Genomic DNA, 86,970 nt, shown 5'->3' on the forward strand with positions numbered 1-86,970 from the left:
ATTGTTTCAAATTAGTATTTTTGTAAAAAAACAACTCCTAATGACGCTTTCAAAAAAGTTTTCCCCATTTTACAATCTTATGATTTTTTATACTATTGTAAGTATCTTTCTAAGAATAGTATTACTCTTTCATCCTATAACGCAGAGCTCATTTGGGTTTCTCGAGATTGTTAAAATATTTGGTTTTGGATTTATCTCTGATTTTTTCATTTTTGTTTTGGTCAGCGGTTTTTTATGGCTGTATCTTATTTTCATATCGAATTCAAAATACTTAAAGCCATATGGTTATATATTTTTCGGGCTATTGGTTGTCTTATTGCTTTATGTTTCTTTTGGCAATACTATTCTTAATGAATATGGCGGGGCATTACCTGCAATTGGAATAGCTTTTATCGCCATAAAAACCATTTTGTTTGGTTTATTACTTTTTCTGCCAAAATATCGAAGCCAAATTAGATTCTGGTTGTTCTCATTTGTCATTTTCTTCTATGTTGTTTTGATTTTGCAAAATGGAATTAGTGAATACTTTTTTTGGAACGAGTTTGGCGTAAAATACAATTTCATAGCCGTAAATTATTTAGTTTATACCAATGAAGTAATCGGCAACATCATGCAATCGTATCCGGTAATTCCAATATTTAGTGCATTATTTGTTATAGCAGGTTTAATAACGTATTATATTGTAAGACGTTCAAAAAATTACATTGAAAGCATTCCAACTTTTTTACAGAAAATACAATTATCGGGAATTTATCTTGCTTTGTTTGGACTTTCTTTATTGGCAATACCTTTTTTGTCAGCTCAGGAAAACTCACCGAATATTTTTGCAAACGAATTAGAGTCGAATGGCATTTATAAGTTCTTTTTAGCATTTAAAAATAGTGAATTAGACTATTTAAAATTCTATAAAACACTTCCCGAAAAAGAAGCTTACACCTTGTTACAAGAGCAGATTCCAGGCATTTCAGCAACCACTTCCTTACGAAAAATTCAAAGTGACACTACCGAAAACCATAAAAATATAGTATTAATAACCATCGAAAGTTATAGTGCCGATTTTATGAAAATGTATGGAAACGATCAAAACCTTACTCCCTTCCTGGATAGTTTAGCTACACAAAGTTTGTTGTTTACCAATCTTTACGCCGTTGGGAATAGAACTGTTCGTGGCCTTGAAGCTGTTACTTTGTGTTTCCCTCCTACTGCTGGTGAAAGCGTAGTAAAAAGAGAAGATAATAAAAACAAATTTTCGACCGGAAACATCTTCAAACAAAAAGGATATACTGTAAAATATCTTTATGGAGGGGATGCTTTCTTTGATAATATGGAAGCTTTTTTTACCGGAAACGGTTATGGAATTGTGGATAAAAAAGCATTCGCTCCCGAAGAAATTACTTTTTCGAATGTGTGGGGTGTTTGTGACGAAGATATGTACAACAAAGCAATCAAGGTAATGAATGCTGAAGCAAAGGAAAACAAGCCGTTTTTTAATCATATTATGACCGTCAGCAACCACAGGCCCTTCACCTATCCGAATAATAAAATTGATATTCCCGGAGATGCTAAATCTCGCGACGGTGGCGTAAAATATACTGATTTTGCTATGAAAAAATTCTTCGAAATGGCAAGCAAACAACCTTGGTTCGCTAATACTGTTTTTGTCATTCTTGCGGATCATTGTGCTTCGAGTGCAGGAAAAACAGAGCTTCCGGTTGATAAATACAGAATTCCGGCGATGATTTACAGTCCAGGTTATGTTCAGCCAAAACAATACACGAATTTGATGTCACAAATAGATATTATGCCTACGTTATTGGGATTGTTACATTTCAATTATCAAAGTAAATTCTACGGTCAGGACGTTTTAAAAACAGACTATAAACCTCGAGCATTAATTGCAACGTATCAGGATTTGGGGTTAATAAAAGATAATGTTTTAACTATTATTTCACCTAAACAACAAGTGAAGCAATTTCAATTAACATTAAAAAAAGACCAAAAAACAGCACCCGATTTCCAAATTTATTACGATCAAAATCCTCTGATAAAAGAAAGAACCGATTTAGTAAATCAAACCATTTCGTATTACCAAACAGCTTCGGATATGTTAAAGAAAAAGAAGTACCAAAAAATTAATTAGTGTAAAAAAAGGGATGAGATTTAAATTAAATCTCATCCCTTTTTTATTCTATTCTGGATCTAAAATTTATTCCTTCTCGTTAACCAAGCCAAAAAGCTGTCCTTTTTTAAACAATCGGGAATCCTGTTTTAAACCTCTTTTATTGCGTTTAGTAAGTGCTTCAGTATCTAAATTATTTAAATCTGGTTTTCCAGCATTTACCCATGCGGTATACCAAAAACTAGCTGTAGCTGTAATTGCTTTTTTCATTTGATTTTCAACCATACCTTTCAGCTCTTGGTGAAATTTAGTTGCATAATCATCCGAATATAAAACCCCATTGTATTTGTTTTTTACAATATTTCCTGCATCATCAATGACATACATTTTATTTTCCGGGGTTGCTGTTCTTAATTTTTTATCAGCTGCCAATAAAGTTGCTACTAAGCTATGGGTATCAAAAATAATATCCCAAGTGGCTTGGTCAACATTCTCAATATATTTTCCTTCTTCAGCATTTAATTTATAGCTCTTAACAAATAATTCAGGCAAACGGCTTTCCCAAAGGGAATGAATCCCTTTTTGATTGGTATTTTGACCATCATGATTATCTGATGTATGCAAAGGCATGTGTGCATCTCCTATGTAATGTCCAAGTTCTGCTGCAATAAATAAGATTTCGTTTTTTCTTTTTTCTTTGAAAGCTTTAGTTAATTTACCCATCATTTCTTGAATATACCAAGGCAAAGTTCCATTTTTTGATAAGAACTTTTCATCGTATTTTTTCTTTGCTGCTTCCATTGTTTTGGGAAAACTATCAACACTCCCAAAATTTTCCATATCAAAATAATGACGTGGACCTTCCGCTTTGTCATTCAAAATGGATTTTCTTAAATCTGGAACTGTTGATTCCTGAGTTATAAAATCGATATGATTATAGAAAAAAGTTTGCAGTGGTTTTGGAAGAGCCATTACCGCCGCTCTATTAATTCGTTCATGACCAACAATTCCCCACGACAATAGCAAAAAAGCAATTCCAATGGTAAATAACCCAATAACTCCGGGTCTAATTTTAAAATTTTTCATTATATTTATATATTAGAAGTGCAAATGTATTTTTTTTAAATATAATTCAATTAAATCTGCTTTAAGATTATGTTAATTTAAAGAAATTAATTAGAAATGTTTCGTCACAAAGGAAAAAACAGAACTTTTATTCACAATTTACGTTTGGCAATCTTATTATCCTTCGTGGCAGGTATCGTTAACATTACCGGTGTTTTGGCGGTAAAAACGTTGACGACAAATGTCACGGGACATTTTGCTTATTTTGCTGAAGAATTGATGCTTTACAATTATTCTGCGGCGATAACCTTTTTCGTTTTTACTATATTTTTCTTGATTGGCGCTTTTACTTCTAACTTTTTATCAGAATTAGTCTCGGGGAAACATCCTGATTTGTCTCATGTTGTGCCAATTTCTTTGGAGATTTTGGTTTTAACTGCCATTGGCATTTTTGGAGCCCCATCCGACATTTCTGTTTTTGGAGGTAAAATGATTGCTTTTTTTATGCTTTTTGCGATGGGACTTCAAAATTCTTTGGTTACAAAAATATCGCAGTCGACCGTCCGAACAACACATTTAACAGGTCTTTTTACCGATTTAGGAATAGAATTATCACAATTGTTTTTTTATAAAAAAGTGGATGAAATAAAAAAATTGAAAACGAGTATTTATTTACGTTTTTCAATTATTTCCTTTTTCTTTATGGGTTGTGTGTCAGGAGGATTTATGTATCAGATAATTGAATTAAAGACGCTTTTAATCGCTTCTGTTTTTCTGTTTGCAGCCCTTTTTTATGATTACTTGAGACTTACCTATTTTGCTATCAAAAGAAAAAAAAATCATCATTGATACGCTTTTGAATTGATCCTTCTAATTAAAATAGATAATAGTTAACAATGTTCCAACTGCGATAAATATCCAAAGCAAAATACCTTGAAACAATGGTTTTACTCCAACTGATTTCAAAATATTCCTGTTCAGTCCTGCTCCAATCAAAAACAAAGTTAATGTGAGTCCAATTTTGGCAATTGAAACCAAATAGGAAGCCATTAGGGCTGTTTGAGGAACATAAGTATTCATTGTCATCGCCAAAACAAATAATCCAATAAAATACGGGGGTTTAATTCTGCTAGATTTGTTTTTGAAAACAAAAGCTGTAAGTAAAGCTACCGGAATAATCCACAACGCTCGGGCTAATTTAACAGTGGTGGCAATTTGCAGTGCTTCGGGACCAAATTTACCGGCAGCACCAACGACAGAACTGGTGTCATGAATGGCAATGGCGCACCACAATCCAAAGTCCTTTTCTGATAAATCCAACCAATGGCCTACAGCTGGAAATAAAAATAAAGCAACCGAATTTAAAATAAATATAACTCCTAGTGCAATGGACGTTTGTTTTTCATCTGACTTGATCACCGGGGCAATTGCTGCAATCGCACTTCCGCCACAAATTGCTGTTCCGCAAGAAATCAGATGAGCCGTTTTATTTTCAATTTTTAGCCATTTTCCCAGAAATGTTCCTAAAATTAAAGTACTCAAAATAGACGCAATAGTAAAGATAAAACCTTCTTTACCCGCTGATAAAGCATTGTTGACATTCATTCCAAAACCTAATCCAACAACAGAAACCTGTAGCATAATGTTCGTTGCTTTATGATTCAGATGTAAAAAAGGATGTCCCGAAAGATTAGCAACAATCAATCCTAACAATAAAGCGATTGGCGGAGAAACAATAGGGGTCGCACAAAACAATAACAGCGCAACAAAAACGACCTGCTGCTGTATTGTACTTACTTTGAAAAAAAGTGGCACTTGTTTAAGAATTACTTTTTGATTTGATTCCATTAAAAACTAATTGAATTATTACCCTACAAAGGTGAATCGATTAATCTGAATTAACCAATCGTAAAAAACAATCTTCTATAACTTTAAATTATAATAGCTTGATATGTTTTTTATAAATAATTCGGATAACGCATCAACTTTTCCCTGCAAAGTGATAATATAAAAAAAGCGTTCAATTACAAAATTATCAATATCAAGAATAATCAATTCGTTATTTTTTAGCTCTTTTTCAATAGCATGAATAGAAATAAAAGCAACACAATCGGAATTCATTAAATAGGACTTAATACTTTCAGGACTTCCCAACTGCATTTCAATTTTCAACTGCGAAAGATTAATTCCAAAAGTTTTTAATGCATGTTCAATAACTTCAAGTGTTCCAGAACCGTGTTCCCGGGTTACAAATCTCAGGTCTTTCAAATCCTCCAATGTAACTTGTTGTTTGTTTTTCACAGCATTGTTATTATTGCAAACAAGCACTAATTCGTCTTTTAAAAACTCTGTGTATTTGATCGACTGATTTTTAGATTGTCCTTCGACAATTCCTATTTCAATCTCTTTATTCAGTAAGGCCTTTTCAATCTGCTCTGTATTTCCATTCAGTAAATTCACTTTAATATCCTGCATTTTTTGATGAAATCGGGCCAAATGAGGTGGAATTATGTATTGAGAAATTGTGGTACTGGCTCCTAATCGAAGCAATCCCTTTTGTTGATTGATAAGCGCACTCATATCAAAATCAATTTCTCTATAGACTTCAAAAATGCTTTTAGCATGCTGCAGTAATACTTCACCAGCCTTAGTAAGAGAAATTTTCGAAGCGTTTCTTTCGAAAAGTTTGATTTTATATTGTTCTTCTAACTCTTGAATATGCTTAGAAATAGCAGGCTGCGTAATGAATAATTCCGTTGCCGCTTTTGTAAAACTCAATCTATTGGCGACCGTAAAAAATACTTTTAATCTAAAATCCATGATTTATATTTTTATTAAACCGCACTTAAATTTACAACAATCCGTTATATTTTCTAACAAACCATTCTATTGAAAGAAAAATAGAAATTAAAACAAGTAACCAAACCCAATCGATCAGAGGTGTTTTGGTCACAGTATTCTTTTGAACTGCTTTGTATTCCTCATTATCCAAAAGTGATTTTATCAACCCGTCTATCTGATCCGGAAAATAGGCTTTTCCCTGTGTTTGGGTCGCTAATTGCATCAGCTTTTCTACATCTGGGTTAACGAATTGTTTTTCGATATCAAAATCCAGAATCTCAAAATAACTGGAATACGAAGTTTTTGAATTCAGTTCTTTCACCGAAAAATTATATGTCCCGGCCGTAAGTCCGTCAAGATTGACCTTGTAGGAATTATTACTTTTTAATAAATCGTAATTTTTTGTTTGCTTCGTTTTGGTATTCGTTACGGCAATAGTTAAACGTGCTTTCTCATCAAACTCATAATTTTTATTGAAATATTGTGCCGTAATTTCGATTGCTTCTCCTGAATTATAGAATCTTTCATGTTCAACCACCAAGGATTTTCTAGAACTATTGGAAGCCAAAAATTGGATAATTTTATCTATAAAAACATCAAATTTCTCAAAGGATTGATTGTCAATGTGACTTTGTAAACGCCATTTCCAACTATTTTCCCCTAATAGATAAGCCGTTCGCTTGCCTTGATTTTCAGTAAAACTTAGTAAAGGTGCATTAGTCCCAATGTTTCTTATTTTGGATGAAAGCAATACCGAAACGTTTCCATTTGTAGTTATATTTCCAAAAGGATTTTGCAAAGGTGGGAAATTTTCAAAACCAATGTCGTCAATTGCAAAAAGATTAAACGCTGCGTTAAATTCAGCCAAATAATCTTCTTTTTGTCCGCTCACTTTAAATAGCAAATTGTTTTGCTGTTGGTTCAAAAAATTAAAATCAGTATTGTTTCCGGTAATAATAAATGTATTTATTCCTGCTAATTTAACCGCATCAAAAATGGATTTGAATTCCATTGTTGGTTGGTACAAAACTACAACATTAAAATCTTGTATTAGTTTGATATCGTTTGGCTTAATTAAAGCTACTTTACGTTGCACATTAGTTTCAACCGCATGTTTCAAAGCACCAATATCTGGATGATTTATTGCAGAAACAATAGCGATATTTGTTTTTTGATCAATCACTTCTACGGCAAAATTCTTGGTGTTATTGTAGTTGTTTTTTTCCTTTTCTTTAGATGAAATCGTAGCTTTAAAAACCTGCAATCCTACTTTATTAGCAGGTAAAAGTACCTGTACAAGGATTGTTTTTTTCGATGGTAAAAAGGAAACAACTTGTTTACTTACAACCGAATTTCCTTGTGAAATAATAAAATCGGCGGTGGTATTTTTTGTTCCTGAATAGTGCAAAAAAGCTTCTACTGGAAACTTATTTTTGTAAAATGCATATTTATTAACATTCAGCTGATCGATTTTAAAATCTAAAAAAGTGGTCGTATCACCTACAATTAATGGAAATACTTTAGTAACAGCATCAAATCCGTAAACATAATCATTACCCGAAGTCTGGTTTCCGTCTGTTATAATTATGGTTGGAAAAACACTGTTTTTATAAATGCTTTTCAGGTTTTTAGCTACTGCATCCACATTAGTTTGTGTTCCTTTGAAATCAAATTTTTCCGATGGTTGAAATTCACTGTCAAATTGATAAGACTGAATATCAAATTTATCTTGCAAAGCTGAATTTGAAATCATTTTTTTATACAATTCCAATGTTTTTCCCTGAGCATTCAAGAATGAAACAGAACTGGAATTATCAACAATAATTGGCAAAGGCGTTTTTACTGTTTTCAGCGTATTTTTAGTTATTATTGGATTAATCAACAACAACAATAAGCCAAAAAGAGACATAAAACGTAAAAAAGCCAAAAACAAACTAACTTTCGATTTGCTTTTGGCTTTATATAAATATTGGTAAAATGATAAACTACCGGCTACTACTAAAGAAAGTACTATTAATAAAATGGTAGTTTTAGTCATTCTTTTTTATTTTAAATGATATATTGAATTGTATTCTTTCATCATTTATAATTTATAATTTTTAAGTAAGCATTCCACCGCAAACATTCATAACTTGTCCGGTTACGTAAGCGCTCATATCTGATGCAAAGAAAAGACATGCATTAGCAACGTCTTCAGTAGTTCCGCCTCGTTTCAACGGAATTCCGTCTCTCCATCCTTTCACAACGTCTTCGTTTAATTTGGCTGTCATTTCAGTTTCTATGAATCCTGGCGCAATTGCATTACAACGAATATTACGAGAACCTAATTCAAGTGCTATAGATTTTGTAAATCCGATAACTCCAGCTTTAGAGGCAGCATAATTAGTCTGACCCGCATTACCCTTCACTCCTACTACAGAACTCATATTGATTATAGAACCTGAACGTTGTTTTAAAAAAGTTCTTTGAATTGCTTTGGTCATATTAAAAACTGATTTCAAATTAACATCAATTACATTGTCGAAATCTTCTTCTGACATACGCATCAAAAGGTTGTCTTTAGTTATTCCGGCATTGTTTATTAGAATGTCAACAGTTCCAAATTCAGCCAAAACTGCATCTACGAAAGCTTGTGCCTGATTAAAATCGGCGGCATTTGACTGATATCCCTTAGCTTTAATACCAAGCGCATTTAATTCATTTTCAAGAGCTAAAGCCGATTCTACTGACGAGCTATAGGTAAATGCAACATTTGCACCGTGTTTTGCAAAAACTTCTGCAATTCCTTTTCCAATTCCACGGCTTGCGCCTGTAATTATGGCAACTTTTCCTTCTAGTAATTTCATATTATAATGATAAGTATGTTTATTATTTTGATGTACAAATATAGATTATTTAGGCGTTTAATGAAATTTGTAGTACAAAAAAAGCCTTACCGAGGTAAAGCTTTTAAATAGTATATTTTTATTTTTTTTGATAGCTGCTAAAATGCAACATTCCATTTTGGTAATCTTCCATTTTCATCCAGAAAGTTTTGTAAAACTTGTCCTTCTACGAATGTCGGTATTGCTTTTGTCTTCTCATTAAATGTTTCATACCAAACCACTTCCAATGTGCTGATCTCTTCGATTTTCATTTGTGCTGGCCAAGAATATTTTCTTCCTGTTTTTGCAAATTGATGTCCTTCTACAATTTTATCTTTCAATCCACCATTTTTAATTTTCAAAGTGCCATTATTTTGTACAGTTCCTGTAGAACCAACCATAATCAACTCTTTTTCATTACCTACAGAATAAACTAAAAACACTCCAGATCCTTCCGAAGCATTACAAACTTCTTCCAAACTATCGTCTGTAGTGAATGAAAATTGATTGCTAACTTTGAATTTTTTTAACTCTTTATACATATTATTTTATTTTTATTTGAATTGGCTTCGGCAAAAAAATACCCCACAAAATCGTGAGGCCCATTAGAAACCATTCGTTTATGTTTGCTCTTATTAGGATTAGGTCTGAAAAAACAGATCAATTTAATAAAGTGCAAAGATATTTCTTTAATTCAATTTATAATAAAAAAGCCTCACAAATTGTGAGGCTTTTAAAATATTTAATTTTAGACTGACTATCCTAAAACTTCTTTTACTTTTTTACCAATTTCAGCTGGAGAATCCACAACATGTATTCCACATTCTCTCATGATTTGTTTTTTCGCTTCAGCAGTATCATCAGACCCACCAACGATAGCTCCTGCATGTCCCATTGTACGTCCCGCTGGAGCAGTAACTCCGGCGATGAAACCTACAACTGGCTTACGGTTACCATCAGCTTTAATCCAATGAGCAGCATCAGCTTCTAATTGCCCACCAATTTCACCTATCATTACGATACATTCTGTTTCTGGGTCATTCATCAATAATTCAACTGCCTCTTTTGTAGTAGTACCGATAATTGGATCTCCGCCAATTCCAATTGCAGTAGTGATTCCTAATCCCTGCTTTACAACTTGATCAGCTGCTTCGTAAGTTAAAGTTCCTGATTTAGAAACAATTCCTACAGTCCCTTTTTTGAAAACAAAACCTGGCATAATACCAACTTTAGCTTCACCCGGAGTAATTATACCTGGACAGTTAGGACCTATTAATCTAGCGTTTCTTTCTTTAACATAATTATTTGCTTTAATCATGTCAGCAACAGGAATTCCTTCAGTAATTGCAATGATTACTTTTATTCCAGCATCTGCAGCTTCCATAATTGCATCAGCAGCAAAAGCTGGCGGTACAAAAATGATAGTAGTATCAGCTCCTGCTTGTTCTACAGCATCTTTTACAGTATTGAAAACGGGTCTGTCTAAGTGAGTTGTCCCACCTTTTCCTGGAGTTACACCACCAACAACGTTAGTACCGTACTCAATCATTTGAGAAGCATGGAAAGTCCCTTCACTTCCTGTAAACCCTTGAACAATTATTTTGGAATCTTTATTAACTAAAACACTCATGATATATATTTTATGTAGTTTTTAAAATTGTGATGCAAAAGTAAGGTTTTGTAAATTATTTTGAAGCTTTTTTTTGTCAAAATATATTAGGATAATTGACTCATTTGGTACCCTCTGAACAATTTATTGTCTTTAATTTGCCAAATTGTTATAAAATGTGCTAATAACATTTCTTCTCGTGGATTTTCGATTGTTTTTACAAAATGAGAGTAACGTACCGTAATTAAATCTTTTTCCGCAATAAGATGACTTATTCTAACTTTTGAGCGAACATATGCTTTACTTAAATCATTGGCTAAATTGATTAGTGAATCATAATTAAGCTGAATAAATCCTTTACTGCTATTCCATTCAACAATTACGTCCGGATGTAAAAAATCTTTCATCACTTCACTGTCAATTAGAGCATCAGATTTATAAAATTTCTGAACGATTTCTTTAGCAGACATAATTACTTTAGTTTATTTAAAATTTCTGGTATTTTTTTTATATTAGCCAGTTGTTTCAATTTTTCTCTCGATTCTTGAATTGGCGTACCAAAATAAGATTTACCACCTTCCACTGATTTTGTAACTCCCGTTTGCCCGAGAATGACTGCCTTCGTTCCTATTGTAATTCCGCTAGTGGTTCCTACCTGTCCCCAAATCGTAACTTCATCTTCAATAATTACACAACCTGCAATTCCGGTTTGTGAAGCAATCAAACATTTTTTTCCAATCACGGTATCATGCCCCACATGTACCTGATTGTCAATTTTTGTTCCTTCGCCAATGATGGTATCACCGGTAACTCCTTTGTCAATGGTGCAAAGCGCTCCAATCCCAACATTGTCTTTAATGATCACTCTTCCGCCTGAAAGTAATTGATCGTAACCTTCGGGACGTTTTTTATAATAAAAAGCATCGGCACCAAGAACCGTTCCTGCATGAATCATCACATTATCTCCAATTACAGTATAATCATAAATGGAAACATTGGAATGTATCAAACAGTTTTTCCCAATAACAACATGGTTTCCAATAAATGTATTAGGTTGTATTACAGTGCCAAAACCGATCGAAGCTGAAGCAGCTATTGAAACGTTTGAAAATTGAAAAGGCTTGAAATAAGTAGTCAATTTATTAAAATCCCTGAAAGGATCGTCAGAAATTAGTAATGCTTTTCCTTCCGGACACGCTACATTTTTATTTATTAAAACTATAGTTGCCGCTGAGTTTAACGCTTTGTCATAATACTTCGGATGATCAACAAAAACAATATCGCCAGATTCAACAACATGAATTTCATTCATTCCAGTTACTGGAAAATTTTTATCACCAACATATTCACAGTTGAGGATATTTGCGATTTTTTCTAAAGTGTAAACTTTTTGGAATTTCATAAATTTAGTGTTCAGCTTTCAATGTTCAGTATTCAGCTTGAATGGAAGCTGAATACTGAAAACTGTAATTTACTCTTTTACGCGTTCCATGTAAGAACCGGATGCAGTATCAATTTTAATTTTGTCTCCTTCATTGATAAACAAAGGAACATTTACAGTTGCACCAGTTTCAACAGTAGCTGATTTTGTAGCATTTGTCGCAGTATTTCCTTTGATTCCTGGCTCAGCATAAGTAACTTCAAGAACTACAGAAGCTGGCATATCTACTGAAAGCGGTAAATCTGTTTCAGTATTGATACTTACCATTACGTTTTCTCCTTCTTTCAATAATCCTGGTGAATCCAAAATATTTTTATTCAAAGAAATTTGCTCAAAAGTCTCCGTATTCATGAAATGAAATAAATCCCCTTCCGGATATAAAAACTGAAACTTATGGTTTTCTACTCTAACTTCTTCAATTTTATGTCCTGCAGAAAAAGTATTATCCAACACTTTTCCATTAGTTAAACTTCTTAGTTTTGTTCGAACAAAAGCAGGTCCTTTTCCTGGTTTTACATGAAGAAATTCTATAATTTTGTAAATATCATTGTTGTATTTAATACACAATCCGTTTTTAATGTCTGATGTAGATGCCATTATATTGTTTATTTTTATTAATACTTTTTATTTTTGTGATAACAGAAAAATAATTTTAGTAATTTCCTGAATACCCTTTCATTATTCCTCTTGACGAATTTCTGATAAAATCAATAATTTCATCTCTTTCTGGTGTTGCTTCCATTTCCCCTTCGATTATATCCAATGCCTGGGTTACATTATAATTTTTTTGATACAGAATTCTATAGATATCCTGAATTTCTCTGATTTTTTCGGATGTAAACCCACGTCTTCTCAATCCTACCGAATTAATTCCAACATAAGATAAAGGTTCTTTTGCCGCTTTTGTATACGGAGGAACATCTTTTCTTAGTAAAGAACCTCCAGATACCATGGCATGGTCACCAACACTAATAAACTGATGTACAGCCGAAAGACCACCAATAACAGCATAATTGCCAATGGACACATGTCCACCTAAAAGAACACCATTAACAATAATAGCATTATTGCCAACGTGACAATCGTGCGCAATATGCGCTGTTGCCATAATCAAGCAGTTATTTCCAATTACAGTTTGCCCCGAGGCAATGGTCCCTCTATTAATCGTAACACATTCTCTAATCGTACAATTGTCACCAATTATTGCTAAAGAATCTTCTCCACCAAATTTCAAATCTTGCGGAACTGCTGAGATTACCGCACCGGGAAATATATTACAGTTTTTCCCAATTCTTGCGCCTTCCATGATGGTAACATTCGAACCTATCCAAGTTCCGTCTCCAATAACAACATTATTGTGTATGGTAGTAAAAGGTTCTATAACAACATTTTTGGCGATTTTAGCGCCAGGATGAACATATGCTAGTGGTTGATTCATCTGCTTTTTTTTATTTTTTTAAATTAATTAGAATAAAAAAACTGTAAACCCATTTTTCAAAATGAATACTACAGTTTTTAATCTAAAATTATTGTTTTTTTGCAATTTGAGCCATCAGCTCTGCTTCTGCAACTAGTTTCCCATTTGCATAAGCATTTGCTTGCATATGACAAATCCCTCTTCTGATAGGCGTTATTAAATCACATTTAAAAATCAAAGTATCACCTGGTAATACTTTTTGCTTGAATTTGACATTGTCTATTTTCATAAAATAGGTCAAATAATTTTCAGGATCCGGAACCGTACTTAATACTAGAATCCCTCCTGTTTGTGCCATTGCCTCCACAATTAAAACACCTGGCATAACCGGAGCTTCCGGGAAATGTCCTACAAAGAAATTTTCATTCATTGTAACATTTTTCATACCCACAACATGACTTTCAGACATTTCGATAATTCTGTCAATCAATAAAAATGGAGGTCTGTGAGGAAGAACTGCCATAATTTTATGAATGTCCATTAAAGGCTCCTGATTTAAATCATAAACAGGAACATAATTTCTTTGTTCGATTTTTATGATTTTTGCCATTTTTTTTGCAAATTGAGTATTTACAAAATGACCCGGTTTATTGGCAATTACTTTACCTTGTATTCTTGTTCCAATTAAAGCTAAATCACCAACCACATCTAGTAGTTTATGTCTCGCAGCTTCATTTGGATAATGCAAAGTAAGGTTATCTAGAATACCGTTAGGTTTAACAGTTAATTCATCTTTTCCAAAAGCAACTTTTAAATTTTCCATTGTAGCTGCCGATATTTCTTTATCAACATATACGATAGCATTATTTAAATCGCCACCTTTTATCAAGCCATTTTCTAAAAGTGATTCTAATTCATGCAAAAAACTAAACGTTCTGGATTCAGATATCTCCGTTTTGAATTCTGAAATATTTTTCATGTTAGCATTTTGAGTTCCTAGAATTTTAGTTCCAAAATCCACCATTGCAGTAACTGAATAATGGTCACTGGGCATCACTAAAATCTCACTACCTGTTGCTTCATCAGTAAATGAAATAACTTCTTTTACCACGTATATATTTCTTTTGGCATTTTGCTCTTCGATTCCTGCTTTTTCAAGGGCTTCAACAAAATATTTTGACGAACCATCCATTATAGGAAGTTCTGACGCATTTAGTTCAATGATTACATTATCTAAATCGCAACCAATTAATGCCGCTAAAACATGTTCTGGTGTTTGAATTTTTACACCTAGTTTTTCCAAATTGGTTCCTCTTTGTGTATTTACAACATAATTTGCATCAGCTTCAATAATAGGGCTACCTTCCAGATCTGCTCGAACAAAAGTAAAACCATTGTTTACCGGAGCAGGTTTAAAAGTCATTTTAACTTCTTTTCCTGTGTGTAATCCAACTCCCGTTAATGAGATTTCTGTTTTGATGGTCTTCTGTTTAACCATTTTTTCCATTTTTTTGGTTTGATATTTGTTTTTTTAATTCTTCTATTTCTGCAACAATTTTAGGTAAATTCCTGAAGTGAACATACGATTTACTAAAATCATTGTATCCAAATGCAGGACTTCCTTGAAGGATTTCATCATCTTTTATATTCCTCCCTACACCAGACTGAGCCTGGATGCGGACATTATTACCAATAGTCAGATGTCCCGAGATTCCTACCTGACCACCAATCATTCCATTCTTGCCAATTTTTGTAGAACCCGCAACACCAGTTTGAGCGGCAATTACAGTATTCTCGCCAATTTCGACATTATGGGCAATCTGTATTTGATTGTCAAGCTTCACCCCTTTTCGTATAATTGTAGAACCCATTGTAGCCCTGTCAATTGTAGTACAAGAGCCTATATCAACATTATCTTCAATAATTACATTTCCTATTTGAGGAATCTTAGTATACGTTCCATCAGGATTTGGTGCAAAACCAAAACCATCGGCTCCTATAATAGCCCCGGAATGTATCGTGCAATTATTTCCAATAACAGTCTCTGAATAAATTTTTGCACCGGCAAAGAGTATCACATTGTCTCCTATTATTACATTATCACCAAGGAAACAATTTGGATATATTTTTACATTTTCACCTAGAACTACGTTCTGTCCTATGTAACTAAAACTGCCTAAATATAAATTAGCTCCAAATTTTACGTTCTCTCCAATAAACGAAGGCTGCTCTATCCCACTTTTATTTAATTTAACCTGATTGTAAAATTCCAATAATTTAGTAAAGGAGGCATAGGCATCATCAACTTTTATTAATGTAGTACTAAGCGGTGCATCGGAGATAAAAGTATTATTAACAATTGTTACAGAGGCTTTTGTAGAATAAATATAATTCTGGTATTTGGGATTTGATAAAAAAGTGAGTGATCCTTCAACACCCTCTTCTATTTTGGATAATCTAGAAACTTCAGCCATAGGATTCCCCACAACTTCTCCTTCTAATATTCCCGCTATTTGTTCTGCTGTAAATTTCATTGCGACAAAAATATAAAAAAATAGATTTTAAATGTTCATTTTATGCAAGTTGTTTTGGGAAACATATATAATACTTTGTAACCAATTTAGATAATGATTTTAAATTCAGCTGATCAGAAGATTCAATAACGTCCTCAATTGTTCTGTCTTTTTTCAAAATTCGTATCGGTTCGGCCTCTTTACTATACGCCTGGTTTTTTATTTTCCCTTTAAAAATAAAATAATTGGTCTCCAATAATGAAATATTGTTCTCCTGCGCGAAGCGTTCTTTCAAAGGTTGTAATTCTTCAATGTCAACTTTTTCGCTGGTTAATTTTATTTTTAATAAATCCCTGTTAATAATCATTTTACTCAATGATGACAAAATAAAATCGTCCTGTTTTTGCCAGGATTTCAAAGCACTGATGATATCAGAATCATCCAATTGAGAAAATAAGTCTAAATTTTCAGTATCAAAAGTCTCTAAGATAACTCTATTTTGCATAAAAAACAGCAATGGCTCACTACAAGGCAATTGAATTCCTTTTAATGTTAATTCTTTGGCCCGTTTTAAGACTTTTGTCAAAATTAATTCTGCCACCAAACTTGTTTTATGTAAATAGGCCTGCCAATACATTAAGCGTCTTGACATCAGAAATTTTTCTACAGAATAAATTCCTTTTTCTTCAATAACCAAGAAATCATCAACGACATTCATCATTTGGATCAGTCGCTCTGAATTTACATTTCCTTCTGCCACACCCGAATAAAAACTATCCCGCTTCAAATAATCCATTCGATCCATGTCCAATTGACTGGAAATCAATTGCAACATAAATTTTCTATCATATTCACCTTTAAAAATTTGAATCGCTAAACTCAACTGGCCTTCGAATTCCACATTCAGTTGATTCATAAACAACAATGATACTTCTTCGTGATGTACATCCTCAACGATGCTTTTTTCCATCGCATGTGAAAAGGGCCCATGCCCAATATCGTGTAATAAAATGGCAATATACAACGCGTTCTCTTCTTCTGGAGAAATAGAAACACCTTTAAAACGCAATACATCAACCGCTTTTTGCATCAAGTGCATACAGCCCAAAGCATGATGAAAACGAGTGTGATTTGCTCCCGGATAAACAAGATAAGACAGGCCCATTTGGGAAATACGTCTCAAACGCTGAAAATAGGAATGCTGGATTAAATCGTAAATTAAGGCGTTTGGGATGGTAATAAACCCATAAATGGGATCATTGAATATTTTTAGCTTATTGATTTGACTCACTATAACTTTATTTTTTGGTCAACAAATATAAGAAAATTTGACTTTAAAATAGAAACCGTTTGTTACGGCGATTTTGAATCCAGTAAAAACAGAGGTTTCAGTTCGTACAAATACTAAAAAAGGAGAGTTTTTAGCTCTCCTTTTATTCGTTTTATAGTTTTCTAATCCAGATGTTTCTAAATTGCGTTTTACAACCATGCTCTTGCAAAGCAATTACATCATCTCCATGTGGAGAAGGATAATTGTGTAAACCAATATAAAGTGTCAATCCGCTGATAGTTGCATTATTTTGAACTAGCACTCCATTATGCAACACCGTGATTCTTGCCGGTGCATCTATTCTTCCGTCAGCTTTGAAGCGTGGTGCAGTGTAAACAATATCGTACGTATTCCATTCTAAAGGAGCTTTCATTGCATTGACTAATGGCGGTACATCTTTATAGATACTTCCGGCTTGACCGTTGCTATAGGTTCTGTTATTATAGGAATCCAATACTTGGAGCTCGTATCTGTTCTGTAAAAATATACCACTGTTTCCTCTCCATTGTCCTCCATCAACCACCGCATCAGGTGCACTCCACTCGACATGTAATTGACAATCTCCAAATTGCATTTTTGTTTGAATCGCTCCTGAACCATCTACTACTTCCATATATTCCTTATCCACTATTTTCCAAGGTGCTGGCTTTGTAACATCTTTTTGGCTGACCCACTGGTCCAAGTTTTTACCGTCAAATAAAACAATGGCATCCGAAGGTGCATCTCCTGACTTTTTAGCCGGAGTGATTACTTTTATTTGCGGTTCCCAAATTTCAGTCATTTCAGGTTTCATAGGCATTGGAGACACCGCAGGAGGTGTATTCACATAATCATGTTGTGCCATGGCAACAGTCATTGAAAATAAGGCTATGCTCAAAAAATAGTTTCTAATTGTATGCGATTTCATAAATAATTTGGTTTGGTTTGATTAAAGTATAAATTTATGATAAAATCACTCCGTTTTACATTTCGAATAAAAAAATTTTTTTTCTTATACAAATGTCAAAATATAACCCAGTATAGAACTGCCCAAAATTATAAAAGCACTATTCATTTTTTGATAATTAAATACAATAAGCATACTTATAACTCCAATTAAAATGGTTTGCCAATCCCTAATTACATCAGTACCCATTTGAAAACAAATGGCAACAATTATAGCTATGGAAGCCACATTTACAGCATCAAGAAATACCGAAAATGGCTTTGAATTTCTCATTTTTTTTACTAGCAGATTAAGCAAGGCTACAAATAAAAAGGAAGGCAAAAATATTCCAATTGTAGCAACGACTGCTCCCGATAATCCATTCATTTGATACCCAATAAAAGTTACTGCTGAAAAAACGGGGCCAGGTGTAAATTGTCCCACTGCAATAGCATCAATTAATGTTGTTCTGGACAATAATCCTTTTGAAACCAATTCGGCATCGACAAAAGCAAATAGCACATAACCGCTGCCGTAGAGGACGGCCCCAATTTTTAAAACACCAGAAATAAATTCAAGTTTGTTGTTGTAACTCTGCTTTCGAAAGTGAAAGCAACAGTATTGAAATGAAACTATTGGGTGTACTTCTATTATTTGTTTGCGCAATCAATAAGGCAAAAATTCCTGCACCAAACATGATATAGATTTGATTGTAATTTAGAATTGCCAGGACTAAAGTGATCAATCCAATTATTCCAAGTTCGATTGTTTTTAAAGATTTCTTTGCAAGCGGAAAAATAACCATCAGTATTATTGCAATTAGGGCCGGTTTGATTCCATAAATAAAAGATTGTAATTCTGGAAGGTGCCCGTATTTTTTTATAAAGCCAGGCCAGACACCCTGTTATTAAAACCGCAGGAAACAGGAAACAAAATCCAGCAATAATTAAACCTTTCCACCCTGCTCTTTCATGCCCGATGTGAATAGCCATTTCGGTGCTGTTGGGTCCCGAAATTAAATTAGTGGCTCCAATTAAGTCCAGAAAATGCTGCTCACTGATCCACTTTTTTTTAACAACGACTTCTTCCTGCATCATTGCGATATGAACTGCAGGTCCCCCAAAACCGATTATTCCAAGCTTTAAAAAACAGTTTGGCAAGTTCTTTTAATCTATTCTCGTCCATTACATTTAGATTTCAGAAATATATAGGTTAAAAGACCCGCAATCGAACCTTTTACCTGTAGAATCATCCGGTTTGTTGATTATTAAGTTGATTTTCAATAACAGCTCTTAAGTCTTTTGATTTTCATCTCCCCATTGTCCAAGGGCGTTAATTAAAGGAATCAAAGATTTTCCAAAATCGGTCAGGCCGTATTCTACTTTTGGTGGTAATTGCGCGTAAATTATTTTGAGAACTAATTTGTGCTCTTCCAGTTGTTTCAATTGCATATTCAAAACCCTACGTGTTGCATCAGGAATTTTTCGCTGTAATTCGGAAGGCTTTATAAATCCTTCTGAAATGAAATAAAGCAATCTTATTATCCATTTTCCTTATAACACAATGGCTATAAGATCCAGACCGTAATTTAACGTTAAAGGAATTTTTCTTTCATACATAATGCAAATCTAATCACTTATTTAAAAATGTGCAATACGGATAAATTTATCCCTATAGGAATCGGTTTTCCCTAATTGCATAGCGACGAGTTATCAGCAAAAATAGCCTTGATAACAGGAGGAACAAAAGGAACTGGAAAAGCAATTGCCGAAAGATTAATAAAGGCTGGCGCCAGGGTTATTGTAACGGCCAGAAACAAACCTGAGGATATCAATCCTAACTTTCACTTTATTAAAGCAGATATAAGTGAGCCTGATGGGATAGAAAAAGTAATCAATAAAAGTAAAATTTGAAGGAGTTGATATTCTAATAAATAATCTTGGCGGTTCTGAAACGCCTGGAGGCGGCCTTGAAGTTTTGACAGATAAAGATTGGCAAGACACAATGAATACAAATTTACTGGCACCAGTGAGGATTGACAGAGGATTATTACCTTATATGCTTCGACAACAATCAGGTGTAATTATTCATATTGGCTCTATTCAGGCAAGAATGCCATTGTATTATCCGACGTTACCCTATGCTGCGGCACAAAAACCGCCTTAGTAAATTACAGTAAAAGCTTATCCAATGAAGTGGCTCCAAAAGGTGTGAGGATACTAACCGTCTCACCAGGATTTATTCAAACAAACGCTGCTGAAAGATTGGTAGAACGCCTAGCCGAAAGTTCGGGAAGCACTACTGAAGGTGCTTTACAGGGATTGATGGATTCTTTAGGCGGAATACCAATGGACAGACCAGCAAAGCCGGAAGAAGTTGCTGAATTCATTGGATTTCTAGTTTCGCCAAGAGCAAGCTATTTGTCAGGAGCAGAATATATTATTGACGGTGGAACAGTTCCTACGGTATAAATTTAAATTAAATAATAAATAGTAGAAAACAATAGCAAAGCCATTGCCCTTTATATTAAGGCATCTAATGGTAATAAAAAGCGCGACACTTTACACAAGTACATTTGCTAGTGAGGCTACTTATTTCGACGAAGGAAAGACCTGAGCAGGAGAAAATGAAATCAAAAAGTGGAAATGAAAACTTTATACTTTTTTTGAAATTTTATTGACTAAAAAACAAGGCTGAAATATAAGCTTCAGCCTTGCTTGTATGACTTACTTTTCGTAATTATTTAGTCCGTCGATAAAATTGCATATCCATAATTATCTGACCAGCCCGATTTTAATGGTAGCAGTTCTCTGGTATGGGCTTCTCTTCTCATCCCTACTTTTTCCAAAACATTTATAGACCCCATATTTCCCACCGCACAACCTGCTTCAATTCGATGAAGATTAAGTTCATGAAATCCAAAATGCAGCAGCTGTTTCAACGATTCTGTCGCATAGCCTTTATTCCAATAATTTTTGTGAAATTTAAACCAAACTTCGGCATTTTTATATTTTACTTTTCCCAAATTGATACCAACTAACCCTATAATTTGTTTTCCACTATTTAATTCAACTGCAAAAGTAAAATGGGCTGTAAGCTCTTTGTTATTTTCAAAAATCCATTTTTCCAATAGTATTTTTGTTTCTTCAATATGTTCTGGAATTCCTAATGTATTGAATTCATCCGTTTCTTTCAAAGAATACAATTCGTGAATATAATCCAAATCAAATGCTGCAATTGGTCTTAAGATTAACCGTTCTGTTTTGAGAATTATTTGGTTCATTTTTTATTTTTAACACTCATTTTTTAATGATTTTATCGTTTTCAAAAGTCTCTTACTATTCTAATTGGTCGTTTTTATCATAGCGAATTCAAGAATCGTTTTTCTGTTCATTTTTGAAATTTCCGACTTGCCAAAGTTGTCCTGTCTGAGGTAAAATAGCCACTCGCCTCCCATCAGTTTATTAATAAAAAGCCCCCTGGCTTTCACTTTCCCATTTTTGAAAAAATAGGTCAATTTGTCCCCAAGTTACTCGTGGGACTTTTGTCCGTTTGCAAAGTACTTTTTATGCATATTAATTTTATTCAGGTCTTTATTTTGAGAATTGCATCACCAATATTTAGCGGCACATAGGAAATATTCGAGCGCCTTATCGGAATTGCCATTACACTTCGAAAATTAAAAATAGTATCAATTAGTTACTCCTCATCTTCGTCTGTTTCTGACTCTTTCCTGATTTTAGTATCGGTATTAAAAAATGTAGTCACATCTTTTTTATCCCTCTGATTCTTTTTGATCAAATATAGAATTAAAACAATTGCGCAAAACAAAACTATTGCTATAATAATCCAATTTATTTCCATTTTTTCAGTAAAGTTACATGAATATAAAAAACAATTAAATTTTTGAATGCTGTAAAATAAAAAAATTTAACGCTATCAAACTGAACGACAAATTCAAACAATTGGATAGCTTTGTTGAGGGGATCTATTCTTTCTTGTCAAACTATAATTAAAGTAATAACGCAAATGACAATCTATACATTCCATTTATTAAAATAGTTACTTCCCAAAAGAATAATTCATGAATATTCATTTGCCCATTATTAACAAAACAAAATTAACAAATAGTTAGGATAACCATAAAGTGGCTAAATCGTAATCATTCGAAGTACTCACTATCGCAGTGCTTGAGGAATGAAAATGATATTCTTTCCATATTTCATTAAAATGAAAGACACAACATCGAGCTTGGCCTGGGCAGCGTTTACAGAGAATGTGTCGCGCTGAGAAACAAGTTCAGAACAAAAAAATCTTATCTTTGATTAGTAATACGAGTAACTATTGCGCGAAAAATTATCATAATATTAGCAACTAACCGTTGCAAAAAGCAGTAAATTGGCACTTTCAATTACAACCTTTGAATACTTGTTAATAGGACTTATGGATAAAATAAAAATACTTTGGGTGGATGATGAAATCGACCTTTTAAAGCCCCACATATTATTTCTTGAAAAGAAAAATTACGAAGTTACGACCTGTAATAACGGCCGTGATGCGGTTGATATTTTTGAGGAAAATAATTTTGACATTGTTTTTCTGGACGAAAATATGCCCGGAATGAGCGGTCTGGAAACGCTTTCGGAGATGAAAGAAAAAAAATCTTCGGTTCCCATGATTATGATTACCAAAAGTGAGGAAGAATACATCATGGAGGAAGCAATTGGATCTAAAATTGCGGATTATTTGATAAAACCTGTGAATCCAAATCAGATTTTGTTGACCTTGAAGAAAAACCTAGATAATTCCCGATTGATTTCGCAAAAAACAACTTTGGATTATCAGAAGGAATTTAGAAAAATCACCATGGAAATGGCGATGGTAAACTCTTATGAAGACTGGATTGAATTGTATAAAAAATTGATTTTCTGGGAGCTGGAACTTGAAAACATCGACGATCAAAGTATGGTGGAAATTCTGGAATCTCAAAAAACGGAAGCAAATTCGCAATTTGGAAAATTCATAGAACGCAATTACGAGGATTGGTTTAAGCCAAAAGCTGATAAACCGGTTCAATCACATACTTTATTCAAGGAATTAGTAGTTCCTGAAATTCTAAAAAAAGACAAACCTGTTTTATTTGTGGTGATTGACAACTTGCGTTACGACCAATGGAAGGCCTTTGAAAGTGTCGTGGGGAATTATTACAAACTGGAAAAAGAAGTTCCCTATTACGCTATTTTACCGACCGCTACGCAATACGCGAGAAATGCAATTTTCTCCGGTTTGACACCGCTTGAGATGGAAAAACAGTTTCCACAGTATTGGAAAAATGATCCGGAAGAAGGTGGAAAAAACTTGTATGAAGCAGAGTTCTTATCGGCACAACTAAAACGCTTGGGATTAAATATTAAAGAAGATTATTTTAAAATTACCAATTTGGCCGGTGGCAAGAAGTTAGTTGAAGGTTTTAAATCTTTAAAAGCCAACGACTTAGTTACCATAGTTTACAATTTTGTAGACATGCTTTCGCACGCCAAAACAGAAATGGATGTCGTAAAAGAACTTGCCTCAGATGATAAAGCATATCGCTCGCTGACGTTAAGTTGGTTTAAAAACTCTCCTTTGTTGGAAATTATTCAGCAAGCGCAAAAATTAGGTTTCAAGTTAATTTTAACTACTGACCACGGGACCATAAACGTAAAAAACCCATCGAAAGTCGTGGGTGATAAGAATACCAGTTTGAATTTACGCTACAAAACGGGGCGTAGTTTGACCTACGAACATAAAGATGTTTATGCAGTGAAAGAACCAAAAAATATAGGTTTACCAACGATAAATATGAGTAGTTCTTATATTTTTGCAAAAAATGATTTGTTTTTGGCTTACGTCAATAATTATAATCACTATGTAAGTTATTACAAAAATACGTATCAGCATGGTGGAATTTCATTGGAAGAAATGATTATTCCTTTTTTAGTTTTTAATCCAAAATAAAAAAGTGATCCGTTTGCAGTGTTTGATTTGCAAAAAGCCAATAGAACCGAACATTTCAAACTGATCATTGAATACTCAAATTATGAATGTTATTTTTTCTTTAGACCAACTCGAAGAAGTTGCACAAAAAATCATAGCCCAAAACCCAAAAAAAGTGATTCTTTTTCATGGAGAAATGGGTGTTGGAAAGACTACTTTAATCAAACAATTATGTAAAACTCTTGGAGTTACAGGCGCTACAAGCAGCCCAACTTTCTCTTTAGTTAACGAATATCAGACCATTGACAACCAAATTGTTTATCATTTTGATTTTTATAGATTAAATCATGAAGTTGAAGCGTTGGACATGGGCGTTGATGATTATTTGTACTCCGGAAATTGGTGTTTTATAGAATGGGCGGAGAAGATTCCTAATTTGATTCCAGAAGCACATTCTGTGATCACCATTACCTTACTACCTGATGGAAAACGTTCTTTAGAATTAAAATAAAAGGCATGAGTTTAGAAAATACAGTTGAAATTATTCCTTTTACCACAACTTTAAAGGAACCTATAAAAACCTTAAATATAGAATGGCTTGAGAAATATTTCAAGGTGGAGCCCAAAGATGAAATCGTATTATCAAATCCCCAAGCAGAAATTATCGACAAAGGAGGACTGATTTTTTATGCAAAATATAACGATCAAATCATTGGTACGGTTTCTTTGATAAAAATCAATGAAACCACATTTGAATTGAGCAAAATGGCAGTTACGCATAGTGTTCAGGGAATGGGAATAGGAAAAAAAATGATGGTTCATTGTATTGCCGTTGCCGAACAGAAAGGCATCAAAAAGCTTATTTTATATTCGAACAGAAAATTACTGCCGGCGATTCATTTGTATGAAAAATTTGATTTTGTAGAGATCCCTTTAGAAGAAGGCATTTACAAAAGAGCCGATATTAAAATGGAAAGAATCATCCATTAATTTAAAGTTTACACTTCAATATGCTTTCCAGCAGTTCAATTGTCTTTTTTTAAAACTTTTTCCGTAAATTGTACCCTAAATTTTACAGCGCTAATGTCAATAACAATAACACCATTTACTAAGCAACAATTATTACCTCAAGAAGAAAAACTTGAGATAAGAAGACGAAAAAGCGAGCTTTTTATTGGGATCCCAAAGGAAACCAGCTACCAAGAACGCCGTATTTGCCTGACTCCTGATGCTGTAAACACATTGACTTATCATGGCCACCAGGTAATGATTGAGGCTGGTGCAGGTGAAAGTTCCAGTTATTCAGACAAGGAATATTTTGAAGCGGGAGCGGAAATCACTAGTGATACCAAAAAAGTATTTAGTTGCCCGATGATATTAAAAGTGGAGCCCGCTACCCTGGCCGAAATTGAAATGATGGATCCTGAGTCGATTCTGATATCAGCAATACAATTGAAAACCAGGAAAAAAAACTACTTTGAGGCATTAACCAAAAAGAAAATCACAGCACTTGCATTTGAATATATTAAAGATGAAGACGGAACCTATCCAGCTGTCAAATCATTGAGCGAAATTGCAGGAACCGCCTCAATTTTAATTGCGGCCGAGTTAATGATTACCAATGAATTTGGAAAAGGATTATTATTCGGAAATATTACTGGCGTTCCTCCTACTGAAGTTGTTATTTTGGGCGCAGGAACCGTTGGCGAGTTTGCCGCTAAAACCGCTATCGGTTTAGGAGCAACTGTTAAAGTATTTGATAATTCCATTACCAAACTCCGTCGATTGCAAAACAACCTGAATCAACGTGTTTTTACTTCTACCATTCAACCCAAATCTTTACTAAAAGCATTGAGACGATGTGACGTAGCTATTGGCGCCATGAGAGGAATGGAGCGTTGTCCTGTCGTAGTTACAGAAACGATGGTCGAATACATGAAAAAGGGAGCGGTCATCGTAGATGTAAGCATTGATACCGGAGGCTGTTTTGAGACTTCCGAAGTGACTTCACATGAAAAACCAACCTTTATAAAGAATAATGTACTGCACTATTGCGTACCCAACATCCCCTCCCGCTATTCAAAAACGGCTTCACTATCCATTAGTAACATCATCACTCCCTATTTGTTGCAAATTGCTGAAGATGGCGGAATTGAAAGTGCTTTGCGATGCAATAAAGGATTGAAAAATGGAGTTTATCTGTATCACGGAATCCTGACAAATAAAGCAATTGGCGATTGGTTTGACATCCCTGTTAACGACATCAATTTAATTGTTTTTTAAGTAAACTTTCTTTTACCTTTGCCAAAAAATTAAAACATGAAATTCGCACATCGTTTTGCTTACTATCTTATTGGTTTAATATTAGGACTATTTTTTGTAGCTGCTATTTTTAGTGGAAAAGATACACGTTGCAATTATTTTCCAAATGCAAGAGTATTGAATGATTTAAGAAATAAACCTTTTGATTATTCGGATAAGGCTTCCCAAATATTAGCTAAAAAATGGATTGATACCATTGACATAAAAAACACGTTGCAATACGGTGATGTCGATTTTGACAAAAGCAATATTGAACTTAAAAAAGGAAAATTATATACTATTGAAGGCAAAACAACCAAAAACGAAGAAATTACATTAAAAGTAATCAACTATTCGGATAAAGCAGTTTTGGAAGATATTATTAAAAAAGAAAAATAAGCGAAACGTGATTTTTGAATATTTGAATTGCTTACATCCATTTAATCGGGTCTATGCCGTTTTCTTTCAAGTAGTCATTTGTTTTGCTAAAATGTTTATTTCCAAACCACTTCCCCTGATTCGCACTCATTGGTGACGGATGGCCGGATTCTAATACCAAATGTTTGTTTCGGTCAATTTTGAGCCCTTTTTTATGGGCAAAATTACCCCAAAGTAAAAAGACTACATGCTCTTTTTCCTCGGAAATTTTTCGAATAACAGCATCGGTAAAAATATTCCATTTTAAATGTTTATGACTGTTTGGATTGCCTTCCCTTACGGTCAGCGATGCATTCAAAAGCAAAACACCCTGTTTCGCCCATATTTCTAAATTACCAGAAGCGAGCATAAAAACAGTCCCTAAATCATTACTCATTTCGCGAAAAATATTACGTAAAGAAGGGGGGATTCTGACACCGTCATTTACCGAAAAACACAGACCATTGGCCTCCCCTTTTCCATGATATGGATCTTGCCCAATAATAACCACTTTTACATCCTTAAAACTGCAATAGTTAAAAGCGGCAAAAATCAATTCTTTTGGAGGATAACACGTATGCTTTTTACATTCTTCTCCAACGGTTTTTATTAAATCCTGAAAATAGGGTTTCTGAATTTCGTCTGATAAAATGGATTGCCATTGATGATTAAGATTGATCTGCATGCTATTCAAATTTGCTTAGTGCAGTTGTCAAATAAGAATATAGTCCCATCAAAAAGTTATAAGATACTTCTTTAAACTCAACAAAGAAATCAACATCATTATCAGCTTTTTCAAGTCCTTTATCATAGGAACCAAACAAAGCAATCATTACAACGCTACAATTATCTTTCAGGAATTGCTTTTCTGTTTGCAAAGTATTGATCATTTCGTTTTTTTTCATTGAACAAATATAAAAATTAATTGTTTTAGATTAATACAACTTAACAAGTTTGTAACTTTGTGGAAAATTTCTATTTATTAAATGATATCCATCACCGAAAAAACATTACAAGATTTACAATTCCCAACCGTTCTCGATACCATTTCGACGATTTGTAATACTGATATTGGAAAACAAAAAGCATTAGAAATAACTCCGTTTAAAGACAGGGAAACCTTGATGCATGCATTAATGCAAACATCTGAGTATGTTTCCTCTTTTCAGAATAATAATGCCATTCCTAATCATGGCTTTGATGCCATAACGCATGAAATTAAATTCCTGGCTATTGAAGACAGTTTTCTTGAAGTGGGTAGTTTTAGAAAAATCGCCACTATTTCATCAACTGCAAATTTTCTGTTGAATTTCCTGAAAAAATTCGAAGATTACTACCCTAACTTAAACACAAGGGCTGCACAAGTAGAATTTACTAAAGAAATCATCACAATGGTCGATGAAGTAGTCGACAAATATGGTGAAATAAAAGACAATGCCTCTGCTGATTTATTGGATATTCGCAGGAATATGAATCTGGTTCGTGGCAAAGTCAATCAAAGCTTTGGGACAGCTTTGACGCAATATAATGCACTCGGCTATTTAGATGACATTAAAGAAAGTTTCGTTCAAAACAGAAGAGTTTTAGCTGTTCTCGCGATGTACCGTCGTAAAGTAAAAGGATCGATTCTGGGTAGCTCTAAAACCGGAAGTATAGCGTATATCGAACCCGAAACCACACTCAAATATTCTCGCGAACTAAGCAATTTAGAATACGAGGAAAAAGAGGAGATCACCCGAATACTAAAGCAGTTATCGAATAAAATACGTCCTTTTTTACCACTGCTCATTCACTACCAGGATTTTTTAAGTGATATTGATGTAATTGCTGCCAAGGCAAAATACGCTAATAAAATAAATGGAATTTTACCGACAATCACTGAGGAACGTCGACTCTATTTTAGAGATGCCTACCACCCTATTTTGTATTTGAATAACAAACAGAAAAATGAAATTACGCATCCACAGACTATTGAACTATCTCAGGAAAGTAGAATCATCGTAATTTCAGGTCCCAATGCAGGAGGAAAAACCATCTCATTAAAAACCGTTGGATTGCTTCAATTGATGTTGCAATCTGGAATGTTAATTCCTGTACACGAACGTAGTGAAACATTTTTATTCGATCGTATTTTAACCGATATTGGAGACAATCAATCTATTGAAAATCACTTAAGTACCTATAGCTACCGATTAAAGAACATGAACTACTTTTTAAAGAAGTGCAATAAAAAAACGATGTTCCTGATTGACGAATTTGGTACCGGTTCTGATCCGGAATTAGGGGGTGCCCTGGCCGAAATTTTCCTAGAAGAGTTTTATCATCGGGAAGCTTTCGGGATTATTACAACGCATTATTCGAATTTAAAAATTCTAGCTAATGAATTGCCTTGTGCAACCAATGCCAACATGCTTTTCGACGAAAAAACATTAGAACCTTTGTACAAATTGGTTTTGGGACAAGCGGGAAGTTCTTTTACTTTTGAAGTAGCTTTAAAAAACGGAATTCCATTTAGTTTAATAAACCGTGCAAAAAAGAAAATCGAAGTCGGAAAAGTGCGCTTCGATAAAACGATTGCTACCCTTCAGAAAGAACGGTCTAAGATGGAAAAAACTTCACAAACGCTAAAAGAAGAGGAAACAAAAGCACGTGAAGAAGGCAAGAAAATGGAAAACATTAATGTAAAAATTAAACAAAAACTGGAAAGCTATCAGGAATTATATGACAGCAATCAGAAAACGATTTATATTGGTCAAAAAATAGAAGATATAGCAGAGAAATATTTTAATAACAAAAATAAAAAAGACCTGATTGGTGAATTTTTGAAAATTATTGAAATTGAAAACTCCAAACGCAAAAAAGCCACTCCAAAAGAGGCCATAGCTATTATTGAGAAGAAAAAAGAAGTGATACAGGAAATCACGGTTCATGTAGAAGAAATCCGCAAAGAAAAGAAAGAAAAGAAACTAAAACCTGTAATTATAAAACCAAAGACAATCTTAAAAGTAGGCGATCGGGTTCGGATGCTCGACGGAAAATCAGTAGGAAGCATCGATAAAATTGAAAAAAATAAAGCAGTGGTGAACTATGGCATATTTACTTCTAAAGTAAGTTTAGAGGATTTGGAATTCGTAGAGGCGGGTAAGAAGTAAATTTCTGTCTTCAATTTACAGTTTGCAAAGGAAGGGCCTCAGTCCGTTTACTAATTTTAAATGTTGAACCCTAAATTTTAAATCATGCCTAAGATTCCTAAAGACAAAAAAATTATCCTCTTCGATGGTGTTTGTAATCTTTGCCATTCGGCTGTACAATTTGTCATTAAACACGATAAAAATGATATTTTTAGGTTTGTGTCTCTACAATCTAATTTGGGTCAGGAAATTACAAAACACATTGGAATCGATACCAAAAACATTGACAGTATCATTTTATACCAACCTGGGATTGCCTATTATTATAAATCGGAAGCCGTAATCAAAATTGCTGCAAGTCTAGGAGGAATTTATTATTTTGGAACTTTATTTTCCCTTTTCGCTACTTCCTTTAATAATCGCATCTATGATTATATCGCTAAAAACCGCTACAAATGGTTTGGAAAAAAGGAAAGCTGTATGATTCCCACTAGGGAACTAAAAGCTAAATTTCTAGAATAGAATTAATTATAATAATTATCATCCGTACTTTTAACAGTAATGCTATATTTGACCGACTTAAAATTGGAGTTATGAAAGACAGATCCCTTTTTTCTTGTGATAACGGATCATCTATAATGATTGTCATGTTCGGTTTGATAATAAGTAGCATTAGTTGCCGCTATTTTAATTATGATGAATGCTGATCATAAGAAATACTATCTAAAAAATGAGGATATCTTTAAATTTAGACATCCTCTTATTGATATTAACTATTCTGAAGGATATTAACTTCTAATTAATTTTCTGTATTTCAATCGTTTTGGAGTTAAATCACCACCCAAACGTTTTTTCTTATTCTCTTCATAATCAGAGAAACCACCTTCAAAATAATATACTTCAGAGTTTCCTTCGAAAGCTAGAATGTGCGTACAAATTCTGTCCAAGAACCATCTGTCGTGAGAAATTACTACCGCACAGCCAGCAAAGTTTTCCAAGCCTTCTTCTAATGCACGAAGGGTATTAATGTCCAAATCATTCGTTGGCTCATCCAGTAAAAGCACGTTTCCTTCTTCTTTTAGTGTCATCGCAAGATGCAAACGGTTTCTTTCTCCTCCTGAAAGCATAGAAACTTTCTTGTTTTGTTCACCTCCACCAAAATTAAATCTTGACAAATAGGCTCTTGAATTTACTTGCTTTCCTCCCATCATAATCATTTCCTGACCGTCAGCAAAGTTTTCCCAAATCGATTTATCGGGATTTATGTTAGAGTGTGCTTGATCTACGTAAGCAATTTTTACGGTATCACCAATTAAAAACTCGCCTGCATCTGGCTTTTCTTCACCCATAATCATTTTAAAAATTGTTGATTTACCCGCACCATTTGGTCCGATAATCCCAACAATCCCTGCTTGTGGCAACGTAAAATTTAAATTATCATATAGCAGTTTATCGCCATATGCTTTAGCAACATTTTTCGCTTCAATTACATTCGTTCCTAAACGTGGACCATTTGGAATATAAATTTCCAAATTCTCATCCAATTGTTTTTGATCTTCATTCAATAATTTATCATAGTTCTGCAAACGCGCTTTTTGCTTAGTTTGACGGCCTTTGGCACCTTGACGAACCCAGTCCAACTCACGTTCAAGTGTTTTTCTGCGTTTTGAAGCTACTTTTTCTTCTAGCGCCATACGACTTGATTTCTGATCTAGCCAGGAAGAATAGTTCCCTTTCCAAGGAATTCCCTCACCTCTGTCCAATTCCAAAATCCAACCTGCTACATTATCTAAAAAGTATCTATCGTGCGTTACTGCAATTACGGTTCCGGCGTATTGCGCTAAATGTTGCTCCAACCACAGTACACTTTCTGCATCCAAGTGATTTGTAGGCTCATCAAGAAGTAATACGTCAGGTTGTTGCAACAACAAACGACATAAAGCTACTCTACGACGCTCTCCACCAGATAAATTTCTAATTGGAGTATCACCTTCTGGAGTACGTAAAGCATCCATAGCAATTTCTAATTTAGTATCGATTTCCCAAGCACCTAATGCATCAATTTTATCTTGCAAAAGCGCTTGACGATCCATCAATTGCTCCATTTTATCCGCATTTTCATATACTTCAGGCAAACCGAAACTATCATTGATTTGGTTAAATTCATCCAAAACTGCCATTGTTTCAGCAACTCCTTCTCTTACAATTTCAATAACTGTTTTATCATCATCCAAATGTGGTTCTTGCTCTAAATATCCCACAGTATAACCTGGTGCAAACACGACGTCACCCTGATAGTTTTTATCAACACCTGCAATAATTTTTAATAAAGAAGATTTTCCGGAGCCATTTAAACCCAAAATACCTATTTTAGCTCCATAAAAAAAACTTAAATAAATATTTTTTAACACCTGCTTATCACTGCTTGAATACGTTTTACTCAATTTCGACATTGAGAATATCACTTTTTTATCGTCTGCCATTCTTTTTAATTTAAAATTTAAAATTCAACATTTAAAATAACTATTAAAGCCTGCCCTTAAGCGAACTAAAAACCCATGCGTTAGCCAGAAAGCCAACACCTACGGCTGCAAATCCCCAACCTGCTACATCATCATATCTGAAAGCGCCTAACGCAATAAGCAATAAACCCATTACAATCATTATTAAAGTAGCCCAACCTAAGATAGTATTTTTATTCATTCCCATATTTAGGTAAATTATATTTAGAGCTGCAAATATCGGTAATTTTAGTCGCTAATTAAATATTTTGTACAGCATTTCTCTTAACAAATCAGATTGTGACATCGCATTGACACCAACGCCTTTACTTTTTACATCAATATCTCTTAAAGCACCAATAATTTGACTCACTTTTTTCATTGGATAATTTTTTAAAGCAACATCATATTCTTTCAAAAAGAAAGGATTCACACCTAATACTGCTGCTACATTTTTTGGATTTTTGTCTTTCAATCCGTGGTATTTCAATAATTGTATAAAAAATCCAAAAACCAGACTCGTAGTAACCACCATTGGATTGTCTTTTGGATTTTGGGCGAAATTTTCGGCAATGGTATATGCTTTTAATTGATTGCGTTCCCCCAATGCTTTTCGCAATTCAAATACATTAAAATCTTTACTGAAACCAATATTCTCCTCTATATGCTTTGGAGTTATTGTACTACCGGTGGGCAGGATAATCTGTAACTTTTCAAGTTCGTTGTTAATTTTGCTTAAATCCGTTCCAAGAAATTCTACTAACATAGCACTTGCCTTTGGTTCTATGGCATATTTCTTTCCTGATAAAACACGTTTAATCCAGTCTCCCACTTGATTTTCATACAATTTTTTACTTTCGTAAACGATACCGTTCTTTGCTAATAACTTAGTAAGTTTTTTTCGTTTATCCAACGTTTTATATTTGTAACAAAAAACCAAAACAGTTGAAAGCATTGGATTCTCAGCATAACTATCCAACTTATCAATCGTCCGAATCAAATCTTGCGCTTCTTTTACAATCACCACTTGGCGCTCCGCCATCATTGGATACCTTTTAGCGGTCGAAATAATATCTTCTATTGAAACATCTCTTCCATATAAAATGGTTTGATTAAAGCCTTTTTCCTCTTCGCTTAATACTTTTTCTTCAATATAATCAGACAGTTTATCAATATAATACGGTTCTTCCCCCATCAAAAAATAGATGGGTTTGATGTTGCCGCTTTTTATATCATTTACAATTTTTATAACCTCGTCCATTTCTTTTTGTTTAAAAGTTTGAAGTTCAAAGTTTGTTTCTAGTGAAACTTTACACTTTAAATTTTAAACTTATTTAATACTTTTGCCTTATGCAAAAACTAAATTTTCAACTTTATAACTTTCGGTTCAAAAATAACGAAAATAAAGTCTCCATATTTGATGAAATCAGGAAAAAATTTATCATTCTTACCCCAGAAGAATGGGTCCGTCAGCATGTAGTCCAGTTTTTACTGGAAGAAAAAAAATACCCAAAATCATTGATAAATGTAGAAAAAGTCTTAAAAGTCAACGGCTTACGCAAAAGATATGATGTTGTCGTTTTCAATCCTGATGGTTCTATTTTCATTTTAATCGAATGTAAAGCTCCTGAAATAAAAATTGCACAAGCGACTTTCGACCAAATAGCTCGTTACAATATGACGATGCACGCCCAATTTTTGATGGTGACCAACGGATTGAATCATTACTTTTGTCAAATGGATTTTGAAAATGAAAAATATCAGTTTTTACCCGAATTACCAATGTATGAAATCCAATAATCAAACGATCTAAATGAAAATAGCTGTTGTCATACTCAATTGGAACGGAGTACAATTATTAGAAAATTTTTTGCCTTCGGTACTGCAATATTCATCCGAAGCTACTATATATATTGCAGATAATGCGTCAACAGATGATTCTATTTCATTTGTACTGGCTAATTTTCCTTCCGTGAAAATCGTGAAAAATGAAAGTAATTTAGGTTTTGCCGGTGGTTATAATGAAGCATTAAAACATATTGATGCGCAGATTTACGCTTTGGTAAATTCCGATGTTGAAGTCACTGAAAATTGGTTACAGCCCATCCATAAAACTTTCGAAAACGAACCGGAAACAGCCATTATCCAACCTAAAATATTAGATTTTAAACGTAAAGAATATTTCGAATATGCTGGTGCAGCGGGAGGTTTTATAGATCAATACGGTTATCCTTACTGTCGTGGACGTATTTTTGAGACTTTAGAAAAGGATAACGGACAATACAATGACAACTGTGAAATATTCTGGGCTTCTGGAGCCTGTTTCTTTATACGAAGCTCGGTTTATAAGGAATTACAAGGTTTTGATGCCGATTTTTTTGCCCATCAGGAAGAAATTGATTTATGTTGGCGTGCAATCAATAAAGGATTTAAAATAAAATACAATTCAAAATCTGTTGTTTATCACGTTGGAGGAGCCACTTTAAAACAAGGAAATCCAAAGAAAACATATTTGAATTTTAGAAACTCTTTATTGATGTTGACAAAAAATTTACCTAATGATAAATTGTACTGGATTCTGTTTTGCAGAATGATCCTGGATGGAATTGCCGGAGTGCATTTTCTTTTACAAGGAAAATCCAATCATTTTTTAGCAATAATAAAAGCGCATGGTTCATTTTACAGCTTGTTTTCAAGTAATTTAAAAAAAAGAGATGAATTTCAAACTGAAAAATACTACAATACAAAAAGTATCGTTTACTCCTATTACATTAACAGTGGCAAGGTTTTTGTTAAATAATTTTAACATTAATTTATGTATAATTTCTAACTTTTAAAAACTAAATTTACAAATCAAATCTTAAAAAAAAATTTATGAGAAAAATAGTAATTGCCTTATCAGTATTAGTACTTTTAACTTCTTGTGTTTCTAAAAAGAAATACACCGCTTTAGAAGCTAGAAACAAAGAAACCCAAGATTTATTGAATTCTGCTACTGTAAAATTAAATTCTTGCTTAGAAGAAAAAGCGGGACTTTCAGCAACGGTAGCCGGTTTAAAAGAGCACAATCAAACACTGATCAATACGTCTAAAGACATGACGGTATTGACCACTAAAGGGGCTGAAAATATTGAGAAAGCTTTAGAATCTATCAAAGAAAAAGATTTGAAAATCAGCAGAATGCAAGATGCCTTAACTAAAAAAGACAGTGTTACACTTGCTGTTGTTACAAGTTTAAAAAGTGCTGTTGGCATTTCTGACCCGGATATCGAAATAAATGTTGAAAAAGGAGTTGTATTTATATCTATTGCAGACAAATTGTTGTTTAAAACTGGAAGTTATGATGTAACCGACAGAGCAAAAGGTGTTTTGGCTAAAGTAGCTAAAGTAGTTAATGACAAACCTGATTTTGAATGTATGGTTGAAGGACATACTGATAACGTTCCTTATAATGGTTCAGGTATTTTATTGGACAACTGGGATTTAAGTGTGAAACGTTCGACGTCTATCATTCGTGTATTGACGAATCAATTAGGTGTTAAACCAGAACAACTAATTGCAGCGGGAAGAAGTTCTTACGTTCCTTTAGTTGCTAATGATTCAGCTGAAAACAGAGCACGCAACAGAAGAACTCGCATCGTTGTTTTACCTAAAATCGATCAATTCTACGATATGATTGAAAAAGAAATGAAAAAACAAAAACAATAATCATTTCAGATTGCAAATTGCAGAAATAAAAAAAACGTCTTGAAGATCAAGACGTTTTTTTATGCTTTTTTTTTAGGATGTTGTTTAACATTCTTAATCTCAAATCAAAACAATCGCTTAAAGAATATCCAAGCTTCCTTTACCTTCTCTGACTACTATCGGTTCATCACCAGACAAATCTATAATGGTAGATCCCATATTGTCGCCATACCCCCCATCAATAACCAGGTCAACTAGATTTTGCCATTTCTCGAAAATGAGCTCTGGATCAGTTGTATATTCTATGACATCATCATCATCATGAATCGACGTAGAAACAATTGGATTACCTAATTGGCGTACAATTTCCAGTGCAATGGAATTATCGGGAACCCGAATTCCCACTGTCGTTTTCTTTTTGAATTCTTTAGGTAAGTTAGTATTTCCCGGTAAAATAAAAGTATATGGTCCTGGCAAAGCTCTTTTTAATAGTTTAAAAGTAGGTGTATCAATTTGTTTCACATAATCGGATAAATTACTCAAATCGTGACAAACAAAGGAAAAATTAGCCTTTTCGAGCTTAATTCCTTTTATCTTGGCGACACGCTCTAGCGCTTTCGTATTGGTGATATCACATCCCAATCCATATACGGTATCCGTTGGATAAATCACTAAACCGCCATCTTTTAAAACCTTAACTACTTTGGCAATTGCTGCTTCGCTTGGTTTGTCCGGGTATATTTTTATAAATTGAGCCATTTTTTTTTAAATTTTAGATTTCAGAAAACAGATAAAAGACAACCTATGATTATCCAATAATATCCAATTTTGCAAATCGCAATAACAATTTCTTTATTCCGCCTACTTCAAATTTTATTTCGGCTTTTTTATCAGCTCCCACTCCTTCCAGGTTGATAACTTGTCCCTTTCCAAAGCGTTCATGCATAACCATATTCCCTGCAATAAGTTTATTATCAAATAAATTAGCACTTCCAGCCGAAGAACTACCTGCAGATACTGGTTTTAATTTTCTAATATTTATATCCGATTTAGGTTCGTTATCGGTACTGTTTTTTGGAGGTGTACTTCCTATTGGTTTTGCCAGACGCAATTTAGATTTATCTACATCCCCAAAAATATCACTGTCAATCATAGGCTTATAACGGTAATTATTTTCAGGAGGTGTCATATATTCTAAATACTGACTGTCGATTTCCTCAATAAAACGCGAAGGTTCGCTTTCCGTTAATTTCCCCCAACGATATCGCGATTGTGCGTATGTCAAATAGGCCTGATGTTCGGCTCTTGTCAAAGCTACATAAAATAAGCGACGTTCTTCTTCCAGTTCGCTTCTCGTACTCATACTCATGGCACTTGGAAATAAATCTTCTTCCATTCCTACCACAAAAACATGAGGGAATTCCAATCCTTTAGCTAAGTGAATCGTCATTAAGGCTACACGATCCTCATCACTGGTATCTTTATCTAAATCCGTTGCCAAAGCCACATCCTCCATAAACTCAGATAAAGCACCTCGAGCGCCGTCAACTTCTTTTTGTCCTTCGGTAAAATCCTTAATACCGTTTAATAATTCCTCAATATTCTGAATTTTAGCCATCCCCTCAGGAGTCGCATCTTTCTTTAATTCTTGAACCAATCCCGTTTTTTTAGCAACATGATCTGTGATATAAAAGGCATCTTGGTTTTCATTTATTGCTTGAAAACTTTGAATCATGGTAACAAAATCAAGCAGTTTTTGTTTGGTTCCCGAATTCAGTTTTAAATCAATTCGCTCAATATTCTGCATCACTTCAAAAATGGAACGTTTGTAATGATTGGCGGCAATGGTTAATTTTTCTATAGTTGTATTCCCAATTCCACGCGCAGGATAATTGATTACCCGGACTAGTGCTTCTTCATCTTTTGGATTGATAACCAATCGCAAATAGCATAGTACATCCTTAACTTCTTTTCTTTGATAAAATGAAAGTCCTCCATAAATTCGGTAAGGGATATCTCTTTTTCTCAATGCATCTTCCATAGCACGAGATTGTGCGTTAGTACGGTACAAAATAGCGAATGCGCCATTATGCAACTGATTCTGCATTTTTTCTTCCCAGATAGTACTTGCTACAAATCGGCCTTCCTCGTTATCTGTTAAACTGCGATGCACTTTTATTTTTGGGCCAAAATCATTAGCCGTCCAAACTATTTTATCAAGCTTGACTTTATTTTTATCGATGATAGTGTTGGCTGCTTCAACAATATTTTTTGTCGAACGGTAATTTTGTTCCAATCGAAAGGTTTTCACACCTTCATAATCTTTTTGGAAATTCAGGATATTATTGATGTTTGCCCCGCGAAATGCATAGATACTTTGTGCATCATCCCCTACTACACAGATGTTCTGAAATTTATCAGACAACGCTCTAACAATCAAATATTGAGAGTGATTCGTATCCTGGTACTCATCGACCAGTATGTAACGGAAACGGTTTTGATATTTAGCCAATACTTCTGGGAAACGAGTCAGCAGTTCATTAGTTTTCAATAACAAATCATCAAAATCCATTGCTCCTGCTTTAAAACATCGGTCTACGTAATTCTGATAAATTTCCCCCATTCGAGGTTTTTTAGACATGGCATCGGCTTCTTGCAAATCAAGATCGTTGAAATAGGCTTTTACCGTAATCAAACTATTTTTGAAATTGGAAATCCTGCTTAAAACCTGTTTTGGTTTGTATACATCTCTGTCCAATTGCATTTCTTTGATAATTCCTGAAATTGCACGCAGTGAATCTTGAGAATCATAAATAGTAAAATTCGAAGGATAGCCTAAATGCTCCGCTTCTGAACGAAGAATTCGCGCAAAAACAGAGTGAAAGGTTCCCATCCAAAGATTTTTGGCCTCACCAGCACCTACAATATCAGAGATACGTTTTTTCATTTCTCGAGCTGCTTTATTGGTAAAAGTCAGAGACAAAATACTAAACGCATCCACTCCCTGATGCATCAAATAAGCAATTCTAATAGTCAACACCCGCGTTTTCCCAGAACCTGCTCCTGCAATAATTATCATAGGACCGTCTTTTTGTAGAACGGGTTCGCGTTGCGCTTCGTTAAGTTGATCAATATATTTATGCATGGAAATTTTTAAATTATATTATGCAAAAATAGCGATTTTGAATGAGGTTTTAAGTACCAAAAAACAAGAATTGACTATTTCGTTCCGCTATTATTTTTAACAGGACATTCTGTATTTATTATTTAAAAAAAACATCGTAGGCAAAGCGGATTAAAGTCCCAATTACAACCACCAAAAAGAAAATTCGAATAAAACTATTTCCTTTATGGATCGCTAATTTTGCTCCAATCCACCCTCCAAAAGCATTACTAACTGCCATTGGTATTGCTACTCCCCAAATAATTTTGCCCTTCAAAATAAACAGACAAATGGAACCAAAGTTAGTGGAGAGATTCACCATTTTAGCATTTGCGGACGCATGTAAAAAATCAAATCCCATAATTGCAATAAAAGCAACCACCAAAAAACTACCCGTTCCGGGACCAATAAATCCATCATACAATCCCACTATAAAACTAATTCCTATAGCATTTAACAGCTGTGTTCTTGGAGAATGAGTTTTTTCGATATGTTGCCCAAAATTCTTCTTTGCATAGGTATAAATAACTAAAAAGGAAAGTACAACCAGCAATAATGGCTTCATAAAATCATTACTCACATACGTTAACAATGTAGAACCTAAAAATGCTGAAGGAAAAGCCAAAAGCATCATAATCGCTAGCAATTTCCAGTTCATATCGACCTTTTTAAGATATTGATAGGCAGCAAAAGAAGTACCGCTAAAAGCAGGAACTTTTAGGGTTCCAATAACTGTTGAAACTGGCAAATTAGGTAATAATATTAACCCCATAGGCGTTTGTATCAGGCCACCGCCACCTACAATAGCGTCTATAAATCCTGCGGCAAAAGCGGCTAGGCAAAGTAAAACCAATACATAAGTTTCCATGCTAATAATCAATATTAAAAATTCCAGTATAAATTGTAAAAATACCATTCGAATTGATTTATTGCTAATTAAATCAAGTTGATTTATAATCAAAAAAGTATATTTTTGCCTTTATAAATTTTACAAAAAAAAAATGGAGTCAATACAAATCATAGGATTACTAAGTTATACTTTACCATCAATTGTCACAGGGGCTGTGGCCTATTATTTTTTTGATCTTCATACCAAAAACGAGGAAGGAAGACGCCGTTATTTATTAAACAAAGAAGCCCAGAAAAACGCATTACCTTTGCGTTTGCAAGCATTTGAGCGTATGACGTTGTATATGGAACGCATCAATCCCACAAAATTATTGATTCGTATTGCTCCTGTTTCGCAAGATAAAAACGATTACGAAAATCTTATAATTGCACAAATCGAACAGGAATTTGAACATAATTTGACGCAACAAATTTATATGTCTGATGAATGTTGGACCATTATTGTGACAGCTAAAAATGCCACAATTCAAATGATTCGTAAAGCCAATATGAGTGATCGTGTGGATAGCGCTGATAAATTGCGTGAAGTGCTTTTGAATGATTTAATGGAAAAACAATCGCCAAGCAATGCAGCTTTGGCTTATATCAAAAATGAAGTAGGGCAATTGTGGTAAAATTATTTCGCATATCGCTTCTAAAAATGCCACAGATTCATCGATTTTTATAAAAATCAGTAAATTGGCGGCAAAAATAATAGAATCATTTTATCTGATTTAAGCTATTCCTTCAATAGCCGATTCAATTGAAATTGATCAGTTCCATTTAAATTCGGCAGAATTCTTTCGAAAGCAACCCTCATTTCCCTTCTTTTTAGCAGTTTTCTGATGTTGTCTCTTCCAAATTTCGAAAATTGCCACATATGATGCGTTGTTGCTTTAACCAAATTTCCCAATACTTCATCGTTGATTATATTAAAAGCAAGCAGTTTTTCTAAAGCATCTTGACGAATGATTGCTTCATAATTAGATGATGAATAATTAATCAATTCCGCTATTAATGGTTCTTTATTTGTTGAATAATTTGCTGTCGATAATGCTAAAGACAACCATAACGTTCGCAGATTATAATCACTAAAACCGATCCAACCTTTTGATTTATCCAAATATCGAGCGCGTTGTTCGGGAAAATTATTCCATAAATTATATAACGCTATTTCTTGTGTTTGATACGATTTATCATCGAGTAAAGTTTCATATTGCATCCTAAAACTTTCCGGAATTTCATTTAGTGTCTCCGCAACCGCTTGACGAACTTGTATGTTTTTGGTTTCCAAAGCCAAGCCTAAAAGGTTAGATTTATCTTCAAATTTTTGTTCTTTTAATTGATTTATTATCGCTTCTTTTACGAAAAAATAAACATTCGATTGTACTGTTTTAGTAAAAAACTCTTCTTTCTCAGACAAAGGTTTATTTCTTAATTTCTCCACTTCAAATAATACCTGAATAGCCCTATTTTTATACAATAAAATGTTAGCTTCTTGTAAATTAAAACCAGTTGTTTCAAGCCATACTTTACTAAAATTACTCAAATCATAATCAGATACTTTTTTTATTTCAGCAAAGAAATCCTGTGTATTTACCGTTTGAAACGAATGTTTTTTCAAATAGCATTGTACTGCTTTTTTAAAAGCCTTATCTCCTATAGTTTCATGTAAGACATGCAACGCCCAAGCACCTTTTTGATAGAACGTCAACGAACTGGCTTTGGCATTCAAAACAGGAATTGTATCGGTTCTGCAAGCGTATTTTAATTGTTGCGCTGATTCATATAATTTAGAATAAAAATAATCTTCACCATAGATTTCCTTTTCGGCCAATAAGGCATAGTAGGTTGCAAAACCTTCCTGAAGCCAATGGTGTTTACTGGTTTCGGCAGTAACTAAATTGCCAAACCACTGGTGCGCCAATTCATGCGCATTGACATTGGTATAACTTCTGTCTTCATGACCAATCGCATCAACTACATAACGAGTGGAGAATAAAGTTGCCGATGTATTTTCCATCCCTGCATACAAAAAATCGCGAACGGGAGCCTGTTTATATATTTCCCAGGGATACTTCACTCCTATTGCCTTTTCTAGAAAATCAAATATTTGTTTCGAATAACGATAAGTTGGTTCCAATTTAGCTCCATCTTTGGATTCATAGTACATTTCTAAAGGAATTCCCGAATTGGATAGTTGCGTTTCTTTTTCAAATTTTCCGATGGCAAGCATTAATAGATAAGAACTCATCGGTTTTTGCATGTTAAATCTCCAATACGTCATCGAATTTTTATTCACTTTGCTTTTTAAAATTCCGTTAGAAATTACCTGGTATTTAGAATCAATAACCACTTCTAAATTAAAAATCATTTTTTCCTTTACATCATCAAAACTCGGAAACCAATGACTTGTATATTTCCCTTGTCCCTGAGTCCAAATTTGCAAATTATCTTTTTCTTCCGAACCAACAAAATACAGCGCTTGTTTCGGCTGGGCAACATAATTAAAACTAATGCTATTTGCCCCTTTCTTAAAAGGTGAAATCAATAGAATTTGTTTTCCATTAGTAGAAAATTGAATTTCTTTCTGATTCAATTCTACCTCGGTAAAATCCATGTTTTGCGCATCGATTTTAATGGTATCTGTTGGTTTCAAAACATCAAACCAATAACTAACTGCTCCTCTAATAGATTTATCTTTAGTATTAATTGTTATTTGTCCATAAACCGATTTAAAATCTACGGATTGTGCTTGTTGACCGAATGCTATTGTGGATAATAAGAGGAACAGGTATTTCATTATTGTAAAAATTATAACTGAGATTTCCAAAGTTACAAAGGATTACCAAACTAATAGTACAATTTTTGTAAGTTTACCCCTGGAAAAACCTCAAGAAAATCACTTTGAAAAAAAAAGCCCTATTTAATTGGAGCAGCGGAAAAGATTCTGCTCTTGCCTTATACAAAACAGCACAAAATTCTGAATTCGAAATTAGCTGTTTGCTTACGAGCGTAAACCAACAATTCCAACGCATTTCGATGCATGGTGTTCGGGTAGAATTATTGGTACAACAAGCCAAAAGCATTGGATTACCGCTTGAAATCATGCAAATTCCCGAAATGCCCACGATGGAGGTCTACGAAAGTGTGATGAGCAAAACATTGGCAAAACTAAAAGACCAAGGCATTACACATTCTATTTTTGGAGATATATTTCTGGAAGATTTGCGTAAATACCGTGAAGACAAATTAGCTGAAATAGGTTTCGAGGGCGTTTTCCCGCTTTGGAAAATTCCAACACATGATTTGATTCAGGAATTTATTAGCTTAGGTTTTAAAACGATTGTTGTTTGTGTCAATGAACGTTTTTTGGATAAAAGCTTTGTAGGTCGTGTTATTGATCAGGAGTTCATTAATGATCTACCAGAAAATGTAGATGTCTGCGGTGAAAACGGTGAATTTCATACCTTTACTTTTGATGGCCCGATTTTCTCTCAACCCATTGATTTCGAAATTGGCGAAGTTGTTTACAGAAAATACGAAAAGCAAAAAGATGAAGATTCATCGGATACCGCTTGCGATACGAGTGCTTCCGATGCGTTTGATTTCGGTTTTTGGTACTGCGATTTAATAGTTAAATGATTTTTAATAAAAAACTCCGAAGTCATAAGACAACGGAGTTTTGTTTTTTGGGATAGCCCTAAAGAAAGGTCTAATCCAATTTTGGCAAATTAAAACTATCAAAAACACTTTTTTCTTTCATAAGTGATTCAATATCATTTGACTTCCTCGGTGCTTCTCCGGATAAGTTAACAGGTCCATTAGCTGTAATTAAGATATCGTCTTCAATTCGTACGGCAATTCCCCACCATTTTTTATCACAATCGCTTCCCTTTGGGATATAAATTCCGGGTTCAACCGTGAGTACCATATTTTCTTCAAAATTATTATACAAACCTGGATCATGAACATCCAGACCGATGTGATGTGAAGTCCCATGCGGAAAATATTTTCGTGATTCATCCGTTGTTTTAGTAATTCCTAATTTAATTAAACCATCGCTGATTATTTTACGTGCCGCAACATCGGGAGCACTGATACTGTTTCCTATTTTAGCAGTAGCAATCCCAGCTTCTTGGGCATCGTAGACTAAATCATAAATTAGCTTTTGCTCTGTAGAGAATTTTCCATTGGCTGGAATAGTCCGGGTTACATCGGCGCTATAGCCATGATATTCTGCCCCTAAATCCATCAGTACCAAATCATTTTCTACTTTCATTTTGCTGTTTTCAATATAATGCAGCACACAACCATTATTGCCTGCTCCTACTATCGAAGGGTACCCCTCGAACTCACTACCATACTTTTTATACACAAACTCATGTACGCCTTGTATTTCAGTTTCAGACATTCCAGGATGCATTGCTTTCATTATTTCACGTTGTCCCATAGCCGAAATCCGAACCGCTTTGGTAAGCAAAACCATTTCTTCCTTGGATTTTTTCTCACGCAAACTAGCCATGAAAGTTGTAATTGATTTAGTATCTACAGCTGCTTTTTTTGAAGTAATGCTTTTTTTAGTATTAATCTCATTTTGCAAATTAGAATCTACTTGTTTTTCTGTTTTCACATCATATCCAATTTGAGTTTTAAAAGCTTCCATTAATTTGTATAAGTCGGCTTTATCTCGCTTTGAATTTCTGATGTCCCCTTCAAATTCCTTAAACAGCACAGTATTATAACTTCCGTAATCAATTCCGGAATTCAGAAACTCTTTCCCATTTAGCGCCACCTCAAAACCTAACTCCTTTTTAGCGCCTTCTGTTCCCAAACGTATTCCTGTCCACTGCTCCGCCTTTGGATTTTTTTCCTGAACGTAAAGCATTTCGTTATAGGTTTTTCCGTCTTTGTCCGTTTGATCATTCGAAAAAACAATCAAAACACAATTGGGTTCTTTGTATCCTGTTAAATAATAAAAATCAGGATCCTGATGGTATACATAATCGACATCATTAGCTCGGTTCCGAACAGGATTACCAAAAAACACTGCGACACTATTACTGGGCATTTTTTTACGCAAAGCCTCTCTTCGATCTTTGTGAAATTGAGCCGACAAGTAATCGTTTGGAGTTCCATTTTGAGCAATTGAAATACAAACAAACAGTACTGTGAGGATAAAAGAAAATCTAAAAGTCATCTATTTACGGGTTAGGGTTTTAAATGGTGCAGTAACACTTCTGCATTGGTAATTGGAAGTAAATATAAATCATTTCATGTTTATTATATAACTTTTTTATGCAGAATTGTTTATAATTTTAGGGTCAAACTAAAAAAAAAGCACACAAAAGTCAAAAAAACTTCGAGTACTCTTTTCCAAAAGTGCCACATAATCCTAGAATTAACCCTAACCAAATCTTATGAAAAATGTTCCAAAATGCACTTATAATTTACTTTTTCTGTATTCCAATCCTGGCCCATCGCAGTTTTTCCAAGTATTGGATAAGGTAGTATTTTCTATTATATAAAGCTTCTCTTTTAGATTTCCATAACAGCTACCTATAATCTCGCTGTCATTGGGATATGTCAATTCCAAATAAATTCCGTCCGGATGATTTGAAGCAGTATAGGTTCCGGAAATGGTCGTTTTAATCGCATTTCTTTCTCTCGATTTTGTAAATGTCCGTCAGTATTCAACAAATAAAATTCGTGCCACTCCATTGCTGTACCGGTAGTTTCTGAGTTAGAAAGAGTACCCGACATTTTAACCAAAGTCCATTTTCCGTAATAACCGGTACTATGCGTTGCTACAGCATCCTTTGAACAGGAATTAAAAAAAGAAAGAAAAACAAGAATAGCAAAATGTTTCATCTATCATTTTTTAAAGATACTATGTAGATGATAACAGGTTTAAAAGGTTGCGTCCAATTATAATTAATTACTTTTTTTAATGCTAAAATAAAGCAGTCCGAATTAATATCAATAGCAGCTGCCTTTTTTAGCCTTATCGTTCTCCAAACATTTTCAGCAACTGTGTCACCGTATTCCAATTCCTAATGGTTGCTGTTACATTCAGTTTTTTTTCAATGTATTTTTGATCAAATCGCGTCTTTCCGGCACCGACAGCATATTTAATGTAAATTCTGCTCGCATCGATACTGGCTTCATCCGGTTTAAATTGACTAATTTTTAAATCATTGATGCTCTCGCTTCGCAAGGCTGTAGAAATGAAAGCCACGTATAATTTTTTATGATCGATAGCTGCCTCCTTCAAAAAAGGATTGTTTTTAAAACACGCTTCTAAATCTGCTGAACCGATAACTACAATAGGGACTTCATGACCAAAAACTTTGAAAATTTCCTGCTTGATTTGAAATCCTACTTTAGAGGCATTTTCTTCTTCTGTATCTACAAAAACATTCCCTGATTGTATATAGGTTTGCACATTTTGAAAACCAACAGCTTCCAAAGTCGTTTTCAAAGCCTCCATTTTTATCATATTGTGACCGGAAACATTGATGCCGCGAAGCAGGGCGAGATGAGTTGTCATTTTTAAGCGTTTTATTAGTTCAAAGATATTGCGTTTGAAACGGAATTCACAATTTAATTAACAGGGATCATTCTACAGTAAAACTTCGAAGCAAACTTTGAAGAACTTACGAACCGTTTTACTAAAAAGCGACCTTATTCAAAAACTAAACGAGGCGATTTTTATAGTTTTTTTAATCTCTTGTATGATTGCCGCTTGTTGCCAATGCCAGCCATAAATAACTTGATTATCAAATTCGTACTTTTACAACAACTTTTTTTACTTTAGAAATACGTTCCGCTTTTACACAAGGTCGATGAAGATCATCAGGAAAGAATAGGGTAAACATTCCCTCTTCTACTCTAATTAAGGAGGTTTCTCCTTCAAAAAAAGAATAATCTTTTTCTTCATCAGTAACTATTATTTTTTGATTGTTTTTAGTCGTAACTCCCATTAATTCAACACCTTTTATAACATATTGAATATCTATATGCTTAATATGCCCTTCTAATTTACAATCGTTAACTTCTTTTGTATCATATTCCTGCACAATTGCAAAAACATCATCATTGTCTATCTGATATTTCCCAGACTCCATTTGGGCTAAATTGGTGTTGTTAATAAATTCAAATCCTTTAGCAATCCTTTCGCTAAGGTTCTCGTAAAGCTTATAATTTTCAATTTTATCAAGTACCATTTTATATTTTTTATTGTTATCAAAATCAATTCAACTTTCCTAAATACGACTGCTAAAGTAAGCATACTTTTTCAGGTTATTATTAATCTTTATTTTATAAACCCTTTTTCGTTTTTCATGAAAAGCCTAGCGATGAATTGTCGTTTTTAAACTTTTTATTTTTTTTAAGAACTACTTGACTCTACATCATCTGAATTTATAGGTTTCATTATTTTTTCGAGCATGCAGGTCAGTACTCGTTGAAAGCATAAACAGTAAGATGATTAAACTTTGTTTCATTTTGATTTTATAATTAAAAAACACTTCTGAAATACGCTAATTTTCTTACGTAAATTTAAATTTTCCTGTTTCCAAATTTCCAAACAAAAAACTATCTTCGCAGTATGCAGCAAAACCTCCTACTAACTCCCATCGAATACCTAAAAGGCGTTGGTCCCAATCGGGGCGAATTACTTCGTAAGGAATTGGGAATTCATAAGTATGGAGATTTGGTTAATTTTTTCCCAAATCGGTATATTGACAGGACCCGCTATTATAAGATTAATGAGCTGCAAAACAATAGTGCCGAAGTTCAGATTATTGGTAAAATCATCAATATCAAAACTGTTGAATTTGGCAGAAACCAAAAACGGTTGGTAGCGACTTTTGTGGATGATACCGGACAAATGGAACTCGTTTGGTTTCAAGGTCACAAATGGATTCGGGAAAGTTTAAAGCTCAATGAAATCTGCGTGATTTTCGGAAAATGTACTTCTTTTGGTAATGCGTTCAATATGGCGCATCCGGAAATTGAGTTGATGAGCGAACACGAACAAAGTTTACGTTCAGCGATGCAACCCGTTTATCCTTCGACAGAAACCTTAACGAATCGCGGGATTTCGAATCGGGTGATTAATAAACTGATGCAACAATTATTTCTGGAAACTCAGGCTTTATTCACGGAAACCTTACCCCATTATTTGATTAACGAATTGAAACTGATTCCTAAAAAAGCAGCTTTGTTCAATATTCATTTTCCAAAAAGTGCTGAAGTCCTGACAAAAGCCAAATTCCGATTAATCTTCGAAGAATTGTTCTTTATCCAATTGCAATTGATTACGAAAAATCTGATTCGAAAACATAAAATAAAAGGGCATCCATTTATAACAGTGGGCGACTATTTCAATGCTTTTTATCAAAATCATTTGCCTTTTGAACTCACAAACGCTCAAAAAAGAGTAATCAAAGAAATAAGAACGGATATGGGCAGCAACGCCCAAATGAACCGACTATTGCAAGGTGATGTAGGTTCCGGAAAGACAATTGTGGCTTTTATGAGTATGCTTTTGGCACTCGATAATGGCTTTCAAGCTTGTTTGATGGCACCCACTGAAATTCTGGCCAATCAGCATTTCATTGGCTTATCAGAATTGGCAAAAACCTTAAACATCAACATCCGAATATTGACGGGCTCCACCAAAATAGCTGCACGCAGAATTATTCATGAAGAACTGGAAACCGGTACATTACATATTCTTATAGGAACACATGCTTTATTAGAAGACAAAGTAAAATTTAAGAATTTAGGCTTGGCAGTGATTGATGAACAACACCGTTTCGGCGTAGAACAACGTTCTAAATTGTGGAAGAAAAATACGATTCCCCCACACGTTTTGGTGATGACTGCCACTCCTATTCCTAGAACTTTAGCAATGAGTTTGTATGGCGACTTAGACATTTCCGTGATTGATGAATTGCCACCGGGACGAAAACCCATTCAAACTGTACACCGTTTTGACAGCAACCGATTGAAAGTTTGGAAATTCTTGCGGGATGAAATCGCTTTGGGTCGCCAAATCTATATTGTGTATCCGTTAATTCAGGAATCGGAGAAAATGGATTTCAAAGATTTGATGGATGGTTACGAAAGTATTTCCCGTGATTTTCCACTACCGCAATATTCTATTTCAATCTTACACGGAAAAATGAAACCCGCGGATAAAGATGCCGAAATGAAGCGCTTTTCAGAAGGAAAAACAAATATAATGGTGGCAACAACAGTAATTGAAGTCGGTGTGAATGTTCCTAACGCCAGTGTCATGATCATTGAAAGCGCCGAACGTTTTGGATTGTCCCAATTGCATCAGCTTCGTGGTCGTGTGGGCCGTGGTGCAGAGCAAAGCTATTGCATTCTGATGACGAGCCACAAATTGAGTTCCGATAGTAAAACCCGAATGGAAACGATGGTTCAAACTAATGATGGTTTCGAAATTGCTGAAGTCGATTTGAAGCTTCGTGGCCCGGGAGATTTAATGGGAACGCTACAAAGCGGGGTACTCAACCTTCAAATTGCAGATTTAGTAAGAGACAGGGATACTTTGGCATTAGCCAGAAACTATGTTTTGAAATTATTAAAAGACGATGCAGGAATGCAAAAACCGGAGCATGCTGCATTGAGAGCCATTTTTATCGAAATGACTAAAAAGAAAAATATTTGGAATTACATTAGTTAAACTATTATTTGTCCTATTTTTTTAATGCTGAAAGTAATTCAGGTTCATTTACTATTTAGTGGAAACTCAGGTACCTTATCATCAATTCGGTTTTAAATTATAAATTCAGCTTCATTGAATTAATTTTCCTAAAAACAGTATTTTTTTCAATTATTGATTAAACCATTTCATTTTTTATAAGTCCTATGATGAATCGCAAAATGGATCTGTTTTTTGAAATTTGTGAACTCTTAAATTTCACAATATTAATATTTGTATGTACAAACGTTAAATAAAAATTAACAAATCGGCTAATCCCAATTCTATATCCTAAATTTGTCTTTTAACTATAATTATTAAGACTTTATACTCTGAATATGAAAATAAAATACCTTGTTTATACCTTATTGCTTGTCGGAATTGGTGGTTTTATTGCCTATCGCATTTCAACAAACATTTCCAAGAATGATGATTCAAAAGATAAAAATGGGAAAGATAAAACCATGAACGTAAGCGGAATTGTTGCCAAACCGCAAACTTTCGACAATAATCTGTCGCTTTCAGGATCTATTGAAGCAAATGAACAAGTGGAAATTCGAAGTGAAGTTTCCGGTATCGTAGAAAGCATCTATTTTCAGGAAGGGAGTAATGTCAACAAAGGTCAGGTACTTTTCAAAGTAAATGATCTAGAATTAAGAGCGCAATTAAGACAAATGGCTACTAAAGAAGGTTTAGCCTCAGAAAATGAAAGAAGAGCCAAACTTTTACTGCAAAAAGAAGCCATAAGTCAGGAAGAATATGATATAGCAAGAGCTGATTTGAAAACGGCACAAGCGCAAAGCCAATTGATTAAAGCGCAAATCGCAAAAACATCCGTAAGAGCACCATTTTCAGGAAAAATAGGATTGCGTTCCATTTCACCGGGAACTTATATTACTCCAACAATTTTAGTAGCGAAATTAGTTAATACGGGCAAATTGAAAATCACTTTTTCGATTCCGGAAAAATACGCTAATCAGGTAAAATCAAATACAGTGTTAACTTTTACAGTTTCTGGATCAGATGATAAATATACTGCCAAAGTTTATGCAATCGAACCTGAGGTTGCAGTTGCAACCAGAACCTTACAAGTTCGCGCTATTGCCGAAAACAGAGATGGAAAATTATTACCCGGTACTTTTGCCAATGTTGAATTGCCATTGGACATTATTAAAGATGCAATCGTAGTTCCTACTGAAGCAATTATTCCGGTACAAAATGGGAAGAAAATTTTTATTTCCAGTAATGGTCAGGCCAAAGAAGTTATGGTGGAAACTGCCACGCGAACGGACGCCACAATTCTGGTACTTTCAGGTTTAAAAGCCGGTGATACCGTTATAACAACTGGCGTAATGTCTTTAAAAGACGAAACTCCTGTGAAGGTGAAAGTTAAATAGATTTCAGAAATAAGATTTCATGAAGCCAATCTGAAATCTAGTATCTAAAATCCGAACATAGCCAGAGGCGTAAACTGGCGATGCAATCAAAAATCTAAAATCTAAATGAGTTTATCTACTACAAGTATAAGAAGACCGGTTTTAACTATTGTTATCAATTTAGCAATCGTCTTGTTTGGAATTATTGGTTACAGTTTTCTTGGGGTAAGAGAATTTCCTTCGATTGATCCGGCACAAATTTCGATTCGTACCAATTATGCCGGAGCAAATTCAGATATCATTGAATCCCAAATTACCGAGCCGCTTGAAAAAGCGATTAATTCCATAGATGGAATTCGAAATGTAACTTCATCAAGTATTCAGGGAAGCAGCAATATTACGGTTGAATTTAATTTGAACAAAAACCTGGAAGAAGCAGCTAACGACGTGCGTGATAAAGTTTCTCAAGCCGTTCGTAGTTTGCCGCAAGATATTGATGCCCCACCGGTAGTTTCAAAAGCGGATGCCAATGGTGAAGCTATTATTTCAATGACAGTTCAAAGTGATACCCGAAATGCGCTTGAACTGAGTGACTATGCTGAAAACGTAATTTCACAACGACTGGAAACCATTCCTGGTGTAAGTGGTGTTCAAATTTGGGGACAAAAAAAATACGCTATGCGTTTGTGGATTGACCCTGTGAAATTAGCTTCTTATGGTTGCACGGTCTCGGAAGTTAGAGATGCGCTGAATAAACAAAATGTAGAGCTGCCTTCGGGTAAATTGACAGGAAATAATACCGAACTTACAGTAAAAACTGTAGGAAATTTATCCACTCCTGAAGAATTTAACAATATCATTATTCGTTCCGTAGGAGAAAAAACAGTTCGATTTAGCGACGTTGGTTCAGCTACATTAGGGCCTGAAAATATTGAAACCAAAATGACCCAATCCGGAACACCATTAGTGGGTGTTGCAATTGTACCGCTTCCAGGGGCTAATTATTTAGATATTTCAAAGGAATTTTACAAAGAATTTGAAGTTTTAAAAAAGGATTTACCGAAAGACATGCATTTAAATATTGCGCTGGACACCACTGTTTTCGTTAAAAAATCAGTTGTTGAAGTGGCAGAAACTTTGGGGATTTCAATAATTCTGGTGATTTTAATTATTTATTTATTTTTCAGGGATTGGGCAATCGCCTTTAGACCATTAATCGATATTCCTGTTTCGCTAATTGCGACTTTCTTTATTATGTGGCTTTTTGGCTTTTCGATAAATGTACTGACCTTACTGGCCATTGTTTTGGCAACGGGTTTAGTTGTTGATGACGGAATTGTAGTCACCGAGAATATTTACAAAAAAGTGGAGGAAGGAATGTCGCCAATTGAAGCAGCAATAAAAGGCTCGAACGAAATCTTTTTTGCGGTAATATCCATTTCCATAACCTTGGCAGCTGTATTTCTTCCCGTTATTTTCCTCGAGGGGTTCGTCGGGCGGTTGTTTAGGGAATTCGGTGTCGTAATTGGGGCTGCAGTATTGATCTCGGCTTTTGTTTCGTTGACATTAACACCAATGTTAAATGCCTACTTGATGAAAGGCGGTGAACAAAAAAAATCAAAATTTTATGTTTTAACGGAACCTTATTTTCAGAAGCTAAACACCAAGTATGCTGATGCTTTGCAACGATTTATGAAAAAGAAATGGTTGAGTTTCCCCATACTGATAGCCTGTTTCGGATTGATCTATTTATTTTTTAATTTAATCCAAAAAGAAACGGCACCCTATGATGACCGAAGCGGTTTAATGATGAGTATAACCGCACCCGAAGGGGCGTCGTATGAATATACAGACCGATTTATGCAGGAACTTTCTCAATTAATCGATGATTCTATTCCTGAAAAAAAGGTAGCTCTAATTATTACTTCACCCGGGTTTGGTGCATCAACAGTAAATAGTGGTAGAATTAGAGTTTCTTTGACTGAACCAAATGAAAGAAAACGTTCCCAAAAAGAGATCGCTGAAAAATTGACCGAATTAACTAAAAAATATCCAGAAGCAAAAACTTCAGTGATCGAGCAACCCACAATAGCAGTAAACAGACGTGGTGGCCTGCCGATTCAATACATAATTCAGGCGCCAAACTTTGAGAAATTAAGAGAAAAAATTCCATTGTTTATGGATGAAGCTGCAAAAAATGAAACGTTTGCAATTACTGATGTGAATCTGAAATTCAATAAACCAGAAATCAATGTAACCATTAATCGCGAGAAAGCGGAAAGCTTGGGGATTTCAGTTATTGATATTGCTCAAACCTTGCAACTTTCGTTAAGTGGTCAACGTTTTGGTTACTTTATGAGAAATGGAAAGCAATACCAGGTCATTGGACAATTTGATCAAAAGGACCGTTCCAAACCATTGGATCTAACGTCTATGTTTGTCAAAAATAATAAAGGCGAATTAATCCAAATGGATAATGTCGTAACGATTGAGGAACAAAGTAACCCACCGCAATTGTATCATAATAATCGATATATGTCGGCAACAGTTTCTGCAGGTCTCGCTCCCGGCAAAAGTATCAGCGATGGAATTGACGCCATGAATGAGATAAAAGCCAAAGTTTTGGACGATACATTTACTACCGATCTGGGTGGAGAATCCAGAGATTTTGTTGAAAGTAGCTCGAATACTTCTTTCGCATTTGGATTAGCTTTATTACTGATATTTTTGATTTTAGCAGCCCAATTTGAAAGCTTCATTGATCCGTTTATTATCATTTTAACAGTCCCAATGGCAGTTGCCGGAGCATTATTCTCCTTATGGTTATTTGATCAGACCTGGAATATTTTTAGTCAGATTGGAACTGTAATGTTAATTGGTTTGGTAACCAAAAATGGAATTCTGATTGTCGAATTTGCAAATCAGCTACGAGAACAGGGCAAATCTAAAATTGATGCTATTTTAGAAGCTTCAGAAGCTAGACTTCGTCCAATTTTAATGACCAGTTTGGCCATTTCATTAGGTGCGTTACCAATTGCTATGTCGCTTGGAGCTGCCTCAACAAGCAGAATCGGAATGGGAGTTGTAATTGTTGGCGGAACCATTTTCTCTTTGGTTTTAACATTATTCGTTATTCCGGCAATGTATTTAATGTGGTCAAAAGCAAGAAAGCATTATCCTGAATTCGATCATATTGAAGAATATGAAAAAGAAGTAAAATAACGTAGTCCCTTTTTCATTTATTTCAAAAAACTTAAATGAACTCAACTGCCTTATCGGTTTTAAAACACTTAAGATAGCTCAGTTCATATAAAAAACAAATACTTTTTTAATTCTTAGTCAAATGATTTTTTTGTTTACAGGAATTTAATACTAAAAAGATATTGCCTTATGATGCACACTAAAATACTATGTAGAAGTTTAATTTTGTTACTCTTTTGTATTATCAAAACCAATGCTCAAGAAGTTTTAACCGTGGAAGATGCCGTAAAAATTGCATTGGAAAACAATTACGAAATCAAAATTGCGTCGAACAATATATTAATAGACAAAACCAACGTAAGTTCCGGAAATGCTGGAATGTTGCCAAAAGCCACAGCTACAATTACTGACAATAACGGTATTCAAAACATTTCACAAACGAGATCAGACGGAACTGTTAACAAACTTGATAATGCCAAAAATAACAGTTTGACTTATGGTGTGGGTTTAGATTGGACTGTCTTTGACGGATTCAAAATGTTTGCAAAAATGGACCAATTAAAAGAGTTACAAAAATTAGGTGAAGCACAGTTAAAACTGACTATAATAACAAAAATAAGTGATGTCAATGCAACCTATTTTGACTTGGTGCAACAACAGCAGCAATTGGCTGCTTTAGACTCTACCATCGTTATTTCAAATCAACGACTGACTTTGGCACAAAACAGATTTACCATTGGTAAAGCATCAAAACTGGAAGTTTTAAATGCGCAGGTAGATTTAAATACAGACAAAGTTACTTTCCTGAGACAAAAAGAATTATTTGCCAATACTAAAATTCTATTGAATCAAATACTTGCCAGAGATGCTAAAATTGATTTTAAAGTGGTCGATGCAATTGTTGTCGACAACAAATTAGTACTTACGGAATTAAGCGCTTTGGCAGAAAAGCAAAACCCACAATTAGAGAGCCAAATTATTAATAAAAGGGTTTCTGAATTGCAATTGAAACAAATAAAAGCGGCGCGTTATCCAACAGTAAAACTAAATACCGGTTATAATTTTTCTGAAAGTCAATCCAGTCTTGGTTTTACGACACAATCTTCTGCCAGGGGATTAAATTATGGTTTTAGTGCTTCATTGAATTTATTTGATGGATTTGCTCAAAACCGGAATGAGAAAATTAGCCAGATTCAAATTGATAATTCAAAAATAGCTATTGACCAACAAAACCTTGCCTTGCATTCTGAATTGGCTATTTCTTATCAAACCTATTTGACCAATTTAGAATTGATCGCTTTAGAAGAAAAAAATGAAGCTATTGCTAAACAAAATCTAAATATTACGCTGGATAAATTTAGAATTGGAACCATAACTACTCTAGAATTCAGAACAGCACAATTGAATTATGTTAATGCGAAAGTACGTTACAGTAATGCTCAGTTTCAAGCAAAATTATCAGAAATAGCATTAAAAGAATTGGCTGGTAATCTTAGTTTTTAATTTAAATTTGCAGCAAATTTTAGCTAAAATGATTTCATACAATACAAAAGACTGGTTTACTTTTATCTTTCGTTTTCATAAAGCGGATACCTTTAGAACATTATTTCCAATAATGCTGGCTATTGGAGCCTATTCCGGAATTATAGGTTATTTAGAAGTTGAATATTGGCAATTATCAGACAACAGTTACGTGAAGAACATTACCATAATGCACGGAATGCTTGGTTTTGTAATTTCATTATTGTTAGTTTTTAGAACCAATACTGCCTATGACCGCTGGTGGGAAGGACGTAAAATGTGGGGATCTTTAGTCAATAACAGCCGGAATTTTGCCATCAAATTGTCCGTAATCCTGCAGGATGAAAAAGACCGCAATTATTTTCGAAAAATGATCCCCTGTTATGCCTCAATTTTGCATAAACATTTGAATGATAGCGACACCAGTAAACAATTATTTGATGATGTGGATTTAGAAATTGACCATCACAAACATAAACCCAATCAGATAGCAAAAATGTTATTTCAAAAAATCAATGATTTATATATTTCAAAAAAAATAACGGGTGATCAATTGATTATTTTAAATGCCGAAGTACTGTCCTTCACTGAAATTTGCGGGGCATGTGAAAGAATCAAAAACACACCTATTCCCTATTCTTACAGTGCTTTTATCAAAAAATTCATCTTCTTTTATGTGATGACATTGCCTTTTGGCTATTCTTTCAGTCTTGGTTATTATGTGGCGCCGGTTGTGGTTTTTATCTTTTATGTCTTGGCCAGTCTTGAGTTAATTGCTGAGGAAATTGAAGATCCTTTTGGAACTGATGAAAATGATTTGCCAACTCATAAAATTGCCCAAAACATAAAAAAACATGTAGAGGAATTACTTTAAAATTTGTTAAAGAGTGTTCCTGTTCTGGTTATTTTCATTAAATTTAAACTTTATCTTTCTTAAGTTTAAAACTATGAATACTAATCGTGTCTTTCTAAATCCACCGCATTTATCAAACGAAAAATCGTTAAAAACATTAGTTGAAAACAGAACCGTTTATTCCTTAAACCACTGTGAATTAAATCTTTTTGAAACTTACGAATCTTCTTCGTTAGTTCCTCTGAAGTTTAATGATTTAGTGGTGACAAGCATGTTAAGAGGCAAAAAAATAATGCATCTTTTTGATGACCCGGGTTTTGATTATCTGCCAGGTGAAACTGTTGTGATTCCTTCCAATGTGGAAATGAAAATTGACTTTCCTGAAGCTACAAAAACCAATCCAACGCAGTGTTTGGCTTTGGCAATAGATCAAACTAAAATTACCGATACATTACAATTCTTAAACGAGCGATATCCAAAAGAAGGCAATTCCCAATTCTGGCAGTTAAATTACCAGAATTATTTCTTCTATAATAATGTGGAACTCGCTGCAACCATCAATAAGCTGATTAAAGAATGCATGAGCACCTCGATAACAAAAGATGTTTTATCCGATTTGACTTTGCAGGAATTATTGATTCGAATTATCCAAACACAAACCGCAAAAGCTATTGACGATGGTATGTTTACGGATGCGAAAAATCCTGTTACCGAAGTGGCAGCATTCATCCGACTGAATTTGAAGGAAAACATCAGCATGAAGCATTTGAGCGAAAAAGCATGCATGAGTACTACTTCTTTCTACCGACTTTTCAAAAGAGAATTAGGCATGAGTCCGATAGAATTTGTAATAAGCGAGAAAATAAGATGCGCCAAACAATTACTCAAAGACCCTACGATACAAATCAATGAAGTTTGCTATTTGTCCGGATTTGAAGATTCCAATTATTTTATTCGTTTGTTTAAAAAACACGAAGGAATCACTCCAAAACAATACCAATTATTATACGTAGTAAACTAAATTATTCAATGAATTTCAGAGGCTCAAGCGATTGCTCCTCTTCGGATGTGAAAATCCTATATTCAATTCGGAATGTTTTTTTTAGTGGTGTTTCCAAAGAAAACCCTCCTACTCCAAAAGCATCAATTACATCCAACGTAAAATGAGCGTGTTTCCAATATTCGAATAAATCCTTGTCAACCCAAAATTCAGTATTTTCGATTGTGCCAAGACAAACATCTCCCATTCTCTGATAGAATCCACCTTTTTCAAAACATTGGGGCTGTGTACCTTCGCAACATCCTCCTGCCTGGTAAAACATTAAATCACCGTGCTTTTTTTGCAAAGATTTAATTAATTCTATTGCTTTTTCTGTTGCTTTAATTCTTTTTGTCATCTTCTTTCATTTAAAATAAAACCTGACAAATGATTGAAATCTGTCAGGTTTACCATTAACCAATAATCTTTAATCTACTAAAAGAAACCTAATTTTTTTTTATCGTATGAAATCAGCATATTTTTTGTCTGACGATAATGTCCAAGCATCATTTTATGATTTTCACGACCAATCCCTGATTGTTTATAACCTCCAAAAGGAGCTCCAGCTGGATAGGAATGGTATTGATTAATCCAAACACGGCCTGCTTGAATAGCTCTTGGAACCTGATAAATTTCATGTGCATCACGCGTCCAGACTCCAGCTCCTAAACCATACATCGAATCGTTAGCAATGGCAATAGCTTCTTCTGTAGTTTTGAAAGTGGTAACTGCCAGAACAGGTCCGAAGATTTCTTCTTGAAAAATACGCATCTTATTATTCCCTTTGAAAAGAGTTGGTTTGATATAATATCCTCCTGAAAGATCTCCATTCAAGTGGTTTTCTTCACCACCAAGTAGCACTTCTGCACCTTCCTCTTTTCCTAATTTAATATAGGTAAGGATTTTTTCTTTTTGAACCAAGGAAGTCTGCGCTCCCATCATCGTTGTTCTGTCCAACGGATTTCCCAATTTGATAGCTGCTGTTCTTTCAATTACCTTGCCAATAAATTTTTCATATATAGCTTCGTGAACCAATAATCTGGAAGGACAGGTACAAATTTCTCCTTGATTTAAGGCAAACATAACCGCACCTTCAACCGCTTTATCAAAAAAATCATCGTCAGCGTCTCCCACAGATTTCAGGAAAATATTTGGAGATTTCCCACCCAGTTCCAGCGTCACAGGAATAATATTTTCGGTGGCATATTGCATCACTAAGCGACCCGTCGGTGTAGAACCTGTAAAGGCAGCTTTTGATACTTTTTTGTTGGTCACCAAAGCTCTTCCAAGCTCAGCACCAAAACCATTAACAATATTGATAACTCCCGGAGGAAGGACATCGCCAATCAACTCCATCAATACCAAAATGGAAATTGGCGTGCTTTCCGCTGGTTTTAAAACTACTGTATTTCCTGCGGCCAACGCCGGAGCTAATTTCCATACAGCCATTAAAATTGGAAAATTCCAGGGAATAATTTGTGCAATTACTCCCAAAGGTTCGCTTAAAGCGATAGAAACCGTTTGTGAATCCAGTTCCGCAATTGAACTTTCCTCAGCACGAATTACACCAGCAAAATATCTGAAATGGTCTATCGCCAAAGGAATGTCTGCAGCGAGAGTTTCACGAATCGCTTTTCCATTATCTATGGTTTCAACTGTGGCGATATACTCCAGATTATCTTCGATAACCTGCGCAATTTTATTCAATACCATACTGCGTTCTGTAACTGATGTTTTTCCCCATGTTTGAAAAGCTTCGTGCGCCTTATCAACAGCCAGATCAATATCAACTTTAGTTGAATGGGCTGCTCTTGTAAATACTTTTCCATCAATTGGAGAAACAACATCAAAATATTGTCCACCAATTGGCGCGACAAATTTTCCTCCTATATAATTATCATACGTTGCCTTAAATTCAGGTCTTTTTGCAATGTTATCCATGTCGTTATCTATTTTGTTTTATCAAAAATAGTTTCATATTCATCATTAGAATAGCACAATTCATTCAACCAGTAGCATTAAATTTTCATATCTTCTTTTTTAACGTTATTTTATTCTTTTATTCGTATATATTTATGTTTAATAATGCACAATCATTATTTCAAATGTTCCTGAAATGTGGCAAATCAGTTATAAAAAACCAAAAAAATTGTTTCTTACTCCAACCTGCAATCCTTATATTTGCATTCTTATTAAAATTGACAGATGAAAATATCTTACAACTGGTTAAAACAATTCATTAAAATAGACTGGAAATCCGAAGAAACAGCAGCATTGTTAACAGATTTAGGTCTGGAAGTAGAAATTGTTGAAAAATATCAATCGGTAAAAGGCGGATTAGAAGGCATTGTTGTAGGCCATGTTCTTACTTGCGTCCAACACCCCGATGCTGATAGATTAAAAATAACCACAGTAGATCTGGGCAATGGTGTTCCTGTACAAATTGTATGTGGCGCCAGTAATGTTGCTGCGGGACAAAAAGTTCCAGTTGCTACAATTGGCACTACTTTATATGATAAAGAAGGCATTGCTTTTTCAATAAAAAAAGGAAAAATACGTGGACAGGAAAGTAATGGAATGATTTGCGCTGAAGACGAGTTAGGTCTTGGCGAAAGCCATGACGGGATTATGGTATTGGACGATGCTTTAGTAGCAGGTACCGCTGCCGCTACAGTTTTCAAGATTGAAAATGATGAAGTTTTTGAAATTGGGTTGACACCTAACCGTGCTGACGCAATGAGTCATCTGGGAACTGCACGTGACTTGAGAGCAGGAATGTTGCAAAGTGGTGTTAATGTTGAATTGATTACACCTTCAGTAAGTAATTTTAGAGTCGATAAAAGAATACTGAAGATTGATATTGACGTAAAAGAGGCAAAACTTGCTCCTAGATATTGTGGAGTTACCATTTCTGGAATTACTGTAAAACCATCGCCGGCTTGGCTGCAAAACAGACTGAAAGCAATTGGATTGAATCCGAAAAATAATATTGTTGATGTTACCAATTATGTTTTACATGAATTAGGTCAACCGCTACATGCTTTTGATGCGTCAAAAATCAATGGAAAAATAATTGTAAAAACACTTGCTGCCGGTACTAAATTCACAACCCTGGATGATGTTGAAAGAACATTGCATGAGGAAGATTTAATGATTTGCGATGAAAAAGGGCCACTCTGCATCGCTGGGGTTTTTGGTGGAAAAAAATCAGGAGTTTCTGAGCATACTAATTCTATTTTCTTAGAAAGCGCTTATTTTAATCCTGTAAGCATCCGTAAAACTGCTAAAAGACATCAGTTAAATACTGATGCTTCGTTTCGTTTTGAAAGAGGAATCGATCCAACCATTACTGAATATGCGCTGAAACGTGCAGCTTTATTGATTCAGGAAGTAGCCGGAGGCGAAATTACATCCGATGTAATTGATGTATATCCAAAGAAAATTGAGGATTTTACCGTGTTTTTAAATTTCAGTAAAGTCGCCAAAATTATTGGGCAGGAATTATCAAAAGATACTATTAAGAAAATATTGGTTTCATTAGATATCAAAGTAAACAGCGTTTCTGATGCTGGATTGGGTTTAACAATTCCTGCTTATCGCGTTGATGTACAAAGAGAAATCGATGTTATTGAGGAAATCTTGAGAGTTTATGGGTACAACAACATTAATTTCTCTAAGAAACTAAATGCTACAGTTGCTAATTCACCTAGAAATGAAGATTATAAAATACAAAATACGATTGCCACACAATTGAATTCACAAGGATTTCATGAAATGATGGCTAATTCATTGACTACGGCATCTTATGAGCAGCTTTCTAATGTATTGAATCCAGAACATAATGTGACGATGCTTAATCCATTGAGCACTGATTTAGCAACGATGCGTCAATCATTATTATTTTCAGGATTAGAAGCCGTCTCCTATAATATCAATCGTAAAAACGCTGATTTAAAATTATTCGAATTTGGAAAATCGTATCATAATTTTCCTTCTGGCTATGAAGAGCAAAAACACTTAACGTTATTTCTTTCTGGAAATCGAAATCAAGAAAACTGGACTAATCCTCAAAAAACTTCTGATTTCTTTTTATTCAAAGGATATGTAAATGGCATACTTTCGAGATTAGGCCTTCAAAAAACACAAAATTTACCAGTGATTTCTGATGTGTTTTCTGAAGGGATTGCAATTGGATTTGGTCAAGATACAATCGTAGAATTAGGTGTGGTAAAAAAATCAATATTGAAACATTTTGGAATTAAACAAGAAGTGTTTTTTGCTGATTTTAACTGGGCTTTGATTCTGAAATTGATTTCTACTAAAATAAAATATATTGAGATTCCTAAATATCCAGAGGTTCGCAGAGATTTAGCTTTACTAATTGACCAAAACGTAACCTACGACAGTATTTATACCATTGCACGTCAAACGGAGAAATCACTGTTAAAAGATATTAATTTATTTGATGTTTACGAAGGTCAAAACCTTCCGGAAGGTAAAAAATCATATGCCTTGAGCTTTACCATTCAGGATAATTCAAAAACATTGACTGATGCTCAAATTGATAAAATCATGAGCAAATTGCAAAAGAATTTTGAAACAGAGCTTGGAGCAAGTTTAAGATAATCAATTATTATAAAAATTAAAAATCCCAATTCTGAATCAGAATTGGGATTTTTTTTTACAAAAAAATTTTGCAATTATAAACAGGACTTTTTCAATTAACAAAATCAAACCTCTTTTTGAAAAAAATTATTGTTTTGGCAACACTACTGCATCAATTACATGAATCACACCATTTGATTGGTTCACATCCGCAATTGTAACTTTAGCTTTGTTCTTATTTTCATCCGAAATATACAAATTTTTCCCTTTCATCCATGCTGTCAAAGTTCCGCCACTTACTGTTTTTAGTATTGCTTTTCCTTTACCCATTTTGATCGCTTTTGTGATATCAGAAGTATTCATTTTTCCCCCTATCACATGATAGGCAAGAATTGTCTGTAACATTTTTAAATTTTCAGGTTTTAGTAATGTTTCAACAGTTCCTTTTGGTAATTTATCAAACGCTGCATTTGTTAGAGCAAAAACAGTGAACGGGCCTTTACTTTGCAAAGTCTCTACTAGACCAGCCACTTTAACTGCCGCAACTAATGTAGTATGATCTTTAGAATTTACTGCATTTTCAATAATATTTCTTGTCGGATACATAGCTGCTCCGCCAACCATAACACTTTTTTGAGCGAAAGAAGTCGCTCCAAATACTAATGCAAAAAATGCAATCGATACAAATTTTCTAGTTTTCATAAAATCTATTTTTTTAAGTTATATAAATAGATTTACACAGTTAGTTCCCTTTTGGTTAAAAAAAATTTAAACTATTTTTTAAATCACTGATTTTTAAAAACAGATAATGGTAAAATAAATTCATCCGACGAACCATTTTAGTAGCTATGTTTTCAGATAAACATACATTTGATTAGTCAATATATCCTTACTTTTATATTTTTAAATTAAAAGTAAAATGGATAAAAATTCTAAAGAGCATAGTAAGAATACCAATGGTTCACATCATATTATCCAAAGCCTACTTGTTAATGTAGTCATTGTAATTTCTAAAGCATTTGCTGCTTTCATGACCGGTTCCGGAGCTATGTTAGCCGAAACAATCCATTCATCAGCTGATTGCGCCAATCAATTACTATTATTATTAGGTGTTAAGCAAGCAAAACGGCCAGCCGATGACCAGCATCCATTTGGCTATGGTAAATCCGTTTATTTCTGGTCATTTATGGTTGCCATGCTATTGTTTTCTATTGGAGGAATGTTCTCTATTTATGAAGGAATCCACAAATACAACAGGCCCGAACCTATACATGAAATAGCTTGGGGGGTTGGCATTTTGTTATTTGCCATTGCTTTAGAAGGTTATGCAACGTATTCCAATTGTATTGAACTAAATAAGAGAAAAGGAGACAATGGCTTTTTTACTTATTTGCGCAGCACAAAGGATAGTGATCTTATTGTTGTATTTGGAGAAAATTCCGCAGCTGTTTTAGGACTGGTTTTAGCATTAATTGCTTTATTAGTTTCTTATTATACGGGAGATAGCCGGTATGATGCAATAGGTTCTCTTGCTATTGGAGTAGTTTTAATCTTGATGGCAATTTTCCTTGCTGTTGAAGTAAAGTCATTATTAATTGGCGAAAGTGCTGATCCTATTATATTGGATACAATTAAATTCATAACAGAAAATAATCCTAAGATTATTGAAGTCTTGAATTGCAGAACTATTCAACAGGGCCCTGGTGAAGTCTTAGTTTGTGTAAAAATAAAATGCAGTCCGGATCTTACTACGCAATCCATAAGTCAATTGATCAATAATTTTGAACAAGAAATCCGTACCACTCATCCTGAAGTAAAGTGGCTTTATGTAGAACCTGATTTTCAGGAATGGAAAAATGATTTGTAAAAATGGAAAACACTAAATTCTTCGGAATAAAGGATTGCTCAATTATAAGTCTAAAAAAAGCCTCACATTACTGTGAGGCTTTTACTATTTAGAAAGCTTCAAGAAATTATTTTTTCTCTGACTTTTCCATTTTAGCTTTCAATGCAGCTAACATATCATTGTTATCACCTAAAGTCGCAGCTGGTGCATTTGTAGATGAAGACGAAGTTGAAGTATTTTCAGTAGCTGTTTTCACATTTTTCTCTTCTTCTTCACGGAAGATAGCAGTGTGAGATGCAACTACTCTTTTGAATTCTTTGTTGAATTCAATCACTTTGAAATCAGCTGATTCTCCTTTTTTCAATTTCTTACCGTCTTCTTTTTCAAGGTGACGTGTAGGAATGAAAGCAACGATATCATCACCAAATTCTACAGTAGCTCCTTTGTCAACGATTTCAGAAATTTCACCTGTGTGGATAGTTCCAACTGCGAAAGAATCTTCGTATTGATCCCAAGGATTAGCAGTAGTTTGTTTGTGACCTAAAGATAATTTACGTCCTTCAACATCTAATTCTAATACTACTACGTCAAGTTTTTCACCAACGTTTACAAATTCAGATGGGTGTTTGATTTTCTTAGTCCAAGATAAGTCAGAGATGTAAATCAATCCGTCAATTCCTTCTTCCAATTCTACAAAAATTCCAAAGTTTGTAAAGTTTCTAACGATACCTGTATGTTTAGAACCTACTGGGTATTTAGCAGTGATATCAGTCCAAGGATCTTGAGACAATTGTTTGATTCCTAATGACATTTTACGGTCATCTCTATCTAAAGTTAAGATAACAGCTTCAACAACATCACCAACTTTTACGAAATCTTGAGCAGAACGTAAATGAGTAGACCAAGACATTTCAGAAACGTGGATCAAACCTTCAACACCTTCAGCAACTTCGATAAAAGCACCGTAATCAGCGATTACTACTACTTTACCTTTTACTTTGTCTCCAATTGCTAATTTAGCATCAAGAGCATCCCAAGGGTGAGCGTTTAATTGTTTCAATCCTAATTGAATTCTTGTTTTCTCATCATCGAAATCAAGGATTACAACATTTAATTTTTGGTCTAATTCCAACACTTCACTTGGGTGGTTAATTCTACTCCAAGAAAGGTCAGTAATGTGAATTAATCCATCAACACCACCTAAGTCAATAAACACACCATAAGAAGTAATGTTTTTAACAACACCTTCTAATACTTGTCCTTTTTGTAATTGACCGATGATCTCTTTTTTCTGGATTTCAATATCCGCTTCAATAAGCGCTTTATGAGAAACAACAACATTTTTGAATTCGTGGTTAATTTTTACCACTTTGAATTCCATCATTTTGTTTACATATACATCATAGTCTCTAATTGGTTTAACATCAATTTGAGATCCTGGTAAGAAAGCTTCAATTCCGAAAACGTCAACGATCATACCACCTTTAGTTCTGCATTTTACAAAACCATTAACGATTTCTCCTGTTTCGTTAGCCGAAATAACTCTATCCCATGATTTGATAGTACGTGCTTTTCTGTGAGACAATACCAATTGACCTGTTTTATCCTCACGGATGTCAATTAACACTTCAACAGTATCACCTACTTTTAAGCTTGGGTTGTAACGGAATTCGTTTAATGAAATAACACCTTCCGATTTTGCATTGATATCAACGATAACGTCTCTATCTGTAATTCTAACAACTACACCATCTACAACTTCTTCTTGATCAGTAGCGATAAATGTTTTTGAAACTAGTTCTTCGAATTCTAATAAGTTTTTTTCATCAACAGCATCAATACCTTCTTCGAAATTGTGCCAGTTAAAATTTGCTAAAAACTCTTCTTGTGATTTTACTTGTTCAGACATGCTGATTAAAAATTTGTATTCTGTATTCTCTCGAGTTTCTTAATGTGATAGAAAACAACAGAAGTTGTTTGTATAATTAGTTGAACCCTAAAGGAAACTCTTATTCACCAAAAGGACTGCAAAGGTAACACATTTATCTTAAACTGCAAAATTTTACAGACAAGATAATAGATTGATAATCAAGAGATACTTAACTATTTTCTTGGAGGTAACAGTTCCCTCTCTCTCTCTCTCTCTCTCTCTCTCTCTCTCTCTCTCTCTCTCTCTCTCTCTCTCTCTCTCTCTCTTATGGCTCCGTTATGCTTCAAGAATACCAGCTCCATTGAGGCTTACTAGGTTTCATAGTGATTTTTAGCAATAAAAAACCCGCCTCCATTTTGAAACGAGACGGGTTTGATCTATGCAAAAAATCCTTTAATGACTGAATTTTTCCAATGCTTTTGCGTCATGATTGTATTTAAAAACAAACGGAAAAACAAGAGCCAGAACCAAAGCATAACTGGCAAAAGTCATCCAAATATGAAACCAATCTTTACCCCCATCTGCAAGCGTAAAATATTTTTGGATTATATAGCCGCTAGTAAAACTGCCTATTAATGCTCCAAAACCATTGACCATCATCATAAATAATCCCTGAGCACTTCCTCTAATTTTTGAATCTGTCTGTGTTTCCACAAACAAAGAACCCGAAATATTAAAAAAGTCAAATGCCATTCCGTAAACAATACAAGACATAATTATCATCCACAATCCATCAGAAGGATTTCCAAAAGCAAACAATCCAAAACGTAAAACCCAAGCCAGCATACTGAATAACATCACATATTTAATCCCTAATTTTCTAAGAAAAAATGGAATCGCCAATATAAACAGTGTTTCTGAAACTTGCGAAATCGACATGATTATAGCTGGATATTTAACTGCAATTGTGTTTTTATACGCAGCTACGCCCGCAAAATCATGAATATACGTATCTCCATAAGCATTAGTCAATTGCAAGGCAGCACCCAATAACATTGAAAAAACAAAGAAAACAGCAAATTTTCTTTGTTTAAATAATTCAAAAGCATTTAAACCCAAAGCATTCGTGAAGGAAGTGGTCTTCTCCCCTTTACACATTGGAGGACATTTTGGAAGTGTAAAGGCATAAATCCCCAATAAAAATGAAACAATTCCTGCGATATAAAATTGATTGGACGAAGTCTCATTATGTGTTAAACTTACCACCCAAAGTGCAGCAATAAAACCTATAGTTCCCCAGATTCTAATGGGTGGATAATCCTTTACAACATCAAAATCTTTTGCAATTAAAGCATTGTATGCGACAGTGATCGATAATGAAATCGTGGGCATATAGAAAAACATATTCACCAGCATCACCCAAAAAAAAGTGATTGGATTATCTACTTGAGGCAGGTAAAATAAAGCGGCAGCACCCAAAAAATGAAGCAATCCATATAATCTTTCAGCATTTATTAATCGATCTGAAATAATCCCTGTTAAAGCCGGCATAAAAACAGAAGAAATACCCATTGTCGAAAATATGATTCCAAACTCGGTTCCAGACCAATGTTTGTTATTAAACCAATAAGCTCCAATAGTAAGTAACCAAGAACCCCAAATAAAAAATTGTAGGAAGTTCATTAATACCAACCTGTTTTTAATTCCCATAAGATGAATTGTTTTTTATTTTTAAAATCAACAAGGCGTAAATCTAATATTAAAAAAGAGATCTACAAAAAATTAAACCGCTTTAACAACTTCATCGACCAAATCCAGAACAACTTTAAATTGTTCTTCACGAGTGAGGTGGGAATTATCGATTTCAATAGCATCTTCAGCCATCACCAAAGGCGAATCTTTTCGGTGCGTATCAATATAATCGCGTTCTTCTACATTTTTTAATACCTCTTCATACGTAACTGGATCTCCTTTTTCCTGTAATTCATCAAAACGTCTTTGTGCCCGGGTTTCTGCACCTGCGGTCATAAAAATTTTAAGTTCGGCATCTGGAAAAACTACGGTTCCGATATCCCTACCGTCCATAACAATACCTTTGTCCTTACCCATTTCTTTTTGCTGCTCCACTAATTTGGCACGAACTTCAGATATTTCAGCCACCTTGCTTACAAAATTTGAAACTTCGATAGTTCTGATTTCTTTTTCAACATTCACATCATTCAAATACATTTCAGCAAAACCCAAATCAACGTTAAATTTGAATTGTAATTTTATATTTGGCAAACGGTTAATTAATGCTTGTTTATCAAAAAAATCTGCTTTTATGTATCCGTTTTGCATCGTAAAAAATGCAACAGCACGATACATTGCCCCCGTATCAACATATACATATCCCAAGCGATTTGCAAGTTGCTTGGCTAAAGTACTTTTTCCTGTAGACGAAAATCCGTCAATTGCTATGGTAATTTTTTTATCCAAAATAATATTATTGTAAGTTAATAGTTAAACCAAATAAGCTCGTATTCCCCGCTAAAGTATATCGTGAATACGAATAATTAAATTTTAATTTATTGAATTTCAGACCAAAACCAGCCGAAACTCCCGAAAAATTACGCTGTTCCAAAAGTCGTAATTCTTCTGCTCTTCGAAAATTATACCCCAATCGAATATTAAACGATTTTTTAGGAAAAAGCTCTACTCCCATAATTACATGACGGAAAGCATTATTTATTACTGACACTTTTTCATCTGTAGAACTTCCATCTATTGAAGATTCGGCTCTTTCAGGATTAGAAAAAGCAATATTCCATTGCTGTAAATTTTCAAGTGTAAGATGCCAGCGAATGGGCACATTTTCCAATTCTTGTGAAACGCCTGCACTAATTTCTAGTGGTAATTTTTCGTTTACACCATTATATGTAGTAAATTGAGTTCCAATATTTCGTATTGCCAAGCCCCAGTTAACATCGTTTTTCTCATCAATAAAAAGAGCGCCAATATCAATCGCACCACCAAAGGAACTATAACTTTCTAAAGTGGAGGAAATCAATTTTGCATTAGCTCCTAAATGAATGGTCGTATTGGGAATAGCATAGGCATAACCAAAAGAAAGCGCAATTTCACTTCCTGTAAATGAAGCTGTAGACTGGCCATTCTCATCATAACCATCAAAATTGCCATAATTGACATAATTGATACCGGCCTGAAAAGTTTGTAAATGCCTGTCATAGGTGTACGCATAAGAAGCTGTTCCATAGGTTACTTCCCTGTAATAACTTCCGTAATTCAAAGCCAGGTGGTTGCCCATTTCAGGATTCAATGTTGCCGGATTAAAATTGACCTGATTTACATCATCGTCATAAATTGTAACCGTTTTTCCTCCTAAAGCAGCTTGTCTTGGCGCCGTAACCAAATTCAAAAACTGATAGGTATACTTTCCTCCTATCTGACTGTAAGACACAGCACAAACGGATAAGAAAGAAAATAATAAAAGTTTTTTCAACATGCTTTAAATTCCTATTTATCTATGGTAAAACGCAAACGCGAAGATAAAATTATAATATAATATATTTACCGGTTTCTCCGCTAAGTTTCGAGAAAAATACTAAATAAAATAAAAAATCCATCCTGAAATTTCGAGGGCACTGAAAAAATCCCCTACGAAAAATACTACGAGAAATAACCTGGTGCAAATACAAATAAACGCTCTGAGAATTGCTTATTTGACACAAAAAAATTTAGGTATGCAAATATGACAAAGAAAAAAGGGCTTGTACACACATAATTAATTGTACAAGCCCTTTATTTATCATGAGTTTTTCAATGCCCTCGAAATTTCACAACGAAACTTAAATGAATAAGTGTCATCTTGAAATTTCCAGATGGATGTGTATAAATAAAAAAAATGATTCCTTACAATACCTTTGCGTTCTTGACTTTCTGATCGGTCAAAGCAAATTTAAGTACTTCGCTCATTTCTTTAACATAATGAAAGGTCAGACCTTCAAGATATTCAGGTTTTATTTCATCAATATCACTTTTATTTTCGTGACATAGGATAATTTCTTTAATATTAGCTCTCTTCGCAGCCAAAATCTTCTCTTTTATTCCGCCAACAGGTAAAACTTTTCCACGCAAAGTAATTTCTCCTGTCATCGCCAAGTTTTTCTTAACTCTCTTTTGGGTAAAGAGCGAAACTAATGATGTTAACATTGCAATTCCCGCACTAGGACCATCTTTTGGAGTTGCCCCTTCCGGAACGTGTAAGTGAATATTGTATTTGGAAAGTATCTCCGAATCCAATCCTACAAGTTTTGCATTTGCCTTAATGTATTCTAGAGCAATTGTCGCCGATTCTTTCATTACCGTACCTAAATTCCCGGTAATCGTCATCGTTCCCTTTCCGGGAGAAAGTAACGATTCAATAAAAAGAATATCGCCTCCAACAGAAGTCCAGGCCAAACCGGTTACCACACCGGCAACATCATTGTTTTCATACTTGTCTCTTTCCAATCTCGGAACACCCAGTGTTTTTATAATATCTTCGTCAGTAACTTTTTTGTTATATTCTTCTTCCATTGCAACAGATTTTGCTGCATTACGGATTACCTGAGCAATTTTAGCTTCCAAACCACGAACTCCGGATTCACGAGTATATCCTTCTACTATTTTTTCTAATTGTTTTTTTCCAATCGTTAAATCCTTAGTTGTTAAACCATGTTCTTTCAATTGTCTTGGAAATAAATGCTGACGTGCAATTTCTACCTTTTCTTCAATTGTGTAGCCGGACATTTTGATGATTTCCATTCTGTCTTTCAACGCAGGTTGAATCGCAGCCATATTATTGGATGTAGCAATAAACATTACTTTTGACAGATCATATCCCATTTCCAGGAAATTATCATAAAAAGAATTATTTTGTTCTGGATCTAAAACTTCCAATAATGCCGAAGAGGGATCGCCTTGATTACTATTGGATAATTTATCGATTTCATCCAAAACAAATACAGGATTCGAAGTTCCCGCCTTTTTCAAACTTTGGATAATTCTTCCTGGCATTGCACCAATATACGTTTTTCTATGTCCACGAATCTCCGCTTCATCACGTAAACCACCCAATGAAATTCTAACATATTTTCTACCCAATGCTTCTGCGATAGATCTTCCTATAGAGGTCTTTCCAACTCCAGGAGGTCCTGTCAAACAAATTATCGGTGATTTCATATCATTTCGCAATTTTAAAACTGCCAAATGCTCTATCATTCTTTTCTTAACATCTTCAAGACCAAAGTGGTCTCTGTCAAGAATTTTCTGTGCTCTTTTTAAATCAAAATTATCTTCGGAATATTCATTCCAAGGCAATTCTAAAAACAACTCTAAATAGTTTCTTTGAATTCCAAAATCTGGCGCTTGAGGATTCATCCGACGCATTTTAGACAATTCTTTTTCGAAATGTTTTTTAGTTTTTTCGTCCCATTTTTTGGTCAAAGACTTCTGCAACATTTCATCCATTTCCTCCTCCTGTGAAACACCACCCAATTCTTCTTGGATCGTTTTCATTTGCTGATGAAGGAAATATTCTCGTTGTTGCTGGTCTAAATCGAAACGAACTTTTGATTGAATATCATTTTTCAATTCCAATTTTTGCAACTCCACATTCATATAACGCAACGTATCTAAAGCTCTTACTTTAAGCTCGTTAACGGCTAGCAAATCTTGTTTTTCTTTAACCGTTAAGTTCATATTAGAAGTAACAAAATTGATTAAAAAAGATTGGCTTTCAATATTTTTAATCGCAAAAGTAGCTTCACTGGGGATGTTGGGACTTTCTTTTATAATTTGAATCGCTAATTCTTTGATAGAATCAAGAATTGCTATAAACTCTGTATCATGTTTTCCTGGTCTTTTTTCAGGAACTTCTTTTATTTTTGCCGTTATATACGGGCTTTCGGCAATTACAGAATCTATTTCAAATCGCTTTTTTCCTTGAAGTATCACTGTAATATTCCCATCAGGCATTTTTAAAACCCTTAAAATTCGAGCAACTGTGCCTATACTATGAATATCTTCGGGAGTTGGATCTTCGTCCTGTTCGTTTTTTTGAGCTACAACACCAATGATTTTCCCTGCTGCATTGGCATCATTGATTAACTTTATTGATTTATCACGTCCTGCAGTAATTGGAATAACAACTCCTGGAAATAAAACCATATTACGCAATGGTAAAATAGGCAAAGAATCTGGCAATGCTTCATTATTCATTTCCTCCTCATCTTCAGGAGTCAATAAAGGTATTAAATCGGCTTCAGAATCAAATTCTTGAAGTGACAGATTGTCAATAGTAAGTATTTTATGATTTGACATATATTATTTAAGTCTTTTTGTCATTAAAAATTTTAATTTGTCAAGCAAATATAAGGTATCATAGCAGTAATTATAAATAAAATCGATGTATGACATGATTACTAAGCTTGACACTAAAAGAGTCAATCATTATGCCAAAGTGAAAGTAAAATCGATTACATCTTCTTACAAATAAAGAAAAATTTTAAAAACTATAATTAAGAAAACAGCTATTTTTTAAAGTATAAAAAATGGAAAGCATTATTGTTTATTTTATCCATTTAGAGCACTGTTTTTAGGTACTCTTTTCAACAAAATGACACCTGTTATAAAAAACACTCCTAAAAAAACTATTGCAAAACGTGGACTTCCGGTAATTTGATCTATAATCCCATAAATCAGCATTCCGAAAACAATCCCAATTTTTTCGGAAACGTCGTAAAAACTAAAAAAGGAAGCGGTGTCCTCTGTTTCTGGTAATAATTTAGAATACGTTGAACGCGACAAAGCCTGAATTCCGCCCATTACGAGTCCTACTAACCCCGCCATAATATAAAAATGTATTGGTAATGTTATAAAATAAGCTGCAGCACATAATACCACCCAAAAGCAATTGATTACAATCAGCGTAGGAATATTTCCGAATTTCTCTGAAGCTTTTGAGGTTAAAACCGCACCAACAATGGCTACTAACTGGATTAATAGAATGCAAATAATTAAACCCATTGTGCTTTCACTTTTCGATGCCCAACTAATTTCTTGTGCTCCAAAATAAGTAGCAATAAGCATAACAGTCTGGACAGCCATACTATAAACAAAAAAGCTAACAAGGTATTTTTTTAAGGCACTGTTTTCTTCCAATAAATGCCATACTTTTTTTAATTCTCTAAATCCATTAAAAACTAAAGCTTTAGTCACTTTGCGTTCTTCATTTCTGCTTCCTTTTGGTAAATAATAGTATGTATATTGACTAAAAACAATCCACCAGACCCCTACCATTATAAAAGAATACCGCATAGCTTTCATAGCTGCTTCTCCCTTAGTTCCTGCAATGCCAAAAATGTCTGGCATCATGATCATCGCTAAATTGACAATCAACAATATAACACTTCCTATGTAGCCATAGGAATATCCTTTAGCACTGGTTTCATCTTGTTGCTCAATAAAAGCAATATCTGGTAAATAGGAATTGTAAAACACTAAACTTCCCCAAAAACCTATTAAACCAAAAAAATAAAATAATAAACTGATATAAATACTATCTAAACTGAACCAGTACAATCCCACACAGGATAAAGCTCCTAAGTAGCAAAAGAATTTCATGAAAGATTTTTTATTACCTACATAATCTGATATGCCTGACAACAAAGGAGAAATTAATGCGACTACTAAAAATGCAAAAGCAGTAACAAAACTAATCAATGCAGAATTTTTAACACTAAAACCAAAAACTGATATATAATGATTGCTGTTTGAAAATAATGCTTCATAAAAAATTGGAAAGACTGCCGACGTAATCACTAATGGATAAACTGAATTTGCCCAATCATAAAAAGCCCAAGCGTTTAATAATTTTTTACTTCCTTTTGGTAAATCTGCCATGTTTCTTTTTTTTATGCTGCGAATTTATTTATTTTTTGTTTAGGTTGATCTAAAATGTAACTAATTCGACATTAATAAATCATTAATCATTCATAATGAAGTATTTATAATTACAACTAAAATTAAAAAGGCTATTCTCGTTTGTACGGGAATAACCTTTTTTATACTTCGTTACCTGTTATACTAATGAATAATCAACCTTACGTTCTTATCTGTAAATAACTCCAACTTTAGCAGCTAAAGCTTTCGCTTCCGGAATCAATGCTTTTAAATTTGCAATTCTGGTAGCATCAGATGGATGCGTACTTAAAAATTCTGGTGGTGATTGTCCTGCAGATTGCGCTGCCATTCTTTGCCAAAAGATTACAGCATCATCTGGATTATACCCAGCAATTGCCATAAGCGTAAGTCCAATTTTATCAGCTTCACTTTCATGACTTCTACTAAATGGAAGCATTACTCCTACTTGAGATCCTAGCCCGTAATATTGTTGCCACATTTGTTGTTTTTCTGCACTTTGACTACCAGTAGCCACTGCAACTCCTACAGCACCTAATTGCTGCAATTGAGCAGCACTCATTCGTTGCGCCCCGTGATTTGCTAATGCGTGTGAAACTTCGTGTCCCATTACGGTAGCTAAACCTGCATCGTCTTTTGTTATTGGCAATATCCCCGAATAAACAACAATTTTACCTCCTGGCATGCACCAGGCATTAACTTCTTTATTATCAATTAATTTATATTCCCAACGGTAATCATTCAAATATTGTGATTGTCCTAAATAGGTTAAATATTTTTCTGCGGCGGCTTTGATTCGCATACCAACCGTTTCTACTCGTCTGGCATCAGCTGTTCCGACAATAACTTTATTTTCTTTCAAAAAAGTTCCATATTGCTGAAAAGAAGATGGAAACAACTCACTGTTAGAAACAAAATTCAGGCTTTTTTTCCCCGTAAGCGGATTTGTAGCACAAGAATAAAGTAATCCTGCCGCAAAAATTCCTAGTAATAAGTTCTTTTTCATAATTTTAATATTTAATTTTAATACAAAAATACAACTATCTATGAATTATTTATTTACATAATTAAATCAAAATGTATCAACTTCTTTGTTATTCACCAAGCAGATGTAACTCTGCAAACTCCTTATCAACAATTAAATAGCTTTCCTTTTCGAAAATTGTTTTGTCAAATAAAACTTTTACATTGTCAATTTCAATTTCTTTAACCTTAAATGGCAACCCAACCAGAGTTATTTTATACTTCGAATAATTGGTGTCAAATTTTCCTTCTTTATGCAACTGGATAATTAGTTCTTTTGCCTTACCGTTGGTTTGGAATGACAGCAAGCTATACCTTCCTTTTTTATAATCGTAACCATCTTGAGCATCCTCATAAACCACTGACTTTTCTTTCCCTTCTTTGTAGTAAATATCTAATGTTAACTCGTCAAATTCAAGTTCTCCAACATACTGTTGGACAGGGTATTTTGGAATGATTGCACCCGCTTTCACAAACAGTGGAATCTGGTCGAATTTAGTATCTACCCAAATTTCTTTTCCTCCTTTAACTTCTTCATTTGTCCAATAGTTATACCACTTTCCGCGAGGAATATACATCCTTCTACCTAAAGAATTAGGTTCTAAAATAGGACAAACTAAAATTTGGTTTCCAAAAACAAATTCGTCATTTCTATAATGTGTCTGAATATCTTCCTGATCATAATATACCAGTGGTTTTAACATGGGAATTCCCTCTTCAATGTATTGCCAAAACATGGTATACAAATAGGGCAATAATTGATACCGCAAGCTGACGAACTTTCTGGTAATATCAATCACTTCTTCGTCAAATGCCCATGGCTCCTGATCGCCATGATCACCGGAAGAATGTGTTCTGCAAAAAGGATGAAAAACCCCTAATTGAATCCAGCGTGCATATAATTCTCCCGAAGGCTGCTCCGCAAATCCTCCAATATCAGACCCGGTGAAACCCATTCCTGAAATAGACATGCGTTGCACCTGAATGTTTGCAATCCATAAATGTTCCCAGGTCGCAACATTATCCCCAGTCCAAGACGATGTGTATCGTTGCGCTCCTGCATAGGCTGATCTTGTAATAACAAAAGGCCTTTTGGGATAAGCAAATCTTTTTACTCCATGATACGTTGCTCTTGCCATTTGCGTACCATAAATATTATGCGCTTTTCTATGACTACATGGATTTCCATCGTAATCATGTCGTACATCCATAGGAAATGTTTTATTTGGAACCTCCATAACGGCTGGCTCGTTCATATCATTCCACACTCCTTTTACACCTATGTCCGAAACTAATTCTTTAAATAATCCTGCCCACCATTCTCTAACGGCAGGATTTGTATAATCTGGAAAATTGCATTCTCCAGGCCATACTTTTCCTTTCATATAAGGGCCATCAGCCCTTTTGCAGAAATAGTCGTTTTTTAATGCTTCCCTATATATAGCATATTCTTTATCAATTTTTATTCCCGGATCAATAATTACAACAGTTTTGAAACCATCCTCAGCTAATTCTGCAACCATTCTTTTTGGGTCAGGAAAATATTCTTTATTCCAAGTGAAACATCGAAAACCTTCCATATAATCAATATCCAAGTACAATGCATCACATGGAATTTTCAATTCCCTAAATTTAGCTGCTACTTCTTTTAAATTACTTTCCGGATAGTAACTCCATTTGCATTGGTGGTATCCAAGTGCCCAAAGTGGTGGCAATTCCGGTTTACCGGTCAACTCAGTAAATGTGGTAACAACATCCTGCATTTGCGGTCCATAAATGAAATAATAATTCATTTCTCCACCTTCTGCCCAATAGCTGGCTACGTTTCTTCTTTCGTGACAAAAATCAAAATAAGTTCTAAAAGTATTGTCAAAGAAAATTCCATAGGATTTTTTATTATGCAATCCGATATAAAACGGAACCACTTTGTATAATGGCTCCTGGTCTTTTTGAAAAGCATATTGATCAGTAGCAAAATTTTCCAGTCTTTTTCCTTTCAAATTCAATTGGGTAGCTTTGTCGCCAAGTCCGTAAAAGCATTCCCCATCTTTTGAAGACTTACTCATTTTTACGATATTACCGCCATATTCATAGCTTTCTTCCCAGTGAAAACCCAATTCATCTTCTAAAATCAGATGGTCTTTCAAATCAAAAATAGACAATCTCATATCTGTCTTTTGAATTCGACATTGGACTTTACTGGTTTTAATCTGATAATAATCTTCCACTTCAGAAACCTCAAGAAAATTATATCCATGCGAATGGCTTTTGTCAATAGCATACGAAAAATCGTTACTAAAATATCCTTTTGTGGTAAATCTAAAACGTATTAAACTATCTCTTAATACAGTTACTTTTAATATTACACTATTATCAGTATGAAAAGATACAGAATCTACTTCATGTTCAAAAGCAACTATTTTTGTGGGATATAAATCCCCTTTATATTCTAATTCTGTATTTGTAATCATATGCTGTGGTATTTATTTTGCAAGATTTTTGCAACTCAAACTTACAAAAATACTTTGTAAACAGTTACATATCTTAGGTTTATTCACGAAAACGTTATAATTTTCAGGCATACCAATACCAACCACATCACTAATTGTTCCCCTATTAAATGAAACTATTAATGATGTAATTTGATACTATTAAGTGAAAATTTATTTATAAAATTTTGAAAGCAGTTACACTTAAAGGAGGCAAAAGTAATTCTGTAGAATAATCTCTTCCGTCATAAGGCATCGCTTCAATTGTTAATTTTTTAGAATTGGAAACGCCGCTTCCTCCATAATATGCAGCGTCACTATTAAATATTTCGGTTAATTTACCTTTTCTCGGTAAACCAATGCGATAATTAGGACGAACTATTTGAGTATAATTACAAACTACAATCACATCTTCTTTTGGGTTATTTCCTTTTCGAATGAAAGACATTACTGCATTTTGATGATCCGAATAATTAATCCATTCGAATCCTTCCGGACTAAATTGTTTTTCATATAATGCAGGTTGCGTTTTATACAATTTATTGAGATCGGTAATCAATTTTTTCACGCCTTCATGGAACGGATATTGCAATAAATGCCAATCTAAACTTCCTTCGAAATTCCATTCATTACTTTGTCCAAATTCACTTCCCATGAACAACAATTTGGTTCCGGGATGCATGAACATATACCCATACAACAACCTTAAATTTGCAAATTTTTGCCATTCATCACCTGGCATTCTTCCTGCAATTGATTTTTTTCCGTACACCACCTCGTCATGGGAAAGTGGCAACATAAAATTTTCAGAAAAAGTATAGGTCATCGAAAAAGTCAAATCGTTTTGATGGTATTTTCTATACACGGTATCTTTTTGGAAATATTCCAAAGTATCGTGCATCCATCCCATCATCCACTTCATTCCGAAACCTAAACCACCAACTGATGTTGGTCTTGAAACCATGGGAAAAGAAGTGCTTTCCTCGGCAATGGTTTGAACTCCTTCATAATTGAGATAAACGGCTTCATTAAATTCCTTTAAGAAACTTATGGTATCAAGATTTTCTCTGCCTCCATAGATATTGGGTTCCCATTCTCCATCATTTCTGGAATAATCCAAATATAACATAGAAGCCACGGCATCAACACGCAAGGCATCTGCATGATAATGTTGCAGCCAGAATAATGCATTACTAATCAGGAAGGAACGAACTTCATTTCGACCATAATTGAACACCAAACTTTTCCAATCCGGATGATAGCCTTTTCTACGGTCAGGATGTTCAAAAAGATTTGATCCATCAAAAAATCCTAAACCATGCGCATCATCAGGAAAATGAGAAGGTACCCAGTCCAGAATTACTCCAATTCCCGCTTCGTGCAGTTTATCAACCAAAACCATAAAATCCTGCGGTTTCCCAAAACGAGAAGTAGGAGCAAAATAGCCTACTAATTGGTAACCCCAGGAGGGATCGTATGGGTACTCCATTATAGGCATAAACTCTACATGAGTAAAGCCTGTTTCTTTTACATAATTTACTAAATCTTCAGCAAATTCGAGATAAGTCAAAAAACGGTTTTCTTCAGCATGACGCTTCCAGGAACCTAAATGCACTTCATAAACTGAATAGGGCTTGTCCAAACCATTATGATTTTGACGTGTTTCCATCCAGTTATTATCATTCCATTTATAATCTAAATCCCAAACTACCGAAGCGGTATGAGGCGGTGTTTCACAGTAAAAAGCAAAGGGATCCGCTTTTTCAGTGACAATTCCATTATTATTGGATTGTATTTTATATTTATAGGTTGCCCCTTTTTTAATATTTGGAATAAATCCTTCCCAAATACCTGATGAATCCCAACGCACATGTAACAAATGTTCGCCTTGCGTCCAAAAATTGAAATCCCCGACCACAGATACCGAATGAGCTGTAGGGGCCCATACGGCAAAATAAACACCATCCGCCCCATCAACTGTTATTAGATGTGCACCTAGTTTTTCGTAGAGTCGGAAATGTTTCCCAGCTTTAAATAAATCGATATCAAAATCTGTAAAAAGGGAATGCGAGATAACTTTACTCATATAACAATTGTATAATTCCATTTTTATAAAAAAAATAGAATATTAGTTTAAGAAAAAACAGTTTTTAAATTTACTTTATGATATAATTATCAGGTATAACTGCTCCTTTTTTAATGACAACAATTCCGTCTTTGATCGCATATAATTCATTAGAAAAATCCTCTAAGTGACTGCCTCCATTGATGTAAACATCATTACCAATTCTGCAATTTTTATCCACAAGAGCATTGTTTATGAAACATCTTTCCCCAATCCCTATTAATTGTTTATTGTTTTTAATGTCTTCATTCATATCATCAATATTCTGATAGAAATCATTCCCCATAACATAACAATTTTGAATGATGGTTCCCTCACCTATTCTGGATCGAATACCAATTACGGAGTGGTTTATTTCTTTGGCATTCAAAATACAACCTTCGGAAATTAAGGATTTATCAACAGTTGTTTTTTGGAATTTAGATGGGGGCAACAATCTTGGTCTTGTGTAAATTTTGTTATCATTATCGAATAAATTAAATTTAGGTAAATCTTCAGTTAATCCAATATTAGCCTCAAAAAAGGAATCAATATTACCAATGTCAGTCCAGTACCCTTCATATTGGTAACTTAATATTTTTTTATTCCCAACCGCTTGTGGAATAATTTCTTTGCCAAAATCTTTTGTTTCTTTATTGGACATGATCTCTACCAACAATTTTTTGTTGAATATATAGATTCCCATCGAAGCCAAATAATGTTTTCCTTCGCTCTTCATTTGCTCACTCACATCTGATTTCCAGTTTGGTAGTAATTCCTTTGCAGGTTTTTCAATGAAAGATTCAATACAACTTTCAGCGTTTGTTTTTAGAATTCCAAATTCAGGAGCGTCTTTCGCATTTACGGGCAAGGTAGCGATCGTAATATCGGCATCCCTTTGAATATGCTCCTCCAGCATTGCATTGAAATCCATCTGATACAGTTGATCTCCGGAAAGTATCAATGCATAATCAAAATCATGATTCAAGAAATGGGGCATACACTGTCTTACGGCATCTGCAGTTCCCTGAAACCAGGTTGGATTATCGGGAGTTTGTTCCGCGGCGAGAATATCAACAAAAGCATGGCTAAAAATACTAAAATTATAAGTGTTTTTAATGTGCGCATTTAAAGAAGCCGAATTGAATTGGGTCAATACAAACATTCTGTAAATATCTGAATTCATACAATTTGAAATGGGAATATCGACCAATCTATATTTACCTCCTATTGGCACAGCTGGTTTAGATCTTGTTTCTGTCAATGGGTATAATCTGGATCCCTGTCCTCCACCTAAAATAATCGCAATAACATTTTTCTTTTTAGCTTTCATTTCTTCTTAATTATTAAATTGTACATTTCTATATATTCCTGACAGACTCTTTCCCAGGAATGATCCGTGCTCATTCCTATTTTTCTAATTTTATTTAAATGTTTTTTATCGTTATATAAATCCACTGCTCTTTGAATCGAATAACAAATATCTCCTACTGTTGCCTGATCATGACAAATGCCATTTCCATCATCTCCAAAATCAATAACGGTATCTTTTAATCCTCCTGTCCTTCTTACAATAGGAATTGTTCCATATCGCAACGAATACATTTGGTTTAAACCACAGGGTTCAACTCTTGAAGGCATTAATAAAAAATCAGATCCTGCATAAATTAAATGAGCCAATTCTTCATTATATCCTATAAAAGTATTGTAGTTACCTTGATAATCCGCTAATAAACTATTCAGCTGATTTTCTATAGACGAATTTCCCGAACCTAAAATTAAAATATTAATTTGTTTATAATTTTCAGCCAATGCCAGTGCTGCAGCATGTGGTAATAAATCTCCTCCTTTTTCTTCCAATAATCTTCCAATAAAACTAAAAAGTGGTTTTGTTGGATCTAAATTAAAGAGGTTGCATAATTTTTCTTTATTTTCCTGTTTTCCATTTTCGAAATTTTTAATTGAATAGTTTTTCTCAAGCATTGCATCTTTGGCCGGATCCCAAACTTCGATATCAATTCCATTCAAAATTCCTCTCGATTTATAGCGTACCAGATTAAACAAAGATTCTAATCCGTTAGCTGAATAATTTATTTCATTTAAATAATTTGGAGAAACCGTTGTCACCGCCCAGGCACACTTAATTCCTACGGCGAGTGAATTAATACACTTATCCCATTCCAAAACATTCACATGAGCCAAATCAAACTCGGGTAAATAGTGTAACTTATCAAAACCAAACTGTCCCTGATACAAACCATTATGAATAGTAATCATAGATGGCGTATTTCGCAATTTTTCATATTTATCACAATACAACATCATAAAAGGAACCACACCAGTGTGATGATCATGGCAATTGATAACGTCCGGAACATCTTCTCTTCCAATTATCCAATCTAAAGTCGCAATTTGGAATGATAAAAATCGCTCAATATCATCTTCATAGCCATAGACTTCTTTTCTATCAAATAATTCTGGAATTTCTACCAAATACAATTCAAACCCCAGCTTATCCGTTTTTTCTTTCAGAATACTAAAAGGAAAATTAAAACTTCCCAGTTTTACATGCCCCCAATGCACACATTCAAATTCATTTTCATTTCTGAACTTTGAATCATAACATGGCATTACAACTCTTACATGATGCCCTGCATTATTTTGATATTTTGGCAATGCGCCTACAACATCGGCTAAACCGCCTACTTTTGCTACCGGGTAACATTCTGCACTGATATGAAATATTTCCATTTATGAAATTTTGTTGTTTGTCAGTTAATTATAATCCTATTCACGTATTTTTTTAAACAATTCTAAATATTTTATTATTTCTCTCTTTTATGTTAATCTCAATAAAAACTTTATAAAAAATACTACTTTTATGTTTTCTAAATTTAGTAAAAAAAATTTAACATAATAACCCGCACGAAAATTTATTGAAATGACAAAAAAAACTTCTATTCATACACAATCATTGAAAATTCCTAAGATTATCTTATTAACTAGTAAATTAATCTCTTTTATTTCGCCAAAACTAATTACATTATTTGCTGCCAAACTGTTTACTACCCCCATAAAACATAAAATTCCAAAAAGAGAATTGGAAATGGATCAGAACAGTATACAAAAATCAGTCAAGATTCCTGGAATTGGTAAAGAGGTCGTTTTATATCAATATGGAAAAAGTGAAAAGAAAATCTTATTAGTCCACGGTTGGTCAGGACGTGGGACACAATTATTCAAAATAGCTGACGAGTTACTAAAAGCTGGATATTCCACGATTAGTTTTGATGCGCCCGCACATGGAAAATCACCTGGAAAAAATACTATTATGGTTGATTTTATTGCTGCAATTTTAGAAATTGACAGGCAATTTGGTCCTTTCGAAGCCGCAATAGGTCATTCATTAGGAGGAATGTCAGTTTTGAATGCTATCAAAAAAGGATTAAAAGTAAGTCATGCAGTTGTTATTGGCAGTGGCGATGTCGTGCAGGATATCATGGACGATTTTGTGGCAAAATTAGAATTAAAACCAACTATAAGTACTCGTTTGCGCTTGCATTTTGAAAAAAAATATAAAGAAGACATGAACAGTTATTCTGCTTATTTAGCCGCAAAAGAAACCACTATCCCAGTCTTAGTTATTCATGACAATAATGATCCCGAAGTTCCGGTAACAGCAGCAAAACACATTCACAAATACCTGAAAAATGGAGCGTTATTTCTAACTGATGGATTAGGGCATCGAAAAATTCTTGGCAATCATACAGTAATTGAAAAAACAATTCAATTCATTCAAAACAAATAAATGTGCTACAACGTTATACAAAAAGAACAAAAAAATAAAATCATGAAATATCCTATCGAAAAAACAGAACAAGAATGGAAGGAACAATTAGGAGAGGAGCGCTATCGAATTCTGCGTCAAAAAGGAACTGAATATCCTCATACCGGAACTTATAATTTACACTATGAAAAAGGAACGTATTGCTGCGGCGCCTGCGGAGAACCTTTGTTTAAAAGTAATTCCAAGTTTGATGCGCATTGCGGTTGGCCTTCATTTGACGAATCGATTCCTGGTAAAGTAACATATATTTCAGATGTTACACATGGCATGAAACGAACTGAAATTGTATGTGCTAATTGCGGTAGCCACCTCGGACATGTATTTGATGACGGGCCTACCAAAACGGGACAACGTTATTGCGTGAATTCATTATCAGTGGACTTTAAAGAGTAATACTATGGATTTATTTGGAAACTCAAATGATTGGGCTAAAAAATTAGAACCCATTCTCACAAAATACAAAGGAAGAAAACATCCATTAGACCATCACAATTTGTACCAGCTTTTAGTGATGGTGGTATTGTCAGCTCAAGACTCTGATGCGCATATAAATAAGATTGCTCCTGCTTTATTTGAAGCGTATCCCAATATGGAAAGTTTGGCCGTATCAAATCGGGATGCATTAATTCCTTATATCTCCACCGTCAGAAATTTTGGCAATAAGGCGAAATGGTTATTGGAAATTGCGCAAACCATCCAAAAAGACGAAAATATTCCGTTCACGATGGAAGACTTGGTTGCTCTAAAAGGTATTGGAAGAAAATCTGCCAATGTAATAATGCGTGAAGCAAAAATTCCTGCGGAGGGAATTATAGCCGATTTACATGTTATTCGCGTTGCTCCCAGAATTGGAATAATCACAGAAACTAAAGACGGAATTAAAGCCGAAAAACAACTCATGCAAGCGCTGCCAAGAGAAATTTGGGGAGAAATTGGGATGGCAATTTCGTTTCTGGGAAGAGAAATTTGTCGACCAACTCCTAAATGCCCGGAATGTCCGATTAATAAGATTTGCAACTATTATCGAGAACATTATCTATAATACTTGACACGACCATCCCAAAAAAGGTCAGATCCGGCTATTCGTTTCAAGTCCTCCCCCCGTTGAGTTACAGATTGAACAGGGGTGTGGGTTTTTCAATACTATTTCTTGTCTATCAAAATATTACACAAGTAAAATCCTATTCAAGTAGATGAATAGGATTTAAAAAAAGACAACAAGATACGGTCCCACATAACTGTGCATTGTCAAAACTATTTTTTTAAAGGACCTATAAGATTAAAAACTACATAGATTCTAATCTGTCCTTATTACAACTCTTAGCAACACTTATCTCTGCCACCCACCTGGTGACCAACGATAGCCACGTCGCGTTTTATTCCAATGACCTTGTTTATAGTAATGACCTTGCCGTGGCACCGTCCAATAACCCTCCCTACGATCATAAGAGCGTGTTCTATTATTCCAATACCAACTACCTTCTATCCAAATATAGTTTGCACCGGGACGTGCTGGTATGTAAACTTCATGATATGCAGGTTCTACGGAGACATAACCTGCTGAACAGGAATTAAACAGTGATACAATTCCCACCAAACTTATCAAATAAATTAATTTTTTCATGATCTTGACTTTAAATAAATTAAATGCTTTAAGTTTTTACTTTATTCTCTAGTGATGCTTCATTTTCAAAATCCATAATACATAGTATTGTTAATGTAAGTGCTTTTTTTGCCAAAAAAATAGAGGCCCAATCAGTACATTATTAAAGAAATAAACCATTTGATTCCATCTTCTTAAAAAATAATCATCAGGCAAATTTTTAAAGAACAAATTTCCTTTTTACTGTGATCTTAGATCCCCAGATATACTAATTAACCAATCTTTAATAACTAGTAGCAAGCTGTTATAGGATTTAAATAAAGGAATTAACGTTGCTGTTTACCTTATTAATCATTTCGTTTCTGTTTCATTTCTCTTTGCTTCGATGTGGATCATTCCTTTGTTCTCGCATTTGTTGCTGTCTGGCTTGTGGCTCTTTAGTCTGCTGTTGCATTTGCTGCCCTTTAGCTTGTTGCTGTCTAAACTGCTGTTCTTTAACTTGTTGCTCTTTTACCTGCTGTTCTCTAGCTTGTTGTCTAACCGGCGCATTACGCTGTTCTTGCGTAGGTTGCTTCCTCACTGGCTGATCGTTACGTTGCTGCTGATTTTCTTTCTGTGGCTGACTTCTAACATTTCTTTGCGCAGCGGGTTTCAGATCTTTCAATCGCATGACTTTAGACGGGGCTGGTTCTTTTGCCGCAGACCTGCGTTTTTCCACCTTCGGTCTGTATATTCCTAGTTCTCTGCTATTCAAACTCTGTCCTGGTCTATTTCTTTCCTTTAAAGTTATCGGAGAAAGTGTTGCTCCGGTTCGTCTTCTCACATCATTTCTATCAGGTCCCGCATTGTATCTTACCTGCGTTGAATTGTCCCGCTTAATATTATTTATCACTTTGGAATTATTAATGATTGTAGCGTTTCTAGATGAAGGAATATAATAATTATAAATGTTTGGTCTTCCAAAATCCCTATCTCTTACAAATATCCACTGATTGTAAGGCAACCGATAACCATTACTATAAGCAATACTAATGCTAATACCGGGCCCTATTGGGGCCCACCCGTAATATCCTTCCGAAACCCTCCAAGTGACCCATCCCGGACCCCAGTCATAACCAGGGACCCATATCCATCCATAATAAGGGTCATAAAACCAGCGGCCATAGTGAAATGGTGCCCAGCCCCATGAATAATCAGATACCCAGGTCCAGCCTACGTTGGTGAAAACCCAATGACCGTTAGTGCCATAAGGAATAAACGCACCAGATACCTTAGGAACCCAAACATATCCATACTCTGGATTATTGATCCAATATCCATGTGGGCTTAAATCATCATAAAAAAGTTGGAAACTAATGGATACCTGCGCACTTATTTTTTGAGGAACCATCAAGGTAATTAAATTGGTAGCGAGGAACAGAATGAAAATTTTTGCTGTTGTTTTCATAACCGTATCGTTTTATTTATTTTGATTTGAAATCACAACTAAAACACTAACGTATTAAAGATAAGTATTTTACAGTCAAAAATTGTTAAATAATTTTTAAAATAGAGAGCCATAATTTATTGTCCTAAAAAAAGTTTTACGCAAAAAAAAAACCCCATCAAGTAAATGATGAGGATTCTTTAAAGAAAGGCGACGACATACTCTCCCACATAACTGCAGTACCATCTGCGCAGGCGGGCTTAACTACTCTGTTCGGGATG

At 34.4% G+C, this 86,970-nt stretch carries 74 protein-coding genes, 1 rRNA gene and 2 pseudogenes; 27 read left to right on the forward strand and 50 right to left on the reverse strand.

The window, feature by feature from the left end; all coding sequences use genetic code 11:
* Positions 1 to 40: 40 nt before the first annotated feature.
* Complete coding sequence (locus tag ACNQGH_RS14130) at positions 41 to 2,140, forward strand: LTA synthase family protein (RefSeq protein ID WP_417956663.1); 2,100 nt, start codon at positions 41 to 43, stop codon at positions 2,138 to 2,140.
* Positions 2,141 to 2,206: 66 nt separating this feature from the next.
* Here the strand turns inward: ACNQGH_RS14130 and ACNQGH_RS14135 are convergent, their stop codons facing one another.
* Positions 2,207 to 3,205: a zinc dependent phospholipase C family protein gene (locus ACNQGH_RS14135; RefSeq protein WP_417956664.1), complete on the reverse strand. Its 999-nt coding sequence runs from the start codon at positions 3,203 to 3,205 to the stop codon at positions 2,207 to 2,209.
* 96 nt (positions 3,206 to 3,301) lie between these two features.
* On the opposite strand from ACNQGH_RS14135, the gene ACNQGH_RS14140 reads away from it, so the two are divergent.
* Positions 3,302 to 4,033: a YoaK family protein gene (locus tag ACNQGH_RS14140; protein WP_417956665.1), complete on the forward strand. Its 732-nt coding sequence runs from the start codon at positions 3,302 to 3,304 to the stop codon at positions 4,031 to 4,033.
* Positions 4,034 to 4,054: 21 nt separating this feature from the next.
* Here ACNQGH_RS14140 and ACNQGH_RS14145 read toward each other — a convergent pair whose 3' ends face one another.
* The 18 genes and pseudogenes from ACNQGH_RS14145 to ACNQGH_RS14230 form a co-directional block, all read right to left on the reverse strand.
* Complete coding sequence (locus tag ACNQGH_RS14145) at positions 4,055 to 5,032, reverse strand: YeiH family protein (protein WP_417956666.1); 978 nt, start codon at positions 5,030 to 5,032, stop codon at positions 4,055 to 4,057.
* Between the two features lie 75 nt (positions 5,033 to 5,107).
* Complete coding sequence (locus ACNQGH_RS14150) at positions 5,108 to 6,004, reverse strand: LysR family transcriptional regulator (protein WP_417956667.1); 897 nt, start codon at positions 6,002 to 6,004, stop codon at positions 5,108 to 5,110.
* 31 nt (positions 6,005 to 6,035) lie between these two features.
* The gene (locus ACNQGH_RS14155; RefSeq protein WP_417956668.1) at positions 6,036 to 8,063 is read right to left on the reverse strand and encodes a hypothetical protein; all 2,028 of its coding nucleotides are present in this window, start codon (positions 8,061 to 8,063) and stop codon (positions 6,036 to 6,038) included.
* A 61-nt stretch (positions 8,064 to 8,124) separates the two neighbouring features.
* Entirely contained in the window at positions 8,125 to 8,871 is a 747-nt protein-coding gene (gene fabG, locus ACNQGH_RS14160; RefSeq protein WP_417956669.1) for a 3-oxoacyl-[acyl-carrier-protein] reductase, read from the reverse strand.
* Between the two features lie 137 nt (positions 8,872 to 9,008).
* Positions 9,009 to 9,431: a hypothetical protein gene (locus ACNQGH_RS14165; RefSeq protein ID WP_417956670.1), complete on the reverse strand. Its 423-nt coding sequence runs from the start codon at positions 9,429 to 9,431 to the stop codon at positions 9,009 to 9,011.
* 215 nt (positions 9,432 to 9,646) lie between these two features.
* Complete coding sequence (sucD, locus tag ACNQGH_RS14170; RefSeq protein ID WP_417956671.1) at positions 9,647 to 10,519, reverse strand: succinate--CoA ligase subunit alpha; 873 nt, start codon at positions 10,517 to 10,519, stop codon at positions 9,647 to 9,649.
* Between the two features lie 86 nt (positions 10,520 to 10,605).
* Positions 10,606 to 10,968, reverse strand: coding sequence for a nuclear transport factor 2 family protein (locus tag ACNQGH_RS14175; protein ID WP_417956673.1), 363 nt, complete (start codon positions 10,966 to 10,968; stop codon positions 10,606 to 10,608).
* A gap of 2 nt (positions 10,969 to 10,970) precedes the next feature.
* On the reverse strand, positions 10,971 to 11,900 hold the full coding sequence (locus ACNQGH_RS14180; protein WP_417956674.1) for a UDP-3-O-(3-hydroxymyristoyl)glucosamine N-acyltransferase: 930 nt from the start codon (positions 11,898 to 11,900) through the stop codon (positions 10,971 to 10,973).
* 69 nt (positions 11,901 to 11,969) lie between these two features.
* On the reverse strand, positions 11,970 to 12,536 hold the full coding sequence (gene efp / locus ACNQGH_RS14185; protein WP_417956675.1) for an elongation factor P: 567 nt from the start codon (positions 12,534 to 12,536) through the stop codon (positions 11,970 to 11,972).
* 55 nt (positions 12,537 to 12,591) lie between these two features.
* The gene (lpxA, locus tag ACNQGH_RS14190; RefSeq protein ID WP_417956676.1) at positions 12,592 to 13,377 is read right to left on the reverse strand and encodes an acyl-ACP--UDP-N-acetylglucosamine O-acyltransferase; all 786 of its coding nucleotides are present in this window, start codon (positions 13,375 to 13,377) and stop codon (positions 12,592 to 12,594) included.
* An 88-nt stretch (positions 13,378 to 13,465) separates the two neighbouring features.
* The gene (locus tag ACNQGH_RS14195; RefSeq protein ID WP_417956677.1) at positions 13,466 to 14,854 is read right to left on the reverse strand and encodes a bifunctional UDP-3-O-[3-hydroxymyristoyl] N-acetylglucosamine deacetylase/3-hydroxyacyl-ACP dehydratase; all 1,389 of its coding nucleotides are present in this window, start codon (positions 14,852 to 14,854) and stop codon (positions 13,466 to 13,468) included.
* The gene (lpxD, locus tag ACNQGH_RS14200) at positions 14,847 to 15,890 is read right to left on the reverse strand and encodes a UDP-3-O-(3-hydroxymyristoyl)glucosamine N-acyltransferase (RefSeq protein WP_417956678.1); all 1,044 of its coding nucleotides are present in this window, start codon (positions 15,888 to 15,890) and stop codon (positions 14,847 to 14,849) included. Before lpxD ends, ACNQGH_RS14195 begins: the two co-directional genes overlap by 8 nt.
* A 40-nt stretch (positions 15,891 to 15,930) precedes the next feature.
* A complete protein-coding gene (locus tag ACNQGH_RS14205; RefSeq protein ID WP_417956679.1) occupies positions 15,931 to 17,160 on the reverse strand; it encodes an HD domain-containing protein in 1,230 nt (409 codons plus the stop codon).
* 151 nt (positions 17,161 to 17,311) lie between these two features.
* Positions 17,312 to 18,106: a 3-keto-disaccharide hydrolase gene (locus ACNQGH_RS14210; RefSeq protein WP_417956680.1), complete on the reverse strand. Its 795-nt coding sequence runs from the start codon at positions 18,104 to 18,106 to the stop codon at positions 17,312 to 17,314.
* Between the two features lie 84 nt (positions 18,107 to 18,190).
* Positions 18,191 to 18,790 carry a chromate transporter gene (locus tag ACNQGH_RS14215; protein ID WP_417956681.1) on the reverse strand — a complete coding sequence of 200 codons (600 nt, stop codon included), beginning with the start codon at positions 18,788 to 18,790 and terminating at the stop codon, positions 18,191 to 18,193.
* On the reverse strand, positions 18,699 to 18,929 hold the full coding sequence (locus tag ACNQGH_RS14220) for a hypothetical protein (RefSeq protein WP_417956682.1): 231 nt from the start codon (positions 18,927 to 18,929) through the stop codon (positions 18,699 to 18,701). The genes ACNQGH_RS14215 and ACNQGH_RS14220 overlap by 92 nt, the downstream gene beginning before the upstream one ends.
* 121 nt (positions 18,930 to 19,050) lie before the next feature.
* Positions 19,051 to 19,221: pseudogene (locus ACNQGH_RS14225) on the reverse strand (chromate transporter); the annotation flags it as partial.
* A 195-nt stretch (positions 19,222 to 19,416) separates the two neighbouring features.
* Entirely contained in the window at positions 19,417 to 19,659 is a 243-nt protein-coding gene (locus tag ACNQGH_RS14230; protein WP_417956683.1) for a winged helix-turn-helix transcriptional regulator, read from the reverse strand.
* A gap of 192 nt (positions 19,660 to 19,851) precedes the next feature.
* Here ACNQGH_RS14230 and ACNQGH_RS14235 point away from each other — a divergent pair.
* Positions 19,852 to 20,290 (forward strand): annotated as a pseudogene (locus ACNQGH_RS14235) (SDR family NAD(P)-dependent oxidoreductase).
* A complete protein-coding gene (locus ACNQGH_RS14240) occupies positions 20,242 to 20,595 on the forward strand; it encodes an SDR family oxidoreductase (RefSeq protein ID WP_417956740.1) in 354 nt (117 codons plus the stop codon). Before ACNQGH_RS14235 ends, ACNQGH_RS14240 begins: the two are co-directional and overlap by 49 nt.
* A gap of 272 nt (positions 20,596 to 20,867) precedes the next feature.
* On the opposite strand, the gene ACNQGH_RS14245 is transcribed toward ACNQGH_RS14240, so the two are convergent.
* Positions 20,868 to 21,407, reverse strand: coding sequence for a GNAT family N-acetyltransferase (locus ACNQGH_RS14245; RefSeq protein ID WP_417956684.1), 540 nt, complete (start codon positions 21,405 to 21,407; stop codon positions 20,868 to 20,870).
* A gap of 1,160 nt (positions 21,408 to 22,567) precedes the next feature.
* Between ACNQGH_RS14245 and porX the strand changes: the two genes are divergently transcribed.
* The 5 genes from porX to ACNQGH_RS14270 all read left to right on the forward strand — a co-directional run bounded on the left by porX (position 22,568) and on the right by ACNQGH_RS14270 (position 26,800).
* Positions 22,568 to 24,121, forward strand: coding sequence for a T9SS response regulator signal transducer PorX (gene porX, locus ACNQGH_RS14250; RefSeq protein WP_417956741.1), 1,554 nt, complete (start codon positions 22,568 to 22,570; stop codon positions 24,119 to 24,121).
* A gap of 82 nt (positions 24,122 to 24,203) precedes the next feature.
* Positions 24,204 to 24,611 carry a tRNA (adenosine(37)-N6)-threonylcarbamoyltransferase complex ATPase subunit type 1 TsaE gene (tsaE, locus tag ACNQGH_RS14255; protein ID WP_417956685.1) on the forward strand — a complete coding sequence of 136 codons (408 nt, stop codon included), beginning with the start codon at positions 24,204 to 24,206 and terminating at the stop codon, positions 24,609 to 24,611.
* Between the two features lie 5 nt (positions 24,612 to 24,616).
* A complete protein-coding gene (locus tag ACNQGH_RS14260; RefSeq protein WP_417956686.1) occupies positions 24,617 to 25,090 on the forward strand; it encodes a GNAT family N-acetyltransferase in 474 nt (157 codons plus the stop codon).
* A 93-nt stretch (positions 25,091 to 25,183) separates the two neighbouring features.
* The gene (locus tag ACNQGH_RS14265) at positions 25,184 to 26,383 is read left to right on the forward strand and encodes an alanine dehydrogenase (RefSeq protein WP_417956687.1); all 1,200 of its coding nucleotides are present in this window, start codon (positions 25,184 to 25,186) and stop codon (positions 26,381 to 26,383) included.
* A gap of 36 nt (positions 26,384 to 26,419) precedes the next feature.
* Positions 26,420 to 26,800: a DUF4258 domain-containing protein gene (locus ACNQGH_RS14270; protein ID WP_417956688.1), complete on the forward strand. Its 381-nt coding sequence runs from the start codon at positions 26,420 to 26,422 to the stop codon at positions 26,798 to 26,800.
* A gap of 31 nt (positions 26,801 to 26,831) precedes the next feature.
* Here the strand turns inward: ACNQGH_RS14270 and ung are convergent, their stop codons facing one another.
* Together ung and ACNQGH_RS14280 are read right to left on the reverse strand one after the other, a co-directional pair.
* Positions 26,832 to 27,503, reverse strand: a complete 672-nt coding sequence (ung, locus tag ACNQGH_RS14275; RefSeq protein ID WP_417956689.1) for a uracil-DNA glycosylase — start codon at positions 27,501 to 27,503, stop codon at positions 26,832 to 26,834.
* A 1-nt stretch (position 27,504) separates the two neighbouring features.
* Complete coding sequence (locus tag ACNQGH_RS14280) at positions 27,505 to 27,723, reverse strand: nucleotidyltransferase family protein (RefSeq protein WP_417956690.1); 219 nt, start codon at positions 27,721 to 27,723, stop codon at positions 27,505 to 27,507.
* Between the two features lie 81 nt (positions 27,724 to 27,804).
* On the opposite strand from ACNQGH_RS14280, the gene ACNQGH_RS14285 reads away from it, so the two are divergent.
* Together ACNQGH_RS14285 and ACNQGH_RS14290 are read left to right on the forward strand one after the other, a co-directional pair.
* Complete coding sequence (locus tag ACNQGH_RS14285; RefSeq protein WP_417956691.1) at positions 27,805 to 29,970, forward strand: endonuclease MutS2; 2,166 nt, start codon at positions 27,805 to 27,807, stop codon at positions 29,968 to 29,970.
* Positions 29,971 to 30,054: 84 nt separating this feature from the next.
* The gene (locus ACNQGH_RS14290) at positions 30,055 to 30,471 is read left to right on the forward strand and encodes a thiol-disulfide oxidoreductase DCC family protein (RefSeq protein WP_417956692.1); all 417 of its coding nucleotides are present in this window, start codon (positions 30,055 to 30,057) and stop codon (positions 30,469 to 30,471) included.
* Between the two features lie 266 nt (positions 30,472 to 30,737).
* On the opposite strand, the gene ettA is transcribed toward ACNQGH_RS14290, so the two are convergent.
* Genes ettA through holA form a run of 3 tightly spaced genes read right to left on the reverse strand, consistent with a single transcriptional unit; the run spans position 30,738 to position 33,711 of the window.
* Positions 30,738 to 32,432 carry an energy-dependent translational throttle protein EttA gene (gene ettA / locus ACNQGH_RS14295; RefSeq protein ID WP_417956693.1) on the reverse strand — a complete coding sequence of 565 codons (1,695 nt, stop codon included), beginning with the start codon at positions 32,430 to 32,432 and terminating at the stop codon, positions 30,738 to 30,740.
* 43 nt (positions 32,433 to 32,475) lie between these two features.
* Positions 32,476 to 32,658: a CAL67264 family membrane protein gene (locus tag ACNQGH_RS14300; RefSeq protein ID WP_091169561.1), complete on the reverse strand. Its 183-nt coding sequence runs from the start codon at positions 32,656 to 32,658 to the stop codon at positions 32,476 to 32,478.
* Positions 32,659 to 32,706: 48 nt separating this feature from the next.
* Entirely contained in the window at positions 32,707 to 33,711 is a 1,005-nt protein-coding gene (holA, locus tag ACNQGH_RS14305; protein ID WP_417956694.1) for a DNA polymerase III subunit delta, read from the reverse strand.
* 89 nt (positions 33,712 to 33,800) lie between these two features.
* On the opposite strand from holA, the gene ACNQGH_RS14310 reads away from it, so the two are divergent.
* The 3 genes from ACNQGH_RS14310 to ACNQGH_RS14320 all read left to right on the forward strand — a co-directional run bounded on the left by ACNQGH_RS14310 (position 33,801) and on the right by ACNQGH_RS14320 (position 36,158).
* Positions 33,801 to 34,250 (forward strand): type I restriction enzyme HsdR N-terminal domain-containing protein, encoded by a 450-nt coding sequence (locus ACNQGH_RS14310; protein WP_417956695.1) that lies wholly within the window; start codon positions 33,801 to 33,803, stop codon positions 34,248 to 34,250.
* A gap of 13 nt (positions 34,251 to 34,263) precedes the next feature.
* Positions 34,264 to 35,250, forward strand: coding sequence for a glycosyltransferase family 2 protein (locus tag ACNQGH_RS14315; RefSeq protein ID WP_417956696.1), 987 nt, complete (start codon positions 34,264 to 34,266; stop codon positions 35,248 to 35,250).
* Between the two features lie 74 nt (positions 35,251 to 35,324).
* Entirely contained in the window at positions 35,325 to 36,158 is an 834-nt protein-coding gene (locus ACNQGH_RS14320) for an OmpA/MotB family protein (protein ID WP_417956697.1), read from the forward strand.
* Between the two features lie 117 nt (positions 36,159 to 36,275).
* Here ACNQGH_RS14320 and ACNQGH_RS14325 read toward each other — a convergent pair whose 3' ends face one another.
* The 3 genes from ACNQGH_RS14325 to ACNQGH_RS14335 all read right to left on the reverse strand — a co-directional run bounded on the left by ACNQGH_RS14325 (position 36,276) and on the right by ACNQGH_RS14335 (position 40,168).
* The gene (locus tag ACNQGH_RS14325) at positions 36,276 to 36,896 is read right to left on the reverse strand and encodes an L-threonylcarbamoyladenylate synthase (RefSeq protein WP_417956698.1); all 621 of its coding nucleotides are present in this window, start codon (positions 36,894 to 36,896) and stop codon (positions 36,276 to 36,278) included.
* A 49-nt stretch (positions 36,897 to 36,945) separates the two neighbouring features.
* On the reverse strand, positions 36,946 to 39,282 hold the full coding sequence (locus ACNQGH_RS14330; protein WP_417956699.1) for an ATP-dependent helicase: 2,337 nt from the start codon (positions 39,280 to 39,282) through the stop codon (positions 36,946 to 36,948).
* Positions 39,283 to 39,400: 118 nt separating this feature from the next.
* Positions 39,401 to 40,168: a sulfite exporter TauE/SafE family protein gene (locus ACNQGH_RS14335; RefSeq protein ID WP_417956700.1), complete on the reverse strand. Its 768-nt coding sequence runs from the start codon at positions 40,166 to 40,168 to the stop codon at positions 39,401 to 39,403.
* A 133-nt stretch (positions 40,169 to 40,301) separates the two neighbouring features.
* Between ACNQGH_RS14335 and ACNQGH_RS14340 the strand changes: the two genes are divergently transcribed.
* Positions 40,302 to 40,823: a DUF7935 family protein gene (locus ACNQGH_RS14340; RefSeq protein ID WP_417956701.1), complete on the forward strand. Its 522-nt coding sequence runs from the start codon at positions 40,302 to 40,304 to the stop codon at positions 40,821 to 40,823.
* Between the two features lie 104 nt (positions 40,824 to 40,927).
* Here ACNQGH_RS14340 and ACNQGH_RS14345 read toward each other — a convergent pair whose 3' ends face one another.
* Positions 40,928 to 42,991 carry a M1 family metallopeptidase gene (locus ACNQGH_RS14345; protein WP_417956702.1) on the reverse strand — a complete coding sequence of 688 codons (2,064 nt, stop codon included), beginning with the start codon at positions 42,989 to 42,991 and terminating at the stop codon, positions 40,928 to 40,930.
* A 104-nt stretch (positions 42,992 to 43,095) separates the two neighbouring features.
* Here ACNQGH_RS14345 and ACNQGH_RS14350 point away from each other — a divergent pair, with 104 nt between their 5' ends.
* Positions 43,096 to 43,833: a Dph6-related ATP pyrophosphatase gene (locus tag ACNQGH_RS14350; protein ID WP_417956703.1), complete on the forward strand. Its 738-nt coding sequence runs from the start codon at positions 43,096 to 43,098 to the stop codon at positions 43,831 to 43,833.
* A gap of 70 nt (positions 43,834 to 43,903) precedes the next feature.
* Here the strand turns inward: ACNQGH_RS14350 and ACNQGH_RS14355 are convergent, their stop codons facing one another.
* From ACNQGH_RS14355 to ACNQGH_RS14370, 4 genes are all read right to left on the reverse strand, one after another.
* Entirely contained in the window at positions 43,904 to 45,388 is a 1,485-nt protein-coding gene (locus ACNQGH_RS14355) for an aminopeptidase P N-terminal domain-containing protein (protein ID WP_417956704.1), read from the reverse strand.
* Positions 45,389 to 45,774: 386 nt separating this feature from the next.
* Positions 45,775 to 46,059: a hypothetical protein gene (locus ACNQGH_RS14360; protein WP_417956705.1), complete on the reverse strand. Its 285-nt coding sequence runs from the start codon at positions 46,057 to 46,059 to the stop codon at positions 45,775 to 45,777.
* 133 nt (positions 46,060 to 46,192) lie between these two features.
* A complete protein-coding gene (locus ACNQGH_RS14365; protein ID WP_417956706.1) occupies positions 46,193 to 46,738 on the reverse strand; it encodes a DUF1697 domain-containing protein in 546 nt (181 codons plus the stop codon).
* 229 nt (positions 46,739 to 46,967) lie between these two features.
* Entirely contained in the window at positions 46,968 to 47,414 is a 447-nt protein-coding gene (locus ACNQGH_RS14370) for a NanQ anomerase/TabA/YiaL family protein (RefSeq protein WP_417956707.1), read from the reverse strand.
* 383 nt (positions 47,415 to 47,797) lie between these two features.
* On the opposite strand from ACNQGH_RS14370, the gene recG reads away from it, so the two are divergent.
* From recG to ACNQGH_RS14400, 6 genes are all read left to right on the forward strand, one after another.
* On the forward strand, positions 47,798 to 49,906 hold the full coding sequence (recG, locus tag ACNQGH_RS14375; RefSeq protein ID WP_417956708.1) for an ATP-dependent DNA helicase RecG: 2,109 nt from the start codon (positions 47,798 to 47,800) through the stop codon (positions 49,904 to 49,906).
* A 356-nt stretch (positions 49,907 to 50,262) separates the two neighbouring features.
* Positions 50,263 to 51,321 carry an efflux RND transporter periplasmic adaptor subunit gene (locus tag ACNQGH_RS14380; protein WP_417956709.1) on the forward strand — a complete coding sequence of 353 codons (1,059 nt, stop codon included), beginning with the start codon at positions 50,263 to 50,265 and terminating at the stop codon, positions 51,319 to 51,321.
* A 105-nt stretch (positions 51,322 to 51,426) separates the two neighbouring features.
* On the forward strand, positions 51,427 to 54,522 hold the full coding sequence (locus tag ACNQGH_RS14385; RefSeq protein ID WP_417956710.1) for an efflux RND transporter permease subunit: 3,096 nt from the start codon (positions 51,427 to 51,429) through the stop codon (positions 54,520 to 54,522).
* A 168-nt stretch (positions 54,523 to 54,690) separates the two neighbouring features.
* Positions 54,691 to 56,004 carry a TolC family protein gene (locus ACNQGH_RS14390; RefSeq protein WP_417956712.1) on the forward strand — a complete coding sequence of 438 codons (1,314 nt, stop codon included), beginning with the start codon at positions 54,691 to 54,693 and terminating at the stop codon, positions 56,002 to 56,004.
* 28 nt (positions 56,005 to 56,032) lie between these two features.
* Complete coding sequence (locus ACNQGH_RS14395; protein WP_417956713.1) at positions 56,033 to 56,896, forward strand: bestrophin family protein; 864 nt, start codon at positions 56,033 to 56,035, stop codon at positions 56,894 to 56,896.
* A 73-nt stretch (positions 56,897 to 56,969) separates the two neighbouring features.
* Positions 56,970 to 57,896 (forward strand): AraC family transcriptional regulator, encoded by a 927-nt coding sequence (locus ACNQGH_RS14400; RefSeq protein WP_417956715.1) that lies wholly within the window; start codon positions 56,970 to 56,972, stop codon positions 57,894 to 57,896.
* Between the two features lies 1 nt (position 57,897).
* On the opposite strand, the gene ACNQGH_RS14405 is transcribed toward ACNQGH_RS14400, so the two are convergent.
* Both ACNQGH_RS14405 and ACNQGH_RS14410 read right to left on the reverse strand, forming a co-directional pair.
* Positions 57,898 to 58,272, reverse strand: a complete 375-nt coding sequence (locus tag ACNQGH_RS14405; RefSeq protein WP_417956716.1) for a DUF779 domain-containing protein — start codon at positions 58,270 to 58,272, stop codon at positions 57,898 to 57,900.
* Positions 58,273 to 58,349: 77 nt separating this feature from the next.
* The gene (locus tag ACNQGH_RS14410; protein ID WP_417956717.1) at positions 58,350 to 59,855 is read right to left on the reverse strand and encodes an aldehyde dehydrogenase family protein; all 1,506 of its coding nucleotides are present in this window, start codon (positions 59,853 to 59,855) and stop codon (positions 58,350 to 58,352) included.
* 264 nt (positions 59,856 to 60,119) lie between these two features.
* On the opposite strand from ACNQGH_RS14410, the gene pheT reads away from it, so the two are divergent.
* Positions 60,120 to 62,540: a phenylalanine--tRNA ligase subunit beta gene (pheT, locus tag ACNQGH_RS14415; RefSeq protein WP_417956718.1), complete on the forward strand. Its 2,421-nt coding sequence runs from the start codon at positions 60,120 to 60,122 to the stop codon at positions 62,538 to 62,540.
* Between the two features lie 126 nt (positions 62,541 to 62,666).
* Here pheT and ACNQGH_RS14420 read toward each other — a convergent pair whose 3' ends face one another.
* Positions 62,667 to 63,221 carry a fasciclin domain-containing protein gene (locus ACNQGH_RS14420; RefSeq protein ID WP_417956719.1) on the reverse strand — a complete coding sequence of 185 codons (555 nt, stop codon included), beginning with the start codon at positions 63,219 to 63,221 and terminating at the stop codon, positions 62,667 to 62,669.
* 217 nt (positions 63,222 to 63,438) lie between these two features.
* On the opposite strand from ACNQGH_RS14420, the gene ACNQGH_RS14425 reads away from it, so the two are divergent.
* Positions 63,439 to 64,386 (forward strand): cation diffusion facilitator family transporter, encoded by a 948-nt coding sequence (locus tag ACNQGH_RS14425; protein WP_417956720.1) that lies wholly within the window; start codon positions 63,439 to 63,441, stop codon positions 64,384 to 64,386.
* 106 nt (positions 64,387 to 64,492) lie between these two features.
* Here ACNQGH_RS14425 and rpsA read toward each other — a convergent pair whose 3' ends face one another.
* The 11 genes from rpsA to ACNQGH_RS14480 all read right to left on the reverse strand — a co-directional run bounded on the left by rpsA (position 64,493) and on the right by ACNQGH_RS14480 (position 82,564).
* Positions 64,493 to 66,274: a 30S ribosomal protein S1 gene (gene rpsA, locus ACNQGH_RS14430; protein ID WP_417956721.1), complete on the reverse strand. Its 1,782-nt coding sequence runs from the start codon at positions 66,272 to 66,274 to the stop codon at positions 64,493 to 64,495.
* Between the two features lie 414 nt (positions 66,275 to 66,688).
* Positions 66,689 to 67,945, reverse strand: a complete 1,257-nt coding sequence (locus ACNQGH_RS14435) for a nucleoside permease (RefSeq protein ID WP_417956722.1) — start codon at positions 67,943 to 67,945, stop codon at positions 66,689 to 66,691.
* A 72-nt stretch (positions 67,946 to 68,017) separates the two neighbouring features.
* Positions 68,018 to 68,713 (reverse strand): (d)CMP kinase, encoded by a 696-nt coding sequence (gene cmk, locus ACNQGH_RS14440; protein ID WP_417956723.1) that lies wholly within the window; start codon positions 68,711 to 68,713, stop codon positions 68,018 to 68,020.
* A gap of 7 nt (positions 68,714 to 68,720) precedes the next feature.
* Positions 68,721 to 69,740, reverse strand: coding sequence for a type IX secretion system protein PorQ (porQ, locus tag ACNQGH_RS14445; RefSeq protein WP_417956724.1), 1,020 nt, complete (start codon positions 69,738 to 69,740; stop codon positions 68,721 to 68,723).
* 407 nt (positions 69,741 to 70,147) lie between these two features.
* Positions 70,148 to 72,598, reverse strand: a complete 2,451-nt coding sequence (gene lon, locus ACNQGH_RS14450; protein WP_417956725.1) for an endopeptidase La — start codon at positions 72,596 to 72,598, stop codon at positions 70,148 to 70,150.
* Between the two features lie 252 nt (positions 72,599 to 72,850).
* Complete coding sequence (locus ACNQGH_RS14455; RefSeq protein ID WP_417956726.1) at positions 72,851 to 74,179, reverse strand: MFS transporter; 1,329 nt, start codon at positions 74,177 to 74,179, stop codon at positions 72,851 to 72,853.
* Between the two features lie 208 nt (positions 74,180 to 74,387).
* Positions 74,388 to 75,203, reverse strand: a complete 816-nt coding sequence (locus ACNQGH_RS14460; RefSeq protein WP_417956727.1) for a M48 family metallopeptidase — start codon at positions 75,201 to 75,203, stop codon at positions 74,388 to 74,390.
* A gap of 88 nt (positions 75,204 to 75,291) precedes the next feature.
* Complete coding sequence (locus tag ACNQGH_RS14465; protein WP_417956728.1) at positions 75,292 to 77,691, reverse strand: glycoside hydrolase family 31 protein; 2,400 nt, start codon at positions 77,689 to 77,691, stop codon at positions 75,292 to 75,294.
* Between the two features lie 196 nt (positions 77,692 to 77,887).
* Positions 77,888 to 79,795: a 1,4-alpha-glucan branching protein GlgB gene (glgB, locus tag ACNQGH_RS14470; RefSeq protein WP_417956730.1), complete on the reverse strand. Its 1,908-nt coding sequence runs from the start codon at positions 79,793 to 79,795 to the stop codon at positions 77,888 to 77,890.
* A 70-nt stretch (positions 79,796 to 79,865) separates the two neighbouring features.
* Entirely contained in the window at positions 79,866 to 81,146 is a 1,281-nt protein-coding gene (locus ACNQGH_RS14475; protein WP_417956731.1) for a glucose-1-phosphate adenylyltransferase, read from the reverse strand.
* Positions 81,143 to 82,564, reverse strand: coding sequence for a glycogen synthase (locus ACNQGH_RS14480; protein ID WP_417956732.1), 1,422 nt, complete (start codon positions 82,562 to 82,564; stop codon positions 81,143 to 81,145). Before ACNQGH_RS14480 ends, ACNQGH_RS14475 begins: the two co-directional genes overlap by 4 nt.
* Positions 82,565 to 82,754: 190 nt before the next feature.
* Here ACNQGH_RS14480 and ACNQGH_RS14485 point away from each other — a divergent pair, with 190 nt between their 5' ends.
* From ACNQGH_RS14485 to ACNQGH_RS14495, 3 genes are read left to right on the forward strand one after another with little or no spacing between them, the layout of a single operon-like run.
* Positions 82,755 to 83,621 (forward strand): alpha/beta fold hydrolase, encoded by an 867-nt coding sequence (locus tag ACNQGH_RS14485; RefSeq protein WP_417956733.1) that lies wholly within the window; start codon positions 82,755 to 82,757, stop codon positions 83,619 to 83,621.
* Positions 83,622 to 83,663: 42 nt separating this feature from the next.
* Positions 83,664 to 84,053, forward strand: a complete 390-nt coding sequence (msrB, locus tag ACNQGH_RS14490) for a peptide-methionine (R)-S-oxide reductase MsrB (RefSeq protein ID WP_417956734.1) — start codon at positions 83,664 to 83,666, stop codon at positions 84,051 to 84,053.
* A 4-nt stretch (positions 84,054 to 84,057) separates the two neighbouring features.
* Complete coding sequence (locus ACNQGH_RS14495) at positions 84,058 to 84,702, forward strand: endonuclease III domain-containing protein (RefSeq protein ID WP_417956735.1); 645 nt, start codon at positions 84,058 to 84,060, stop codon at positions 84,700 to 84,702.
* Between the two features lie 288 nt (positions 84,703 to 84,990).
* On the opposite strand, the gene ACNQGH_RS14500 is transcribed toward ACNQGH_RS14495, so the two are convergent.
* The 3 genes from ACNQGH_RS14500 to rrf form a co-directional block, all read right to left on the reverse strand.
* Complete coding sequence (locus ACNQGH_RS14500) at positions 84,991 to 85,284, reverse strand: hypothetical protein (RefSeq protein WP_417956736.1); 294 nt, start codon at positions 85,282 to 85,284, stop codon at positions 84,991 to 84,993.
* A gap of 346 nt (positions 85,285 to 85,630) precedes the next feature.
* The gene (locus tag ACNQGH_RS14505; RefSeq protein WP_417956737.1) at positions 85,631 to 86,710 is read right to left on the reverse strand and encodes a DUF6600 domain-containing protein; all 1,080 of its coding nucleotides are present in this window, start codon (positions 86,708 to 86,710) and stop codon (positions 85,631 to 85,633) included.
* 184 nt (positions 86,711 to 86,894) lie between these two features.
* Positions 86,895 to 86,970 (reverse strand): 5S ribosomal RNA (gene rrf, locus ACNQGH_RS21900); the annotation flags it as partial.

It is taken from the genome of Flavobacterium kochi, assembly GCF_048286715.1.
In the GTDB taxonomy this organism is placed as follows: domain Bacteria; phylum Bacteroidota; class Bacteroidia; order Flavobacteriales; family Flavobacteriaceae; genus Flavobacterium.

Excerpts from the sequence above, each read along its gene's own strand:
- ACNQGH_RS14130 (WP_417956663.1), top strand. The coding sequence starts at position 41 with ATGACGCTTTCAAAAAAGTTTTCCCCATTTTACAATCTTATGATTTTT.
- ACNQGH_RS14135 (WP_417956664.1), bottom strand. The coding sequence starts at position 3,205 with ATGAAAAATTTTAAAATTAGACCCGGAGTTATTGGGTTATTTACCATT.
- ACNQGH_RS14140 (WP_417956665.1), top strand. The coding sequence starts at position 3,302 with ATGTTTCGTCACAAAGGAAAAAACAGAACTTTTATTCACAATTTACGT.
- ACNQGH_RS14145 (WP_417956666.1), bottom strand. The coding sequence starts at position 5,032 with ATGGAATCAAATCAAAAAGTAATTCTTAAACAAGTGCCACTTTTTTTC.
- ACNQGH_RS14150 (WP_417956667.1), bottom strand. The coding sequence starts at position 6,004 with ATGGATTTTAGATTAAAAGTATTTTTTACGGTCGCCAATAGATTGAGT.
- ACNQGH_RS14155 (WP_417956668.1), bottom strand. The coding sequence starts at position 8,063 with ATGACTAAAACTACCATTTTATTAATAGTACTTTCTTTAGTAGTAGCC.
- fabG (WP_417956669.1), bottom strand. The coding sequence starts at position 8,871 with ATGAAATTACTAGAAGGAAAAGTTGCCATAATTACAGGCGCAAGCCGT.
- ACNQGH_RS14165 (WP_417956670.1), bottom strand. The coding sequence starts at position 9,431 with ATGTATAAAGAGTTAAAAAAATTCAAAGTTAGCAATCAATTTTCATTC.
- sucD (WP_417956671.1), bottom strand. The coding sequence starts at position 10,519 with ATGAGTGTTTTAGTTAATAAAGATTCCAAAATAATTGTTCAAGGGTTT.
- ACNQGH_RS14175 (WP_417956673.1), bottom strand. The coding sequence starts at position 10,968 with ATGTCTGCTAAAGAAATCGTTCAGAAATTTTATAAATCTGATGCTCTA.
- ACNQGH_RS14180 (WP_417956674.1), bottom strand. The coding sequence starts at position 11,900 with ATGAAATTCCAAAAAGTTTACACTTTAGAAAAAATCGCAAATATCCTC.
- efp (WP_417956675.1), bottom strand. The coding sequence starts at position 12,536 with ATGGCATCTACATCAGACATTAAAAACGGATTGTGTATTAAATACAAC.
- lpxA (WP_417956676.1), bottom strand. The coding sequence starts at position 13,377 with ATGAATCAACCACTAGCATATGTTCATCCTGGCGCTAAAATCGCCAAA.
- ACNQGH_RS14195 (WP_417956677.1), bottom strand. The coding sequence starts at position 14,854 with ATGGTTAAACAGAAGACCATCAAAACAGAAATCTCATTAACGGGAGTT.
- lpxD (WP_417956678.1), bottom strand. The coding sequence starts at position 15,890 with ATGAAATTTACAGCAGAACAAATAGCGGGAATATTAGAAGGAGAAGTT.
- ACNQGH_RS14210 (WP_417956680.1), bottom strand. The coding sequence starts at position 18,106 with ATGAAATCGCATACAATTAGAAACTATTTTTTGAGCATAGCCTTATTT.
- ACNQGH_RS14220 (WP_417956682.1), bottom strand. The coding sequence starts at position 18,929 with ATGGTTATTTTTCCGCTTGCAAAGAAATCTTTAAAAACAATCGAACTT.
- ACNQGH_RS14245 (WP_417956684.1), bottom strand. The coding sequence starts at position 21,407 with ATGAACCAAATAATTCTCAAAACAGAACGGTTAATCTTAAGACCAATT.
- porX (WP_417956741.1), top strand. The coding sequence starts at position 22,568 with ATGGATAAAATAAAAATACTTTGGGTGGATGATGAAATCGACCTTTTA.
- tsaE (WP_417956685.1), top strand. The coding sequence starts at position 24,204 with ATGAATGTTATTTTTTCTTTAGACCAACTCGAAGAAGTTGCACAAAAA.
- ACNQGH_RS14260 (WP_417956686.1), top strand. The coding sequence starts at position 24,617 with ATGAGTTTAGAAAATACAGTTGAAATTATTCCTTTTACCACAACTTTA.
- ACNQGH_RS14265 (WP_417956687.1), top strand. The coding sequence starts at position 25,184 with ATGTCAATAACAATAACACCATTTACTAAGCAACAATTATTACCTCAA.
- ACNQGH_RS14270 (WP_417956688.1), top strand. The coding sequence starts at position 26,420 with ATGAAATTCGCACATCGTTTTGCTTACTATCTTATTGGTTTAATATTA.
- ung (WP_417956689.1), bottom strand. The coding sequence starts at position 27,503 with ATGCAGATCAATCTTAATCATCAATGGCAATCCATTTTATCAGACGAA.
- ACNQGH_RS14280 (WP_417956690.1), bottom strand. The coding sequence starts at position 27,723 with ATGAAAAAAAACGAAATGATCAATACTTTGCAAACAGAAAAGCAATTC.
- ACNQGH_RS14285 (WP_417956691.1), top strand. The coding sequence starts at position 27,805 with ATGATATCCATCACCGAAAAAACATTACAAGATTTACAATTCCCAACC.
- ACNQGH_RS14290 (WP_417956692.1), top strand. The coding sequence starts at position 30,055 with ATGCCTAAGATTCCTAAAGACAAAAAAATTATCCTCTTCGATGGTGTT.
- ettA (WP_417956693.1), bottom strand. The coding sequence starts at position 32,432 with ATGGCAGACGATAAAAAAGTGATATTCTCAATGTCGAAATTGAGTAAA.
- ACNQGH_RS14300 (WP_091169561.1), bottom strand. The coding sequence starts at position 32,658 with ATGGGAATGAATAAAAATACTATCTTAGGTTGGGCTACTTTAATAATG.
- holA (WP_417956694.1), bottom strand. The coding sequence starts at position 33,711 with ATGGACGAGGTTATAAAAATTGTAAATGATATAAAAAGCGGCAACATC.
- ACNQGH_RS14310 (WP_417956695.1), top strand. The coding sequence starts at position 33,801 with ATGCAAAAACTAAATTTTCAACTTTATAACTTTCGGTTCAAAAATAAC.
- ACNQGH_RS14315 (WP_417956696.1), top strand. The coding sequence starts at position 34,264 with ATGAAAATAGCTGTTGTCATACTCAATTGGAACGGAGTACAATTATTA.
- ACNQGH_RS14320 (WP_417956697.1), top strand. The coding sequence starts at position 35,325 with ATGAGAAAAATAGTAATTGCCTTATCAGTATTAGTACTTTTAACTTCT.
- ACNQGH_RS14325 (WP_417956698.1), bottom strand. The coding sequence starts at position 36,896 with ATGGCTCAATTTATAAAAATATACCCGGACAAACCAAGCGAAGCAGCA.
- ACNQGH_RS14330 (WP_417956699.1), bottom strand. The coding sequence starts at position 39,282 with ATGCATAAATATATTGATCAACTTAACGAAGCGCAACGCGAACCCGTT.
- ACNQGH_RS14335 (WP_417956700.1), bottom strand. The coding sequence starts at position 40,168 with ATGGAAACTTATGTATTGGTTTTACTTTGCCTAGCCGCTTTTGCCGCA.
- ACNQGH_RS14340 (WP_417956701.1), top strand. The coding sequence starts at position 40,302 with ATGGAGTCAATACAAATCATAGGATTACTAAGTTATACTTTACCATCA.
- ACNQGH_RS14345 (WP_417956702.1), bottom strand. The coding sequence starts at position 42,991 with ATGAAATACCTGTTCCTCTTATTATCCACAATAGCATTCGGTCAACAA.
- ACNQGH_RS14355 (WP_417956704.1), bottom strand. The coding sequence starts at position 45,388 with ATGACTTTTAGATTTTCTTTTATCCTCACAGTACTGTTTGTTTGTATT.
- ACNQGH_RS14360 (WP_417956705.1), bottom strand. The coding sequence starts at position 46,059 with ATGAAACATTTTGCTATTCTTGTTTTTCTTTCTTTTTTTAATTCCTGT.
- ACNQGH_RS14365 (WP_417956706.1), bottom strand. The coding sequence starts at position 46,738 with ATGACAACTCATCTCGCCCTGCTTCGCGGCATCAATGTTTCCGGTCAC.
- ACNQGH_RS14370 (WP_417956707.1), bottom strand. The coding sequence starts at position 47,414 with ATGGTACTTGATAAAATTGAAAATTATAAGCTTTACGAGAACCTTAGC.
- recG (WP_417956708.1), top strand. The coding sequence starts at position 47,798 with ATGCAGCAAAACCTCCTACTAACTCCCATCGAATACCTAAAAGGCGTT.
- ACNQGH_RS14380 (WP_417956709.1), top strand. The coding sequence starts at position 50,263 with ATGAAAATAAAATACCTTGTTTATACCTTATTGCTTGTCGGAATTGGT.
- ACNQGH_RS14385 (WP_417956710.1), top strand. The coding sequence starts at position 51,427 with ATGAGTTTATCTACTACAAGTATAAGAAGACCGGTTTTAACTATTGTT.
- ACNQGH_RS14390 (WP_417956712.1), top strand. The coding sequence starts at position 54,691 with ATGATGCACACTAAAATACTATGTAGAAGTTTAATTTTGTTACTCTTT.
- ACNQGH_RS14395 (WP_417956713.1), top strand. The coding sequence starts at position 56,033 with ATGATTTCATACAATACAAAAGACTGGTTTACTTTTATCTTTCGTTTT.
- ACNQGH_RS14400 (WP_417956715.1), top strand. The coding sequence starts at position 56,970 with ATGAATACTAATCGTGTCTTTCTAAATCCACCGCATTTATCAAACGAA.
- ACNQGH_RS14405 (WP_417956716.1), bottom strand. The coding sequence starts at position 58,272 with ATGACAAAAAGAATTAAAGCAACAGAAAAAGCAATAGAATTAATTAAA.
- ACNQGH_RS14410 (WP_417956717.1), bottom strand. The coding sequence starts at position 59,855 with ATGGATAACATTGCAAAAAGACCTGAATTTAAGGCAACGTATGATAAT.
- pheT (WP_417956718.1), top strand. The coding sequence starts at position 60,120 with ATGAAAATATCTTACAACTGGTTAAAACAATTCATTAAAATAGACTGG.
- ACNQGH_RS14420 (WP_417956719.1), bottom strand. The coding sequence starts at position 63,221 with ATGAAAACTAGAAAATTTGTATCGATTGCATTTTTTGCATTAGTATTT.
- ACNQGH_RS14425 (WP_417956720.1), top strand. The coding sequence starts at position 63,439 with ATGGATAAAAATTCTAAAGAGCATAGTAAGAATACCAATGGTTCACAT.
- rpsA (WP_417956721.1), bottom strand. The coding sequence starts at position 66,274 with ATGTCTGAACAAGTAAAATCACAAGAAGAGTTTTTAGCAAATTTTAAC.
- ACNQGH_RS14435 (WP_417956722.1), bottom strand. The coding sequence starts at position 67,945 with ATGGGAATTAAAAACAGGTTGGTATTAATGAACTTCCTACAATTTTTT.
- porQ (WP_417956724.1), bottom strand. The coding sequence starts at position 69,740 with ATGTTGAAAAAACTTTTATTATTTTCTTTCTTATCCGTTTGTGCTGTG.
- lon (WP_417956725.1), bottom strand. The coding sequence starts at position 72,598 with ATGTCAAATCATAAAATACTTACTATTGACAATCTGTCACTTCAAGAA.
- ACNQGH_RS14455 (WP_417956726.1), bottom strand. The coding sequence starts at position 74,179 with ATGGCAGATTTACCAAAAGGAAGTAAAAAATTATTAAACGCTTGGGCT.
- ACNQGH_RS14460 (WP_417956727.1), bottom strand. The coding sequence starts at position 75,203 with ATGAAAAAGAACTTATTACTAGGAATTTTTGCGGCAGGATTACTTTAT.
- ACNQGH_RS14465 (WP_417956728.1), bottom strand. The coding sequence starts at position 77,691 with ATGATTACAAATACAGAATTAGAATATAAAGGGGATTTATATCCCACA.
- glgB (WP_417956730.1), bottom strand. The coding sequence starts at position 79,795 with ATGAGTAAAGTTATCTCGCATTCCCTTTTTACAGATTTTGATATCGAT.
- ACNQGH_RS14475 (WP_417956731.1), bottom strand. The coding sequence starts at position 81,146 with ATGAAAGCTAAAAAGAAAAATGTTATTGCGATTATTTTAGGTGGAGGA.
- ACNQGH_RS14480 (WP_417956732.1), bottom strand. The coding sequence starts at position 82,564 with ATGGAAATATTTCATATCAGTGCAGAATGTTACCCGGTAGCAAAAGTA.
- ACNQGH_RS14485 (WP_417956733.1), top strand. The coding sequence starts at position 82,755 with ATGACAAAAAAAACTTCTATTCATACACAATCATTGAAAATTCCTAAG.
- msrB (WP_417956734.1), top strand. The coding sequence starts at position 83,664 with ATGAAATATCCTATCGAAAAAACAGAACAAGAATGGAAGGAACAATTA.
- ACNQGH_RS14495 (WP_417956735.1), top strand. The coding sequence starts at position 84,058 with ATGGATTTATTTGGAAACTCAAATGATTGGGCTAAAAAATTAGAACCC.
- ACNQGH_RS14500 (WP_417956736.1), bottom strand. The coding sequence starts at position 85,284 with ATGAAAAAATTAATTTATTTGATAAGTTTGGTGGGAATTGTATCACTG.
- ACNQGH_RS14505 (WP_417956737.1), bottom strand. The coding sequence starts at position 86,710 with ATGAAAACAACAGCAAAAATTTTCATTCTGTTCCTCGCTACCAATTTA.